This window comes from Sinorhizobium sp. M4_45, from assembly GCF_002885915.1.
Lineage (GTDB): Bacteria > Pseudomonadota > Alphaproteobacteria > Rhizobiales > Rhizobiaceae > Sinorhizobium > Sinorhizobium meliloti_A.
In genome coordinates, this window is sequence record NZ_NWVE01000002.1 from 396,842 (window position 1) to 510,859 (window position 114,018).

Genomic DNA, 114,018 nt, shown 5'->3' on the forward strand with positions numbered 1-114,018 from the left:
GTTTTCCTTGAGCAAAGGATAGAGCGCCGTCAGCAGCGATTGCATGATGTCGTTCAGCATATGACAGAAGCTGACCGCCAGGATGACCGAAAATGCTGTCTTTTCCGGGCTGATGGTGCCCGCCGACGTGACCGTTGCCATGGAGAATGTTTCCTTAGGGGGCGGCTCGCCAACGGAGCCTTTTCGGCCATCTCTAGACGGGTTGTCGCTGGCCTGCTTTTGTGATTTGGTCGAGTTCTTTCGAGAGTGGGCCATATGGCGAAATCCGACCGACATCACCTGCCAAAGTTGCCGGACGCGGATCATTTCAGAAGCCTGGAATGGATCGAGAAGGCGAACGCGCCCGTTCTCGCGATCGGGAGGGACTACGCCTGCGGGCTCACCGTGCCCTCCCACAGCCACAGCCGGACTCAACTCTGGTGGGCGCGTTCGGGGGTGGTGCTCGTCTATACGTCGGAGGGACGCTGGATGATTCCTCCGGGACACGCCTTGCTGGTTCCAGCGGGAATCGAGCATTCGGCCGAGATGGTCAGCGATGTGCGTATGCATTCCATCTACATCCCGCCGGAGGCAAGCGAAGCGCGCCGGCCTCTCGTCCTGGAGATGAGCGCGCTCGTCGGCAGCCTCATCGACGAACTCGTCGGCGCCGGGAACGAAGCATCGTCCGAACGGCGCGAAAGCCTGATCATGGAATTGCTGCTCACGGAAATACCGCGGCTCAACCAGCGACCTTTAGGCCTGCCTTTCCCGCGCGACCGCAAGCTTGCAGCCCTCTGCCGGCAATTTCTTGAAGCGCCGTCGGCATCCGCGAATATCGACGCGTGGGCGGCGCGCATGGGCATCAGCCGGCGTTCCTTCACGCGGCTCTTCCGGCAGGAGACGGGCGTGAGCTTCGTCACGTGGCGACAGCATGCCTGCATCTTCGCCTCGCTGCCGCGCATTGCGGACGGCGAGCCGATCACCACGGTGGCGCTCGACGCCGGTTACGAGAACGTCGCGGCTTTCACGACGATGTTCCGCCGCATGCTGGGTGCGCCGCCGAGCGTCTACCTGCGTGACCAGCGAACCTGAACGGCGTCGGTACTTTCGTAGAATTGCGCCAAGGCCTGTTGAAATTCGCGCCACCCGCGGCGGCCTGTTTGATTTCCTCATTCCCCGCGCCGCAGACGCGGCGCTGCTGGATCCCTGTGACAAGCACAGGGATAAGGGCGGAGAGGGTGCGGTCCCTCGGCGCGCTTCAAAAAAGACGTACCCTTTCATTGCGTGACAGGTTGACCATCCCCTCGCACACTCGCAAGCGAATGTTGTAGCAACCGCACATCCCCGGTCCTCATTCCTGTGCTTGTCACAGGAATCCAGCCAGACCAAGTCCTTGGGCTGAAAGAACGCTTCCGCGCCGCGGACGCGGCGCTGCTGGATCCCTGTGACAGGCACAGAAATGAGGAGAGGAAAGATTGCAGTCCTGTAGCGCCGCGCGTCTTATAAGACGCGCAAAGGTCGCTGTAGCCCTTTGAACTGCTGCATGTTTTGTCCATTGATCGGCTACGATCAACATGCAGTGGCGCACGGTCGGTACTCGGGGAATTCAATGGCATCGCCATGCGTGCCGACAAAACCGACCAGAGCTTCAACGCCATTATCCATCTCGCAGCAGCCGTCATGAACTCAAATTGAATCTCGACAGGCCCTAGTTCAATTTGCGACGTAGCCGCGGTTCGGTGTGAATCCCGAAGCTGAACAGATCGGATTAACGTAATCTCATGGACTTGCCGAAGATAAGAAGGCGTTGTATGAATGGGTAACCACCCCTTATAGGTGCTTTAGGCACGTCCTGGGTTTGCCAACCCAATAAACTATTCTTCGGAGTATAGATGAGAACTCGTGTTGTTTTTCTTGCGTCTCAGGTTTTTCTTCTTGCAGCCGGAGTCGTTGCCGCCGAAGAACGCCGGTACCCCTGGTCTGGAGACTGGTATCTGAAGATAGGCGCCACTGGTTTTCTCGGTCCGGAGTATGAGGGCGGTTCGAAGCGCATGCTTCAGGCGGCGCCGCTCGTTTCGCTCGGCAAGGCTGGCAGCGCCGTGCGCTTTTCGTCGCGCAACGACAACATGTCCTACGCCCTGCTCGACCAGGGACATTTTCGCGCTGGCGCCGTCGGCAAATTGATTTTCGAGCGTGACGAGGACGACTCGAGCGATCTTAAAGGCCTCGACCATCCGAAATTCGGCGGCGAAATCGGCGGTTTCGCGGAAGTCTACCCCACGGACTGGATGCGCCTTCGCGCCGAGATACGTCAGGGTATCCGCAGCCATCACGGGGTTGTCGCCGATGTCGCGGCGGATGCCTTCGCCGATCTCGGCGAAACCGTCCGCATTTCCGCCGGACCGCGGTTGACGGCGGCATCGAGCGATTATTTCGACGCCTATTATGGCGTCAACGCAGCGGAATCCGCTGCTTCGGGACTCGGCACCTATGATCCGGGTGGCGGTATTCACTCCGCTGGGCTCGGTGCGGAGATCAACTGGATGGCGACCGAGAAGCTCGAAACGGGTGTCTATGCCGAATATCGGCGATTGATGGGCGCTGCCGCCGATTCAAGCCTCGTACGCGAGCGCGGCAGCCCCGACCAGTTCCTCGTCGGGGTGACCGCGACCTATCGCTTCGATTTCACGCTCCCCTGACGGGTCGGCCTGGATGCGGGCGGGATGAAATGGAGCGCTTGACCGGCGGGTTTTGCGGGGCCAAACAGAGGCCATGAACAGTTCTTCCATCGATTCCGGCCGCGTGCACGACGCGCCGTCCAACAATTGGGTCTATCGGGTTCTGCCGCGAGCGCTGTGGCCCTATGCGCAGCTCGCGCGTTGGGACCGGCCGATCGGCTGGCAATTGCTCTTGTGGCCGTGCCTTTGGTCGGCGGCCATGGCGTCCGGAACGGCGGCATCGCTCGGCAGCTTTTCGGCTGGGCGATTTCTCTTCCATGTCTTTCTGTTCGTTGTCGGAGCGATTGCCATGCGCGGTGCCGGCTGTACCTACAACGACATCGTCGATCACGACATCGACATGGAAGTGGCACGTACGCGCTCCCGACCGCTGCCTTCCGGCCGCGTCACCCGTTTTCAGGCGAAGGCATTCATGCTGTTGCAGGCCCTTGTGGGCCTCGTCGTGCTGCTGCAGTTCAACGGTTTCACGATTTTTCTCGGCTTCCTTTCGCTGGCGCTGGTCGCGATCTATCCTTTCGCCAAGCGCTTCACGGACTGGCCGCAGTTTTTCCTGGGGCTCGCCTTCTCCTGGGGCGCGATCATGGGCTGGACCGCTGAGTTCGGCAGCCTCTCCCTGGCCGCGATCATCCTCTACGTTGCCGCCATCGCCTGGACCATCGGTTATGATACCATCTATGCCTATCAGGACAGGGAGGACGACGAGCTGATCGGCGTTCGCTCGACCGCCCGCCGCTTCGGCGACAACCCGCGGCCCTGGCTTATCGGGCTATACGGGATTGCGGTTTTCCTGATGCTTTTCGCCTTCCTGTCCGCCGGCGCCGGATTTTTCGCCTATGTCGGGCTTCTGGTGGCCGCGGTGATGCTCGCCTATCAGATTCTCGTATTGAACATTCACGATCCGCTACAATGTCTCGCGCTGTTCAAGTTCAACGGCGTCGTCGGCCTGATCATCTTTGCCGGACTTGTGCTCTCGCTTCTCGTGCGGCTCATTTGAACGCAGAAGCCGGCCCTAAGGCGCGGAGCGTCGAAGGGCCGGCTTGCTGATCGTTGTCTTGTGACTTGGAACGCTGCGGTCACGCCCGGGCGATGATTTCGCGGCCGTCGATCTTCATCTGGATGCCGAGACTGCCGGTGGAGCGGCGCACGAGAAAGCGCGGCCGGCGCTCGGCGAAAAAGGAATGGCGGCGGCGCGGCTTTGCGGGAGCGGCGCGAACATCGCCGATATGTTCCTCGAGCGGCCGTGCGACCCCGTCGGCTTCCACCATGAGCATCGGAATGCGATAGGCTTCGGCCCAGGCGCGCCAATCTGCTGCGATGTCCGAAAGATCATGAGCCACGAGCAGCGGGATACAGAGATCCGGATCGTCGTGATGAAGTTCGAGCGTCACTGTAACCTCCCCGTCGCCATGGTCGATTGCCCGTGCCGCCACACCCTTGAAAGCTCGCGCCGGCAGAGCGATCGAAAGCGGCAGGCCGCTGAATGGTAGCACCTTGCGCAGAACAGCGCCACGCTCGTCAAGGCTGATGCTGACATTCCCCGTGTGCCCGCGCAGCACGTAGCTTGCTTGCTGCGGAAAGCGCTTCGGGTCAAGTCTGAGCGTGTTTCCGACCCAAGCCGGCTGAGAGAGTGTATTGCGCATTTCATATCGCCCTTGTTTTTCCTTGAGAGCCGTTTCCGGCTTTCCTGTCGGGACTTTTCGTCCTCTAGGGGCGGAGGATAGGCGGGCTCCGTTCCGGGCGGCTTAAAATTCGCGGTTAAAAAAACTTTGCTGTCTCCGATGGTTAGCAAAAGCCGAGGCCGCAAGGTTTCTCATTCGTCAATGAAACCGCGGGCATTTTCGATGTGCTTTGCCGGGGCGGGATGCGGGCGGAAAACGGGCACCCGTTTTTTCTCATCCGCTCCAGCGGGAAAGCCACACACAAGCATGCTGCGCGATCTTCGCCATCATCGGAGTGGTTTCAGGGGATGTCGGCGCGCCGGCGGTCCCCGTTCCTTGCTGGCGGGCGACGCATGGTTTCGACTTATCTCGACTACAATCTGATCGCACGGGACATGAAGCTCAGCCTGAGACGCGTGTCGGAGCAGACGATCGTCGCCCGCGACACGCAGTATTACAGGGAGAACATCGGCAGTGTGGCCTCCGTCGACGAGTTTCTCGCCGACTACCGCCTCTATTCCTACGCGATGAAGGCCTATGGCCTGGCAGATATGATCGAGTCGGTCGCCTTCATGAGGAAGGTGCTCGAAAGCGACCTGTCCGACGATAACAGCTTTGCCAACAAGTTGACGGACGAACGATACCGCGAATTCACGATGGCGTTCAGCTTCAGCGGTGGAACGGCGGTTTCCCAGACCGAAGCGCAGCTCGACGAGATGATCGGGCTCTACAATACGAGTATCGCCAGCATCGGGGAAACCCAGAAGGAAGAGACGCGCTATTACAACGTCATGATCGACAAGGTAACGAGCGTCGATCAGCTTCTGAACAATGAGCGTCTGCGGACCTATGTCTTCACCGTCTTCGGTATCGACGAGAGCACGTACTCCCGTGAAACGCTCCGCAACGTTCTCTCCAGCAATGCCGACGATCCGGACAGCTATGAGAAAACCGTGCTCGAACCCAGACTGTCGGAGCTCGAGGCTGCCAGAGCCGACGCTCAGGCGAAGCTCCAGCAGAGCGGCACGACGGAGGCGGAAAAGCTGGAACTCCGGGCGAAGATAGCCACCTACAACAAGTCGATTTCCACGGTCAGCAATTACCTGGCGATGGCGGCGGCTTTCCAGTTCAACGCCGACGGCACGGTGGCCGCGGGATCGGCGCAGACCGCCGCGCACAAGAAGACCATGAATGAACTCTACGTCTCCAGCAATCCCCGGATCACCCCCCAGGCAGCGCTCCTGAACAAGGCCTATTTCGAGGAAAAGATCGCGAGCATCACGACCGTCAGCGAGCTTGTCGCCGATACGCGCCTCTATAACTACATCCGCACGGCCTTCGATCTCAACGAGGTCACCATCGTGCCGGCGACGATCAAGAATATCCTGACCAGCGATCCGGACGACCCGAACAGCTACATCAATACGATCGGCAAGGGGAACGAGAACTACAAGGCGCTCGCCAGGGCCTTCAACTTCCAGGCGGACGGCACGCTCGCGGCGGGCGATGCGGCGCAGACCACGGAACAGACGACACTCACCTCCAGCCGTTACATGACGCGCTACAACGACAAGGACGACGCAGCGGACGCGAAGGCGATCGGCGCCTATAAGCTTGCCGTCGAGAAGATGGCGTCCGTCGGCGACTTCATCGACACGGCTTCGATCTACGATTTCGCGCTGCAAGCCGTCGGTCTCGATCCGGACGCCGAAAGCGCGCGGACGATCAAGCGGGTGCTGACCAGCGATCTCACCGATCCGGAAAGCTTCGTCTACACGCTGAAGGACGAGCGTTACCTGAAGCTCGCCCAGCTGTTCAACTTTACGACATCGGGCGACATCGGCGTTCCGGCATTGGCGCAGTCGGAGACGCTGATTCAGGAGACCGCCAAGACCTACATCGTCAACAAGTCCCGTTTTGGCTCGGAGGAGGACAAGACCAAGGCCAAAGCGGATGCCGAATATTATACGGCCGAGGTCGCCAAACTCTCCTCTCTCGACGAATTTCTGGCCGATTCCCGCCTGGTCGATTTCGCTCTGGCGGCAAACGGCATCGATCCCGAGAATGTCACCGTCGATTTCCTTCGCGACATCTTCACCTCCGATCTGGACGATCCCAAGAGCTTCATCAATCAGCAGCAGAACTCCGGGGCCTATATCGCCCTGGTCACCTCGTTCAATTTCGACCGCGGCGGCAACGTGCTGCGCGAGGACAAGAGCGTCATCATCACGCGGCAGGGGCTTTACGAGACCCTCGACCGGTATCTGCACCAGACGCTGGAAGAACAGGCCGGCGAGGACAATGCAGGTGTCCGCCTGGCACTCTATTTCGAGCGCCAGGCAGGCTCGCTCGTCGACGCTTACGATCTCCTGGCCGATGATGCGCTCGCCGAAGTGTTCCGCACGATCTTCAGCCTGCCCGACGAATTCAGTTCCATGGACATCGACCAGCAGGCCAAGATCGTCGAGAAGAACCTCGAGCTCGAGAAGCTGAGCGATCCGGCCGAACTGAAGAAACTCCTCGCGCGCTTCACCGTGCTCTACGATCTGGAGAACAACATGGAAGTCGATCCGGCCGTGGTGGTGCTTTCGGGCAGCGGCAGCAATATCGGCATCAGCGCCGATACGCTCTTCCAACTGTCGCAGCTCAGGAAGGGCGGGTAGGGCTTAACGCCGGCCGGACCGGAACGCGCTTCCGGATGCCGTCGTTACTCGCCTCAATCCTCGCGCAGCACCTTATCGGGGTTCATGATCCCCGCCGGGTCGAAGGCGTGCTTGATCCGACGCATAAGCTCGATCTCGATCGGCGAGCGGATCGCCGCGAGTTCGTCGCGTTTCAACTGGCCGATGCCATGCTCGGCAGATATCGAGCCCTCATGTTTGAGCACGACGGCGTGAACGATCGCATTGATCTCGCGCCACCGGTCGAGAAAGCCCTGCTTGTCCGCACCGACGGGCTGGGAGATGTTGTAGTGGATATTGCCGTCGCCCATATGGCCGAAGGCGCAGATGCGTGCGCCGGGAATGGCCTTGGAGACCAGCGCATCCGCTTCCGTCATGAAGGCCGGAATGCTCGATACCGGGACCGAAACGTCATGCTTGATCGAGCCGCCTTCGGGCTTTTGTGCCGGCGACATGCTTTCGCGCATGTGCCAGAGGGCTCTGCGCTGCGCTTCGTTCTGGGCAATGACGGCGTTCTCGACGAGACCGTCGGAGATGACCGCTTCGAGAAGGTCTTGCACCATCCGCTCCGCGCTTTCGGCGGTATCCGAGGTGGAGATATCGATCAGCGCGTACCACGGATGCGTCGTTTCCATCGGATCTCGAACGCCGGCGATGTGCCGGGTGGTGAACTCGATGCCGAGCCGCGGCATCAGTTCGAAGCCCGTCAGGGCCGGCCCGCAGAGGCTCGATGCCCGATCGAAAAGCGTCAGTGCGTCCTCGACGCTTCTGAGGCCGGCAAAAGCCACCTGGTGGCCCCGCGGTTTCGGGAAGAGCTTCAAAACGGCGCCGGTTATGACGCCGAGCGTTCCCTCGGCACCGATGAAAAGATCGCGCAGATCGTAGCCCGTATTGTCCTTCTTGAGGCGTCTGAGCCCGTTCCAGATCTCCCCGGTCGGAAGCACGACCTCCAGCCCCAGGCAAAGCTGGCGCATATTGCCATAGACAAGCACGGCAGTGCCGCCGGCATTGGTCGAAAGATTGCCGCCGATCCGGGCGGAGCCTTCCGAGCCGAGTGACAGGGGAAAAAGCCGGTCGACGTCATCGGCGGCCTTCTGGATATCCGCCAGAATACAACCGGCATCGGCCACGATCACGTTGCCGACCGGGTCGATGTCGCGGATGCGGTTCAGCCGCTCGAGGGAAAGGACCACGTCGGCTCTGCCCTCGCGCGGAATCTGGCCGGCCACATGTCCGGTGTTGCCGCCCTGCGGCACGACTGCCGTTCGGGTCTGGCTCGCAAGGCGCATGACCAGCGAAACTTCCTCGACGGAGCCGGGCCTGAGCACGAGCGGCGTCGTGCCGTGATAGAGCCCGCGGGACTCGACCAGGTAGGGGGCCGTGTCGGCGGGTGCGGTGAGGGCATTGCCGGGCCCGACGATGTCGACGAAGGAGGCGATGAGTTCGGGAGATGGAAGTATGGTGGTCATGGCCCTGCCTCGGATCACGTGGTTGCTTCAAGCGTGCCGGTGGCCATCAGCCCCGCGGCGCGGCCGCGCGCTGCAGCCGGTCGATGATCGCTTCGCCGAGCCCCTCGCTCGGGATCGGGCCGAAAGCTATGGTCGCGGCGCCGCTGGCATCCGCCTGTTTCATATAATCGAAAAGATTGGCCGCGGCTTCCCGCAGGCTGCCGCCCGGACTGAGATCCAAAACGATCGCGGCATCGCCTTCACCGGGAAGTGTCTTTCCGCCGAAGCGGATGAGGGCTTCTCCTTTCCGGACCTCATCGGCATTGAGCCGCACAGCGGCACCGGGAGCGTAATGCGAGGCGAGCATGCCGGGCGCCTCGATGACGGCGCCGGCGGTCTCAGGGCGCTCGATGGGGAGCCCTGTCAAAGCTTCGATCTCTGCCGCGTCGAGCCCCCCGGGCCTCAGCAGCCGCAGCTTTCCGTTCTCGACCTTGACGATGGTCGATTCAAGGCCGATCGCGGCCGGGCCTGCGTCGAGGATGAGCTTCAGCCTGGAGCCGAGATCCGCCTGCACATGGGCCGCACTGGTGGGACTGATCTTGCCCGAGGTGTTGGCGCTCGGCGCCGCCAAAGGCCGTCCGAATCGGGCGATCACCCGACGCGAGAAGCCGTCGGGCATCCGAATTCCGAGCGTATCGAGACCGGCGGATGCGAGCGTGTGCACGGTGCTTTCCCGCCGCTGCGGCAGGATCAGCGTGAGGGGGCCAGGCCAAAAAGCCTCGGCCAGACGTCTCGAAACCGGATCGAAGGTCACATGCGCCTCCGCCATCCCCAGATCGGAGACGTGACAGATCAGCGGATTGAACCGCGGACGCCCCTTCATCTCGTAGATGCGGCTGATCGCATCGGGGGTCGTGGCATCGGCGGCAAGGCCGTATACGGTCTCCGTGGGGATCGCCACGGGTTCCCCGTCCGAAAGAACTGCACAAGCCGTCTCGATTGCCCGCTCCGGTTCGATGCGCGTGTCGATGATTTCGGCCATGGCGTTCTGATCCTTTCCGTCGCTTCCTTAACGGAGCGATTGCAAAAACAGAACGATTTTCTTGGTCAAAGGCTGCGAATGATCCGCCGCAAGGCTTCGTCGCGTGCGCCGAGCATCAGCACGTTCTTCAGCGCCACCTTCGGATCCTGCGTCCGGAAAATCAGGCCGTTGCCGCGCACGTTGCGGTTGACGACGATCCGTCCTTCGCCGGCATCGGGCTCGATCGCGACGGCGAAATACATGCGCGAATAGCCCGGCTGGATACGGTCGAAGAAATGGGTCTCGTTCCCAAGGTCGCAGAAGAAGTTCGCGAGATAAAAGGACCAGGTGATCTCATGTCCCTTTGCGAGGCAGGTTTTCGCGGCGGTCACGTGGCAGTAGCCGAGATGCGGACTGTTGGCGAGCGTACGATGGAAGACCATCTTCGGGAACTGCATCGAGGCATGAAACCCGTTGATTCGGCTGTGGGTCGTCTCGCCCGCCGTCGTCAGCTTCCGCGCCGTCTGCTGCGCAACCTCGGCATAACTCAGATACTGCCGCTCGTTCGCCATCCACCGGCGTCTATCGATCCGGCCGGTCCGCAGGAACTCGGTGTGAGCCTTGGCTTTCGCCGGTGCGACCGGCATCTTGTCGGCAGCGTCGTAATATCGGAGTTTTGCCATGGGCGTCGTCGCGCCGTCCTGTCCGCAAGCGGGTTGATGGTAGCGAACGTAAATCATCACAGTTAACGAATTGGTTCGTTTGCGGCCGTGCGGGCATCGATCAGACCTTGTGTCGGTGGGCCGTGTCGTAAAATGGCCAGTCGCCTTCGCGCTATGAACGGCGCTGCCGAAAAATCCGCCGGCTGCGCGGAGATTCACCTACTTCCTTGTTTGTTATGGATAATATCCGTCTGCCAATCGTGCCGATTACGCCGCGAATGGCTGTCGTCTTTCTGGAATCGGATGTCGTCTATTGGCAGTTGCCGGACCGGCCCGCAGGCTTAGATGAGGACACTCAAGGTGCTGCCTCGAAGGGAAGGCGGAGAATTGGGAAGCCGGTCAAATCCCGGCGCTGCCCCCGCAACGGTGGTGGAGCGAACAGCCACGGCAGAAGGCCACTGGACACAGCGTCCGGGAAGGCGCCGGGCAGGTCCCTTGCGGACAGCTCCAGAGCCCGGAAACCAGCCTTGAAGCAGAAACAGACCGTAGCTGGTTGCGGCGGGCAGCCGGATCGGAGCCAATTGCGTTGCGGGTCCATGCGGCCGGCGCGGGTTCCAGTCCTGCCTCTCCGAAACGGCGGAAAACGAGGATAAGGGCATGGAAATTCAGACCGAAATGCTGCGCAAGCTGAAGACCCGTCGCGAAGGCTACAGCCTCGACCGCGCCTTCTACGTCGATCCTGGTTATTATCGCCAGGACCTGGAACAGATCTGGTACAAGGATTGGCTGTTCATCGGCCATGATTGTGAAGTCCCGCGGCCGGGGAACTATTTCACGGTGCAGGTCGGCGATTACCCGGTCGTTATCGTTCGAGACAGACAGGGCGCGGTGCGGGCACTGCACAATTCGTGCCGCCATCGCGGCTCGCGCGTCTGCACGCAGCACAAAGGCTCATCCGCCAAACTCGTCTGTCCCTACCACCAGTGGACCTACGAGCTCGACGGCCGCCTGCTCTTCGCGCGGCAGATGCCCGAGGGCTTCGACCCGGCCGAACACAGTCTTAAGCCGATCCACTGCGAAACCGTCGGCGGTTACATCTTCATCAGCCTTGCCGAACAACCGATGGACTTCCGGCCGTTCCGCGAGACGGTCGCGGCCTATCTCGCGCCGCACCGCCTCGGGGAAACGAAGGTCGCCTTCGAGAGCACGATCGTCGAGAAAGGCAATTGGAAGCTCGTCTGGGAGAACAATCGCGAGTGCTACCACTGCGCCGCCAATCACCCGGAACTCTGCCGTACCTATCCCGAAGCGCCGACCGTAACCGGTGTCCAGGGGGCGATGAACGACCCGGAAATCGGCGCCCATTGGCAGAAATGCGAGGCGGCGGGCCTTCCGAGCGCTTTCGGGATCGCGCCCACCGGCCAGTTCCGCATGACGAGAATGCCGCTGATCAACGGCGCCGAGAGCTATACGATGTCCGGACAGAAGGCCGTACGCAGGCAGCTCTCCGCCGGGCTTGACGCCGGTGGCATCGGTACACTGCTCCTCTTCCATTATCCGACGACGTGGAACCACATTCTGGGCGATCATGCGATCACCTTCCGCGTTCTGCCGCTCGGGCCGGAACTGACGCAGGTTACGACCAAATGGCTGGTCAACAAGGATGCGGTGGAGGGCGTCGACTATACGATAGACGAGCTGACGCACGTCTGGACAGAGACCAACGATCAGGACCGGCAGATCGTCGAGGAAAACGCGTTCGGGATACGCTCGCCGGCCTATGAGCCGGGTCCATATTCGGCCGAACACGAGGGCGGCGTCATGCAGTTCGTCGAGTGGTATTCGAACTTCATGCTGGACCGCCTTCAGGGCGGGGCCGCACAGCTCTCGCGGGTGGCATGACCATGGAAATGCCTCGCTCCTTTCACCATTTCGACGAGCTCGATCCCTGGAGAGACCGTCAGCACATGCTGGAGTGCACGTCGGCCGTAGCCGAAGCCGCCGACGTGATGACTTTCACCTTCCGCTCCGACAAGCCGGCCTGGTTCCGCTACCTGCCCGGGCAGTTCGTGACACTCGAACTGCCCGTCTCGGCCGAGCCGGTGATGCGCACCTATACGCTGTCGTCCTCGCCCTCGCGCCCGCTTTCGGTCGCGGTCACGGTCAAGGCGCAGCCGGGAAGCATCGGCACCCGCTGGATGTTCGACAATCTGAAGCCGGGCATGATGCTCAAGGCGTTCGGGCCGCTCGGCGATTTCAGCTTCGTCCGTCATCCCGGTGAAAAGTATCTCTTCATTTCAGCGGGGTCGGGCGTCACGCCGATGATGTCGATGACGCGCTGGATGGCCGACTGCGCACCGGAAACGGATGTCACCTTCATTTCCTGCGCCCGCCGCCCGGACGATCTCCTCTTCAGAACGGAGCTCGAAGTTCTCGCGCGTCAGATGCCGCGGCTCAATCTCGGCTTCCTCGTGGAGGGGCATGAGGCGCGACATGGCTGGCATGGTCTGCGCGGGCGCATCGACGCGGCGAAGCTGCCGATGCTCGCACCGGATTTCATGGAAAGAACCGTTTTCTGCTGCGGGCCCGAGCCGTTCATGGGCAATGTTCGGGCAATGCTGGAATCGGCGGGCTTCGACATGGCCGGCTATCACCAGGAGAGCTTCCAGCCCGCCGCGGCGCCGGCGGCCGAGGAGCTTGCAATTCGGGCGGGGCCGGCGGCCGATGCCGGGGCCGGTGCGGCGCGGGTGACCTTTACCATGAGCGGCAAGGAGGCGACCGCCGTTCCCGGCCAGACGATTCTGCAGACGGCCCGGGCCAACGGCGTCAGGATCGGGGCCGCCTGCGAGGGCGGCATCTGCGGAACATGTCGGGTGATGAAGATCGCCGGCGATGTCGAGATGAACCACAATGGCGGCATTCTCGACGATGAGATCGAGGAGGGCTACATCCTCGCCTGCTGTTCGCGGCCGACAAGCGACGTCCAGATCGAGGCCTGAGTTACCGCCGCTCGGATTGGTAGGGCAGGCGTGCCTCGGCGGCCCTGACGGCGATGGAGCCGGTAACAGTCTCGTCGGCGCCCGCCCCTGATCCGCTCTCCGCCTCGGCGCGGCTTATCACGAGCGGCCGCGAAAGAGCGGCCGTTGCACTTGCATTCAACGCCGGGATCGTACCGACGGTGGCCGAGGCGATAACGGTGAGCGCCGGCGGCTTCTCCGGAAGAAGCGCGCCGTGGGGCCAGATTCTCTTCAGTGCCGATGCACTCATCGCTGCGACATTCACGTCTATATCGTCGAGGGTGCCGGGCACCCGATAGGGGCAACGCTTCTTTCCGCAATTATGCGCCGACGAGAATTGCCAGAGCGCGTAGCGGTCCCAGTTTCCCATCGGAAAGACTTTGCGGATATCGGGCTTATAGCGCGCATACCAGAGCGGAAGACGCGCTAGAAGCCGATGCTTGAAGCGGTTGGCGGCAATGTGTTTCGCGGTTGCGTGGTTGGTATAGAGGACGGGATAGCGCCCCGTCCGGGCCTTCACATGGCCGGCGAAGATTGCAGCGTCTTCGAGCGACATGTATTTTTCCGGATCGATCCCTTCGATATCCAGCACCATCAGCTCGTCGTCGCGCGGATCGGCATAATCGATGAAGTGGTTCGCCTGATCGACGGGGTTGCCGGGCCTTGCCAGATGATAGGCGCCCCAGAGCAGGCCATGCGAGCGCGCGATCATCCGGCGCGTCTGATAGAGCTCCCGGCTGACCGCATATTTGCGCCACATCGTCTTGCAGTGCGCAACCGTATCGCCGCCGTGGTCACCGGTACAGGTGTAGCTTTCCGGCAGGCCGTCGGAAGCCTTCGCGATGAAGCCCGCTATCCGCTTGTCCTTCAGCATGGCCTCCCAGTCGATGCTGTTCAGCTCGTAAGCGTCGACGATGAGGGCGTTCCGCCGCTCTTTCCACGGCTCGACTTCGCTCGCGCGTGCGTTCGCCGCCGCGAAGGTCAGGCCCATCAGGACCGCCAGGCGCAAGATCATCCCTATGATCGAGATTCCCCGCTTTTCCATTCTCTGAGATTGCCGACTTAGAGTTAAGAGGTCGTAAATCTCAGCCCCGGCCTCAATCTGCGCGAGGCGGACGCTTCTGTACACCGACCCCAAGAGGCAAAGTCGACGGCCCGATTCCGCCCAGGATTGTATCGACGGAGGGATTTTTCCTTTGCTGCATCCGCGCGCGACGGTTGCTTCCTGCGACTTCTGCCCTAGTCTTGGTATGTCGCCCTTGCAAGGGCCGGTTGTACATGAAATCGAAGGCAGGAGGAAATGATGTCACTGAAATGGCTTTCGGGCGCGCTTGCAGCGATGACGCTGGCGGCATCGGCGGTGCCGTCTCAGGCTTTCACGCCTCTGCCCCCGCGGGTTGCCGTCGAGAGCGCCGTCACGGACGTTCAGTACGCGCCGCGGCGCGGTTATTATCGGTATGGCGACTTCTATTACTATAACGGCTATCGTGGGTACCGCTATCAGCGGCCCGGCTATCGCTATTACCGCGGTTGGTGGTACCCGGGGGCTGCCTTCCGACCCGGCATCGTGATCGAGCGCCGTCCCGCCGTTCGCCCGCCGGTGCGCTACGGCAGCCGGCATGTCCAATGGTGCTATGATCGCTACCGCTCTTACAGGGCTTACGACAACAGCTATCAGCCCTATAACGGCCCCCGCCGGCAGTGCTATTCTCCCTATAGCTGAGCGTTCGCATAGCTGCGCGTTCATCAGGGGCGCGCAGTTGCGCTCCGGTTCCGGTCGGTTGACGTTGACGTCCACGTAAAATCCATTAGTCTGCCGCGCATCGAAAGAGGGCCGGCGGGGATTGGCCGCGGACGCAGGGGAGGAGCACCATGTACAAGGCACCGGTCGACGAGATCGCATTCACCCTGAAACACGTCGCCGGCCTGTCCGAGGTTCTCGACGCCGGGACGTTCGGCGAACTCGGCGAGGACCTTGTGGATGCGATCCTCGGCGAGGCCGGGCGCTTCGCCTCGGAAGAGGTGGCGCCGCTCGGCGAGGCGGGCGACCGGCAGGGATCGCGGCTCGTCGATGGCGCCGTCAAGACGCCGGAGGGTTGGCGGGAGCTCTACCGCAACTGGATCGCAGGCGGCTGGAACGGCCTGACGGCTCCGGAAGCTTTCGGCGGGCAGAACCTGCCGCACATGTTGCACGTCGCCGCCATGGAAATGTGGAACAGCGGCTCGATGGCCTTCGCCCTTGCGCCGACGCTTACCATGGGCGCCATCGAAGCGCTCGAGAAGCACGGCACCGACGCTCTGAAGGCGACCTTCCTGCCGAAGATGGTTTCGGGCGAATGGATGGGGACCATGAACCTGACCGAGCCGCATGCCGGCTCGGACCTCGGCGTGCTGAAGACCCGCGCCGAGCGCCGCGGCGACGGCACCTATCGCATCCTGGGGCAGAAGATCTTCATCACCTGGGGCGAGCACGATTTCACCGACAATATCGTCCATCTGGTACTCGCGCGGCTGCCCGATGCGCCATCCGGGACGAAGGGCATTTCGCTGTTTCTCGTGCCGAAGTTCCTCGTCAACGAGGACGGTTCGCTTGGCGAGCGCAACGACGTTTTCTGCCACTCGCTGGAGCACAAGCTCGGCATCCACGGATCGCCGACTTGCACCATGATCTACGGCGACGGGAAATTCGGCGGCGAGAAGGGGGCGATCGGCTATCTGATCGGTGAGGAAAACCGCGGTCTCGCCTGCATGTTCACGATGATGAACAATGCGCGGCTCGCGGTCGGGATGCAGGGCGTCGCCATCGCGGAGGCCGCCACCCAGAAGGCGATCGCCTACGCCAAGGAGCGCACGCAGGGCCGCGCGCCGGGGTGGAGCGGCGACGGCATGAGTCCGATCATAGAGCATCCGGATATCGCCCGCACGCTGCTGACGATGAAAGCGCTGACGCAGGGATCGCGCGCCATCGCCTATGCCTGCGCCCACGCCGTCGACATGGCGCATGCCGCGCAAGGGGAGGGAGCCCGCCACTGGCAGGAGCGTTCGAGCCTGCTGACGCCGATCGCCAAGTCCTTCGCCACCGACGCCGGCGTCGACGTCGCCTCGATGGGCATTCAGGTCCATGGCGGCATGGGCTTCATCGAGGAGACCGGGGCCGCGCGCTATCTCCGCGATGCCCGAATCGCGCCGATCTACGAGGGCACCAACGGCATTCAGGCGATCGACCTCGTCACCCGCAAGCTGACGCTCTCCGATGGCGCACAGGTGCGCGGCTTCATCGCCGAACTCCGAGAGGTCGCCGCTGCCGCTGCCGCGTCGAACAGGGAAGGTTTCGGCGAGACAGCCGCACGGCTCGATGCGGCGGTTGCGGATCTCGAAGGGGCGACCGACTGGCTGCTTTCGAGGCTTCGCGACGGAAAGCTTGCCGAGGCGCTCGCCGGCGCGACCGCCTATCAGCGCCTGTTCGGCCTCGTGCTGACCGGAGTCTATCTCGCCAAAGGCGGCCTTGCCGAAGCCGGTGACGGGCGGCAGGACCGGCGCGTTGCGCTTTGCCGCTTCGCAGCGGAAAACCTGCTCTCGGAGACGAGCGCGCTCAAGGACCGTGTCGTCAACGGGGCGGAAAGTCTCGCCGCAGCCCGTTCCATACTCGACTGAGGGAAACCCATGACCGACCACGTGCTCGTCGAACGGCCGGAAGCCTATCCCGGCGTTCAGCTTATCCGGTTCAATCGGCCGGAGAAGAAGAACGCCATCACGCGCCAGATGTACGCCAGGATGACGGAGGCGCTGACCACTGCCGGAACGGATCCCGCCATACGCGCGATGGCATTCCTCGGAACGGAAGGGTGCTTCTCGGCCGGCAACGACATGGCCGACTTCCTCGCCTTCGCCATGGGGGGCAGCATGGGGGACGAGGTTTTGGATTTCCTGCGGGCGCTTGCCGGCGCGACGAAACCGATCGTTTCCGGCGTAGACGGACTGGCCATCGGCATCGGCACGACGATCCACCTCCATTGCGACCTGACGGTCGCCTCGGCCCGCTCGGTGTTCAAGACCCCGTTCGTCGATCTGGCGCTCGTTCCGGAAGCGGCCTCGAGCCTGAGCGCTCCGCGCATCATGGGCCATCAGCGCGCCTTTGCCCTGCTTGCAGCCGGCGAGCCGCTCGACGCGGCCGGTGCGCGCGAGGCCGGGCTGATCTGGAAAATCGTGGAAGAGACCGCCGTCGAAGGGGAAACGCTTTCAGCTGCGACGCGCCTGGCGAAAAAACCGCCGGAAGCGCTGCGCATCGCCCGCGACCTCATTCGCGGCGATCGCAGCGATGTGCTTGCCCGGATCGAGGAGGAGGCGAAGCATTTTGCCGCGCAATTGAAAAGCGCCGAGGCGCGCGCCGCGTTCGAGGCCTTCATGCGCCGGTAGGCGGCAATTCGCCAGGTCGCTTCCGGCCATCGCGACTTTGCATGGATCAATTTTAATCGCTTCTTAAATAGCTCCCGCTAGCGTCCAGCCGCAGTAGGTCTCCCTCGGCGCCGCAGGAATTGTGCGGCACGCGAGACCCCCGGCCGCATGAAGCATTGCCGGCTCCGCCTTTGCGGCATGTCCCATCGTTTTCCCGCCGTCCTTCAAGTCGCTCAGCGGCCGATCCGTCGCGCCCGGGAAGATCATCGCGAGCTCATCCCGGCGGCGTTGCCGCCTCTTTCAGGGAGCCCCCACCTTGTCCAAACGATCGAATCTCATGACGCGCATTCTCGTTGCCGCGTCCTGCGTCGTCGTCGGCGCCTTTGCAGGCTTTTCCGTCTATATCGACAGTCTCCAGCGCGCCACGACCACGAAAGCAGTGGAGGAGGATATCGCTTCCTCCGGAAATCAGGCGGCGCAGAGCGTCGCCAACTGGCTGAACGGCCGTGTGACGCTGACCGCGATGGCGGCGGACGCTGCCGGCCGGGTGGCTGACGAAGCGGCCATTCAGGGCGTCCTGAAGAACGACGTGCTGACCGGCGAATTCATCTCCACCTATGTCGGCGACGAGAGCGGCCGGTTCATGATCTGGCCGGACTCGAAAATGCCCGACGGCTACGATCCGCGCCAGCGCCCCTGGTATCAGCAGGCGGTGAAAGCCGATGCACGCGTCCTTACCGAACCCTATGTCGACGCGTCGAGCGGCGACCTGATCATCAGCGCCGCTGTGCCGGTGAAGCACGAAGGCAAGCTTTACGGTGTGACCGGCAGCGATTTCTCGCTGAAGGCCCTCGTTTCCATGGTCAACGGCATCGATGTCGGCGGCGAAGGCTTTGCGTTCCTTGCCAACAAGGATGGCCAGATACTGGTTCATCCGAATGCCAAGCTCGTGACGAAGACGCTCGCCGACGCCTTCCCGGCGGATACGCCGGCGATCGGCACCGGGATCATGCACACCGAGCTCGACGGCAAGCCGATGCTTGTGAGCTTCGTGCCGGTGAAGGGGCTCCCGTCGGTCGAATGGTATGTCGGCTTCGCGCTCGATGCGGATGTCGCCTATTCGGCGATCAGCCAGTTCCGCGTCGCCGCGACGATCGCCACGATCCTGGCGGTCGGCGCCATGATCGCCTTCCTCGCGACGCTTCTGAGCCGCCTCGTCATCCGTCCGGTAACCGACATGACCGGCGCCATGGAGAAGCTTGCAGCCGGCAGTCTCGACGTTATGATTCCGGGTGAGGAGCGGCGCGACCAGATCGGGTCGATGGCGGCGGCCGTCGCCGTTTTCCGCGCCAATGCGGTCGAACGGAAGCGCCTGGAAGACGAGGCCGAATCCAACCGGTCGCTTTCGGAGCGCGAGCGCCTCGAGCGCGAGGCGCAGAAGACCCGCGATGCAGCCGAGGTTCAGCATGCGGTCGATGCGCTGGCAACGGGTCTCGGACGGCTGGCCGACGGCGATCTCGCCTATCGGATCGGCAGTCCCTTTGCCGATCGCCTGGATCGCCTCCGGGAAGACTTCAACAACTCGGTCGCCAAGCTGCACGACGCGCTTTGCGCAGTCGGCGCGAATGCCCGCGCGATCGACGCGGGTGCGAGCGAAATCCGTTCGGCGGCCGACGACCTCGCACGCCGAACCGAGCAGCAGGCGGCATCCGTCGAAGAAACGGCCGCTGCGCTCGAGGAGATCACCACGACCGTCCGCGATTCCGCCCACCGGGCCGAGGAAGTCGGTGCGCTGGTCGCCCGTACCCGTGCCGGTGCGGAAAAATCCGGGGAAGTGGTGCAGAATGCGGTCGAGGCCATGCATGCCATCGAGAAATCATCAGGAGAAATCTCGAACATTATCGGCGTCATCGACGACATCGCTTTCCAGACCAATCTCCTGGCGCTGAATGCCGGCGTCGAAGCGGCACGGGCCGGCGAGGCGGGCAAGGGTTTCGCGGTCGTCGCCCAGGAGGTGCGCGAGCTCGCTCAACGCTCGGCCAATGCGGCCAAGGAAATCAAGGCGCTGATCACGACCTCCGGCGAGCAGGTGCATTCCGGCGTGACGCTGGTCGGCGATACCGGACGGGCGCTGCAGGCGATCGTCGCCGAGGTGCAGGAGATCAACAAGCATGTAAGCGCAATCGTGACCGCGACGCGCGAGCAGTCGACCGGTCTCCAGGAGATCAACACGGCCGTCAACACGATGGACCAGGGCACGCAGCAGAACGCCGCGATGGTCGAGCAGCAGACGGCCGCCAGTCACGGTCTCGCATCCGAGGCAGCGGCGCTCAACGCGCTGCTCTCCCAGTTCATACTGGGCGAGACGCAAGCGGCCTCTTACCAGGCCGCGAGCCGCCGCGCGGCCTGACGGCAATCCCAGGGACTGTGCAGCGGTTTCCGTCTGGAATAGCTTTGAACAAACAAGGCCCGGTTCGTCGCCGGGCCTTTTTCATTTTTCGAGCGTCGCTACCGTTTCCACATGCGCCGACCAGAGGAACTGGTCGATCGGCGTCACCCCCGTAATGCGATAACCGGCTGCGGTCAGTATCGAAAGGTCCCTCGCCAGGCTCACCGGATTACAGGAGACGGCGGCGACCTTCTTCACGCCGGATCGGGCAAGCTCGTGACATTGCGTTTCGGCGCCGGCGCGGGGCGGGTCGAAGACCACGGCGTCGAAGGCTTTCAATTCCTGCGCCATCATCGGCCGGCGGAAAAGATCGCGCTTCTCGGCGGTCACCGGCTTCAGCCCCTGGGTGTTGCGTGCGGCGAAATCCAGCGCCTTCACGGCCCTGTCGTCGCCTTCGACCGCGTGAACGCGTGCCGTTCGTGCAATCCTCAGCGCAAAAGTGCCGATGCCGGCGAAGAGATCGGCAACGCGCTTCGCCTTGCCGACGTGAGCCAGCACCAGCTTCGCCATCGCGTCTTCGGCAGGCCGCGTCGCCTGAGTGAAGGCGCCGGGCGGCGGAAAAACCGGCACACCGCCGAAATCGATCGCGGGCTTGATCGGCTCGACGACGATCTCGCCATTCAAGCTGACGCGCGCGATGCCTCGCTCGCCAAGAACGGCATCGACGGTCGAGCGCCGCTGCGGGTCGCTGAGTTTCACCCCCTCGAAGGCGAGATCGAGGCCCGTATCGGTTTCGAGCACGGTGATACGGAATGGTTCGGCGCTCGACGCCATGGCCGTGGCAATTTTGCGGATGGTCGCCAGCCGCGAGACGATGCCCGGGCTGGTGATCGGACATTCGCCGATCGAAACGATATGATGGCTCTGCATCTGGTTATAGCCGAGCAGCAGTTCCTTTTCCGTCCGCCGGGCGGTGAAAACCGCACGGCGGCGATCGCCGGGCCGCGCGATGATCAGCGGGGCGACTTCCGGCGTCAGTCCCTTCGACCTCAAGGCGTCGATGACGAGATTGCGCTTGAAGGCGTGGTAGAGCGCGTCGGATGCGTGCTGCAGCGTGCAGCCGCCGCACGTCCCGTTGACACCGTCCGGCCCGAAATGCCGGCATGGCGGCTCGACCCGCTCCGGGGAGGCCTCCTTCAGCGATATCAGCGTGCCGCTCGCCTTGTTGACCGCGAGCGAGACGGTCTCGCCGGGGAGCGTGAACGGTGCAAAGACGGGGCCAGCTTCCGTCCGAGCGACGCCGTCGCCTTGGGCGCCGAGACGATCTATGGTCACGATCCCGGTGCTCATGGCTTGCGCCCCGCCAGAAGAAATTCGCTGTTGCCGTCACCGCCGGCAATGGGCGAGGGGATCAGGCCGAGGCTTCGCCAGCCCATGTCTTCGACAAGCCACCGCTCGAGTTCGGCTGCCACCGCCGGAGCGCTCTCCGGATCCTTCAGCAGCCCGGCCTTGCTGATCGCATCGCGGCCGGCCTCGAACTGCGGCTTGACGAGCAGGATGCAGCAGGCGCCCGGTTCCGCCAAGCCGAGGGCCGGCGGCAGCGCCAGCTTCAGCGAGATGAAGGAGACATCCGAGACGATGAAAGTGATGGCGCGCTCACCGACGTCGCCGCGGGTCATGGACCGCGCATTCAGGCCTTCGATGTTCGTCACGCGCGGGTCTTCGGCGACGCGCGGATGTATCTGACCGTGGCCGACATCGACGGCGACCACATGCGCGGCGCCGCGCTTCAGCAGCACCTCGGTAAAGCCGCCGGTCGAGGCCCCGACGTCGAGACAGGTCTGCTCCGATGGATCGAGGCCGAAGTGATCGAGCGCCGCGACGAGTTTCAGTGCCGCACGCGAAACATAATCCTGCGCCGGATCGTCAATGGTGAGCGTAACGCTTTGCGCGAAGGTCGAGGCCGGCTTGGTCACGGTGCGGCCGTCGACCTTCACGGTTCCCCGCTGGATCGCGTCGCGTGCGCGTGCGCGGCTGGCCACCAAGCCCCTGTTCAGGAGCAATTGATCGAGGCGGATCGTCATCTGTGTATCTTGGGACATGGGCCGTCATCGCGCGTCCCGCCGCGCAATGCAAGCGAACTCTTGGACGGCTCAGCCGGCGGCGCCGAGGCCGACGCCGTGCTTCTGGCCGAGCGCCTTGAAGACGGTGGATACGATGCCGGCGCGGTCGAGGCCGGCACGGGCGTACATCGCTTCCGGTTTTGCCTGCTCCATCCAAATGTCGGGCATGACCATGGGGCGCACCTTGAGGCCGCCGTCGAGGAGGCCCTCTTCCGCAAGGAACTGCAGCACGTGGCTTGCGAAGCCGCCGACCGCCCCTTCCTCGATGGTGATCAGAACCTCGTGATGGCGGGCGAGCTGACGGATCAGATCATGATCGAGCGGCTTGGCGAAGCGGGCGTCGGCGACGGTCGTCGAGAGGCCGGCTGCATCCAGGTCTTCCGCCGCCAGCAGACAATCGGCGAGCCGTGTGCCGAAGGAAAGCAGCGCCACCTTGCTCCCCTGCTTGACGATCCGGCCCTTGCCGATCGCAAGAATTTCGCCGCGCTCCGGCAACTCGACGCCGACGCCTTCGCCGCGCGGATAGCGGAACGAAATCGGACCCTCGTCGAAGGCCGCGGCGGTGCGCACCATATGCTTCAGCTCCGCCTCGTCGGCCGCCGCCATGACGACGAAGCCCGGCAGTGTCGCCAGATAGGTCGTGTCGAAGGAGCCGGCATGGGTCGGCCCGTCGGCGCCGACGAAGCCGGCGCGGTCGATCGGAAAGCGGACCGGCAGACCCTGGATGGCCACGTCGTGGACAACCTGATCATAGGCGCGTTGCAGGAAGGTGGAATAAAGCGCCGCAAAGGGTTTGTATCCCTCCGCCGCAAGGCCGGCGGCGAAAGTCACCGCATGCTGCTCGGCTATGCCGACATCGAAGCAGCGTGAGGGATGCACCGAGGCGAACTTGTCGAGGCCCGTCCCGGACGGCATGGCGGCCGTGATCGCAACGATCTTGTCGTCGAGGGTCGCCTCCTGCGTGAGCGCGTCCGCGAAGACGGAGGTATAGGCGGGGGCGTTGGGCTTCGCTTTCGCCTGAGCCCCGGTAATCACGTCGAATTTGTTGACGCCGTGATACTTGTCGGCCGCGGCTTCGGCTGGCGGATAGCCCTTGCCCTTCTGCGTGACGACATGGATCAGGACCGGGCCTTTCGCATTGTCGCGAACGTTGCGCAGGACCGGAAGCAGGTGGTCGAAGGAGTGTCCGTCGATCGGACCGATATGGTAGAAACCCATCTCCTCGAAGAGCGTGCCGCCGGTGACGTAGCCCCGGGCATGCTCCACCGCACGGGTGATCGCCCGGTCGACGGTCTTGCCGAGATAGGCGGTGAGTTTCTTGCCGACCTCGCGAATGCCCATATAGGTCCGCCCGGAGGCGAGCCGCGCCAGATAGGCGCTCATCGCGCCGGTCGGTGGTGCGATCGACATGTCGTTGTCGTTGAGAATGACGATGAGGCGCGCATCGAGCGCGCCGGCATTGTTGAGCGCTTCGAAGGCCATCCCGGCCGACATGGCGCCGTCGCCGATCACCGCGATCACATTGCGGCTCTTGCCGTCGAGTTCGGCGGCGACAGCCATGCCGAGACCGGCCGAGATCGAGGTGGAGGAGTGCGCTGCGCCGAAGGGGTCGTATTCGCTTTCCGCCCGCCGGGTGAAGCCCGAGAGCCCGTCTTCCTGGCGCAAGGTGCGGATGCGATCGCGCCGGCCGGTCAGGATCTTGTGCGGATAGCACTGGTGTCCGACATCGAAGATCAAGCGGTCATGCGGCGTGTCGAAGATCTTGTGGATGGCGATCGTCAGTTCGACGACGCCGAGGCCCGCGCCCAGATGCCCCCCGGTGCGCGACACGGCATCGACCATCTCGGCACGCAATTCGGCCGCCAGCTGCGGCAGGTCCCTGTCGTCGATCTTCTTCAGATCGTCGGGATATTCGACCTTATCGAGCAGGGGAGTTGCCGGCATCGGATTGGTTGGCAGTTGTGTCACGCTGCATGCCTCATGCGCGCCGGAGCTAGGCGCGCGCATTGTTGTTGGGTCGTCGGAACGGCTCTTTCTTAGAGGTAATCGCCGTTGAATGCAAAATTAGGCTTTCCTGCGGCTTCAACCAAGAGCGGGATGAGGAAAACCTGCGCGGTTTTCCGCCGCATCGCGATCCAATGCCTGAAAACGAGCTTAACGGAGATCAGCTTGCGGGCAAGGGTATGAACTCTTCCTCGTCTCCCGGCACGATATCGAAGTGTCCCGTGCGCCATTCTTCCTTTGCCTTGTCGATCCGCTCCTTGGAGGAGGAAACGAAGTTCCACCAGATATGGCGCGGCGAGCCGAGCGCTGCTCCGCCGAAGAGCATCACGTGACAGCCTGCAGGCCCCGCGGTGATGGTGATTTCGTCGCCGGGACGAAAGACGAGGAGTTGATTGTCGTCGAAATGGTCGCCGGCGATGATCGCTTCGCCGGCAAGGATGTAGAGCGCGCGCTCTTCCCAGTTGGCCGCGAACGGCGCGCTCTTGCCGGGCTCGATCATGAGGTCGACATAGATCGTATCGGTAAAGGTGGAGACGGGCGAAGCCGCCCCTTCGAACTGACCGATGACGACGCGCGCGCGAACCCCGCCATCGGCAAGATGCGGCAGCATACGCTCCTCGGTATGCGCGAAGACCGGATCGATCTCCTCCATGGCGTCGGGCAGCGCCAGCCAGGTCTGCAGTCCTGAAAGAGAGCGTTCGTGCCCGCGCTGGTTTTCCGGCGAGCGCTCCGAATGCACGATGCCGCGCCCGGCGGTCATCAGGTTCACGTCGCCCGGGCGAATGACCATTTCGGTGCCGAGGCTGTCGCGGTGCTTGATCTCGCCGTCGAACAGGTAGGTGACGGTCGAAAGTCCGATATGCGGATGCGGGCGGACGTCGATCGCCTGGCCGGCACGCAGCAGCGCCGGGCCCATCCGGTCGAAGAAGATGAAAGGACCGACGAGCCGGCGTTTTGCCGTCGGCAGCGCCCGCCTGACCTGCAGGCCGCCGATATCGCTGGTACGCGGGATGATCAGATGCTCGATTGCGTCGCAGGCGGGCTTGTCGCCGGCGAGCGGATCGGGACCGGGAAAGAAGGACATGGCAGGCGCTCCGGTTGATGGCATTCACTGAAGATTACCGTCAGTGCTTCCGGTTCGGTAGCGGCAATCGGGAGACGGAGTGTTTCTGTTTGGAGTCCCGCAGGCGGGTTTGCACCGATGCGTGCCGCTTGTCCCTTCGCCCCGCCTGCGGGGAGTGCCGGCAGGCCGGATGAGGGGCGAATCTCGCCTGGAATGAAAACTACTCCGCGTCGAGCGGCTCGACTCCCTGCGGCCGGCCGGCGCGGTCGAGGCGGATCTTTTCGATACGGTCCTCTGCCGCCTTCAACAGTGCCTCGCAGTGCTTCTTCAGGGCCTCGCCCCGCTCGTAGATCTCGATCGATTTGTCGAGTGCGACGTCGCCGCGTTCAAGCGCCGAAACGATACGTTCCAATTCCTCGACGGCCTGCTCGAAGGAGAGGGCGGAAACGTCCGGTTGCGCATTGTTATTCATGAATTACCCTCTCATCAATCTCAGAATATGCAGGCCGGCCGACTCGGCCAGGCCTTGCAAGTCATAGCCGCCTTCGAGCAGGCTGACGATGCGGTTGCCGGCGCTCCTGCCGGCAACGTCAATGAGACGACCCGTCGCCCAGTCGAAATCTTCGCCGACCAGATTGATCTGGGCCAATGGATCGCGGTGGTGGGCGTCGAAGCCGGCGGAAATCAGAAGAAAGTCGGGCCGGAAATTTTCAAGCGCGGGCAGCACGCGCGAACGGAAGGCATCGCGGAAATGCTCGCTGCCGCTATTGGGCGAAATCGGCGCATTGACGACATTGTTCCTGACGCCCGTCTCGTCCTTGGCACCGGTACCGGGATAGAGCGGTATCTGATGCGTGGAGCAGAAGAGCACCGACGGGTCGTCCCAGAAAATGTCCTGTGTGCCGTTGCCGTGGTGGACGTCCCAGTCGACGATGGCAACGCGTTCGGCACCATGCGCCGTCTGCGCGTGGCGCGCGGCGATCGCTACATTGTTGAAAAAGCAGAACCCCATGGCCCTGTTCTTCTCGGCATGGTGGCCGGGCGGGCGTGCTGCGACGAAGGCATTGTCCGCTTCGCCCGCGAAAACCGCGTCGACAGCCGCCACAGCACCGCCGATGCCGGTCAACGCGGCCTCGAGGCTTTGCGGGCCTGCATAGGTATCGGCCTCGAGCTGGTTGATGTCCTCGTCCGGAATGTCCCGCTTGATTCGCAGCAGGTGCTCTTCCGTGTGGGCGAGCAACACCAGATTTTCATCACCCTTCGATGCCTCGACCCGCTCCAGATCCGCGAAATTCGGATGCTCCAACGCAAGATTCAAGGCCTTCAGCCGATCCGGCCGTTCGGGGTGCCCTTCCGGGACCTCGTGCTTCAGGAAGACCGGATTTTCGTAGAGATGCGTGGTCATCCCGCGAACCTAGTGCGCATGCCTGTCAAAATCCATGGCGCGCGACGCGAAACTGCCGATTTTCAACAGCGCGGATCGAGCAGGATCTTGCCGTCGCGACGCGGGTCGGCCTGATGCGCAAGGGCATCGGCGAGCCTGCTCAAGGGGTAGGTGGCGGCAACAGGGCTGGCAAAGAGGCCGCTCTGCAGCCCGGCGAAGCTGCGCAGGAAAGCGGCTTCGAGTGCCTCCCGGCCGGCGGAATGCACCCAGGTTCTCAGCCAAAGAAAGGCGAAACGTATGTCGGGCCGGCCGCTGATCGCCGTCTGAGGCACGGGTGCGCCGCTGAGCGCTCCATACTGGATGAAGGTCCCGCCGGGGCGGATGGACCGCCCGATCAGTTCCCCCGCCAGCGCGCCGCCGACGGCATCCAGCACCGCATCGAATTGGCTGTCCATGAGGAGATCGCCGCTCTCGGCCACCAGGATCCGGTGTGCCTCGCCGAGACGGCCGCGTCTCCTCTCGCTGCGAAGCATGGCTGTCGGCACCGCGCCTTCGAGCGCAAGCAGCTTCATCAGCATGCCGCCGATGGCAGAGCCCGCAGCGGTCACGCCGACATCCATGCCCTCGAGCGATCCGAAATGCTCCCGCAGCGCTTCGACAAGCCTCAACGCCGTTAGCGGATTGACATAGCTCATCGCCGCCTGCGCGTCTTCGATCCCGTCCGGCACGCGAAAGCACCATTCGGCGGGGCGGAGGAGGAATTGCTGCCAAAGCCCGCTCGCGCCGATCGGGACGACCCGATCTCCGGCCTTGATGCCTTGCACGTCCGGCCCGACGAGCCTGACGATGCCGACGCCCTCGAAGCCGGGGACAAAAGGCAGGACGGTGCGCGCGCTGTAGGCGCCCGTAACGGGGATCAGGTCCGAAGGATTGATTGCCGCGAGCGATATTTCGACCTCGACTTCGCCCGCGCCTGCGGCAGGGCGGGGTGCGTCCACGAGCTCGATGACTTGTCCGGGGTCGCCAAACTGTCTAACGAGTGTGGAGCGCATCGGGGAGCCTCGCATGGACGGCACAGAGCGGGAAAATGTCACGGAAGTCCGCATTCCGTTCCGCGATATAGACATGCACGGCCATATGCACAATGCGGCCTATTATGCGCATGCGGAGGCCGCGCTTGCCAATCTCTGGCGTCACCGGCCGGCAATTGCGGAAGAACCGGCCTATCTCGTCCGCCGCTCCGCCTGCATCTTCCATCGCGGTCTGCGCTTCGACGATCCCGCGCGCTTTACGGTGACCGTCGCGAAGATCGGCGGCAGCTCGATAGGTTTTGCCGTACGCGTCGAGACCGGCGACAAACTTGCCGCCGAGGTGGAGATTGTCTGGGTGGCCGTCGACCGTGCCCGCCATCAACCGGTACAGCTGCCGGCCCCAACCCGGGAATGGCTCGCCGGCTATGCCGCCTGATCCGGTCTGCAGCTGCTGAAGTGGGCGGCGATCCCCATGCCGCCGCCGATGCCCATCATGGCCAGCCCTTCCGCCGGGGAGGAGGCCGCGAACATCTGCGAGAACAGCCGGACGACGAGAATGGCGCCGGAAGCGCCATAAGGGTGGCCGAGCGCGATCGCGCCGCCGTCGCTGTTGACGCGTTCGGGTGCGATATCGAGCTGGTCGAGGCTCCCGAGAACCTGCGAGGCAAAAGCCTCGTTGAATTCGATGAAATCGACGCGGGCCACATCGAGCGCGGGATTGCGCGCGCGAAGCTTCGCCATGGCGGGGACGGGGCCGAGGCCGAGCAGCTTCGGTTCGACGCCGGCCGTCGCCGCATCGGTGAAGACGAGACCGAAGGCGACGCCGCGCCTGCGCGCCTCCGCGAGGTTCGTCATCAGTACCATCGCCGCGCCGTCATTGACCGGGCATGCATTTCCGGCGGTGACGGTCCCGCCAGCAACGAAAACCGGCCTCAGTCGCAAGAGCGTCTCGGCAGATGCGTTTGCGCGAGGGCACTCATCCCTTGCGACAGGCCCTGACGATGTCGGCACGGGCACGATCTCGCGCGAGAACCGGCCTGCCGCTTCGGCCGCGACGGCGCGTCGGTGGCTTTCGAGCGCAAACCGGTCCTGTCGCTCACGCGAGATGCCGCAGGCCGTGGCGACGTTCTCCGCTGCAACGCCCATATCCGGATCGCCGATCGAATCGGGCGCCATCCGCGCGCGCTGGACCGGCTGGGGCTCTTCGCCGCGCGTGAGCGGGGGCCGAAGGCGGATATGCGCGCGACTGGCGCTCTCGGTGCCTCCGGCAAGGTAGAAACGACCCGCGCCGGCCTGGATCTGCCGAGCAGCAAGGACGATCGCCTCCAACCCGGAGCCGCATTGACGGTCGACGGTGACGCCCGGAATTGCGACGGGCAATCCTGCCTCCAGCGCGGCGAGACGTGCGAGATTGCCGGCACTGTTGGCGGCATTGCCGACGATCACGTCGTCGATCTCTGCCCGGTCGATGCCGGTATCCGCAATGATCCTTTCGATCAGCAAGGCGGCAAGGCTTGCAGGCTCGATCGCGGCAAGGCTGCCGTTGACGCGGCCGACCGGCGTTCGCAGTGCGGCGATGACGACCGGGGTGCGATCGGGGTCAGAGGAGGCGTTCAAGGGCACTGTTCTCCTCCGCGATCCATTGCCGAAGCTCTCCGGCCGCGACCTTGCCGGAGGCGGTCATCGGCATCTTCCGGCAGAGCCATATCCTGCGCGGGCGCTTGTAGCGCGGCAGGGCGGCGGCAAGATGACGTTCGAGTGCCGCATGATCGAATCCGGCGCCGGGCTCGATCACCGCCGCAAGCTCGCTGCCGAGATCCGGATGATCGAGACCGAAGACAAGGGCCGCGTTCACGCCGCCGGCTCCCTGGATCACGATCTCCACCTCCGATGGATAGATGTTGTTCCCGCCCGAGACCACCATCCCGCCCGCCCGGCCGATGAGGTGCAGGGTGCCGCCCTCGTCAAGGAAACCGAGGTCGCCGACCGTCGCGAGCTTTCCTTGCCGGCGGAATCCCGCTCCGTCGCCGCCCGCGATGTAACCGTCGGATATGAGCTCGCTTTCGACGAAGATCGTGCCCGTTTCTCCTGCGGGAAGGCGCTCGCCTTTCTCGTCCCGGATCTCCAGGCGAACGCCGGGAAAGGCCTTTCCGACCGCGGTCGGCGTGTGCCTGTCCGTCGGCCGGGAAACGCTGATGAAGCCGAGTTCCGAGGCGCCGTAATATTCCGTGACCTGAGCCTCCGGAAAAGCCCGTGTCGCCGCTTCCCGATCCGCCGGCGTGAGCTTGGCTCCGGCGACGGTAATCCGTCTGACCGATGTCAACGGCGAACCGGCCGCGCGCTCGCAGAGCCGCCGCAGCATCGTCGGCACCAGCACCAGCCGTTTCGCTCCGGTGGCCGCGATCGTGGCCAAAGCCTGATCCGCCTCGAAGTGCCGAGCGCCCACGAATTCGGCCCCGGCCGTCAGGGTCTCCGCGAGCGCGTAAAGCGTCAGGCCGTGCGCCAACGGTCCCGGCGCGTAAGTCGTCGTCTCCGGCCCGAGCCCGAAAAAGCTCTGCCCGGTCTCAAGGCTCACCCGCCAGGACCGGCGGTCGCGGATGATCGCCTTCGGATCGCCTGTCGTACCCGACGTGAAGACCACGAGAAAGGGATCACCGCCGCAGCCGGCGGGGATTGCGGGCGGAGCATCGGAGGCGCCTTGCAGCAGACGGCTTTGTCCTGCCGACGGCACGTCGATGCGCAAGAGATCGCGTTCGGCGCGGATGACGATCTCCGGCCGCAGGCGCTCTTTCATCCGTTGGCGCGCGATCTCGGGCAGATGCGGGTCGATCAGGGCGGCGCAATGGCCGGCCGCGGTCGCGGCAAGGAAAGCGGCGGGAAAAAGCGGGTGATTTCCCGTTTCGAGCGCGACCAGCCGCACGCGCCCGGAGAGTATGCTTTCTTCTGTCGCCTGCGCACCCGAGCGGTGAATGGCCGAGAGGATGCGTCCGGCCTCCGCGGCAAGGTCGCCAAAGGTGAAAACCCGGCCTTCCATGCGGAAGGCCGGGGAAGACGGGCGTTCGCTCGCATGGATCGCGACTGCCTCGGAGAGCGGCACTGCGTCAGACGCGCGCCGGCAGCAGCGGATAGCCGGCGTAGACGGCCCGGGCGGCGAGCGTCGCGATCGCGGCCTTCAACAGGTCGCCCGGAACGAAGACGAGCGAACCGGTTGCAGCTGCCATCAGAGGCGTACCGGTGACGGCAGAGAGCCACGGAACCCCGATCGCATAGAGCACGACGATGCCGCCGAGGACCGAGGCGAGGAAGAAGCCGACAAATTGGCGCGCTTCCGAATTCGTGGACTGGACGAAGCGCTCGGCGATCAGGCCGGTAACGAAGGCGGCAACTGCCCAGCCGAAGATGAACCCGCCCGAGGGACCGGCCAGGACGGCGAGTCCGCCGCGGCCGCCGGAAAGTACCGGCAGTCCGATGGTGACGAGCAGGATGAGCAGGAGGAAGGCGAGGGCGCCGCGCTTCGCGCCGATGATGCAGCCGGCGAGCATCACGCCCATCGACTGCGCCGTGATCGGAACGGGAATGAAGCCGAGCGTGATCGGCGGTACGAGGCCGAGCACAACGATGATGGCAGTGAAAAGCGCAACGAGGACGAGGTCTCTGGTGTTCATATAGCCCTACCTTTTATTAGAAAACGCGAATTTATTGACGGCGAAATCCCCTCGCGTCAATGGCGGCCGCGATCGTGTCCGCATCTTTCAGCGTCAGGATGATCAGCGGGCCGATGATGGTCAACGGCCGGACCGGCAGTCCGCGTGCCCGATGCGCTTCGGCGAGTGCCTGATACCGGGCGAAGATGTCGGGCACGAACCGCAGCACGAGGCCAAGCGCCAGACCGACATCTGCCGCCCTCAAGAGACCGAGGCGCTCCAGCGGCTTCAGGAGGATCGTTACCTCGTCCATGAAAGCACCGATCGTCGTGGTCGCCGTGACCGCGGCTGCAAAGACGACGAGCGCCATCAGCCGCAAGACGAGCGCCGCGACCTGCGGCACGGGAACGAGGAACAGATTGACCGCGGCAAGGATCAGAATGGTGAAGAAAACGAAACCGACGCGCGACAGCGCTTCGCGCGGTTTCAGCCCGAGCGAGAGGTAAAGCCAAGCGCTGAGGAGAAAGGCAGGCAGCAGCAGGAAAGGTGAGTCCGTCGCGAAGAGCGCGATACTCAAGACGGCGAGCGCGACAAGCTTGGCGCGCACCGGCACGCGGTGAAACCAGCTACCTCCCTCGACATAGAGGCTCGTCAGCATCCGGCGACCTCATGATAGCGCCGGATGGTTTCGGCCGGCCCACCGTCGGCAACAAGGCGGCCCTCGTGAAAGAGCAGGACCCGTTCGGCGCTCTCGGCCAGCGCCAGATCATGGGTGATGACGATCGTGTCTTCGTCGAGCGTGTCGATCGTCTCGGCGACCATCCGGCGATTTCTGAGGTCGAGCTGATTGGTCGGCTCGTCGAGGATCAGAATTTTCGGCCCGGTGACGATGACGCTCGCCATGGCGACGAGTTGCGTCTCGCCTCCGGAAAGCTCGTGCACCCGCCTCCGTGCGAGGTGGCTGACGCCGAAGCGTACAAGGACTGCCTCGGTTCGCGACGCGATCTCATGCGCAGGCAGCCCCCGGTTCTTGAGCCCGAAGGCGATATCGTCGGTGACGATCGGCATGATCAGCTGGTGCTGCGGATTTTGAAAGATGAAGCCGGCTTCGGCGAGCACTGCCTTGTCGTCCTCGACCGTGTCGAGGCCGTTGACCTTGACCCGTCCGGTCGTCGGCTTGACGAGCCCGTTGATCAGCCGTGCGAATGTGGTCTTTCCGGAGCCGTTGAGACCGATGACGCCGACCCGCCGCTCATCGAGGGCAAGGCTCAGAGGTTGAAGCGCGACCCGTTCGCCGAAGCTGACCGAGCAATCGGTAAAGCGGATTTCCAAGCGTCGGTCCTCGCGATGTTTTGCGTGATCGCTCTATAGGACAAGTCGATCGTAAAGGGCAATGTAGTGTGGACAACACATCTGTTGCCGACTCACGTTTGAAACTTGGGAATAAAAGCCTACTCTTTGCTCATGACGATTCGCCTTTCCAATCGCGATGCCCGGCGCATCTTTCTCGCCAAGCAGGGGCTCTCGGCCGCGCCGCATCGCGCGCTCGGCAAGGACGGCTTGCTGCAATTGATTCACGACATGGGTTTCGTGCAGGTCGACAGCATAGCGACCGTCGAGCGGGCCCATCATCAGATTCTCTTTTCCCGCAATCAGACCTATCGCCGCGAGCATCTGGCCGAGCTTCTCGAAAAGGACGGCGAGCTCTTCGAACATTGGACCCACGACGCATCGATCATACCGAGCACCTTCTTCGTCTACTGGAAGCATCGCTTCAAATGGGAGAGCGAAACGCTCCGCGAGCGCTGGCGCAAATGGCGCGGAGAAGACTTCGACGCGGGCTGCGAGGAGACCTATGCGAGGATAGCGAACAATGGCGCCGTCATGGCGCGCCACCTTAAGGAGGACGGCCACGAATCCGGCGGCTGGTGGAACTGGCACCCGTCGAAAACGGCTCTCGAGGTGCTCTGGCGCCAGGGCAAGCTCGCGATCGCCCGGCGCGAAAATTTCCAGAAGGTCTATGATTTGACGGAACGCGTCATTCCGGCTCGCCACTACGACGGCGAGGTCGCGCATGAGGAGTTCATCGACTGGGCCTGCCGCAGCGCGCTCGAGCGCCTGGGCTTCGCCACCCACGGCGAGATCGCCGCCTTCTGGGATCTCGTATCGCCGGACGAGGCGAAGGAATGGGTCGCTGCCCATCGCGACGAACTGTGCGAGATCGTCATCGAATCTGCCAATGGCGGCAAGCCGCGCCCGTCCTTTGCCTTCGCCGGCTTTCCCGGCGGGCTCGGCGACATTCCCGACCCGCCCGCCCGCGTCCGGGTGCTGAGCCCCTTCGACCCGCTGCTGCGCGACCGGAGCCGGGCCGAACGGCTTTTCGATTTCTTCTATCGTATCGAGGTTTTCGTACCGGAGCCGAAGCGGGAATATGGCTATTATGTCTTCCCCCTGCTCGAAGGCGACCGGCTGATCGGCCGCATCGACATGAAAGCCGATCGCAAACGCGGAAGCCTCGACGTTCGGCGCCTCTGGCTGGAGCGCGGCGTCAAACCCTCTTCGGGCCGGATGGAAAAGCTTATGGCCGAACTCGACCGCATCGCCCGCTTTGCCGGCGTCGAGCAGGTCAAATTGCTCGATGGCTGGAACGCTGCCCTTTCCTGACCGATTTTTCGTGCTTTGTTTTTTCTTGGCTTGCGGGCCGGCGCTCCCTAAATGGAGCCAGTAAGTTTCACGACCCAATCCTTCACGGCAGGGAGCAGAACCATGGACACCAACCTGATGAGCCTCTTCGATGCGGACGAGGCGACGGTCCGCAAGGTTCTCTCCGAGACGCTTGCCGGCGCCGATGACGGCGAACTCTTCCTTGAGCATGCGCAGGCGGAGGTGCTTTCCTTCGACAATGGCCGCCTGAAGGGCGGCAGCTTCAACACCGACCAGGGCTTCGGCCTGCGGGCCGTCGCCGGCGAAGCCGTCGGCTACGCCCATGCCGGCGAACTGTCGCTTGCGGCCCTGAAGAGGGCGGCGGACGCCGTGGAGCAGGTGACCCGAGGCTATTCCGGCTCCTACGCGGCAGCCCCGCAGCGCACCAACAAAAAGCTCTACGGCGACGAGAACCCGATCGGCGAGCCGAGTTTCGAGACGAAGGTCAAGCTGCTTCAGGAGATCGACGCCTATGTGCGCGCCAAGGAGCCGAAGGTCCGCCAGGTGACCGCGACGCTCGCGGCGAGCTGGCAGGTCGTGGATATTCTGAGGGCCGACGGGCACCGCGTCCACGATGTCCGGCCGATGACGCGGATCAACATCTCCGTCGTGGTCGGCGAGGGCGACCGCCAGGAAAGCGGCTCCTTCGGTATCGGCGGACGGCGCGGCTTCGGCGATTTCATAACCGAGGAAAACTGGAAAAGCGGGACGGACGAGGCTTTGCGGCAAGCGCTCGTGAACCTCGAGGCGATCGATGCGCCGGCCGGCACCATGGATGTCGTGCTTGCCTCCGGCTGGCCGGGCGTCATGCTGCACGAAGCCGTCGGCCACGGCCTGGAGGGCGACTTCAACCGCAAGAAGACCTCCGCTTTCGCCGGGCTGCTCGGCGAGCAGGTCGCTGCGAAGGGCGTGACGGTCGTCGACGACGGCACGATCGAAGCGCGGCGGGGCTCCATCTCGATCGACGACGAGGGAACGCCGTCCGGCTACAATGTCCTGATCGAGGACGGCAAGCTCGTCGGCTATATGCAGGACCGGCAGAACGCCCGGCTGATGGGCATGGAACCGACCGGAAACGGCCGCCGCCAGGGCTACGCCCACGTGCCCATGCCGCGCATGACCAACACCTATATGCTTGCCGGGGACCGCACGCCCGATGAAATCATCTCGTCTGTGAAGAGGGGCATCTATGCCGTCTCCTTCGGCGGCGGCCAGGTCGATATTACCTCAGGCAAATTCGTCTTCGGCTGCACCGAGGCCTATCTGATCGAGAACGGCAAGGTCGGAGCGCCCGTCAAGGGTGCGATGCTGATCGGCAACGGTCCGGATGCGATGAAGCGGGTGACGATGGTCGGAAACGATACGAAGCTCGACACCGGCATCGGCAATTGCGGCAAGGCCGGCCAATGGGTACCGGTCGGCGTCGGCCAGCCACATCTGCGCATGGATCAGATCACCGTCGGCGGCACGCAGGCCTGACAACGGGCCCTCATCTATGCTTGCTACGGAGATGAGGGCAGCTGCGTTTGCGGCGAGGGAAGCGTTCTTTCAGCTGTTGCGGACTCACCCCCCATCGGGAAGCAAGACGCAGTCATAGGACCTCTTTTTCAGAATGCTGCAGGCGGTCGTCGCCGCTTCGCGACTGGCGAAGCCTACGAAACCTACGCGATAGGCTCCGCCCGAGCCTGCGGCCTCGGTGTGGGGGGCGGCGCCGAGAAGGGCCGCGCCGCCAGCCGATTGTGCCTCGACGAGCATCTTGCGCGCGCCTTCCGCGGTCGGTGCGGAGGAAATCTGAATTCGCCAGCCGCTCGCCGGTGGTTTCGTGTCCGCGGCCGCCACTGCGGTTGGCCGGTCCGCCGGGACGATAGCTTCCGTCGGCGATGCGGCGACAGCTTCGACCGGGGGCTGGGTACCCACATAGGACAAGGAAACGCCAGGTAAGCTCGCCACGTCGGCCAGGCGGGGTGCGCTTGCCGCCGCGATCATCGGGCGGCCGGGCGAGGAGACCCTGCCCAGGTGCTGATCGAGGAGCGCCGCCATCTTCTCATCACGGCTTCGCGCGCTTCGCCCGCCGAGCACCACGCCGATGAGGCGGCGGTTGCCGTCGCTCACCGCGCTTACGAGATTGTAGCCGGAGGCCCTCGTGTAGCCGGTCTTGATGCCGTCCATCCCCTGGTATCGATACATCAGATTGTTGTGGCCTCGGATCACACGGCCGCGGAAGGCGAAACTCTGGACCGAGAACAGGCGGTACTCGCGCGGATAGTGTCGCATGAGGGCAACGGCGAGCCGCGCCATATCGCGAGCCGTGGTCACCTGTTCGCTTGCCGGCAGACCCGAAGCGTTGACGAAGAATGTGCGGTTCATGCCGAGTTGGCGTGCTTTTGCGTTCATCATTCTCGCAAAGCCTTCCTCGGAACCGCCAAGCCGTTCGGCCATCGCTGCCGCCGCGTCGTTGGCCGAACGAACGATCATGCCGTAGACAGCCTCTTCGACGGTGATCGTTCCTCCGGCCTTGACGCCGAGCTTCGTCGGCGGCTTGCGTGCAGCGGTCACGGACATGGGCACAGGCGTTTTCCAGGCGATCTGGCCACGGTGAAGCGCTTCGAAGGTCATGTAGAGCGTCATCATCTTGGTGAGAGACGCGGGATGGTGGAGCGTGTCGGGGTTTTCGGCAGAGAGAACCCGGCCCGTCCGAGCGTCGACGACAAGAGAGGCGTTGCCTGCCATTGCCTGAACGGCACCGAAGAAAAGCACGGCGATCGTCGCCAGAGCCAATCGAAAGCTCGTCATCGAACTCCCCCTCATAGAGATGTGCGGCCGATATCGACGCGGTACGCTGTTTTGACAGGCTCGAGGCGTCGTTGCAACCTCGCCGCACAAAAGGCGGCCCGCTCTTTCGCGCCGCCCGGCCGATTCAGCAAGGCTTAACCCCGCAGACGCTACCGTCCGGGCCGCAACGCCCGTCCACGCTCGACAGGACGATTTGAGAAGACGGAAGAAGATGAAACACGGCTTTGCGGGTCTGGTCCGCTACCATGCCAAGCGCGCCGCTATCACCGGCGGGCTCGAAGCTGCGCATCTGCTTGCGCGGGCACGGCTGTTGGGGGCGGCCCGCGGGCGCGGGGCGATCTTCACCCTGCATCATGTCCGCCCGAAGGTTGCGCGGACTTTCGATCCCAACGCCCATCTGGAAATCTCACCGGAATTCCTCGAAGAGGCGATCGTGACTTTGAAGCGGGACGGCTATCGCTTCATCCCGCTGGACGACCTGCCCGCCTGCCTTGCTTCCGCCGATACCCGCCCCTTCGCCTGCTTCACTCTCGATGACGGCTACCGCAACAATCTCGATCACGCCCTGCCGGTCTTCGAGCGCCACGGCGTGCCCTTCACCGTTTTCGTCACCGCCGGTTACATCGACCGCAGCCATACGCTCTGGTGGGAAACGCTCGCCGATCTCCTGTCCGTCTGCCGCAGGTTTCGCTTCGATTTCGGCGCAGGCGAGGAAGCGGTGGCGAGCGAAAACCTTGCGCAGAAGCAGGCCGCCTTCGATCGGATCGCCGCTTACGTCCATGGCAGCGATGAGGCCCATGCGCTCGCGACACTAAACAGGGCCGCGCAGGAGCACGGCATCGATCCGCTGGCCATCACCGAGCGTTTGACGCTGGATGAAGTGGGACTTCGAAACCTGGTCCGAAGCCCGCTTGCCAGCCTCGGCGGACACACGATCAGTCATCGCGCACTTGCGCGGCTTGGCGACGACGAGGCCAGCCGCGAAATCTCAGCCTCCGCCGAACGCGTCGGGACGATCACCGGTCGCCGGCCCACGAGCTTCGCCTATCCCTATGGGGACAGGCTCGCGGTTTCGCCCCGCGATCATCGGCTGGCGGCTAAACTCGGTTTTGCCGTGGCGGTGACAACGCAGCCCGGCATGCTGTCCAAGGCTGCCAATCCTCATGCGCTGCCGCGCATTTCGCTCAACGGCCATTTCCAGGCCGCGCGCTATGTGACCGCGCTCGGTTCCGGCATCCCGTTCCGGCTCTTTGCCCGCCAGGCAGCTTGAGGCGCGGTGGCAGCGTCTTTCCGTCAGGGATACATCCGCACTTTCGTCCAACCGCCATCCGGCGTTTCGCGGCGGAACTCGACACGGTCGTGCAGCCGGAAGGGACGGTCGTGCCAGAATTCGATCGACAGTGGACGGATGCGGAATCCGGACCAGTAGTCCGGACGTGGAATCTCGCCGATCGCATGCCGCGCCGTGTATTCGGCGACGGCCTTCTCCAACGCAAAGCGGCTTTCGAGCGGCCTGGACTGCTTCGATGCCCAGGCGCCGATGCGGCTGCCGCGGGGCCGGCTCATGAAATATTCGTCGGCTTCCTGGTCGGAGACGACTTCGACCGGACCGCGCAGACGCACCTGGCGGCGCAGCGATTTCCAGTGGAAACACAGGGCCGCTTTTGGGGTCGCGAGCATTTCCCGGCCTTTCTGACTTTCGAAATTCGTGTACAAGACGAAGCCGCGTTCGTCGAACCCCTTGAGCAGGACCATGCGCACATTGGGCATGCCATCCGGGTCGACGGTCGCAAGGGCGACGGCGTTCGGATCGTTCACCTCGCTCTTTTCTGCTTCCTTCAGCCATGTGCCAAAAAGGGAAAAGGGCTCGCTTGCTTCCGTGAAGTCACCGGTTGTTAACTCGTTCGCGGTCATATTGTTTTCCAATGCCGTGTGTCTGGCGCGGGAACGCTTCGGGATGAGCCGAGTGGCGTTTCCGCATCGTAATAATGTCAGAGCCTGCCTGCGGACTTCCTCGGGACGTGGTGCGCTCTGGCGAGTCTGACAGGAATGCCGTGCAAGACATAGCAAAGCGGAACGATGGCAAGAAGGGTCTTTCCTTCGCATTGCTGCGCAGCGCGGCAATTTGCGTGACGATTCTCGCCCTGCCGGGGTGCATGGGCGCGGGCCTCGACGTCTTCGGGGGATCGGGCGTCGATCGTTCGGTCTCGACCGGAACCGTGCCGGTGGCGAAGACATCCGACGGCCTTTCCGATGCCATAGCCGTGCGCGACCTCGTTACCGCTGCCGACATCAGTCAGGACAGAACCATCCCCTGGGCAAATGCAAATTCCGGCAGCGCCGGCGTCATCAGCAGCATCCAGGAAGACCATGCCTCGGGCATGCGTTGCCGCCGCTTCACCACGACCCGGCACTCCTTCGAGGGCATTGCCAAGTTCGATGGCAACACCTGCCAGCTCGGCAACGGGGAATGGTACCTGACGAGCTTCGGCCCGCGGAGCTGAAATCGCAGGTTAACCATATTGCCGCAAAGCGGCCGCGAAGCGTCCCGGACGATGTTTTCGGCACCGCGTCCCCGCTTCCGACTAACCGATAGTTAGCAACTTCGCCCGATCATCGCCCGGTGACGGAGAAGGTCTCGCAGACCCTCTTCGCTCGTCGTGAGGTGTCAGGCGGGCATCCGGGGAAGGACCGCCGAGTAGAGAAAACGATAGCAGCCATGCGCGATCCCTATGCAATTCTTGGTGTGCGTCGCACCGCCGGGCAAGAGGAAATCAAGGCGGCCTGGCGCTCCGTCGCCAGAGCGGTCCACCCCGATCACAATCAGGACGATCCTTCCGCCAACGAACGCTTCGCGGAAGCGGGCAGGGCCTATGAGCTGCTTCGCGATCCGGTGCGCAGAAGCCGTTACGACTGGGCGCGGCGCGAGGCGGAGCTTCGTCGCATGGAGGCGATGAAGGAGAAGATGCGAGGCGCGGAGGTGCCGGAGGACCCTGTCGGCACCGAAACGGCCGAGGAAGCGATTTCGCGCATATTCGGCGTCGAGCCGCAGCCCGCTGCCGCCAGGCCGAAATCCTCCGCGCGTCCCGCCGAAAGGGAACGTGCGCCGGTGGAAGCCAAAACCGAGCTCGCCGCCGAAGCAAAACAAGAGCAGCCGAAAGCCGACGCGTTTGCCCGTCGCTCGATCATGCCGGCGGCGGATCTGGTCGCCGCGATCGTCCAGCGTATTCGCGGACGCATCGCGAAGACGGCCGAGAAGGTGCCGGATCTTGCTGTCGACGTTCACGCCAGCGTCGAGGACGTGATCAATCTCGCGCGGGTGCCGGTTGAGCTTCCGGACGGAGAACTGCTGAAGGTCCCCATCCCGGCCGGCGCTACGGACGGCCAGGCGATCCGCCTGAAGGAGCAGGGCTACCGCGTTGCCGGTATGGCGCGCGGCGATGTGGTGGCAACCCTGCGCCTCCGCCAGGACGGCCCGTTCCGGACCCGCGGTCTCGACCTCGTCACCACATTGCCGATCGATCTTCAGAGCGCGGTTCTCGGCTGCGAAACGACGATCGATGCGCCGAACGGACCGCTCACGGTGACGGTGCCGGCGTGGTCGGGCTCCGACAAGGAGATCCGCATTGCCGGAAAAGGCTTGCGCGGGGCCGACGGGAACAGCGGCGACCTGGTCGTCGAATTGCGGGTGGTGCTACACGAAAAACCGGACGACAAGGTGACGGACCTCATGCGATCCCAGCGTGACGGCCTCTTTCTATGAAGCTTTTCTGACAAGCTGAACCAATATTACGGGGACTAACAGTTCCTGATCTGCCTCCTGCTTGAACCGCTGTGGCGCCTATGCCATAGGCAATGCTCGACAATTGCCGCACCCGCTGCAGGAGGCGCGGCATCCTGGCATTCGTGAAATTTTGCCACCGGCAGCAGCTGGTGGAAGGCAGACAGTATTGGGGACATTCCATGGCTCAGGCATCGGGTCTGATGAATGGCAAGCGCGGCGTCATCATGGGCGTCGCAAACAATCGCTCGATTGCATGGGGCATCGCGAAGGCCTTGGCCGAGGCGGGGGCCGAGATCGCGCTGACATGGCAGGGCGACGCTTTGAAGAAGCGCGTCGAGCCGCTGGCGCAGGAGCTTGGTGCCTTCATGGCCGGCCATTGCGATGTGACCGACCTCACCACGATCGATGCCGTATTCTCGGCCCTCGAAGAGAAGTGGGGCAAGATCGATTTCGTCGTGCACGCGATCGCCTTTTCCGACAAGGACGAATTGACCGGGCGCTACCTGGATACGAGCCGCGACAACTTCGCGCGTACGATGGACATTTCGGTCTATTCCTTCACGGCGGTCGCCGCACGTGCGGATCGCGTCATGAACGACGGCGGCTCGATACTGACGCTCACCTATTACGGCGCCGAGAAGGTCATGCCGCACTATAACGTCATGGGTGTCGCCAAGGCGGCCCTCGAGGCAAGCGTTCGCTACCTGGCGGTCGACCTCGGCAACCGCGGCATTCGCGTCAACGCGATCTCCGCCGGTCCCATCAAGACGCTTGCTGCGTCCGGCATCGGTGATTTCCGCTACATCCTGAAGTGGAACGAATACAACGCCCCGCTGAAGCGCACGGTCTCGATCGAGGAGGTCGGCAATTCTGCCCTCTACCTGCTTTCCGACCTGTCGAGCGGCGTTACCGGCGAAGTCCATCATGTTGATTCCGGCTACCACACGGTCGGCATGAAGGCCGTTGACGCGCCGGACATCAGCGTTGTGAAGGATTGACAGCCTTTGCTCGACAGCCGCCATGCGTCCTTCGGCCGCATGGCGGCTGTCGCACTTTGAACTGCTGCATGTTCTATCCTCAAACCGGCTGCGGTTTGCGGAATGTGCGGCAGGGATCGCGGCGGCTCGCCCGGAGTGGACATTGTGCTCATCTACATGGTTCGCCATGGACAAACGGACTGGAATGCGGAGAGCCGCCTTCAGGGTCAGAAGGACATCCCCCTCAACGAGACCGGACGGCAGCAGGCGACCGGGAACGGCGTCGCGCTGAGGAGGTTCCTCGGGAGTGGCGCCGCCGACTTCGATTTCGTCAGCAGCCCGCTCGGCCGTACGCGCGAAACCATGGAGCGTCTTCGGCGGGCGATGGATCTCGATCCCTTGGCCTACCGCACCGACGAGCGTCTGAAGGAGGTGTCCTTCGGCGACTGGGAGGGCTACACGCTTCCCGAACTGAAGCGGCTCGTGCCCGAGCGGATTGCAGAGAGGCGCGTCGCGAAATGGGATTTCATCCCGCCCGGTCCCGACGCCGAAAGCTACGAAATCCTGTCCTGGCGTGTCGGTGCCTGGCTCAGGAGCGTGACGCGGCCTACCGTCTGCGTCAGCCATGGCGGCGTTATCAGGGCATTGTTCAAGCTGCTTGGGGAGATGGATGCCGATGAGGCGGCGGCTGCAGCGATCCCGCAGGACCGCCTGCTGAAAATCCTGGATGGCTCGATAGGCTGGCTCTGACGCCACAAACCTACTGAAGGATCTCCAGGTCGTTGATGACGCGCTTGCCGTCGACCTCGGTATAGAAGACAAGCACCTTGACGCCGGCCTCCAGCCCCTCGAAGTTGAACTCCTCGGGCGCCTGATAGCTCTTGCCGTCATCGAGGGAGAGGCTCAGCCGGTCGGTATCGACGCTGGTGATCACGGCTTCGACATCGGCACTCTCGGCAAGCGCGGAGAGCGGCGAAAGCAGGCTTGCGGTGGCCATGAGCGTGGCAATGACAAATCGCATCCTTGTTGCCCTCATCAATGATTTTGCGAATTTTGTTGTTCTCACGCTTTGATCCCCGATTGTGGCAAAAGTAGCCCTATGTCGTTGCTTTTTCGATGCAGTTGCCCGCCGCATGGGAGGGTGAAGGCCGGTTCGGCGAATTGCAACCCGATGTTTCCGTGAAAGCGGCGGAGCGGCTCGGCGGCAGCCGAACTCTCCCGGTTTTCCACGGGAATTTAGCGGCACCTTTCTTGAGGCGCCGAGCCTGGGGGGCACGGGAGATGGCACCTGTGCCAGCCGCCGCCGCAGAAGGACTTTCCCGCGTGCCCGCTTTCCACTAAGAGAGGGCACGCGCGTCTCTCGCGTGGCCCTCGGAGCGGGCCAGCTGCGGCTCCGGGGTAATTGGAATAGACGCGAGGCGGCTCACCGGCCATCTTCGCGATCCGGAGTTCGGTAGCCGCCATGTCGCACAATACATTCGGTCATCTTTTCCGCGTCACGACCTGGGGCGAAAGCCACGGTCCCGCACTTGGCTGTGTCGTCGACGGGTGTCCGCCCGGAATTCGCTTTACGCTCGCCGAAGTCCAAGCCTGGCTCGACAAGCGCAAGCCCGGCCAGTCGCGCTTCGTCACCCAGCGTCGTGAGGACGACCTTGTGAAGGTCCTTTCCGGCGTAATGCTCGATGACGACGGCGAGACGATGATTTCGACCGGCACGCCGATCTCGATGATGATCGAGAATACCGACCAGCGTTCCAAGGATTATTCCGAGATCGCCAAGCGCTACCGTCCCGGCCATGCCGACTATACCTACGATGCGAAATACGGCATCCGCGACTACCGCGGCGGCGGCCGCTCCTCGGCGCGCGAGACCGCTGCGCGCGTGGCGGCGGGCGCTATCGCCCGCAAGGTCGTGCCGGGTCTGGTGATCCGCGGTGCACTCGTCCAGATCGGCAAGCACCGGATCGACCGTTCCAATTGGGACTGGGCGGAAGTGAACAACAATCCGTTCTTCGCACCCGACCCGGCGATTGTGCCCGTCTGGGAAGACTACCTCGACGGCATCCGCAAAGCGGGATCCTCGATCGGCGCGGTGGTCGAGGTGGTTGCCGAAGGCGTTCCGGCCGGCATCGGCGCGCCGATCTATGCGAAGCTCGATCAGGATATCGCCGCCAATCTTATGTCCATCAACGCGGTCAAAGGTGTCGAGATCGGCAACGGCTTCGCCGCAGCCGAGATCAGCGGCGAGGAGAACGCCGACGAGATGCGCATCGGAGCGCAGGGCGAACCGGTTTTCCTGTCCAACAATGCCGGCGGCATTCTGGGCGGGATCGCAACCGGGCAGCCGGTCGTTGCGCGCTTCGCCATCAAGCCGACCTCATCCATTCTCACGGAGCGCCGTTCGATCGACAGCGACGGCAAGGAGGTCGACGTGCGCACCAAGGGCCGTCACGACCCCTGCGTCGGCATTCGGGCGGTGCCGATCGGAGAGGCCATGCTGGCCTGCGCCATCGCCGATCACTATCTGCGTGACCGTGGCCAGACCGGCCGGCTGAAGTAACTCGACTGCTGCAGCGGCCTTCGCGCTTCTGAAAGACGCGTGGCGCTGCAGGAAAAGGTGCGCAGCGGTTTTCCGTCTGGGAATGCACCACACAGGATATTCGCGGAGACAAGACATGTCCTACGACCAGAAGCGCGTCGTCGAAGCCATTCGCGCCTTCGAAGCAGGCGAGATCGTCGTCGTCACCGACGACGGCGGCCGCGAGAATGAGGGCGACCTGATCGTCGCGGCGGTGCACTGCACGCCTGAGAAGATGGCGTTCATCGTGCGCCATACGTCCGGCATCGTCTGCGCGCCGATGCCTCGGGAGGAGGCAAAGCGCCTCAACCTCAATGCGATGGTTGCCGAGAACGACTCCGCCCACACCACCGCCTTCACGGTGTCGGTCGATTTCAAGCACGGGACCACGACCGGCATTTCCGCCGACGACCGTACGCTGACGGTCAGGAACCTCGCCAATCCGAATGTCGGGCCGACGGATTTCGTCCGGCCCGGCCACATATTCCCTCTGGTGGCGCGTGAAGGCGGCGTGTTGATGCGCTCCGGCCATACCGAGGCCGCCGTCGATCTCTGCAGGCTCGCGAGCCTGCCGCCGATCGGCGTCATCTGCGAACTCGTCAACGATGACGGCACGGTCACGCGTGGACCGCAGGTCGAAGCCTTTGCCGAAACGCATGGCCTGAAGCAGGTCTCCGTAGCCGATCTCATTGCCTATCGCCAGCGCAAGGAGACCTTGATCGAGCAGGGCCATTCCTTCGAGATGGACACGCCCTACGGCAAGGCCAAGGGCCACACCTATTCGCTGCCCTGGGATACGATGCAGCACCTGGCCGTGGTTTTCGGAGACATTCGCGACGGCGTCGACATTCCCGTGCGTCTCCACCTCGAGAACGTCGGAGCCGACGTCTTCGGCCGCGGCCGCCAGATCGACGAGATCATGAAGCGCATCGCCGCTGAGGGGAGGGGCGTCATCGTCTATCTGCGAGAGGGCTCGGTGGGGGTCGGAATTTCGCAGACCGCGCGAAAGGGCAAGCACGAGAGGGAAGCCCACTCGGAGGCACAGGAGCGTGAAAGCGAGTGGCTGGAGATTGGCCTCGGCGCGCAGATCCTGAAAGACCTCGGCATCACCTCCATTCGCCTTCTTTCGTCGCGCGAGCGGCATTACGTCGGCCTGGAGGGATTCGGCATCAAGATCGCCGCGACCGAGATTCTGTAAAATCCGGAAGAGCCCGAAATAAAAGCCGCGTCACCGGACGCGGCTCCCTCGCCTTTAAAGAAAGCTGCCGTTACGGCAGGGCGTCGTAGCCTTCGTCGAAGCCCTTGAGGTCGACGGGGATGCCGATGCCTTCCTCGGGCGACTGGAAAACGATGAAGGTTGCCGTCGCGCCGGCGCGGAAGGTCTTGAGGAGCTCGTCTTCGAGCACGACCTCGGCGTAGCAGCCGTCGGAGAAGCAGCGCACGAAATAGGCGCGGCCGATGTCCTTGCCGTCGACATTGAGGCCGAGGCCGTTCGGCAGGAGCACGCCGAGCGGCGCAAGCACCCGAAGGATCTTCGCCTTGCGGTCGGCGGTCTTGAGCACGACGACCGATAGGCCGACTTCCGGCCTGTCTTCGGCGATGACGTTCTGCATCAGCGCGCACTGTTCGGCCGAGGCGCCCGCCGGCTGGTCGCAGACGATCGACCACGCGCCGTGGTTTGACTTCACCGTGCCCGGCGTTGCGTTGGATTGCTGGGCCAAGCCTGCTGCGGGGAGTGCGAAGGCGGCAATTGCGAGCGCGGCCAGGGCGGGCAGCCGGGAGAAGAGGGACAGGCCCATGTAAACCTCAAAAACCTCGAATCATTAGGGCTATTCTTGAAGCGCGCGAGGATAAATGAAAAGCCCTGGTCGTTACATTCCAGTGTCATATGGCCGAAATTGGGCCCTCCCGGCACGAAATAGACCTGCCGAGGGCTGCCTTGTCTCCGCCGATGAGCGTGGCTGTCCGCAAAAGGGGCGGCGAATACCGGCCCGCGCGCGGGCGCCGGTGCGTGGGAGGGCTTTCGACCGGTTGCGAGGTCTCCTGTGCGAAAACTTCCGCTTTGTGCAAAAATGCCGCACGAGGTTGCTTGGACAGATGTTGCGGCGCTGGTCAAACTGTGGTTTGAAGCGCTTCAGTATCGCAGGGATTCTGCGTTCCGGGTTTGATCCTGATCAAGCGCATTGGGGAGACGTAATTGTGAAAAACAAGGCCTATGCAGTTCTGGCAGCGCTTGCCTGTCTGCTTTTTGCTTCGAGCGCCTTTGCTGACAAGCCTGTCGACTGGCAGACGAACTTTCAGGCGGCTGCTACGGGCATCATGGAAGAAATCACGTGGTTTGAACACTATACCCTGTGGTTCATCATTCCGATCACACTTTTCGTTCTCCTGCTGCTGGTCATCGTGGTCGTCAAATTCCGCGAGAGTGCCAATCCTGTTCCGTCGAGGACCAGCCACAATACGCTGATCGAAGTCATCTGGACGGTCGGCCCGGTTATCGTGCTGCTTTTCCTCGCGATTCCCTCGTTCCAGCTTTTGACCGCGCAGCTCACGCCTCCGGAAAATCCGGACCTGACGGTCAAGGCGACCGGCAACCAGTGGTACTGGTCCTATGAATATGAAGTCGGCGAAAACCCGCTCTCCTTCGATAGCCTGCTCCTGAAGGACGAGGATCGTGCGGGCCTCGGCAAGGAGGATAAGGCGCAGTATCCGCGTCTTCTCGCCGTCGACAACGAAGTCGTCGTGCCGGTCGGCAAGACCGTTCGCCTGCTCGTCACGGCTGCCGACGTGATTCATGCCTTCGCCATGCCGGCTTTCGGCGTCAAGATCGACGCGGTTCCCGGCCGCCTCAATGAAACCTGGTTCAAGGCCGATCGCGAAGGTCTCTATTACGGCCAGTGTTCCGAGCTCTGCGGCAAGGATCACGCCTATATGCCGATCGCCGTCCGCGTTGTTGCGCAGGATAAATACGACGCCTGGCTCGCCGCCGCCGCAACCAATGTCGGCGAAGCGAACAAGGCGCTCATGGCGTCCGTAGACGGCGCGGCCAAGGCCGTTGACGTCGCCGACAACGCCGCACAGTAATCGGAAGTGGAGCTTGACCATGGCTGGAACAGCCGTTCATCACGATCAACGCCATGATCATTCCGATCATGGCCACGCGGACCACGCGCACAAGCCGCTGACCTTCTTTCAGCGCTGGTTCCTGTCGACCAACCACAAGGACATCGGTACGCTCTACCTGATCTTCGCGATCATCGCCGGCATTATCGGCGGTACGCTGTCGGTCTTCATGCGCGCCGAACTGCAGGAGCCGGGCATCCAGATCTTCCACGGTCTGGCCCAGATGGTCTATGGCTTCGAGGGCGATGCTGCCATCGACGGCGGCAAGCACATGTTCAACGTCTTCACGACCGCTCACGCGCTGATCATGATCTTCTTCATGGTCATGCCGGCGCTGATCGGCGGCTTCGCCAACTGGATGGTGCCGATCATGATCGGTGCGCCGGACATGGCGTTCCCGCGCATGAACAACATTTCGTTCTGGCTGATCGTGCCGGCCTTCCTGCTGGTGCTCCTTTCGATGTTCGTCGAAGGCCCTGCAGGCGCCTATGGCGCGGGCGGCGGCTGGACGATCTATCCGCCATTCTCGACATCCGGCATGCCCGGGCCCGCGATGGATCTCGCGATCCTCGGCCTGCACATTGCCGGCGCCTCGTCGATCCTCGGCGCGATCAACTTCATCACCACCATCCTCAACATGCGCGCTCCGGGCATGACGCTGCACAAGATGCCGCTCTTTGCCTGGTCGGTTCTGATCACCGCCTTCCTGCTCCTTCTCTCGCTGCCGGTTCTCGCAGGCGCGATCACCATGCTGCTGACGGACCGCAACTTCGGCACGACCTTCTTCGCGCCGGAAGGCGGCGGTGACCCGATCCTGTTCCAGCACCTGTTCTGGTTCTTCGGTCATCCGGAAGTGTACATTCTGATTCTGCCGGGCTTCGGCATCGTCAGCCACATCATCTCGACCTTCTCGCGCAAGCCGATCTTCGGTTATCTCGGCATGGCCTACGCCATGGTCGCGATCGGCGCCGTCGGCTTCATCGTGTGGGCGCACCACATGTACACGGTCGGCATGTCGCTCCAGACGCAGCGCTACTTCGTCTTCGCGACGATGGTCATCGCTGTGCCGACGGGTGTGAAGATCTTCTCCTGGATCGCGACGATGTGGGGTGGCTCGATCCGCTTCGCGACACCGATGGTCTGGGCGATCGGCTTCATCTTCCTGTTCACCGTCGGCGGCGTGACGGGCGTTCAGCTCGCCAATGCCGGCCTCGACCGTGCGCTGCACGACACCTATTACGTGGTGGCGCACTTCCACTACGTGCTGTCGCTCGGCGCCGTCTTCGCCATCTTCGCGGCCTGGTACTACTGGTTCCCGAAGATGACCGGCTACATGTACTCGGAGTTTCTGGGCAAGCTGCATTTCTGGGTGATGTTCGTCGGCGTGAACCTGATCTTCTTCCCGCAGCACTTCCTCGGGCTCGCAGGCATGCCGCGCCGTTACATCGACTATCCGGACGCCTTTGCCGGCTGGAACATGGTTTCGTCCTACGGCTCCTACATCGCGGCGGTCGGCGTGCTGATCTTCCTCTTCTGTGTCGCCGAAGCTTTCGCCAAGAAGCGCGTTGCGGGGGATAACCCCTGGGGCGAAGGCGCCAACACCCTGGAATGGCAGCTGTCTTCGCCGCCGCCGTTCCACCAGTGGGAGCAGCTCCCGCGGATCAAGTGACGGGTAACGAACAGAAGCCGCCGGTTTCGGCGGCTTCTCCCCGCCGGGATACCGGCGTGACGCGGCTGTTTTTGCCGCAGCAAGTTCAAGGTATGGACATGACGGTCATCGACAATCACGAGGTAGTTGGCATGGAAGGCGCACCGCGACTTTCCGAGGCCTCTGCGCGCGATTATTTCGAGCTCCTGAAGCCGCGCGTCATGTCTCTCGTCGTCTTCACCGCATTCGCCGGGCTCGTCCTTGCCCCCGGTCATATCAATCCGTTCATCGGCTTCACCGCCATTCTCTGCATCGCCATCGGAGCCGGCGCTTCCGGTGCGCTGAACATGTGGTACGACGCGGATATCGACGCGGTGATGAGCCGCACGGCCAAGCGTCCGATTCCGGCCGGCAAGATTTTGCCCCAGGAGGCGCTTGCCTTCGGGCTGACCCTGTCGGCATTCTCGGTGATCATCCTCGGGCTCGCCGTTCACTGGCTCGCAGCCGGGTTGCTCGCCTTCACGATCTTCTTCTACGTGGCCATCTACACGATGTGGCTGAAGCGCTCGACGCCGCAGAACATCGTCATCGGTGGAGCCGCCGGGGCCTTCCCCCCGATGATAGGCTGGGCCTGCGTGACCGGCGGCGTGTCGGTCGAGAGCATCGTGCTCTTCCTCATCATCTTTCTCTGGACGCCGGCGCATTTCTGGGCTCTGGCTCTCTTCAAGATGGGCGATTACGGCGCGGTCGGCGTGCCGATGATGCCGAATGTCTGCGGCGAGGCGACGACCAAGCGGCAGATCGTCATCTATGCCGTGCTCACCGCGATTAGCGGCGTCTGTCCCACCTTGCTCGGCTTCGCGAGCATGGGCTATGGAGCCTTTGCCACGGCCATGGGGCTCGGTTTCGTCTGGTATTCGCTCGGTGTGCTGCGCATGCCCGAAGGCGACAAGCGCATGGTACCGGCGAAGAAGCTCTTCGCATTCTCGATCGCCTATCTTTTCGCGATATTCTCGGCGCTTCTGGTCGATTACGCGATCGCCCGGATCTGGCTTGGAGGTATTGTCTGATGGAAACCGTCGAACTCAACGAGGCTCAGAAGAAGTCTCGCCGCGGCCGCAACATCGCGCTCGGTATCGTGCTGGCGGCCCTGGTCGCGATTTTCTACGTCGTCACGCTGGTCAAGGTCGGCGGCGGCATGGTGAATTGAAGGCGTTGCGCATGGCGGATAATGGACAGGCAGATCGGAAGGAACGCTCGAACGGCGTGATCGTCGGCACGTGCCTTGCATTTGTGGCCGGCATGATCGGCATGGCCTATGCCGCCGTTCCGCTCTACGACATGTTCTGCCGCGTCACGGGCTACAACGGTACGACGCAGCGGGTCGAGCAGGCATCCGACCTCATCCTCGACGAGAAGGTCAAGGTTACGTTCGACGCCAATGTCGCTGCCGGACTGCCCTGGGAGTTCGTCCCGGTTCAACGGGATATCGACATCAGGATCGGCGAGACGGTGCAGATCATGTACCGTGCGAAGAACTTGGCTTCCACGCCGACGACGGGCCAGGCGACCTTCAACGTGACGCCGATGGCAGCCGGTGCCTATTTCAACAAGGTGCAATGCTTCTGCTTCACGGAGACGACGCTTGAACCGGGCGAGGAAATGGAGATGCCGGTCGTCTTCTTCGTCGATCCGGAGATCGTCAAGCCGGTCGAGACGAAGGGCATCAAGACTTTGACGCTGTCCTACACCTTCTATCCGCGCGAGCCCTCCAAGCCGGTCGCGCAAGTGAAGGCGAAGGCAGAAAACCAACTTTGACATGCGCGCCGTTTCGGCTATGCCGGGCGGCGACAAGAGAGGACTATCGGGGGTTATCGACATGGCCGGAGCGCATCAGAAGCAACACGACTATCACATCATCGACCCGAGCCCGTGGCCGCTGCTTGCCTCCATCGGAGCCTTCATCATGGCCTTCGGCGGCGTCGGCTACATGCGCTATCTCTCCGGCGGCTCGTTCAAGTTGTTCGGGCTTGAGTTCGCCAACCCGTGGGTCTTCTTCATCGGTCTGGCGCTGATCCTTTATACCATGTTCGGCTGGTGGTCGGACACCATCAAGGAAGCGCATGAGGGCCACCATACCCGCGTCGTGTCGCTGCACCTGCGCTACGGCATGATCATGTTCATCGCTTCCGAGGTGATGTTCTTCGCTGCCTGGTTCTGGGCATTCTTCGACGCCAGCCTCTTTCCCGGTGAAGCGATCCAGGCCGCGCGCGCCGAGTTCACCGGCGGCGTCTGGCCGCCCAAGGGCATCGAGGTCCTCGATCCCTGGCACCTGCCGCTCTACAACACCATCATCCTGCTGCTCTCCGGCACGACGGCGACCTGGGCGCACCATGCGCTGCTGCACAACGACCGCAAGGGCCTCGTCTACGGCCTGACGCTCACGGTCCTGCTCGGCGTTCTCTTTTCCTACGTGCAGGGCTACGAATATGCGCACGCGCCGTTCGCATTCAAGGATTCGATCTACGGTGCGACCTTCTTCATGGCGACCGGCTTCCACGGTTTCCATGTGCTGGTCGGCACGATCTTCCTGCTCGTCTGCCTGCTGCGCGCCCTGCGGGGCGACTTCACGCCGAAGCACCACTTCGGCTTCGAAGCGGCGGCCTGGTACTGGCATTTCGTCGACGTCGTCTGGCTGTTCCTCTTCTTCTCCATCTACATCTGGGGTGGCTGGGGCGCGCCGATCGCCCACGGCTGATGCCGTTTTAGCTTTGTTGATGACGGGGCGGCCGAGAGGTCGCCCCGTTTCGTTTGAACATAGGGTATTTCGGTCGGCCGGCGTTTTTGACGCAGATGTTCGATTGGACGAATGGCTGCATTGCCGTTACCAATGCCGAGATGGACGAAATCCGGGACATGGTTCCCGACAATACCGCGATCGTGACCAAGCCATGAACGAAGACAATGCGCTCTACCCGCCCGTCGACCCCGTGATGACGGGAATCAAGGGCCTTTGCCCCCGCTGCGGCCAGGGAAAGCTCTTCGACGGCCTGCTGAAGGTTCGGCCGGCTTGCAGCAGTTGCGAGCTCGATTATGGGTTCGCGGACTCCGGCGATGGCCCGGTCGTCTTCGTCATCCTGATCGTCGGTTTCGTCGTCGTCGGCGCGGCGCTCTGGATGGAGATCAACGTCAACCCGCCGCTCTGGCTGCATTTCCTCCTGTGGATACCGCTTGCAACCATCTTGAGCCTGGCGCTGACGCGCCTGCTGAAGGGCGTGCTCATCAATCTGCAATACCGAAACAATGCACGCCCGGGTGAAATCGACCGTGGTTGACGAGCGCATGCCGGCCCCGCACAGCCGCGCCGGCCGTCGGGCGGGCATTGTCCTGGTGCTGGCCGCTTTCGCCGTGCTCGTGTCGCTCGGTACCTGGCAGATGCAACGGCTGCATTGGAAGGAGGCGCTGATCGGTGCAATTGCCGAGCGGCGTTCGGCGCCGGCCGTCTCGCTCGACAAGATCGAGGCCATGGCCGCGGCCGGCGAAGACATCGACTACCGGACGGTGCATGTGTCCGGCGTGTACGACCACGGCAAGGAGCGCCATTTCTTCGCCACCCATGAAGGCCGTACCGGCTTCTACGTCTTCACGCCTCTCATGCTGGCCGATGGCCGGGCGATTTTCGTGAACCGCGGCTTCGTCCCCTTCGAAAAGAAGGACGCCTCCACGCGGGCCGAAGGGCAGATCGCCGGAAGTGTGGCGATCGACGGCCTGGCGCGGCCGAAGCTTTCCGGAAAGCCGTCGTCGCTGGTACCGGACAACGATGCCGCCAAGAACATCTTCTACTGGAAGGACCTCGATGCGATGGCGGACTCTGCCGGCATCGCATCCGATCGCGTCGTTTCCTTCTTTATCGATGCCGATGCATCGGAAAATCCCGGCGGCCTTCCGATCGGCGGCGTGACCCAGTTCGATCTGCCGAACAATCACCTGCAATATGCGCTGACCTGGTACGGCCTTGCAGCCGCCCTCGTCGCCGTCAGCGGCATCTACGTCTATCGGCGCAGGCGGTAGGACGCGCCGGTTCTTCCTTGTGTGCCCGGTCGTTGCCGCTATATATGGCGCATGCCGACATCTGGTTTGTTCGTTCCACTGGCGTTTTCATGATGGCCCCATCCGCAGCAGCAAAAACCCCGATCACCATCCGCCTCTGCGGGCCGCGTGGCTTCTGCGCGGGCGTCGACCGGGCGATCCAGATCGTGGTGCTCGCGCTCAAGGAGTTCGGCGCGCCGGTCTATGTCCGCCATGAGATCGTGCATAACCGTTACGTCGTGGAGGGGCTCGAAGCCAAGGGGGCGATTTTCGTCGAGGAGCTCGACGAGATCCCGCCCGAGCACCGCGAGCAGCCCGTGGTCTTCTCCGCCCATGGAGTGCCCAAATCCGTTCCGGCCGATGCGGACGCGCGCAATCTCTTCTATCTCGACGCCACCTGTCCGCTCGTCTCGAAGGTGCACAAGCAGGCGATGCGCCATCATCGCATGGGACGCCACGTCGTGCTGATCGGCCATGCCGGACACCCGGAGGTTATCGGCACCATGGGACAATTGCCGGAGGGGGCGGTCTCTCTCGTCGAGACCGTCGAGGATGCCGAGGTCTATATGCCGCCGGACCCGGACAATCTCGGCTTCGTCACGCAGACGACGCTCTCGGTCGACGACACCGCCGGCGTCATCAGACGGCTGCATGAGCGCTTTCCGAACCTGACGGCGCCTGCGGCCGATTCGATCTGCTATGCCACCACGAACCGGCAGGAAGCGGTGAAGCAGGCGGCGCCCGGCTGCGACCTTTTCCTGGTCGTCGGCGCACCCAACTCATCGAACTCGAAGCGCCTCGTCGAAGTTGCGTTGAGGGCGGGGGCGAAGAAAGCCGTTCTCGTCCAGCGCGCCTCCGAAATCGACTGGGCGACGGTGGGGGATATCTCGATGGTCGGGTTGTCGGCGGGTGCTTCCGCACCGGAGGTGATCGTCAACGAGATCATCGAAGCGTTCCGCGAGCGCTACGATGCCACGGTCGAGCTTGCCGACACGGTGGAGGAAAACGAGCACTTTCTCGTCAACCGCGAGCTCCGGCACGTCGAACTCACGGGGGCCGACATGGCCTTCGTCAACGGCGAGTAGCTCGGCCAGAGCATGTCGATGTTTCAAGGAAACACTGAAATGCTCCCCATTTGAACCAACGCACTTCCGGACGGAAAACCGTTACACGCTTTCCCTGGAAGTGCTCTAGCCGCTTAATATCTCGCAATTCGCATCTCTGGAAAGTAACGCGCCTTGGCAGTTTATACCGATATCACGGAAGACGAGCTGATCCGTTTCCTCGCCGCCTACGAGGTTGGATCGCTGACCTCCTACAAGGGGATCGCCGAAGGCGTGGAGAATTCGAACTTCCTTCTCCACACGACCGAGGGGGCCTATATCCTCACGCTTTACGAGAAGCGGGTAAACGCCGACGATCTGCCGTTTTTCCTGGGCCTCATGCATCACCTCGCCCAGCGGGGGCTTTCCTGCCCGCTTCCCCTTCCACGCGCCGACGGCAAGCTTCTCGGAACGCTCTCCGGAAGACCTGCGGCCGTGATCTCGTTTCTGGAAGGCATGTGGCTGAGGAAGCCCGAGGCGCAGCACTGCCGCGAAGTCGGCCGGGCGCTCGCATCGATGCACCAGGCGGGCGAGGGCTTTGCCCTGCAGCGCCCCAACGCGCTCTCCGTCAAAGGCTGGCGACCGCTATGGCGGAACTCCGAAGCGCGTGCCGACGAGGTTCAAGCCGGCCTCAAGGACGAGATCGCGACGGAGCTCGCCTTTCTCGAGGAGCATTGGCCGAAGGATCTGCCGGAAGGCGTGATCCACGCTGATCTCTTCCCGGACAACGTGTTTTTCCTCGGCGATCGTCTTTCCGGCCTTATAGATTTCTACTTCGCCTGCAACGACTTCCTCGCCTACGACGTCGCCATCTGCCTGAACTCCTGGTGCTTCGAGAAGGATGGCTCCTACAACATCACCAAGGGCATGGCGCTGCTTTCCGGCTATGAGAGCGTGCGGAGATTGACGGCGGAAGAAGTAGAGGCGCTGCCGCTGCTTGCGCGCGGATCCGCACTCCGCTTTTTCCTGACGCGCCTCTATGACTGGCTGACGACGCCGCCGGGCGCGCTTGTGGTCAAGAAAGATCCGCTCGAATATCTGACGAAGATCCGATTCCACCGCGCCATCGTCTCGAGCGCCGAATACGGCCTCAGACGCGAAGAGGCCTCGGCATGAAGCACGTCGACATCTTTACCGACGGTGCGTGCTCGGGAAATCCGGGACCGGGCGGTTGGGGCGCGGTCCTGCGCTACGGCGACGTGGAGAAGGAATTGTCCGGCGGGGAGGCGGAGACGACGAACAACCGCATGGAGCTTCTTGCGGCGATCTCTGCCCTCAACGCGCTCAGGCAGCCCTGTGAGGTCGATCTCCATACCGACAGCAAATATGTCATGGACGGGATCTCCAAATGGATACACGGCTGGAAACGCAACGGCTGGAAAACCGGCGACCGGAAGCCGGTAAAGAACGGCGAATTATGGCAGGCGCTCGATGAGGCGAGGAATCGTCACAACGTGACTTGGCACTGGGTGAAGGGCCACGCCGGTCACCCGGAGAACGAACGCGCCGACGAACTCGCCCGCAAGGGCATGGAACCGTTCAAGAGAGCGCGTCGCGCCGACGCGGTGAAGTGAATTCGGATGGGATATAATGGGAGGCTGTGATTTCACTTGCGGCTGCCCCTCTTCCTAGGGTTCGACCCGGACCAGTCCAGCCCCTCTTCCCCGCAGGCGGGGAAGCGGGACCTTCGGGGCATGCCGCTTGTCCCTTCGCCCCGCGTGCGGGGAGAAGGTGGCCGGCAGGCCGGATGAGGGGCAAATGCTTGCAGTCCGCCTTCAGAATCAGAGCAGCTCAAGCATCGCGGCCGCACCGGAAGCGGTCGCCTGTCCCGGGCTTTCCTCGACGTTCAGCGCCTTGACGACGCCGTCTTCGACCAGCATCGAATAGCGTTTCGAGCGGATGCCGAGCGTGCCGGCCGAAAGATCGATCTCCATCCCGATCGCCTTGGTGAAGGCGGCATTCCAGTCCGAGAGGAAATGGATCTTGCCCATGCCGCCGGAGTGGGTCGCCCAGGCGCCCATCACATGCAGGTCGTTGACCGCGACCACGGCGATATCGTCGACTCCGCGCGCAAGAATGGCGTCGCGATTTTCCAGATAGCCGGGCAGGTGGTTGAGCGAGCAGGTCGGGGTAAAAGCACCCGGCACCGCGAAAAGGACCACGCGTTTGCCCTTGAAGAGCTGCTCTGTCGTTACCTCGACCGGGCCGTCTGCGGTCTTCTCCTTGAAGGTGGCGTTGGGCAGCTTGTCTCCGACGGCAATGGTCACTGGTATCTCCTCGTTTCTATGCAGCAGTGGTGTTTCGCAGGACTATAGGATCGGCTCAATCAAAGGCAAGCGTCGTTTCCATGCTGCGGCTGCCCGCGCGCAGGGTGAGCGTGATCGGCTTTCCCGCGACGTTCTTGTCCTTGCCGGAGAGCTTCACCGGAACGTCGGCCCGGCGCTCGGCGCCCCGCGCATCGTGAAAAACCGGCGCGCCGAAAAAGACGCCGGACGGCCCGGCGAGAAAGAGATCGGCTGGCCCGGCAGCCGCATCCGGCGGCAACACGAACTCAATCCGCAGCTTGCCGGCTGACGCATCGAATTTCGAGGTGACCACCCTGAAGTTCTCGGATGGCTGTTCCGGCAGGGCGGAGAGCGCCTTCTCGATGCGCGCACCGTCGAGCGGATTGTCGAACTCGCCGCTTTTGAGCGCAAGGGTCACATCGCCCTGCACGGGAATGCAGATATCTTCGCAGATGCCGAGGAAGACGGAGGCGCGGATGGTGACGTCGCCGCCGTTGCCGGTTTTCCTGAGCATCAGCGGGAAAGCCACCGGCGCGTCATATCCGGTGTAGCGCCCGGGTCCTTCGCCGAACGTCTTCGGCGCTGGAAAGCGGATCGACCGCAGCAAGACGCCGCCGGAGGGATCGAGGGTCAGTTGTGGTGGTATGCCGCTGGCGCCGGGATCGCGCCAATAGGTCTTCCAGCCGGGGTTCAGTCGAACTTCGAGAATGGCGGGAATGATACCATCCGGGTTCGGGTGCGAAGCGACAATGCGGAAAGCGCCGCCGGGCGAGGTCACCCATTCGCTGGCGGCTCCATAGGACTGGGCAGGCAGAAAAAAAGCGAGGAGAAGGCTTGCCGTCGCGATGCGCTGGGCCATCTTCATTGGGGTCGAGCGTCGGGTCATGGCCAAGCTGTATCGCGTTTCGCCCTTGGTCTCCAGCGGTCCCGATATGCCGCTGCGATCATAATTGCTTGATCGGCAAGACGAGAGCATGGACAGGGTGTCGCTTGCGTGGGCGCAAATATCGGCGAACGCCGCGTAGAAGCGCTTTTCATTTCGTCGCGAATTGATAGGCTATCATCATCATGGCGAAAAACGTGCTGAATACGATACGCGAACGTGGCTTCCTTGACGGTCAATTCCTGATCGCCATGCCCGGCATGTTCGACACCAATTTCGCCCGGACGGTCATCTTCGTCTGCGCCCATTCGGAAGACGGGGCGATGGGTTTCATCCTGAATCGTCCGCAGCGCCTGACCTTCCCGGATGTTCTGCTGCACCTGCAGCTTCTCGACCCGGATGAGGCCATCCGCCTGCCGTCGGCTACGCGCGAGTTCCAGATCCAGGCCGGAGGCCCCGTCGAGACCGGGCGCGGCTTCGTGCTGCATTCGGACGATTATCTGAGCGACTCCAGCATTCCGGTCAGTGACGACATCTGCCTGACGGCGACGCTCGACATCGTCAGGGCGATCTCGCGCGGGGAGGGGCCTCTCAAGGCCACCATGCTGCTCGGCTATGCGGGATGGGGCCCAGGCCAGCTGGAGGCCGAAATCACCCAGAACGGCTGGCTGACCTGCCCTGCGCAGGAGGAGCTGATCTTCAGCCGGGACCTCGACGAGAAGTACGACAGAGCGCTGGCCCTGATGGGTGTCAGCCCGGCGATGCTCTCGACGGACTCAGGCCACGCTTGATTGCCCCCGGCCGCCTGCCGTCACCTTCTCCCCGCAGGCGGGGCGAAGCGGCAAGCGGCGGTCGCTCGATCATCTCTCAAGCCAGCAGCAGGAGGAGCGTGCCGCTTGTCCCTTCGCCCAATGGGCCATCAGGGGGCAGATGCCTCACGCCCGCTTCATCAGCGGAAATCGCTCCTTCAGGAGCCTCAGGATCGATTCCGATCCCACCGGCGGACCGAACAGGAAGCTCTGACCGTAGTCGCAGCCCATCTGCGCGAGCTGGATCGCATCCTCCTCGGATTCGATTCCCTCCGCGACCACCCGCATGTCGAGCTCGCGCGCCATCGTGATCACCGAGCGCAGGATGACCGCGCGCTTGTCGCTTGGATCGCGGACCAGCGCCTTGTCGATCTTGATCGTGTCGAAAGGGAAGCGGGTGAGATAGGAGAGCGACGAGTGGCCGGTGCCGAAATCGTCGAGCGCCAGCCGCAGCCCGGCTTCGCGGAGCTTTTCAAGCACGAGCCTGGCCTGCTCGGGGTTCTCCATGACAAGCGATTCCGTCAGTTCCATTTTGATCTGCGCCGGATCGCAGCGGCTCTTGCTGAGAATCGCGCGCATGTCGTCATAGAGTTCGTTGTTCAGAAGCTGCGCGCTCGACAGGTTGATCGAGATGAAGATCGGCAGGTCGCCGGTCTGCGCCTGCCACTCGGCAAGATCGCTCGTGGCCTTGTCGAAGGCGAACAGACCCAGCTGGTTTATCAGGTCGGAATTCTCCGCGATGGGGATGAATTCAGTCGGCGAGATATTTCCGCGCTTCGGATGGTCCCAGCGCATGAGCGCTTCGAAGCCGGCGATTTCGGCATCGCTGAGGCGGACGATGGGCTGGTATACGAGGGAAAGCTCCTTGCGTTCCATGGCGCGTTTCAGGTCGGCTTCGAGCTGTAGGCGGTCCGAGCCGGAGGTCCGGAAAGCCGGACGGAACGGTTCGACCCGGTTGCCGCCCGCCTTCTTGGCGCGGAACATCGCAAGCTCGGCATCGTCGAGCAGTCCAGCAGCGCTCTGCTCCTGATCGAGCCATGAGACGAGGCCGATCGAAGCGGTCAGGTTGATCTCCCGATTTCCGTAGTTGAGCGGGACCATGATCGCCTTGCTGACCGCATCGGCGAAGTCGGCGATCTTGGGCGGATCGCGTTCGGACATGAGGATCAAGCCGAACTGGTCGCCACCGAGACGCGCGAGCGTGTCCTGCGGGCGCAGAAGCCTGCGCAGGCGGCGCGTCAGCGCGATGAGGACGTTGTCGCCGGCGGCGATCCCGAGCATGTCGTTGACCTGCTTGTAGCGGTCGATGTCGATGGCAAGCACGGTCGGGCGTATCGAGTTGCTGCCGTCGCCCATCAGGAGGATCGCCTGCAGGCGATCGAGAAAGACCTGTCTGTTCGGCAGGCCGGTCAGATTGTCCAGAAGCGCGTTGTGCAGGAGCCGCTCGACCGAATTGCGCTGTTCGGTGATGTCGTTGATGGTTCCGACGCATCGGATGATTTCGCCATTGGCGCCGAGCACCGGGCGCGCCCGGATCGAGAGCCAATGATAGTGGCCATCCTCGGCGCGCACGCGGAATTCATGGTTGAGCCGCCCGCGGCGATGCTCGAGCAGGACGTCGAGCGTTGCGCGGAAACGGTCGCGGTCGTCGGGGTGCAGCCGCGGCACCCAATTGCGCACCGGACCGTTCATCGTTCCGAGCGAAAGCCCGAGTTGGTGCGAGATATCGGGAATGGTAACGACCCGGTCGCGCGCCACGTCCCAGTCCCAGACGGTATCGCCTGATCCCGTGAGTGCCAGCGCCTGGCGCTCGAGATCGGAGAACAGGCCGAGCTGATAGGCCCCGCCGGAAAAGGCGTGCTGCATGACGGTGAAGCCGATCAGAAGCACGATGAGCACGAGGCCGCCGCCGAGTGCCGGCTGCACGATGTCGTTGGCGAGTTGACCGGTCACCGCGAGCCAGGCGCCGAACAGCCACACAAGGATCAACAGCCAGGCGGGAACGAGAAGGATCGCGCGGTCATAACGGTTGAAGCCCAGATAGGCGATCAGCACGATGCCGACGGTTGCCGTCAGCGCGAAGGACAGGCGGGCGATGCCGGAGGCGATCGCCGGATCGTAGACGGCGACGCCGAAGAGCAGCCCGAGGCCGAGAATCCATGCGAGCGTCGCGTAGCCGAGATGCTGATGCCAGCGATTGAGATTGAGATAGGTGAACAGGAAGACCACGAGACCGGCTGCGAGGAACACCTCCGTGCCCGCTCGCCATATGCGCTCGTCGTCGGCAGTCACGGCGATGAGCTTCGAAAGGAAGCCGAAATCGACGCAGATATAGGCAAGCACGGCCCAGGCGAGCGCGGCGGTAGCCGGCAGCATCGACGTGCCCTTGACGACGAAAAGGATCGTCAGGAACACCGCGAGCAGCCCGGCAATGCCGAGCACGATACCGCGGTAAAGGGTGAAGGCGTTGACGGTATCCTTGTAGGCGTCCGGCTGCCAAAGATAGATCTGTGGTAGCTCCGGCGTGGTGAGTTCGGCAACGAAAGTGATGACCGCACCCGGATTGAGCGTGATCCGGAAGACATCCGCTTCTTCGCTCGGTTGCCGGTCCAGCGCAAAACCCTCGCTCGGCGTGATCGAGAGTATTCGCTGCGAGCCGAGGTCGGGCCAGAAGAGTTTCGAATTCACGAGCCGGAAATGCGGTGCGACGATAACGCGTTCGAGCTGCTCTTCCGAAACATTTGCGAGCGCGAATACGGCCCAGTCGCCCTGGTGGTTTTCCGTGCTGGAACGCACTTCGATGCGTCTGACGATGCCGTCCGTGCCGGGGGCGGTCGAAACCTGAAAGGCATCGCCTCTGCCGCTGTAGATCTCCGTCGTGGCGGTAAGGTCGAGCGCCGTGTCCTCGCGCGAGATCTTCACCGGCTCGAGCGCATGCGCAACGCCGCCGCCAAGACCAAGGGCGAAAACGACGAATGCGACCAGAAACGCCGCCAGCCTTGCGGCTGGCCATGCGAGCGGCTTACGGGTCAGGGGCATCAAAGGGGCAAATTCCTGTTGGGTACGGCATCGACGGAGAGGAGCGAAAACATCAAATGGTCCCGCCACTGCCCGTTTATCTTCAAATACTGTCTCAAATAGCCTTCACGCTCAAAGCCGGCCTTTTCAAGGAGCCGGATGCTCCGTGCGTTTTCTGGAATACAGGCTGCTTCGATACGGTGCAACTCGAGCCCCGTGAAGATGTAGGGGATCGTCAGCTTCAAGGCCTCGTACATATGACCCTGTCCGGCATGTTTCTGGCCCATCCAGTAGCCGATCATGCAGTTCTGCGCAGCACCGCGGCGGATATGACCGATGGTGAGACCGCCAAGCAGCGTTTCGTCCGGCCTGTGGAAGAGGAAGAGCGGTACGGCCTGACCGGACGCGAATTCCTGCTCGTTGCGATTGACGCGGCTGCGAAAGGCGCCTTCGGTCATTTCGTCGGCGCGCCAGGTAGGCTCCCACGGCTCCAGGAAGGCGCGGCTTTCGCTGCGCAACCGATACCATTGCCGGTAGTCGGCGTAGCGGGGGAGGCGGAGCAGGTAATGCTGGCTGGCGATCTCGACCGTATCCGGCTGCCGCGAAAGGAACCGAAAAACCGATCTTGTCATCTATGCCTCCAGGCCAATACCGCGTCGGCGCCGCCGCAGTTCGGTCGAACCGAATGCATGTCGCCCAGACAATATGCGGCGGTTGGGACGACCTGCACGAGAACAATGCCCTAATGCGCGTCGGATGAGTCCGATCGAACGCGACGCGCTTCAGGGCACTGTCTCAATGCGAAACGTTGCACAAGTTTACGCCCAAATCGAATCCGATTTTAAGAATTGTACAAGGAAAACGAGGACGTTGAAGGAAGGCATGCGACCGGCAACGACCGGTCAGCTCGCCGCAGCATGGATAGCGTCCGCCTTAGCGGTCAGCGAGGCCAATATGTCGTTCAGGGGAGCGAGCTGCCCGAGCGGCCCGATGGCCGACAACGTCGGAACCGTGTCGAAGAACAGGCGGCCGGCCAGGTCGGTCAGGCGCTCGATGGTGATGCCCGACAGGCGTTCCATCAGTTCCTCATTAGGAATGGGCCGGCCGTACAGCATCATCTGCCGTGCGATTTGTCCCGCACGCGCGGCCGGGCTTTCCTGGCCCATCAGCAATTGCGCCCGGATCTGTGCGCGGGCACGCTCGATCTCCTGCTGATCGATGCTCAAGGACGACTTGCGCAATTCATCGACGATCACCGGCATCAATTCCGGCAGGTTTTCTCCGCCCGTTGCCGCATGCACGCCGAAGATGCCGGTATCGGAAAAGCCCCAATGGAAGGCGTAGACCGAATAACAGAGGCCTCTATGTTCGCGCACTTCCTGGAACAGGCGGGAAGACATGCCTCCGCCGAGGATGTTGGCAAGGATCTGCGAACAATAGAAATCACGCGCGTGATAGGCCTTGCCTTCGAAGCCGAGCAGAACCTGCGCGTCCATCAGGTCGCGGCTCTCGCGGCTGTCGCCGCCGGTGTAGCGCGCGGTCTCGATGACGGGAGCGCAAACGGGTTCGGCGGGCAGGGAGGCGAAACGCTCCTCCACCTGGCGCACGATGGTGTCGTGATCCACGGCGCCGGCGGCAACGATGAAGGTGCGGTCGGTCGTATAGTTGCGGCCGAGATACTGCCGGATCTGATCCGCGCTGAAGGACATCACCGTTTCCGGCGTGCCGAGAATCGGCCTGCCGACCGTCTGGCCGCGATAGGCGGTCTCGGCAAAGCGATCGAAGACGACGTCGTCCGGCGTGTCGTCCGCCGCGCCGATCTCCTGCAGGATGACCTGCTTCTCGCGACGGAGCTCGTCCGCCTCGAAGGTCGATTCCGTCAGAATGTCGGCGAGGATATCGACCGCCAGCGGCAGATGGTCCTTGAGCACGCGGGCATAGTAGGAAGTCGTTTCCGTCGAAGTTGCGGCGTTGACCTCGCCGCCCACATTCTCGATTTCCTCGGCGATCTGGCGGGCGCTGCGCCGCCTCGTGCCCTTGAAAGCCATGTGCTCCAGGAGATGCGCAATTCCGTGTTCATTCACGGTTTCGTTGCGCGAACCGGACTTGATCCAGACTCCGAGCGCCACGCTTTCCAGATGCGGCATTCGCTCGGTAACCACCGTCAGCCCGGAAGGGAGCCGGGTGCACTCAACTTTCATCATCCGTGATCTTTCGCTCTATTCCCGAACGCGGGTACGCTCGCCGATGAAGGTTTCGACGCTCTTGAGCTCCGGATCCAGGATGTCGAAACGCTCCGCCCTAGTCATGAGATCAGCAAGCCACGTCGGAAGCGCGGGGTCAATACCACTTGCCGATTTTACTGCGGCGGGGAATTTTGCCGGATGGGCAGTCGCAAGGGTGACCATCGGGGCGGAGTTCTTCTCGTGCTTGGCTGCCACGAAAACGCCGATTGCCGTATGCGGATCAAGGAGATAGCCGGTTTCGTCGAAGGTCTTGCGGATCGTCTTCGCCACATCTTTCTCCGAGGCGCGGCCCGCGCGAAATTCCTTGCGGATTTTTTTCAGCGCTGCGTCGCCGAGCGTGAACGAGCCGGATTGCCTGAGGCTCGCCATGGCTGCGCGGACTTCCGCCGGATCGCGCTCGTTCGCCTCGAAGATGAGCCTTTCGAAGTTCGACGAGATCTGGATGTCCATCGAAGGCGAGGTCGTCGCCTTGACGTCGCGCATCTCGTAGCGGCCGTTCTTCAGGGTGCGCGCCAGAATGTCGTTTTCGTTGGTGGCGATGATCAGCTTGTCGATCGGCAGACCCATGCGCTTGGCGACGTAGCCTGCGAAAATATCGCCGAAATTGCCGGTCGGCACGGTGAAGGAGATCTTCCGGTCGGGCGCGCCGAGAGCGACCGCCGTCGTAAAGTAGTAGACGATCTGAGCCATGATACGCGCCCAGTTGATCGAATTGACGCCGGAAAGCTTCACGCGGTCGCGGAAGGCCTGGTCGTTGAACATGGCTTTGACCAGGTTCTGGCAATCGTCGAAATTGCCCTTCACGGCGACCGCGTGCACGTTCGATGCCGTGGACGTGGTCATCTGTCTTTGCTGCACGGGCGACACTTTGCCCTGCGGAAAGAGGATGAAGATATCGGTGCGATCGCGGCCGGCGAAGGCGTCGATCGCGGCGCCGCCGGTATCGCCGGAAGTCGCTCCCACGATCGTCGCCCGCTCACCCCGTTCGGCAAGGACATAGTCCATCAGCCGGGCGAGCAACTGCATGGCGACGTCCTTGAAGGCGAGCGTCGAACCGTGAAAGAGCTCCATCACGAAAGCGTTCGGTCCGGTCTGGACGAGGGGTGCTACGGCCGGATGACGGAAAGTGGCGTAGGCCTCGTCGATCATCTCGCGGAACTTGGCCGCCGGGATTTCGCCATTGGTGAAGGGTTCGAGAACGGTGAAGGCGATCTCCTGATAGGATTTGCCGCGCAGCGCCCGGATCTCTTTTTTCGAGAGCGCCGGCCATTCCTTCGGCAGGTAAAGTCCGCCGTCGCGGGCAAGTCCCGCCAGAAGAGCATCGCAAAAACCGAGAGAGGCCGCTTCTCCCCGTGTTGAAATATACTTCACCATCGTCTTCCTTCGTCGTTTGCGCGTCTGAATGAGACGCGCGGCGCTGCAGGCGCTTTTGCGTCAGTCCCTGGCAAATCGCGCGGCCATTCTTGTCACCGTGGCAATTTCACGTCGGTTTCGGAAATTTCGGTTGGGGAGCGTGGACCGGTCGATTTTTGATTTCGCCGCTGATATAGACGATGCCCGAAGGTCAAGAAAGGCCTCCAGCCGTTTTCGGCCCTGAGCTCGAGTTGACCCGAGGCGGTCTCGAGCTCTCGCCCGTTGAAGCCGGCCGCGGCGAGTTTGGCTTTGTTATAAGCCGAAATCATCGCGGTTTGGGAGTTCGTCCGTTCAGTAGAGGTTGTGCAACGTGTCTGGCAAAGTATTTCGCCGTGTTCTCGCAGTATCCCTTCTTTTGGCCGCTGCCGGCTGTAACAAGACGCAATCGGGCGGCGCCATCGACGCCGGCGGAAGCGCGACGGCGCCGACGCCTGCGGTGATCCAGGCGGCCTGCCCGCCGATCAGCCTCCGCGACGGTACCTCCTCCTACCGCACCTATGCAAAGGGTGCCAAGGACGATCCGAGCAAGATTGTCTATCAGGCCTCGCTTGCCGATACGACGCGCCAATGCGTGCAGAGCCCGGACAAGCTGACGATGACGGTCGTGGTGCAGGGTCGCGTGGTCGCCGGTCCCGCCGGCGGGCCGGGCAGGGTGACGCTGCCGATCCGCGTCGCCGCCACGGATGGCGAGAAGACGCTTTATTCGGAGCTCACTCAATATCCGGTCGAAGTGCCGGCGGGCAGCGCCACCACCCAGTTCGTTTTCACCAAGGCCGATGTGACGCTTCCTGCCGGCGCCGGCGCCGAAGCGAAGGTCTTCGTAGGATTTGACGAAGGGCCGTACAGGACCAAGTAACGGGGCGGTTCGAGGGTAGGCTTGCCCCTCGCCCTAACCCTCTCCCCGCAAGCGGGGCGAGGGGACGAGAACAAGGGCAGCCGCGCATTCCCTTCGCCCCGCTTGCGGGGAGAAGGTGGCCGGCAGGCCGGATGAGGGGCAAATCCCGCAGAACTCAGCCCATTCCTCAAAAAAACGCCGGGTCAGTTCACAGTGACCCGGCGTTCGTATTTCTCGTTCAGCGGCCGCTTACTCGACCGCGACGCTCTGGCCGCCTTCCCACTTGTAAAGCGAGAAGCTTGGCGAGGTGAGATCGCCGCTTTCGCCGTAGGTCAGCTTGCCGATGACCGTGTCGATCGCGTCGCCGGATTTGATGGCGGTGGCAACGGCAGTCGCGTCGTCGGGCGAGCCCGCCTTCTCGATGCCCGCCTTGAGAACCTGCACGGCGGCATAGGCGTTGAGCGTGAAGGCTTCCGCGGGGATGTTCTTGGCCTTGAGGGCCTCGATCACCGGGGCGGCGGCGGGGTTGCGGGTGGCGTCGCTGGCATTGGTGTAGACGGTGCCCGATGCGGCTTCGCCGCCGATTGCCCAGAACTCGGTGTTGGAAAGACCGTCGCCGCCGAGGAGCTGCGCCTTCACGCCCTGGTCATGCATCTGGCGAGCGAGCAGCCCGCCCTCCGCGTGATAGCCGCCGAAATAGACGACGTCGACGTTCTCGGACTTGAGGCGGGTGACGATCGCCCCGAAGTCCTTCTCGCCGGGCGTCAGGCCCTCATAGACCACCTCGGTGATGCCGCCTGCGTTGATCGCAGCCTTGAAGCCGTCGGCAAGACCCTTGCCATAGGCTCCCTTGTCGTGAAGGACCGCGACGCGCTTGTCCTTGAAGTTCTTGACGACGTAGTCGGCGGCGACGACGGCCTGCTGATCGTCGCGTCCGCAGGTGCGCAGAACGTTCCACAGGCCGCGGGTGGTCAGGTCCGGGGTCGTTGCCGTCGGCGTGACCATCAGGATACCGTTTTCCGCCAGCACGTCGGATGCCGGCATCGAGGTGCCGGAAAGCACCGGTCCGACCACGTATTTTATGCCTTCGCCCGCCAGCTGGTTGGCGACCGAGACGGCCTGCTTGGGTTCGCCCGCGTCGTCGACGATCTTGACGACAAGTTTCTCGCCATTGACGCCGCCGGCGCTGTTGATCGCTTCGACCGCCGCTTCGGCGCCGTTCTTGACCTGCTCGCCGAAGGCCGCAACGGGACCGGTGAGCGGCGTGATGACTCCGATGGTGATGTCGGCATGGGCGAGCGGCGCAAACGCGACGCTGGCCGCCAGGGCCATTCCGGTCAATCGTGAAAGACGCATTGTGTTTCCTCCTTGGAAAATTCCCCCTTCTGGGGGTTTGCTTGATATGCCCGCGCGCAGTCTGAAAATCGGCCGATTCTCGGAGGAAGTCCATGCGGCTTCAATGCGGCATGGAGTCTTCGCCCGCCCTAAGCCGTCCCCCTAAGCAGTCCCCCCTAAGCCGTCATGGACTCCGACCATTCCGCGAGCGCGGCGATTACTCCGGGAAGCGCCGCCATTCGCGAGATGACCGTTTCGGCACCGGCTTCCGTCAGCTTGTCCGCATGGGCTGCGAACGTATGCGAACCGCCGGTAAAACCGACGACGCGCATGCCCGCCGCGCGGGCGCCATGAATGCCGTGAACCGAGTCTTCGATGACAAGAACGCGTGCCGGATCGACGCCGAACTGGGCGGCCCCATGCAGGAAGATGTCCGGCTTCGGCTTGACGCGATCCGGCCCGAGATCGCGCGCGGAATAGATGTGCTTGCCGAAATGATCCTTGATTCCGACTTTGCCGAGCATCATCGCAAGCCGTTTGGAAGTGGAGTTGGAGCAGATGCAATGCGGAAGCGTCAGTTGCATGAGTGCCGGCCGCACGCCTTCGATGATCTTGACGTCGCGGGCAAGCCGCATGTCGAGAATGGCATCGACCTTGTCGATCAGCGAGGCGGAGAGCGGAATGCTTGCTTCCTTCTCGACCGCCAGCAGCGTGTCGCGCCAGGTCATGCCGGAAAAGCGTTCGGACATTTCCTCGATGCTGATCGGATAGCCCGCTTCCGTCAGCAGTCCGGCCTCGACTTCCGAAGCGATGATTTCCGAGTCGACGAGCACGCCGTCGCAGTCGAAGATGATGAGGTCGATACCGGTCATAAATCGGTTCCTTGGGAGAAAGGCGCCGCCGGCAGGGGAGGAGCTGAAAAGCGGCGCGGGAAACGGTGTTCGCAGCTTTATACGATGGCGGATCAAAGCTCAACCTGGGCAGGAGATGGAGAACCGGCGATTGTGGCCGATTCAACTCACAATCGCTGCAGCCGACGGTGCAAAACGTCGTGATCACCGCGGGAAGAGCTCCAGAAAGGACTTCTCGCCTGGCGCCGTAAAGCGAACTGCACGGCTGCTCTGCTCCCGTTTCGCCCAGCCCTTGTCGATGAAGAGCGTCAGCAACGCTTCCCCGAGCGAGCCGGCGAGATGCGACCGCCGCTCGCTCCAGTCGAGGCAGGTGCGGCAGATCGGCCGCCGGGATTTCCTGAGCGCGGCGTAGTCGATCCCGAGCGACTCGATGCGGACACGCCCGGCATCGGTCAGGGCCAGATCGTCGTCGCCCGTCATTTCGATCTGCCGGGCGGCGATCAGGCTGTCCAGCATGCGCACGCCGTAATCGCCGGCAAGATGGTTGTAGCAGACGCGTGCCTTGCGCAGTGCCGGGTCCTTCGGTCCGGGCCGCGAGCGCGTCAGGCCGCGCCCGGCGGCAAAACCCATGAGGCTTTCGAGCATGAGGCCGACCTCGTCCTCGCTCAGCGCGTAATAGCGGTGCCGGCCCTGCTTGCGCTGTGTCAGCAAGCCGCCCGCCTCCAGCTTGGCGAGGTGCGAACTGGCGGTCTGCAGCGTGATGCCGGCCTGGGCTGCGAGCTCCGTCGGCGTCAGCGCCTGGCCGCCCATCAGAGCGGTCAGCATGTTCGCGCGTGCAGGATCGCCGATCAACGAGCCAATAAGAGCTATGTCCGGACCTTCCTTCATACTTCGATGGTAGTCGAAGTATCGCGGGCCGGCAAGTCCCGGACGGCGCCGCCTGGACGACGGCCCCTGCAGCGACGCAGATTTTTCCGGCGCCTTCAGGCTTTGGTAACCATCTTCGGTAACCATAAGCCTATCGTCAGTCCGAGTAAGCGTATTTGCGAGTTGCCAATGTCATCAGTTGTTTCGCTTGCCGAAATCTCCCGTGCCGCCCGTCCGTTGAACTGGCTGGACAGCATCATCAAGGGAGATTGCGTGGCCGCGCTGAACGCGCTTCCCGATCATTCGGTCGATGTCGTCTTCGCCGACCCGCCCTATAATCTTCAGCTCGGCGGCACGTTGCACCGGCCCGACCAGTCGCTGGTCGATGCAGTGGACGACGATTGGGACCAGTTTGCCTCCTTCGAAGCCTATGACGCTTTCACCCGCGCCTGGCTGCTTGCCTGCCGGCGTGTCCTGAAGCCCACCGGCACGCTCTGGGTCATCGGCTCCTACCACAATATCTTCCGGGTCGGCGCGATCCTTCAGGACCTGCACTTCTGGGTCTTGAACGATATCATCTGGCGCAAGACCAATCCGATGCCGAACTTCAAGGGCCGCCGCTTCCAGAACGCGCATGAAACGCTGATCTGGGCGACGCCGAACGCCAAAGCCAAGGGGTATACCTTCAACTACGAAGCGATGAAGGCGGCGAACGACGACGTTCAGATGCGCTCCGACTGGCTGTTCCCCATCTGCTCCGGTTCCGAGCGGCTGAAGGGAGACGACGGTAAGAAGGTACACCCGACACAAAAGCCGGAAGCGCTGCTTGCCCGCATTCTGATGGCCTCGACCAAGCCCGGCGACGTCGTGCTCGACCCGTTCTTCGGCTCCGGCACCACCGGGGCGGTCGCCAAGCGCCTCGGCCGGCACTTCGTCGGCATCGAGCGCGAGCAGGACTATATCGACGCCGCCGCCGAACGTATCGCGGCCGTGGAGCCGCTCGGCAAGGCCACGCTCTCGGTCATGACCGGCAAGAAGGCGGAGCCGCGCGTCGCCTTCAACACTCTGGTGGAAAGCGGGCTCATCAAGCCCGGCACGGTTCTGACGGATGCGAAGCGCCGCTACAGCGCGATCGTTCGCGCCGACGGCACGCTTGCGTCCGGCGGCGAGGCCGGATCCATTCATCGCCTCGGCGCGAAAGTGCAGGGCCTCGACGCCTGCAACGGCTGGACCTTCTGGCACTTCGAGGAGGGAAGCGTGTTGAAACCGATCGACGCGCTCAGATCCGTCATTCGAAACGACCTGGCAAAACTGAACTGATCAACCAGTTCCGCCTGGGTCTTCGATAAGCGCCCCCCTCCGGTTTTTGTACCTTCAGTCCCGGATGAGCGCTTTAAACGCCCGGAATCCGAAGAGGATTCCGGGCGTTTGTATCAATTCTGGCGTCGGCCGATTACGGCACGGCGGCCGCTGTCAGCGCGGGTGCCGCCCCGGAAGGCTGGATACCGTAGGCCGCCAGATCGGCCTTCAGCCTTTCTGCGCCGGTGAACTGAACCGCGTGCCAGCCGGCCGCTTGCGCGCCTTCGACATTGGCGGCGCTGTCGTCGATGAAGAGCGTCGCGCCCGGATCGAGATCGAAGGTCTTCGCGTGGGTCCGGTAGATGGCGAGATCGGGCTTGATGAGCCGCACGTCGCCGGAGACCGTAACCCCGCGCGGCAGGGTCAGGAAGGGATAAAGCTTCTGCGCCTCCCGGAAGGTGTCGGAGGCGAAATTGGTCAGCATCGTGACGTCCCAGCCGTCGGCGATCAGGCTTTCCATGATGGCGACCGTCCCCACATAGGCGTGCGGCACCATTTCATGCCAGTGCCGGCGAAAGGCGCGGATGTGATCTTCCCGTTCGGGATGATTGCGGATGAGGAGTGCCTCCGCCTCTTCCCAGGAGCGGCCGCGATCCTGCTCTATGTTCCAGTCTGACGTGCAGACATTGGCGAAAAACCAGTTGCGTTCCGCCTCGTCCGGTATGAGGCGGGAATAGGGAAGGTTCGGATCGTAATGGATCAGCACTTTGCCGATGTCGAAAACGATGTGGCGGATGTCGATGCTGCTCATTGGTATTCCTGCCGATCCTTGGCTTGCGACGGAAATTGGGCCGGAGCGGCCGCAAAGCGCTCGCCTTGCATTTAGCCCGCTTCGAACGCATGCGGTATAGCCTTGGCGATTGCCTTTTTCATGACAGTCGGAAGCGCCTGCGCCTTGAGCGAGGCGAGCGGCTCCCACCATCCGCTCGTGCCGGTCCGCGCCTCTCCGACATTGGCGCGCCAGACCCTGGCCCGAAAGACGGAAAGGTGCAACTCGAAATGCGTGAAGACGTGGTTGACGGTCCCGCACGGCTCCCACGCTGCCGGGAAGGGATGAGCGTCAATCGAGGTGTCGCCGTCGCGGCGCGCCGTCCAGTCCGTGCCGGGCACTTCTGTCATGCCGCCGAGGAGGCCCGTTTCGAGGCGCTTGCGAAGATAGACCGCCTCGAAGCCGTCGACGGCGACGAAGGCCGCACCCCGGCGCAGCGGCTTCTCCTTCTTGGCTGCCTTGCGCGGAAATGTCTCCGGGTCGGCTGTTTTCAGGGCCCGGCAATCCGCGCGAAAGGGACAGAGGGCACAGGCAGGCCGTTTCGGCGTGCAGATCGTCGCGCCGAGATCCATCATCGCCTGCGCGAAATCGCCCGGCCGATCGGCCGGGGTCAGCGCGTGGACGAGGGCCCGCATTTCGGGCTTGGCCGCGGGCAGCGGCGTCTCGACGGCATGGAGGCGCGAGATCACGCGCTCCACATTTCCGTCGAGAACGGCACTTGCCCGGTTGAAGGCGATCGCGGCGATGGCTGCGGCGGTGTAGTCGCCGATGCCCGGCAGCGCTTTCAGCCCCTCTTCGCTATCGGGAAAACGGCTGCCGTGATCGCGGGCGACCGCTTCGGCACATTTCTTCAGGTTTCGCGCGCGGGCGTAGTAGCCGAGGCCGGCCCAGGCCTTCATCACATCCTCGGTGTCCGCAGCGGCAAGGTCGCCGACCGTCGGCCACAGGGTGAGGAATTTCTCGAAATAGGCTTTGACTGCCTGGACCGTCGTCTGCTGAAGCATCACCTCCGACAGCCAGACGCGATAGGGGTCGGCAACCGCACCTTTCCGCGCCGCTGCCGGCGAGACCCGCCATGGAAGGTCGCGGTGGTGGCGATCGTACCATTCGAGAAGAAGTGCGGCGCTCGCCGCCTGTGGAAGATCGCGCATCATTTGCAGGGAGATCCTTTTGCGGCCTATACTTGGCCGATGCCGGCTCGAGCCGCAAGGTTCGATCGAAATTGCAAACAGAAAGTCGTTCCGTGAGTGAGAGAAAGGCCCGCAAGGGCGTCGTTCAGATCAGCGAAGTTGCCAACGGCCTGATCGATCCGGTGCTGGCGAAGCGTGCCGGCATCAACACGATGCTGCTCGGGTCGTGGGACGAAATCGCGGGCGCGGAGTTCGCCGATTGCACCCGGCCGGAAAGAATTGCCTGGCCGCGCCGCGCTTCCGAGATCGCCGGCGAAGGCGGATACCAGCCGGGTGTGCTGACGGTCGCGTGCGAAGGCGCCCGGGCGCTTTTCCTGACCCATGCCCAGGGCGAGCTGATCCAGCGCATCAACGGCTTCTTCGGTTTCCACGCAATCGGCCAGTTGCGCATCGTCCAGAAGCCGGTCGCACCGCCGCCCAAGCGCTACAGCCGCCCGCTGCCCCTTGTCGGCGAGGCTGCCCGGCGGCTCGAAACCATGGTGGAAGGCGTCGAAAGCGACGCGTTGAAGGCGGCGCTGAAGCGGCTCGGCACTGCCGTTCTGTCGACGCCGCGGCGATGACGGTCACGATTGTTTGAACGCTGTCGAAACACCCCCTCTTGTCGCCCCGCACGTGGCAAGTTATCGAAATCACGCTTCAATTTCCCTCGAGTAGAACACGGGTCCTGTCCATGTCCGCTTCCCAAACAAGCCTTCCGAAACGCCTGCTGAGCGGCGTCGCCGTTGCAGCGCTCGCTCTGGCGCTCGCAGCCTGCAGCGATGAAAAGAAGGAGGCGGCTTCAACGACGCCCGCCGAGACCACGGCGAGCACCGATGCGACGACCACCGCCTCGACGTCTCAGGCGCCTGCCGCCGCGAGCGAGGCGAAGCCGGCGACCGAAGTGGCGCAGGCCACAACCCCTGCCGCCAAGGTCGAGTTGCCGAAGTCGGAGGGCAGCGTCGACATGGCGAAGCTCCTGGAGCCCGGAGCGCTGCCGGAAATGGCGCTCGGAGAAGCCAATGCGCCGGTCACCATCGTCGAATACATGTCGATGACCTGCCCGCATTGCGCCAATTTCCACAACGATACATTCGACGCGATCAAGACGAAGTATATCGACAGCGGCAAGGTACGCTTCATCGTTCGCGAATTCCCCTTCGACCCGCGCGCGGCAGCCGCCTTCATGCTGGCGCGCTGTGCGCCGGAGGGGCAGTATTTCCCGATGGTTTCCATGCTGTTCAAGCAGCAGGAGCAGTGGGCGGCTGCGCAGAACGGCCGCGATGCACTCCTGCAATTGTCGAAACTCGCCGGTTTTACACAGGAGAGCTTCGAGGCCTGCTTGACGAACCAGAAACTTCTGGATGATGTGAATGCAGTCATGCAGAGGGGCGCCAAGGAATTCGGGGTCAAGTCGACGCCGACCTTCTTCGTCAACGGTGAGCACTATTCGGGGGACATGTCGGTTGACGTTATGTCGGCCCTCATCGACAGCAAGCTCTGATCCTTCGCTTTCAATTCCGACGGGCGACGGCGGCAGCCGTGCGCCCGTTTTTTGTCTCCGGTCGGTGGGGCTTCGCCATGCCTCACGCTGACGTATCGCCGGAAGTTCGCGGCAACGCCCGCCGCATGCGCAATGCCATGACGGAGGCGGAAACCAAGCTCTGGAATGAACTGCGTGCGCATCGGCTGATGGGGCTTGGTTTTCGCCGGCAAGTTCCGATCGCCGGTTACCGGCAGGGCAGAGGGGGGTATGCGCCGCCGTCCACCCCAGCGTGTCCGTCATGAAATTCACCCGGCTGCGCCTGCTCGGCTTCAAGTCCTTTGTCGAACCGACGGAATTCGTCATCGAGCGCGGCCTGACCGGGGTCGTCGGACCGAACGGCTGCGGCAAGTCCAACCTCGTCGAGGCTCTCCGCTGGGTGATGGGCGAGAACTCCTACAAGAACATGCGTGCCTCCGGCATGGACGACGTGATCTTTTCCGGATCCGGCAACCGCCCGGCGCGCAACACGGCCGAAGTCGGCCTTTACCTGGACAATAGCGACCGCACCGCACCCGCAGCCTTCAACGACAGCGACGAGATACAGGTGACGCGCCGTATCGAGCGCGAGCAGGGCTCGGTCTACCGCATCAATGGCAAGGAGGCGCGCGCCAAGGACGTGCAGTTGCTGTTTGCCGATGCGTCCACCGGCGCGCGCTCGCCCTCGATGGTGGGCCAGGGCCGCATCGGCGAGCTGATCGCCGCCAAGCCGCAGGCGCGCCGGCAGCTGCTCGAGGAGGCGGCCGGCATTTCCGGTCTCCATTCGCGCCGGCATGAGGCGGAACTCAGGCTGAAGGCGGCCGAAACCAATCTCGAGCGCCTCGACGACGTCACCTCGCAGCTCGAAAGCCAGATCGAGAGCCTCAAGCGCCAGGCGCGCCAGGCCAACCGGTTCAAGATGCTGTCGGCGGAAATCCGCCGGCACGAGGCGATCCTGTTCCATACCCGCTGGGTGCAGGCCAAGGAAGCGGAGGCCGAGGCGACCAGCCAGCTGAACCAGATCACTGCCCTCGTCGCCGAGAAGGCGCAGGCGCAGATGGAAGCCGCCAAGGCTCAGGCGATCGCGAGCCTCAAGCTGCCGGAACTGCGTGAAAACGAGGCGAAGTTCGCTGCCGGGCTGCAGCGCCTGCAGATCGCTCGCGCGCAGCTCGAGGAGGATGCCGGCCGGATCCTGCGCCGCCGTGAGGAATTGCAGCGGCGACTGGCGCAACTTGCGGAGGACATTGCCCGCGAAGAGCGGCTGGTCGCCGACAATGCCGGCATTCTCGCCCGCCTCGATCAGGAGGAGGAAGATCTGCGAGACGCGTTGGCCGAGGCGGATGATCGCGGCGCTCAGGCGCGTGAAAGGCTCGACGAGGCCAATGAAAAGCTGGCGGCGAGCGAAGCCGGTCTCGCCCGCATTACGGCCGAGCGCGCCGAGGCGCAAGCCGCGCGCAACCAGATCGAGAGAGCGCTGCGCGATCTCTCCGAGCGGCAGGCGCGACTTGCACGCCAGCTCGCGGATCAGGGGCGCGAAGTCGACGAGCTTGACGGTCAGATGGCGCGCCTCCCCGATCCGGACGAGAAGAGAGGGCAGGTGGAGCTTGCGGAGGCGGCGCTGGAGGAGGCCGAGGCCGCCGTCGCCGCCGTCGAAGAGAGACTCGCCGAGGCGCGCGCCGACGAAGCCGCCGCGCGCCCGCCCGTCGACGAGGCCCGGGCGCGGCTGAACGGCATCGAGACGGAAGCGCGAACGATCCGGCGCATGCTGGAGGCGGCCGGCGGAAGCACTTATCCGGCCGTCGTCGAGGAGATGAAAGTCGAGCGCGGCTTCGAGGCGGCGCTCGGCGCGGCTCTTGGCGACGACCTCGATTCGCCCCTGGAACAGGCGGCGCCGGCGCACTGGCGCATGCCCGGCGACGATGCGAACGATCCCGCATTGCCGGCTGGCGCCCTCCCTTTGATCGATTTCGTCCAGGCACCGGAGGCGCTGAGACGAGCGCTCCGGCAGATCGGGATCATCGAGAGCGACGAGGAGGCGGAGCGACTGCTGCCGCTCCTCAGGACCGGCCAGCGGCTGGTGACGAGGCAAGGCGCCGTCTGGCGATGGGACGGCCACGTTACCGGCTCGGAAGCGCCGAGTGCTGCAGCCCTGAGGCTCGCCCAGAAGAACCGCCTTTCCGAACTGGAAGGTGCAGCCGAGGAGGCGAGCGAGGCTTTGCTGAAGGCGGAGGCGCATCTTGCCGCTGCCGGCGCGCACATCCGCGCCGAGGATGAGCGGCTGAGGCTTTCGCGCGAGGCGCAACGCATGCTTACCCGGCAGCTCTCCGAGGCGCGCGATGCCTTGGCAGCCGCCGAGCGGGCTTCCGGCGATCTTGCCCGGCGCCGCGCGGTGCTTGCCGAGACGAAGCTCCAGATCGAGGGGCAGGCCGAGGAGATCGCCGAAGAGATCGAGGCGGCCAGGGAAGCCTCTGCCGGTCAGCCGGATCTTGCAGAGCTCGACCTGCGGCTGAGCAATCGGACGGCCGAAGTCGCGACCGACCGTGCGGCGGCGGCCGAAGCTCGCGCCGCACATGACGGTCTCGCACGCGAAAACGACGGGCGCCTCAGGCGGCTTGCGGCCATCGCCGGGGAGCGAGAGACCTGGGCAGCGAGGGCGGCGAGCGCCGAAGATCACATTGCGACGCTTCGCGAGCGCGAGGCGGAGGCGCGCGAGGAGGTCGAGGAACTGCTCGATGCGCCTGACGAGTTCGACGACAAGCGCCGCGCGCTGATGAACGAGCTGCAAAAGGCGGAGGCGTCGCGCCGAGAGGCGGCCGACAGACTCGCCGAGGCGGAAAACCACCAGCGCGAAGCGGATCGCCAGGCCGCCACCGCGCTCTCGGAACTGGCAGAGGTACGCGAAAAGCGCGGCCGCGCCGAAGAGCGGCTCGTTTCTGCGCGGGAGCGGCGTGTCGAGATAGAGGCGCGCATCCTCGAAGCACTGTCCTGCGCCCCCCATGAAGTGATGCGCCTTACCGGCCTCGGCTCCGACGAAGGACTGCCGGATATGCGCAGCGTGGAACGGGAACTCGAGCGGCTGAAGATCGAGCGGGAGAGGCTCGGCGCCGTCAACCTGCGCGCAGACGAGGAGCAGAAGGAGCTTTCGGAACGGCTCGCGGCGCTGCTCAAGGAACGCGACGACGTCATCGAGGCGATCCGCAGGTTGAGGAGTGCCATCCAGAACCTCAACCGCGAGGGCCGAGAGCGGCTGATTGCCGCGTTCGACGTGGTCAATGTGCAGTTCCAGCGGCTTTTCACCCATCTCTTCGGGGGCGGCACGGCGGAACTGCAGCTCATCGAAAGCGACGACCCGCTGGAAGCGGGGCTCGAAATCCTTGCCCGGCCGCCCGGCAAGAAGCCGCAGACGATGACGCTGCTTTCCGGCGGCGAGCAGGCGCTGACTGCCATGGCGCTGATCTTTGCCGTCTTCCTCACCAATCCGGCCCCGATCTGCGTTCTCGACGAGGTGGATGCGCCGCTCGACGACCACAATGTCGAGCGCTACTGCAACCTGATGGACGAAATGGCGGCCTCCACCGAGACCCGCTTCGTCATCATCACCCACAATCCGATCACCATGGCCCGGATGAACCGCCTGTTCGGGGTCACGATGGCGGAGCAGGGGGTCTCGCAGCTCGTCTCGGTAGACCTACAGACGGCAGAGCGGCTGCGCGAAGCCGTCTGATGGCGACCCTCCAATTTGGTGCACTGCAACAAAATCTTCGCCGAGTGCATTTTCAGCCCGGACCATATACTGTAGATGGTCTGGAGCGGGGTGAGGAAAAGTGCGTGCGCTTTTCCGCCCGCATCCCGCTCTGACTTCTTGGATTCGATCACGTTCATGATTTTAGGTCGGCGGCTGTTTCGGGTGGAGAACAGGCATGGCGAAATGGGTATATACCTTCGGTGCGGGAGAGGCCGAAGGGGGCGCGGAAGATCGCGACCGGCTGGGCGGCAAGGGGGCTAACCTCGCGGAGATGTGCAATCTCGGCCTGCCGGTGCCGCCGGGGCTCACAATCGTCACCGCTGCCTGCAACAGCTATCTCGAGAAGGACCGCTGCATGCCCGAGGGTCTGCGCGAGCAGGTCCGCGAGGGCATTGCGCGGATGGAGAAAATCACCGGGCGCGTCTTCGGCGATACGAACCGCCCGCTGCTTCTGTCGGTCCGTTCCGGCGCGCGCGCCTCCATGCCGGGAATGATGGACACGGTCCTGAACCTCGGCCTCAACGATCAATCCGTGCATGCGCTCGGCCACGACGCCGGCGATGCGCGCTTTGCCTGGGACAGTTACCGCCGCTTCATCCAGATGTATGGCGATGTGGTGATGGGGGTGGACCACGAGGTTTTCGAGGAAGTTCTGGAGGACGAGAAGGCGCGCCTCGGTCACGAGCAGGACACGGAGCTTTCCGCCGTCGAATGGCAGCACGTGATCTCACGCTACAAGGAGGCGATCGAGGAGATGCTCGGCGTGCCTTTCCCGCAGGACCCGGAAATTCAGCTCTGGGGCGCGATCGGAGCCGTCTTTTCGAGCTGGATGAACCCGCGGGCCATCACCTACCGGCACCTTCACGGCATACCGGCCGGCTGGGGCACGGCCGTCAACGTCCAGGCCATGGTCTTCGGCAATCTCGGCAATTCGTCCGCGACGGGCGTCGCCTTCACGCGCAACCCGTCGACGGGCGAGAAAGAGCTCTATGGCGAGTTTCTCGTCAATGCTCAGGGCGAGGACGTGGTCGCCGGCATCCGCACGCCGCAGAACATCACCGAAGCGGCCCGCATCGCGTCGGGTTCGGACAAGCCGTCACTGGAAAAGCTGATGCCGGAGGCTTTTGCCGAGTTCGAGAAGATATGCAACGCGCTCGAGCGCCACTACCGCGACATGCAGGACATCGAGTTCACGATCGAACGCGGCAAGCTTTGGATGCTGCAGACGCGTTCCGGCAAGCGCACGGCCAAGTCGGCGCTGAAGATCGCCGTCGACATGGCCGAGGAAGGGCTGATCTCGAAGGAGGAGGCGGTGGCGCGCATCGATCCGGCTTCGCTCGACCAGCTTCTGCATCCGACGATCGACCCTCATGCCCGCCGCGACATTATCGGTTCCGGCCTGCCGGCCTCGCCGGGTGCCGCCACGGGCGAGATCGTCTTCAGCTCCGACGAGGCCGTGCAGGCGGTCAAGGAAGGCCGCAAGGTCATTCTCGTTCGCGTCGAGACGAGTCCTGAAGACATTCACGGCATGCATGCGGCGGAGGGCATATTGACGACCCGCGGCGGCATGACCAGCCACGCGGCGGTCGTCGCCCGCGGTATGGGTACGCCTTGCGTGTCGGGCGCCGGCAGCATCCGCGTCGATCAGCGAAACGAGCTCCTGATCGCCGCGAGCGTCACGCTCCGGAAGGGCGACGTGATCACCATCGACGGCTCCTCCGGCCAGGTGCTGAAGGGCGAGATTCCCATGCTGCAGCCGGAACTTTCGGGTGACTTCGGCAAGATCATGCAATGGGCCGACGCAAGCCGCCGCATGACCGTGCGCACCAATGCCGAGACGCCGGCGGATGCGCGCGCCGCCCGCTCCTTCGGCGCCGAAGGCATTGGACTCTGCCGTACGGAGCACATGTTCTTCGAGGACGACCGCATCAATGTGATGCGCGAGATGATTCTGGCCGAAGACGAAGCAGGGCGGCGGGCCGCACTTTCAAAGCTTCTGCCCATGCAGCGCTCCGACTTCGTCGAGCTCTTTTCGATCATGCACGGCCTGCCGGTCACGATCCGTCTTCTCGACCCGCCGCTGCACGAGTTCCTGCCGAAAACCGACGAGGAGATCGCAGAGGTCGCGCGCGTGCTGACGATCGATCCCGCGGAACTTCGCCAGCGGGTCGATGCGCTTCACGAGTTCAACCCGATGCTCGGCCATCGCGGTTGCCGACTGGCAATCTCCTATCCGGAGATCGCCGAGATGCAGGCGCGCGCGATTTTCGAGGCGGCGGTCCAGGCTGCCCGCGATACCGGCGCTGCCGTCGTTCCCGAGATCATGGTGCCGCTCGTCGGCCTGCGCGCCGAGCTCGATTACGTCAAGGCGCGGATCGAGGCGGTCGCCAAGGAGGTCGTCGGCGAGGCTGGCGTGAACATCGATTATCTGATCGGCACGATGATCGAGTTGCCGCGGGCGGCCCTCAGGGCGGACACGATCGCCGAATCGGCGGATTTCTTCTCTTTCGGCACCAACGACCTGACGCAGACCACCTTCGGCATTTCGCGCGATGACGCGGCCCTGTTCCTGGCCACCTATCAGCAGAAGGGGATCATCGAGCAGGATCCCTTCGTCTCGCTCGATTTGGACGGCGTGGGCGAACTGATCCAGATCGCGGCGGAGCGGGGCCGGCGGACCAAGAACGGTTTGAAGCTCGGGATCTGCGGCGAGCATGGCGGCGATCCCGTCTCGATTCGCTTTTGCGAGGAAGCGGGTCTCGATTACGTTTCCTGCTCGCCGTTCCGAGTGCCGATCGCGAGACTTGCGGCCGCACAGGCGGCGATCAACGGCCGCGAGGTCGCCGAGGTTCAAGCTCTGGCGGCGAGCTGACGGTCGTCGATCTTCGTCCGGAGTTGCGGGATTTCTCGCCGGTCAGTGCCAGTAATAGGGGCCGCGCAGGAAGACGTCGTTGTCGTACCGGAAAGCGCGCGCTTCCGCGCGACGGTCGAGATCTATGCGCTGCAGGCAGTTCGCGAACGCATCCGTGCCCCTTCTGAAGCCGTAGGAGGCGCATGTATTTTCGTCTCTCGCTCGACGTTCCTGCGGCGACATCGACTGGCACGCGGCAAGCACCAGCCCCACGGCCGCAAGGCCAAGCAGTCTCATTGTCATCGTCGTCATCCTTGCCTCCTGACCGGCACCCATTCGCGGGGACAGAGTCCGATGGCATTCCGCTGGACGACAGGCATGATAATGCAACGCATAAGACGAAATCCGTTGGCGCGATTCAACTCGGCGACATCATGCGCCCGTTGCGCATCGCTGGTCAATCGCCCCACGGAGTGCGGTTCAGATCCGCTCGAGGACGCCGACGAAGGAGTTGGCGAAGCTCTTTAGACCGGCGGTGTGCTCGCTCGGCTGCTCGACGCGGATGGTGGTGCCGTCCTGAGCGAGACAGATGAACAGGATGATCGGTGTCTTGTCCTCCGCCTGGCCGTGGCGTATCGCGGCGATCGTCACGCAATCGTCGACGAGACCGGAAGCCGGCAGAACGAAGAGCAGCTCGGCGCCGATGTCGTGAGCCACCTTATGCGTGAAGCCGACGAAATCGTCCTTGTCGCCGGAAAAGCGGTCGAGCGAAAGCTCCAACTCGAGAAGTGCCATGGGCATTGCAGCTTCGCCCACCGGGGGCGGAGGGGCGGGGATGGCGATGTCCATGGTAGACTGCTGTGCGGCCATGATGTCTCTCCGTTGATTTGCCGCGCCTCTTGCCGGCGACGACGGCCGATGCCTCCAAATGCTGCAGCGCCGTGTGTCCGGCCAAATAGTAAACCTGAATAGGTGGTTAACGAGAATGGCAAATTTGCGGCACCCATGTGAGTGGCGCCGCCATATTCGCTCGCCCGCACTCTCTCTTTGGCCTCCATGGGGCGATCTCCATCGCCGATGGGGAAAAGATACGGGTTTGCACTACCCGAGCCATGGTCTAAGAAAGGCGAGGTCCTTTTCCGCCTCGGGGATTGATTCCGTTAGATGATTGTCCGCTACGAGCGTCCCTATTCCTACGCGGCACATTGGGCGCGCCGCATTGCCCGCATCGCCTTCATCGTTTTTCTGCTGTCGCTGCTGTCGCATCGTTTCGGTCCTCTGACGACGCCGCACTTTCTGGCGCTGGCGCTGATCGCCGGGGGCTTGGCTCTCCTTAGCGTCGTGCTGGCAACGGTCGGGCTCACGCGTCTTTGGCAGGTGGCAGCGATCGGCGGGGCCGCTTCCGTTTCGGCGCTCTTCTACGCGGCCGTTCCGCTCGGGTTCCTCGGTTATGGGGCCGTGCAATACCTGACGCGACCGGCGCTCTACGAGGTCAGTACCGATACCTCGACGCCCGCACCCTGGATCAGGACGCCTGCATCGGGGGAAAGCTGGCTCGGGCGCAAGCGTGCGGTGACGCGGGAAGACCGCGAGGCGCAGGTTGAAGCCTATCCGGGGCTTACGGGCCGGCGCTACGAAGGGGCGCTGGACCGTGTATTCCAGGGCGTGCGCAAGGTCGTCGAGCAGACGCGGATCACCATCACTGCTGAGTTCGGCGCCGACAACGCGCGGGCGGACCTCGAAGACCTCGCCGTACGACCCGAGGCAGGCGGGGATGCGAATGCCGGGCCGAACGTCATCCCCGTTCCAACCGCCCGACCCACGCAACTCGTCGACGACGGCATACCGGGACGGCGATCCAGCGACGTCGTCCTGCAAGGCGAATGGCGGAGCCTTGTCGTCGGTTTCCGATTCGACGTGCTGATCAGATTGCGCGAAGAGGCGGAAACGACCTTCGTCGATCTGCGCGTGGCTTCGCGCTACGGCCGCCATGACCTCGGCATGGGAGCCATGTTCGCCGAGGAGTTCCTGCGCGACCTCGACGCCGAGCTTCTGGGGATCGCGGGCGATTAGAAAGTGCGCGCGGTTTCCTGCCCCGGATTGCGCCTTTCAGCGATCCAACGCGTCACGCCAGCCGGTATGCGCTGGCGAGCGACGGCGGCCCCTCTGTTTCGACGCGCCCCTGCTCGATGAGGTCTTCGATATGCGCCAGCAGCGAGAGTGCCGCAGCGCCATGCAGCCGTGGGTCGGTCGAGGCATAGATCACCTTGACCATGTCGGCGATCTGCCGGTCCCCCGCACGCAGGCGTTCGAGCACCGCGCGCTCGCGCATCCTGCGATGCGCCTTCAACGCCCGCACGAAGGAGGCAGGCTCGTTGACCGCACCGCCATGGCCTGGCAGGTAGATCCGATCGTCGCGCTGGAGCAGCTTGTCGAGCGAGGCCATGTAATCGGCCATGGCTCCGTCCGGCGGCGCAACGATGCTCGTCGCCCAGGCCATCACATGATCGGCTGAAAACAGGATTCCGGTTCCATCGAGCGCAAAGGCCATGTGGTTGGCCGTATGCCCGGGCGTCGCTACCGCCGTCAGGCTCCAGCCGTCGCCTTCGACGCGTGCCCCGTCGCAAAGCGCGACATCGGGCATGAAGTCCATGTCCGAACTTTCGGCGAAGGGATTGACCTCGCCGGCATGCAGCGGCCGGGCTGCCCGGTGCGGTCCTCCGCCTACGACCATCGCGCCGGTTGCCCGGGCGAGCCTGCCGACGAGCGGAGAGTGGTCGCGATGGGTGTGGCTGACGGCGACATGCGTCACTTCGCGCCCCCTGAGCGCGGCCATCAGCGCATGGAAATGTGCCTCGTCCTCGGGGCCGGGGTCGATTATCGCGACCGAACTTCGGCCGACGATATAGGTGTTCGTGCCGTGGAAGGTAAACGGACTGGGATTGTTGACCGTGATGCGCTGTACGTTCTCGGCTACGCGCACCGGTTCGCCATAGGCGGGCTTGAAATCGAGGTCGAATTCCGGAGCTTGCATGTCCTGGCCTGTCATCCACTCGGCCTCCCGCTTGCACGAAGGCCCTCGGGAGTTTTAGGGGTCGGCGCGACCATAGGCCAAAGGCCGGGCGGAGGAAACATCGGTTCGGCCTGAAGATTGCTGCCGTACCGCGAGTGATAAATCTGCGCGCCAAACGAAGTTAAGCATTGTGAGCGCGCACGAGCTTTGCTAATCAGGCGCTCGATTTGGCGAGCAGATTACCTGCCAGTTTAGTTGGGGCGTAGCCAAGCGGTAAGGCAGCGGTTTTTGGTACCGCCATTCCCTGGTTCGAATCCAGGCGCCCCAGCCACTTCACACCACCGAACCTATACCTTGCCGAAGATGACGGCGTGGTCGATGCGCTCGACGACAGACCTGCCGACGGTAATTCGGTTTACCGGCATGAAACCGAAAAGCACCGTTTTTCTGCGGCAGTGATATTCAGACGTATTTGGCGCCGCTAGGGGGAATAGTTTCCAAAGAAACTTCGGGTTCCGCAGTAATCTTATTTTTGTATAAGTTATATATAATAATGCGTATTTTTGGCCTTCTCATCGATATCGTAAAATGCAATTTAGTATTTGTGATTGACAACAAACGTATTCGCCTATTTTCTGTAGGTCTAGTCGCGTTGGGGAATAGCGATATGAAAGCTATTATTCTTGTCAATGTCGCGTACTGCCTTGCATGGTTCATTATCGTATGTGACGCATGGGCGGGTCCATTCGGCATAGAGCAGGGACAGAGTAAAAATTCTCTTGAACTAAGAAAAGTAGCCCCACACGGCGGCATATATAATCTTCGGTCCGTCCCGCGGCGTCACCCCGATTTCGAAGTATACGCAGCAGAAATCAGCGAAAGATTTGGTGTTTGCCGTGTCAGTGCCGGATCGATGATGTTCAGGAAGGATCGGTTCGGAACAAACGTTCGATCGAAGTTCGACGAGATTGTACAGGAACTCGAAGATATTTACGGCAAGGGAAAACGCTTCGAGCATTTGAGGGCAGATCCACGCTGGCATGAAAAGCGTGACTGGGTGATGTCCATAACGCAGAACGAGCGGATGCACCGATACGAATGGTCTGCCGCGCATGGTTCGAGGCTCAAGGACGGGATCAAATATATAAAGCTGAGAGTCCAGGGCATCGGCGAGGACGTATCGTTCATCGCCCTGGAATACGACTTCGAGAACCGAGCCAAGTGCCTCGCAGAGAAAACACAGAATCTCGCAAGCACCCTGTGAGGGCGCAACGCCTCGCCTCCTGACGGCCGAGATTTGCGCGGCGGAAATTTCGTAAGGGCTGCCTCGGACGCGGACGGATCGAGGCGGGCAACAACCTCCTGCATATGCCGATAATGGCCGCCGGCGAAAGCCGACGCGTCGAATTATCCAAGCGGTGTCTCCGTTCGGAATGCGGCCGTCGTGCCGGGCGTCTGCGATGCGCTTCCGGCCGAGCAGCCGGCGCAAATCGGCGGGGTGAGGTTGGATAATCCGGTCGGCAACCTTATGGTGCGCCTTTGCAAACCCCGGGCTCGGCTTCACCGCGCTCGGCAGAGGCACGATGCAGAACACCGGAATAGGACTGATAATGACGAGCACGCGGTTCCTTCTTCGTCGCACATCCGCGACGGGCCCAACCTTCGAAAGAGCTTTGGATCAGGGCCGTTCGGTCAGCACATTGCTTCGATTGCTTCTCGTCGCTTTCCTGCTGACATTTGCACCGCCGGCCCCTGCCCAGGACAGCGGCGGACAGCCGGAAGCCGGCGCAGCAGCCGATGTGCAGGGCCAGAGTAGTGCCTTACCGGAGGTGCCGCCAAAGGCCTTTCCGGAGGAGCAGGCACGCATCGATGCCTGGCAAGCGACGCTGGAGCGTGTGGAGGCCGCGCTCCAGGCCGAACGCATAGACGACGTCACTCTTTCACAGCTGCGCAGCCAGATCGCCAAGATTCCCATGCAGGCCGCCGGGCTCAAGGCAGCACTGCAGCCGCGATTGCAGCTCGTCAATCAGCGCATCGAGCAGTTGAAGCCGGCCGACGAGCAGGCCGCCCGCAATCAGACCGAAGCGATCAAATCCGAACAGGCGCAACTACAGTCGGAGGCGGCCGGCCTGCAGGGCGTCGTCCAGCAGGCCGATCTCATCGCGCTTCGCGCCCAGCAGGATATAGACACGATCGGAGAGCGGCGGCGCGCCCTCTTTACGAGCTCCATTCTGCAGCGCTCGCAGAGCCTTGCCGATCCTTCCTTCTGGTTCGATCTGGCCGCCGCGACACCGGAGACGCTGGCGGACCAGTCCCGCGTCGTCGGGCACTGGTTCGGCGCCCTGGTCGAACGCACCGGCCGTTCGGCCGCGGGCATTCTCGTGGTCGTGATCGGCTTCGCCGCCTTTCTCCTGTCGCCGGGCCGGCGCTGGCTTACTCGGCGCACGAGCCGCGACCCTTCGGTTCTCCACCCGTCGGGGCTCGCCAAGGCGACCGCAGCGGCGGCCATCACCCTTGCCAACTTGCTGATCCCGGCTGTCGCCTTTTTCGTGCTCTACCAAGCCATGTCCATTCTGAAGGTTCTTCCGGCGGATCTGGCGACGGTCCTGCGGCCGGTCCTTTTCGGGCTGACCTTCGCATCCTTCTTTTACGGACTCTCGATCGCCGTTCTCGCACCGGAACGGCCCAGCTGGCGGCTCGTCCACGTTACGGACACGGCGGCCGAGCGGCTGATTCCGATAATAGTGGCCATGGCTGTGGTGAATGTCGGGGGCCTTGCCCTCGACGCGTTCCTGAAGGCGACCCATGCGCCCCTCTCCTTTGCCGTCGCGGCCCAAGGCCTCGGTGCCATCGCGCTCGGCATTCTCGCCATGTTCGCGCTCAGATTTGTGGCGCGCGAAGACGATGACGAGAACCCGCAGGGAACGAGCTCGGCCTGGCGCCTGCTCATTCCGGTTACCTGGGCGGTCGCCGCGCTCACCGTTATTGCGCCGCTCGCCGGCTTCGTGGCCTTCGGACGCTTCGCCGCGCTGCAGATCGTCTTCACGACGGCGGTGCTGATGAGCCTCGTGCTGTTGCTGCGCCTTGCGGACGAGGCGATTTCCTACGGCTTTTCGGTGCAGACGCGGATCGGCGGCTTCATGCGGCAGGCGATCGGCCTGAAGCCCAACACGATCAGCCAGATCGGTGTGATCCTTGCCGGGTTCGCGCGCCTGATCGTGATCATGGTAGCCGTGATGGCCCTTCTCGCGCCCTGGGGCATCCAGTCGGAGGATGTGGTCGGCACCTTCACCTCCGCCTTCTTCGGATTCGAGATCGCCGGATTTTCGTTCTCGCCTTCTGCGATTCTCGGCGCGATCGTCGTTTTCGTCGTCGTGATCGTCGCAACGCGCGGTTTCCAGAGGTGGCTCGACGGTCGCCTTTTGCCGCAAACCAGCCTCGACACCGGCCTCAGGACGTCGATCCATACGGGGGTGGGCTATGTCGGCGCTGCGATCGCGGGTCTCGTGGCCTTTTCCTATGCGGGTCTCAACCTCCAGAACGTCGCAATCGTCGCCAGCGCCCTGTCCGTCGGCATCGGTTTCGGCCTGCAGTCCATCGTCAACAACTTCGTCAGCGGGATCATCCTGCTTGCCGAACGGCCCTTCAAGGTCGGGGACCGCATCGAGGTCGGCCCGAATACGGGGATCGTCCAGCGCGTCAGCGTCAGGGCTACCCAGATCCAGACCTTCGACAATGTGACCGTGATCGTACCCAATGCCGACCTGATCAGCGGCCAGGTGGTCAACTGGATGCATGGCGACTTCTCGGCGCGCCTGAAGATTCCCGTGGGTGTCTCCTATGAATCGGACCCGGAGCAGGTGCGGCGGGTTCTGCTGGAAATCGCCATGGACAATCCGCGCGTCTTGAAAATTCCGGAGCCTTTCGTTTCCTTCACCGATTTCGGAGCCGATGCCCTGCAGTTCACCTTGTTCTGCCACGTCGGCAACATCAACGCCGATGCGGGCGCGGCGAGCGATATGCGTTTCGAAATCGCCAAACGCTTCCGCGAGGAAAAGATCGAAATGCCCTTCGGCCAGCGCGACATCCATCTTCGCGATCTCGCCAGCATCGAGGGGCTGGTCCGCGAGCTGTTCGATGGCCGCACAGCCGCGCCGGCCGCAGCGTCTCGGCCGGGGCAAACGCGCGCGAAACGTCGGAAGAGTGCGGCCGAGGCCGCCAGCGAATGAGTATGAAAGGCAGTCCCGGATGACGAAGCAGGCCCGCTGGCTTTCGGCAGCGGGCCCGGGGGGTAGCCGAGACCGTTCGAGCTGACTACTCCGCCTTTGCGCCGCCCAAAAACTCCTCGCACCAGCTCGGCCCGTTCGGACGCTTGCGGTCGCCGGCGATCCGGATCGCGCGGATGACGTAGTCGGAGGAGACGGTCAGCTGAACGGAGCAGCTCAGATATTCCGTGCGCGCGGCAGAGATGCGCTTGCCGCGTTTACCATCGGCGGTCTTTTCGTATTCCGCCGGGATCCTGCGCGTCTTGTAACCGCCCTTCCAGCTGTAAACGGTATCGCCGCCCGCTTCGACGTCGGAAATGGGTGGGCCGAACTGAGCGAAGAAGGGCCCCGCCGGCTGGCCGAGCCAGCGTGCCTCGACCGCATTTCTCGTGATCCCGGTCGTCGTCGTGCAGCCGGCAAGAAGCAGCCCGAGGGCGCCCGCCGTCATCATGCGGAAATTCATGTGTCTGTCCCTTAGATATGTCCTGAAACCTGCGGCGCGGAAGGGCCGGAATCCCCGGTTTTCCTTGCAGTCCGCCGAGGCTCTAGCGCTAAAAGCCGTGAAAGAAAATCGGCTCGGAGCATTGCCGCAGAGTAAATTGGAGAGCGTTGCAGAAACGCCCTATCGCGTATGAGACGGGGCGTGCGCGCGGCCGGAACATTTTCACCTTCAGCGCGGTCTTTTTTGCGATAGGCGCTTGTGAAATCAAAAATGCTGTTCTATAGAGGCGCCGCTGGTCACGGAGTGTAGCGCAGTCTGGTAGCGCACCACGTTCGGGACGTGGGGGTCGAGTGTTCGAATCACTCCACTCCGACCAGCTGTAAATCTCCCCCAACCGTATCGTTTGTCCGGCTTTCTGCCGGTTTGCCGGGTCGCCCTCACACATTCCGGCACGGATGCCTTTGCCGCACCTTTATTGTTCATAGAGAAACGGGTTGTTCCTGAAAATCCGTCTTATCGGAGTGAACAATCGGAGCGAATATCCTTCAAACGCAAACCCGTGAGGCAGCGATGTCGAAGGAACCTATCTTCACTCTGCGCGAAATTCTCGTCTGGGCCGCCATTCTGGGCAGTGTAGTCGGCTATCAGCTTTGGAATCATGCCGATCCACAGCCGCTGACGATCGACTTCGCAACGGTCGAGCGGCGGGCCTGACCGTATTAAGCGGCCTCCACCTTAGAAGCGCGTGCCTGCACTCAGACCGTCTCCCGATCAGAGCAGCAAAAAGGGGCCATGCGGCCCCTTTACTGACAGGCAAACGGTGAGAGCGTCAACCGTCGATCGAGTCGATGATACCCACCGCCTTCGCGGCGGTTATCCGACGCACCTCAACGTCTTCGCGGCGGGCGGCGAAGAGCTCCGTTGCCATGAGCTGATCGGCAAGATCTGCCGGCAGCGACAGGATCACCCGGCTTTCCTCGGCATGGATGCCCCCGAGCGCGGCGCGCTTGGCAGTGATCATGCCGCCCGCCACCGTGTTGTTGGTGTCGGGATCGATCAGGATGAAGGCGCCGGTCGTGCGGTTCTGCTCATAGGTGTCGAAGATCGCCTGTTCGTCGAAGGCGAGGTGCACTTTGCCGATCGCGTTCATCGGCAGTTCGTCTGCGTGGTTCCACTTGCCGCTCTTGAGTTCGAGCTGGCTGACCGGCTGCACCTGCACGCGCTGGCGGCGGCTGCCGGACTTCAGCCAGTAGCGCTTGCCCGGCTGGATGCCTTCCGGCTGCAGCGCCACGAGTTGCGCATCGAAGGCGAGCCCGGTCATCGGCTGGCTGTCGATCGAGGCGATGACGTCGCCGCGGGAAACGTCCACCTGGCGGTCGAGCACCAGCGTGATCGCGTCTCCCGCTACCGCCGCATTGCGCACGAGATCGAAGGTGACGATCTTGCTCACATTGGCGACCATGCCCGACGGCAGGATGACGACCGAGTCACCCGGCTTCACCGAGCCGCCGGCAACCGTTCCCTGATAGCCGCGGAAGCTCTCTCCCGGGCGCGATACGCGCTGCACCGGCAGGCGGAAGCCGACGGTCTGGGCGGAGCGGGTCGTGGCAAGCTCCAGAATTTCGATGAGCGTCGGGCCGTCATACCAGGGCATGGAAGCGCGGCCGTCATAGACGACGTTCTCGCCCTTGAGCGCCGAGACCGGGATTGCGGTGACCTGGCGCACCCCGAGCGAAAGGGCCAGCTCCCGGAACTCGTGCGAGATCTGGTCGAAGCGGGCGCGATCGTAATTCGTCAGGTCGATCTTGTTGACGGCGAGCACGAACTGGCGGATGCCCATCAGCGTCGCGATCGTCGCGTGGCGGCGGGTCTGCTCCAAAAGGCCGACGCGCGCGTCCACGAGCAGCACGGCGAGGTCGGCGGTCGAAGCGCCGGTCGCCATATTGCGGGTATATTGCTCATGGCCGGGCGTGTCGGCGACGATGAAGGAGCGCTTGTCGGTCGCGAAATAGCGATAGGCCACGTCGATGGTGATGCCCTGTTCACGCTCGGCCTGAAGGCCGTCGAGCAGGAGAGCGAAATCCGGAAGGCCGAGATCGTTCTGCTTGCCGCCGGAATCGCGCTGAAGGCTTGCCGCCTGGTCTTCCTTGACCGCCTTGGTGTCCCAAAGCAGCCGGCCGATCAGCGTCGATTTGCCGTCGTCGACGCTGCCGCAGGTGATGAGGCGAAGGGGGCGCGTGTCGCGCACGACCCGCGCAGTCTCCTGCATCGGAAGGGATACGACGGTTTGATCCAGGACTGCGTTCGCTGCTGCCGGTGCGGTCATCAGAAATATCCTTCGCGTTTCTTCTTTTCCATCGAACCGGCCTGATCGCGATCGATCGCGCGGCCCTGACGTTCGGAGACGGTCGCGGTTTCAAGTTCGGCAATGATGTCGTCGAGCGTGTCGGCTTCGGAGCGGATCGCGCCCGTGAGCGGGAAGCAGCCGAGCGTGCGGAAGCGGATGACTTCCTCGCGCTTGACCTCGCCGGGAAGCAGCTCGAGGCGAGGATCCTCGGCGAGGATCAGCATGCCGTCGCGCTCTACGACGGGGCGCTTCTTGGCAAAATAGAGCGGAACGATCGGGATCTCTTCCGCCTGGATGTAGCGCCAGATGTCGACCTCGGTCCAGTTGGACAGAGGGAAGGCACGGACGCTCTCGCCCTTGCGGATCATGCCGTTATAGACGTTCCAGAGTTCCGGGCGCTGATTGCGCGGATCCCAGCGATGATCGGGCGTGCGGAAGGAGTAGATGCGCTCCTTGGCACGGCTTGCCTCCTCGTCGCGGCGCGCGCCGCCGAATGCGGCGTCGTACTGACCCGCGTCGAGCGCCTGGCGCAGCGCTTCGGTCTTCATGATGTCGGTATAGAGCGCCGATCCGTGCGTGAACGGCGTGACGTTCTCGGCTGAGCCGCGCGGATTGGTGTGGGCGACGAGGTCGAGATCGTATCTCGCGGCCATCTCGTCGCGGAATGCGATCATCTCGCGGAACTTCCAGCCCGTATCGATGTGCAGGAGCGGGAAGGGGATGCGGCCGGGATAGAAGGCCTTGCGCGCAAGATGCAGCAGGACCGACGAATCCTTGCCGATCGAGTAAAGCATTACGGGGCGCTCGAATTCGGCCGCGACCTCGCGGAAGATATGTATCGCTTCGTTCTCCAGCGCCTTCAGATGCGGATCGAGCGGCGGTTTCGTGCTCTGCGGATTATGCAGTTCCGTTTCCGGAAGAGTGTGGGGCATTGCTAACTCCGGGGGAAGATCGTGGTCTTCGGGTGCGCGCGTGGCGCTCAGGCCGCGTTGCTGGCGTTGGGGATGATCGAGGAAGCCGCTTCCGGCACATGCAGGCCGCATTCGCGCTTCTCATCGTTCTCCCACCACCAGCGCCCGGCGCGCTCCGGCTCACCGGGCTTGATGGCCCGGGTGCAGGGCTCGCAACCGATCGACGGATAGCCGCGGCTGTGCAGCGGGTTGACGGGGATGGCCTCTGCCGCGACGTGGGCCTGGATCGTCTCGATGTCCCAGTCGGCGAGCGGATTGATCTTGATGAGCCCGCGATCTACGTCGGCTTCAGCGAAAGGAGTCGTGGCACGGTTGCCCGACTGCCCGCGCCGCAGGCCGGTAATCCAGTAGCTTGCCCCGTCGAGTGCGCGCGCAAGCGGCTTCAGCTTGCGCACGCCACAACAGGCATGCCGGGCTTCGACGCTTTCGTAGAACCCGTTCATGCCGTATTGCGCCACATAGGCTTCGATATCGGCTTTCTCGGGACAATAGCGCTTGATGAGGATGCCATAGGTCTCCTCGGTCTTGTCGATCAGGGCCACGGTCTCGTCGAAAAGACGGCCGGTCTTCAGCGTCGCGACTTCGATGTCGAGATGGTTGCTGCCGATCGCGGCGGTAATGACCTGGTCCTCGATGCCGAGCGAAGTGGTAAAGACCGCGCGGCCTTCCAGCCCGGCGATGAATGCCAGACGGCCGGAAAGATCCAGCCCTTCGAGCTCGTCGTTGATGGCCTTGGCCTCTGCCTCGAGGGCAAACTCTTCCGCGTCGACCGCCACTTCTGCTTTGCGGGATTGCGTCGTCATGGCTGCATCCTGTTGCAATTTGCACGGAATATGGCAGCCGTTCATGACAATGGACAGAAATAGCGGTTTCTAATGCCGCGCGAACGGAGCAAATATCTCTCTGATCCCCAGGGGCCTTGAAAAAGGCGCCCGTGGCCGGTGCGTCACTGAGGTGCGGCTTCGCTTTTCGCGCTGCTCCTGCGCAGGAGAATGCTCTGGGCGATGAATGTTCTGGAAAGACCGTGATAGAGCGGCTCGGGCGAAACGAGCCGGGCGGTGACATAGCCAAGCATCGATGCGGCCATCAGCGCGATCACGCCCTGATGGTTGCCGGTCATCTCCATGATGATGGCGAAGGCGGTCATCGGCGCCTGGACGATGCCGGCGAAGTAACCGGCCATGCCGAGCACGGCTCCCAAGGCGATGCTGGTTCCGAAAAGTGAACTCATCGTGCTGCCGAGTCCTGCGCCGATCGCAAGAGAGGGGGCGAAGATGCCGCCCGGATACCCGAGATCATCGCCGCGAAGCTCGCGAACAGCTTGCCCAGGAAGAAGAAATAGGGAAGCGGCTCACCTGCGACGGCCGCTTGCGCCTGTTCGTAGCCCGTTCCGAAGGTGGCACCACCCGACAGGACCCCGACGATGCCGGTGGCGACGCCGCATCCGCCAGCCAGCATGAGCATGCGCTTCACGGGGGCCGGCTGCGCCCAGCGGCGAATACGCCGCGTCAGCCGAAGGCTGGCCGCGCTAAAGGCGGCGCCAAGAAGCCCGCCGCCTATTCCGCAGGCGAGAATGAGCAGGAAATCTTTGGCGCCGCTCGCCGTCGTCGAGCTGGTGCCGAAATAGGTGTAGTTGCCGGAGAGGCTCAGGGCCGCGAGGCCAGACAATATGACTGCGGTCAGAACGAGTCCGTTTGCGCGAGACTCGTAGGTCCGGCTCATTTCCTCGATCGCGAATACGATGCCCGCCAGCGGTGTGTTGAATGCGGCCGCGATCCCCGCGGCGGAACCGGCAAGTATGAGCCCGCGCGCGTGAGCCATTCCGCCCCAGCGGGCGGCCTGCAGCATGATAGAGGCGCCGACCTGGACGGTAGGGCCTTCGCGACCGATCGATGCCCCGCCGAAGAGCCCGAGGACCGTGAGCAGGATCTTCCCGAAGGCAAGCCGCAGCGACAGCAGGCGCGAGCGCTCTTCCTCGCCATGCAGATGCCTTGCAGCGATAGCCTGCGGGATGCCGCTGCCTTGCGCATTGGGGAAGAAGCGGATGGCGAGCCAGGCAGAGAGGACGAAAACCGCAGGTGTCAGGAGCAGGGGAAGCAGAAAGCTCCACCGCCCGGAATCCGTCAGCCGGCGGAAGGCGTGTTGCGCCCAATCGGCGGCTTCGGCGAAGGCGACGCTGATCACGCCGATCGCAATTGCGCCGACCCAGAAGACCAGTCTTGGCCGCCAGACGCCGTAGGATCCCCAAAGGACTCTGGACCGGCGGAGGAGTTTCGATTTGGTGTAGGCCGAAGGCATCATGTTCTCTTAGCGAGTATGCCCTTCGAACACAAATCGGGAGTCTGCCCCTGCAGGATCGCGAGACCCTGCCGTTCAACAATCGGTGAGCGCGCTGTTCTTGCCCCATGCGTGCTCCATGTTCAGGCATCATCAACGCAGGAGAAGGAAATGCCGATGGCTACGTCTTTGTCGTCACGCCTCCCCGCGGCCGGTTTGCTGAGCCTGCTTCTGGTTACGGGCGCCTACGCGCATCACGGCTGGTCCTGGGCGGAGGCCGATCAGGTCGAGCTTTCAGGGACGATCCGCGAGATCTCCATGGCGCCGCCGCATCCGACCCTTCAGGTCGAGACGACGGATGACGGCACCTGGCGGGTCGAACTCGGCAACCCGCGGCTCACCCAGCGTTCGGGCTTTGTGGAGGGGGTAGCCAAGGCCGGCGATCCGATCGTGGTGCTGGGCAACCGCTCGCTCGACCGGAACGAGAAGAGGATGAAGGCCGTGCGGATCACCGTCGCCGGCAAGGTCTACGACATCTATCCGGAGCGCATACGGACGAATTGATGGAGGAGGCGCTGACGTGGATCGGGGCGTTGCCCTTCGCTTTGGCGATACGGCGCTCCGCGGTGCTCTACATCTTCGTGAACGCCGCCCACATACTCTCGATCGGGATAATCGTCGGTTCGATCCTGCCGCTCGACCTGCGGCTGCTCGGCTTCTTCCGCGACGTGCCCATCGGTGTGGTCGGCCCCTATCTTTCACGCGCGGCTGCGATCGGCATCGCGTTGGCCATCGTCACCGGTTTCTGTCTCTTCAGCGTTCGCCCGGTTGAGTATGCCGGCAACCCCGCCTTCCTGACGAAGATGACGCTGCTCGCGCTCGGCGTACTCAACGCCGCCATATTGCACTTGACCCCGCAATGGCGCGACGCAATCAAAGGCGGGCCGCTCTCTCCGAGGGTCCGCCTTTCAGCGCTGCTTTCCATGTCGATCTGGACCGGTGCGGTTCTAGCCGGGCGCTGGATAGGTTTCCTCTCGGAATAAGTTACCTGTCGCTCACCGCCCAGCGCGGATTGATCCACGGCTCCTGGTTCGAGCGGGCGAGCGGCTGCTTGCCGAGGATATGATCGGCGGCCTTTTCGCCGGTCATGATCGAGGGGGCGTTGAGGTTGCCATAGGTGATGTGCGGGAAGATCGAGGAGTCGGCGACACGAAGCCCGTCGACGCCGATAACCCGGGCTTCGGGGTCGACCACGGCCGTCGGATCGTCCTTCGCCCCCATCTTGCAGGTGCCGCAGGGATGATAGGCGCTTTCGAGATGCTCGCGCAGGAACCCATCGATCTCCTCGTCCGTCTGCACCTTTTCGCCGGGCTGGATTTCGGGGCCGCGATAGAGGTCGAAAGCCTTCTGGCCGAAGATCTCGCGCGTCAGCCGAACGCAATGGCGGAACTTCTCCCAGTCCTCCGGATGGCTCATATAGTTGAAGCGGATCACCGGGTCGGCCTTGGGATCGGACGAGCGAAGGGTGACGTCACCGCGCGACTTGGACAGATTATAGCCGACATGCACCTGGAAGCCGTGCGACTTCGCCGCCGCCTTGCCGTCATAGCTGATCGCCACCGGCAGGAAGTGGTATTGGATGTCCGGCTGCTTCACGCCGGGTGCCGAGCGCAGGAAGGCGCAGGACTCGAACTGGTTGGAAATTCCGAGGCCTCTCTTGAAGAAGAGCCATTGCGCACCGGCGACGCCCTGCCAGAACCATGGCAGCCAGGAATAGAGTGACACCGGCTTCGTGCTCACCTGTTGGAAATAGAATTCCATGTGGTCCTGCAGGTTCCGGCCGACGCCGGGTCGGTCGACCTTCACGTCAATTCCCATCTCCTTGAGGTGCGCGGCCGGTCCGATGCCGGAAAGCATCAGCAGCTTCGGCGAATTGAACGAGGAGGCGGAGACGATCACTTCGCGATTGGCCTTCACCACCTCGATCCGTCCGCCCCGCTCGATCTCCACGCCCGTCGCCCGGCCGTTCTCGATCACGACCTTGCGGGCGAAGCAACGGATGAGCTCGACATTCGGACGTTTGAGGGCCGGCCTCAGATAGGCGGAAGCGGCCGACCAGCGGCGGCCCTGCCACGTCGTCTGCTCCATCAGCCCGAAGCCCTCCTGCTTCGAGCCGTTATAGTCCTCGGTGACTTCGAAGCCGGCCTCTTTTCCCGCTTCGATGAAGGCGTGGAAAAGGGGATTCTTGACCGGGCCGCGCTTGACGTGCAGCGGCCCGTCGGTGCCGCGCCAGCCCTCTTCGCCGCCATGCGAATGCTCCATCCGCTTGTAATAGGGCAGCACGTCCGCATAGGCCCAGCCTTTGGCGCCGAGTTCCTCCCAGCGGTTGAAGTCTTCCGAATGGCCCCGGACATAGACCATGCCGTTGATCGAGGAGGAGCCGCCGATCACCTTGCCGCGCGGCGCGGTGATGCGCCGGTTGTTGAGGTTCGGCTCGGGTTCGGAGAGATAGCCCCAATTATAGCGGTTCATGTTCATCGGCCAGGCAAGCGCCGCCGGCATCTGGATGAACGGGCCGACATCGGAGCCGCCGAACTCGAGCACGATGACCGAATTCCTGCCGTCTTCCGACAGGCGATAGGCGAGCGCCGAGCCCGCCGAGCCGGAACCGATGATGACGAAATCTGCCTGCATGAGCGTGGTCTTTCTTGCTTCTGGGATGGCCCCTCAATCCGGCTGCCGCCGCCTTCTCCCGCGCGCGAGGGAAAGAGGGATATGCCGCGCCGGTCCCCTCTCCCCGCGCGGGGAGAGGGTTAGTCCTCGGGTCAAACCCGAGGAGAGGGCATAACTGCAAAGCTCAGTACGGCGCCTCGACCGGCCCCATGCCGACATAGACGGTCTTGAGCTCGGTATAGTGGTTCAGCGCCGCGACCGAATTCTCGCGTCCGAAGCCCGACTGCTTGGACCCGCCGAAGGGGATCTCTACCGGGCAGAGATTATAGGTGTTGATCCAGAGCGTGCCGGCCTCGAGCCGGTCGGCGACCCGGTGGGCGCGGGTGAGGTCAGCGGTGAAGACACCGGCCGATAGGCCGAACTCCGTGGCGTTGGCGCGTGCGATGACTTCCGCCTCGTCGTCGAAGTCGAGCACGCACATGACCGGTCCGAAGATTTCTTCCCGAGCGATCGTCATACCGTCGGTGACGTCGGCGAAGACGGTCGGCTGGATATAGGTGCCTTCGCCGCTCACATTGTTGGGAATGCCGCCGCCGGTGACGAGGCGCGCCCCTTCCGCTCTGCCCTTCTCGATATAGGAGAAGACCTTGTCGCGTTGCGCCGCCGAGACCATCGGCCCAAGCTGCGTCGTCTCGTCCAGGGGGTCGCCGATGACGATGGCTTCGGTACGTTCCTTGAGACGGGCGAGGAAGGGCTCCTTGATCTTCTTCTGCACGAAGACGCGGGTACCGTTGGAGCAGACCTGGCCGGTCGAGTAGAAATTGCCGAGCATGGCACCGCCGATCGCGCTTTCGAGATCGGAATCCTCGAACACGATCAGAGGCGACTTGCCGCCGAGCTCCATGGTGACGTGCTTGAGTTCGGCGGCGGCGGCGCCGGCCACCTTCTTTCCGGTCGGCACGGAGCCTGTGAGCGACACCTTTGCGACGTCCGGATGGTTGACGAGGAGCGGGCCCGTCGCGCGGTCGCCCTGAATGACGTTGAAGAGGCCCTTCGGCAGACCCGCTTCGATGAGGATCTCGGCGATCTTAAGTGCGCCGAGCGGGGTGTTTTCCGAAGGCTTGAACACCATCGCATTGCCGGCGACGAGCGCAGGCGCACCCTTCCAGCAGGCGATCTGCTGCGGGTAGTTCCAGGCGCCGATGCCGACGCAGACGCCGAGCGGCACCCGCTTGGTATAGGCAAAGTCGCCACCGAGCGGGATATAATCGCCGTTGAGTGCGGCGGGCGCGACGCCGCCGAAAAATTCGAAACTGTCGGCACCGGACGTCGGGTCGGCAACGATGGTTTCCTGGATCGGCTTGCCGGTGTCGAGCGTTTCGAGTTCGGAGAGTTCCCGGTTGCGCTGCCGCATGATTTCGGCGGCCCGCTTCAGGACACGCCCGCGCGCGGTCGGGCTCATCGCCGCCCATTCCGGCTGCGCGCGCTTCGCCGCTGCGATCGCCTTTTCGACGATCGAAGGCGTTGCCGCGTGGAGGCGGGCGATGACTTCGCCGGTCGCCGGATAGATGCTCTCGATCACCGTGCCGCCGGTGTCCTCGACATATTCGCCGTCGATGAAGTGCGAGGCTTTCGGTTGGGCTCTCATCTCATTCTCCTCGCGGATAGCGTTTGGACTCCTCGAGATTGTCGAGGTTCATGTGATTGCGCATGTATCGCTCCGATGCCTTTTGCAGCGGCTGGTGATCCCAGGGGTAATAGGCGCCGTTTCTCAGCGCCTCGTAGACGACCCAGCGGCGGGCCTGGCTTTCGCGCACGGCAGCATCGAAGGCCTGCATGTCCCAATGGGCGGCGCGCATGTCCTGGAATGCGGTCAGCGTTGCCTGGTCGACAGGTCCGCGCGGCTTCGCTGCGAGGTTCGTGAGTTCCAGCGGATCGGTCTCGAGGTCGAAGAGCTGGTCCGGATCGAGTGCGCAGTGGATATATTTCCACTTGCCCTCGCGAATGGCGACCAACGGCGCATAGGAGGCCTCGGCCGCATATTCCATCAGCACCGGTTCGGTGCGCTCGACGCCGTTGACCATCGGCACGAGGCTGACGCCATCGGTCCAGGGCTTCACTTCCTCGAGCGAAATGCCGGCGAGGTCCGCAAGCGTCGGCGTCACGTCGAGATTGGAGGTCGGCGTCAGATGCAGGCCGGGTGCGATACCGGGGCCGGCAATCATCAGCGGCACGCGCGCCGAGCCTTCGAAGAAGTTCATCTTGAACCAGAGGCCGCGTTCGCCGAGCATGTCGCCGTGGTCGGAACAGAAAAGGATGAGCGTCTCATCGAGCATCCGCGTCCGCGTGAGGGTGTCGACCAGTTCGCCGACCTTCTCGTCGAGATAGGAGATGTTGGCGAAATAGGCGCGGCGAGAGCGGCGGACATTCTCCTCCGTCAGCTCGAAGTTCCGGTAATCGCAGGACAGCATGATGCGCTGCGAATGCGGGTCCTGCTCGTCGAGGGGGATAGGGTCGACCTCGGGCGTGAGGTGCTCGCAATCTTCGTAGAGGTCCCAGAATTTGCGCCGCGCGACATAGGGGTCGTGCGGATGGGTAAAGGAGACGGTGAGGCACCAGGGGCGCCGGCTCGCATCGTCGTTTTCCCGCGAAAGCTGGTAGAGTTTCTGGTTGGCGAGGAATGCCACCTCGTCGTCGTATTCCATCTGGTTGGTGATCTCGGCGACCCCGGCGCCGGTGACGGAGCCGAGATTGTGATACCACCAGTCGATGCGCTCGCCCGGCTTGCGGTAATCCGGCGTCCAGCCGAAATCGGCCGGATAGATGTCGGTCGTCAGCCGCTCCTCGAAGCCGTGCAGCTGGTCCGGTCCGACGAAATGCATCTTGCCGGAAAGCGCGGTGTAATAGCCGGCCCGGCGCAGGTGATGTGCATAGGTCGGGATCGACGACTGGTACTCGGCGGCATTGTCATAAACCCGCGTGCGGCTCGGCAATTGCCCGGCCATGAAGGATGCTCGGGCTGGGGCACATAGTGGCGACGAGGTGTAGTTGTTGCGGAAACGGGCCGATCGCTTGGCCAGCGCCTTCAGGTTGGGCGCGTGCAGGAAGTCTGCAGGCCCGTCCGGAAAAAGCTTTCCGTTCAGCTGGTCCACCATGATGATCAGAATATTCGGCTTCCCGGTGGTCACTTGATCGTTTCCTCGTGGTTCGAATTCTTGCTTCGTCTTGCTTGGCCGGTCGGCGATTGTCAGCTGCGGCTGCCGCCACCTTCTGCCCGCCGGGAGGGAGGGGCTAATCCTCGGAGCAAACCCGGGGAGGGGAGCCTTTCCCGTCGCTCGCCCTCAGATGCGCATTCACGTAATCTTCCGTGAGCGCCACCGAGGCTTCGATGCTGATCGGCGCCGATTTCAAACTTTGCCGGATGTAGAGCCCGTCGATCATCGCAGCGGCGCCCTCGGCGATGCGTTCCGCGTCATCTGCCGGGCAGAGCGCTCTCAGACCCGCGAGCAGGTTTGAGCGCAGCCGCCGCGCATAGATCACCAGCAGCCGCCGCACTTCCTCCGACCGTTGCGCCTCCGAATAGAAGGCGAGCCAGGCTGCGACCGTCTCCGGCGCGAACTGATCGGCGCGAAAACTCACGCTGATCAGAGCACTCACCTTTGCGCGCGGCGTCGAGGCCGCCTTCATCGCAGACACGGCGTCGTCGCGCAGCTTGCCGAGAAGGCTGCGGATGGTGGCGATCAGCAACTGTTCCTTGCTGCCGAAATAGTGATGCGCGAGCGCGGGCGAAACGCCGGCCGTCCGCGCGATATCCGACATGGTGACCGCGAGCGTCCCTTGGTCGCCGATCACGCGCAGCGCCGCATCGACCAGCGCCTTGCGGCGCACCGGCTCCATTCCGACCTTGGGCATCTTCGAACTCCTCTGGCTCTAGCTTATTTTTGATTGATCCATCAATCAATAAAAAAATCCTGCGCTTTTCTCTTTCTTTTTGCTTGGAAATCAGCGGGAGGCGTCCATGCGCATAGGCATGACTGGAGGTTGAAATGGTTCACGCGTTCGATCCCGCCGGCAGAGAGGCCCTTGCCGGAAAATGGGGGTGGTTCGTCGCACTCGGCGTGCTTCTGATCATGTGCGGCGGCATCGCCTTCGGAAACCTGCTGATGGCGACAGTCGCCTCCGTCTATTACGTCGGTCTCATCATGCTGATCGGCGGCCTGCTCAACCTCGCCCACGCGTTTCAGGTCAAAAACTGGGGGAGTGTCCTTTACTGGATTTTGAGCGGTGCCTTTTATGCCGCGGCAGGCCTGTTCGCTTTCATCAATCCTGTCCTCGCCTCCTCCGTGCTGACGTTCCTGCTGGCGGTGGCGCTGATCGCCGCCGGTTGCTCCCGCATCTGGGTAGGGTTCAGGCTTCGGCCTCTTGGAGGCTGGGGGTGGATGGTCATCGGCGGCCTCGTGACCCTGCTAGCCGGCCTCATCATCGCTGCCGGCTGGCCGGTCGACAGCCTCTGGATACTGGGTCTTTTCCTGGCGGTCGATCTCGTCATGCAGGGGCTGGCCTCGATCGCCTTCGGGGTTCTCGCTAGGGGCTGAGCAGGCTTTTCCGAAGCTTCATCAAACTTTCACATTCGCGAAAGATTTCGTTGACGCCTGGCTCCGATGCTGGCGCGCGTTTGTGTGTCCTATCCCTGGAGCCCGGCATGTCGGCCGCCCCCGCAGAAATCCTGTCGCTTCGCCGTTTCGGCGACGACCAGATCGTGACCCTTGCCAAACTCGTCATCGAAAATGCCCTCCAGCCGATCGTGGAAGCAGCGACCGGGGCGGTGTTCGGCTATGAATCCCTGATGCGCGGTTTCGAGCGCCTGGGTTTTGCCTCGCCGGTCGAATTGCTCGACAGGGCCGAGAGCGCGGGGCAGTTGCTCGCGCTCGAGCACCTGATCAACAGCCGCGCCGTCGCCGCGTTTGCCACGCTCCCGGACTTTTCGGTGCGCACGCTCTTTCTCAATTTCGATGCGCGGCTCGTCGGTGCCGAGGGCGACATCGTCGATCGCCTGGTCAACCACTTGAAGCGTGCGAATATCGCGCCGTCCTCCCTTTGCTTCGAACTGTCGGAACGTTTCGACAGCAGCAAAATGCCTGACTTTTCCGCGCTCGTGCGGCAGCTGCGGCTTGCGGGATTCAAGCTCGCGATCGACGATTTCGGTGCGGGGTTCAACGGGCTGAAACTGCTCTGCGACCAGCCGGTCGACTATGTGAAGATCGACCGGCACTTCATCTGCGATATAGACAAGGACTCCCGCAAGCGGCACCTCGTCCGGCATACGGTCAACATGGCCCATGTGCTCGGGTCGCGGGTCATCGCCGAGGGCGTGGAGACGGAGGCGGAGTTTCTCGTCTGCCGTGATCTCGGTTGCGATCTGATGCAGGGCTACTTCATCGCCCGACCGACGACGCACGTCACGGAGCTGCAGGCCGTCTACGCTCATCTCGAACCGGCGGCCGGCGCTCGGCGCCCGTCTGCGACCCTTGACGGCATCCTGATCCGCAAGGAGATCGAGCAGCTTCCGGCAGCGAGGGAGAGCGACGACCTCGATTCCGTGTTCGACCTTTTCCGGCTCAATCCACGCCAGGCTTTCTTTCCGGTCCTGAATGCCAATGGCGAACCGCGCGGCATCCTGCACGAGTATCACGTCAAGGAGATGATCTATCATCCCTTCGGCCGCGACCTCCTGAAGAACCGCCTCTATCAGCGCCGCATCTCGCATTTCGTCACGCCGGCGCCGATCGCCGATCTCGACACGCCCGCCGACGAGATGCTCAAGATCTTCGCCGGCATGAACGGGAGCGACTGCGTCATCCTGACGGAGAACATGCGCTATGCCGGCATTCTCTCCGCTTCGTCGCTCCTGAAGATCATCAACGAGAAGCAGTTGAAGACGGCCCAGGAGCAGAATCCGCTGACGGGCCTTCCCGGCAATCGCGCGATCCGCGATTATGTCCAGCACGCGATCCTCGATGGCGACCAGGCCCGCTACTTCTGCTACTGCGACTTCGACGATTTCAAACCCTTCAACGATACCTACGGCTTCCAGAAGGGGGATCTCGCGATCACGCTCTTTGCGGCGCTCCTGCGGCGCCACTTCATAGGCGAAGGGAAGTTCCTGGGTCACGTCGGAGGCGACGATTTCTTCGTCGGCATCGACGGTTCCACCGAGGAGGATATACGGGGCGTCCTTTCACGTCTGATCGACGACTTCCGCTCGGACGTCCGCCAGCTCTATTCGCCCGAGCATCTGTCGGCGGGACGGATCAGCGGATATGGCCGCGACGGCACCACGAAGGCTTTCCCCCTGATGCGCTGTTCGATCGCGGTGCTTTTGCTTCCGGAAGGCCTTGTCCTCTCGGACGGACAGACCGTGAGCAAGCGGATCGCGGAGATAAAGGCGCGCGCCAAGGCGAGCGAAGAAGGCCTCGTCATGGAGCCCCTCGACCGGACCTGAGCAGCGGATGCACGACGAACTTTCCCGAACGGCAAGAGGGCTATAGGTATAGGCGGAACCGTTTTGCGAGGATGCCGTCATGACCCTTCCGACAGAAATGACCTATGTGGATCTGCCTGGGCCCGGAGGGCCGGAGAATATGGTGCTGGCGCGGGGGGCGATGCCTGAGGTCCGGCCCGGCGACATTCTGATCCGCGTCGAAGCCTTCGGCATCAATCGGCCGGACGTCCTGCAGCGCAAGGGAGACTACCCGCTGCCCGCTGGGGCGAGCCCCATCCTCGGGCTCGAAGTTGCAGGCGAAGTGGTTGCTCTCGGTGAGGGAGCGGCCGGCTTCTCGACCGGCGACAAGGTCTGCGCTCTGGCCAATGGCGGCGCTTACGCGGAATATTGCGCCGTTCCCGCCACGCAGGCCCTTCGCTGGCCCAAGGGCTACGATGCCGCGAAGGCGGCAGCCTTGCCGGAGACTTTCTTCACGGTCTGGGCCAACGTCTTCGACATGGCCCGCCTGAAGGCCGGCGAAACGTTCCTTGTCCATGGAGGATCCAGCGGTATCGGCACGACCGCTATCCAGCTTGCCAAGGCATTCGGTGCAGAGGTCTTCGCGACCGCCGGCAACCTTGCGAAGTGCGAGGCCTGCGAGGCACTCGGGGCGAAACGTGCGATCAATTATCGCGAGGAGGATTTCAGGGCCGTCGTGCTGGAAGAAACCGGCGGTCGCGGAGTCGACGTCATTCTCGACATGGTGGGCGGGCGCTACTTCGAGCGCAACATCGGCAGCCTGGCCAAGGACGGCCGCCTGTCGATCATCGCCTTCCTCGGCAGCGCCCGGGTGGAGGACGCCAACATTGCGCCAATTCTCATGAAGCGCCTGCAGATAATGGGTTCGTTGCTCCGGCCGCGCACCGCCGCCGAGAAGCAGGCAATCCGCGACGGGCTGGCGGAAAAGGTCTGGCCGCTGCTGGAAGGGGGCGAAGTTGCGCCGGTCATCCAGGCGATCCTGCCCTTCGCCGAGATTGCCGGCGCTCATCGGCTGATGGAGCAGGGCGATCATATCGGCAAGATCGTGATGCGGATCGGGTAGCAAAAGACAATAAGACGATGGTCGCCCTTGTATTGGCCCAAAGATCGCTTACGTTGGGATTAACGTCAACGAACAGAAAGGAAGGTGATCCAATGTCTAATGAGATTTCGGACCTCGTAATGGACATGGGAGAGGTGAAGGAGTCGAGGCAGCCCTCGGCCTGATAGCCGCCTTCCTTGGGGTCTCAGCACCCGGCCATTGTGAGGCCAAAGCTCATGGAAGGGCCGCCGCAGGGCGGCCCTTTTCCTATGGAACGGGATGGGAAAAGTGCGTGCGGTTTTCCGCCCGCGTGCCATCCCCTCAGATTCCGAAGCGGCCGAGTGCCGGAATCTTGATGCCGGGCCGCGCGACGTCGAAGCCCGCCACCAGTCCCATGAAGTGCAGTTCCAGTCCGCTGCGCCAGCCGGCCGAGATGCCGGCGAGGCCGTAAAGCGTCGCATGCAGGTCGCGACCGTCGGCATCGACATGGAACAGTTTCCCCTCCGGCAGATAGTCGCGCCCGACCGCATCCGGCGGCAGCACGACGTCGAGTTCCGGCACCGATCGCAAGACATGGGCGACGAAAGTGTTGGAGTTGGGCCCGGGCCAGATTCGATAGCCGCCCGGCGAAGAATAGGGATAATCCTCGATCGCCGTTTCGATCTTGGGGATCAGGCGCTTGGCTTCCTCGCCCCTGACTACCGCGACGATGCGCGGCTCGTTGGAATACCAGCGTCCGTCGGCCGGATAGGCGTTCTTGCGGATCGGCTTGCCCCAGCCGACCTTCTCATAACGGTTGTATGTAGGCGCCCCTTCGTCTTTGGTGACGATCCAGGCGTGGCTTGCTACCGCCCCCTTCATGCCTCCGGTGGTCGCCGAGAAGACGTATATCGCCGCCTGCGGGCTCGCAGCCGCATCCGCCAGAATACCTGACGACGACCAATCCGCATCGTGCCAGCTCTGTGGCCGCTCCTTGAAGTACCACAGGCCCGCCGAGGCGAGCGCCGGAAGCAGGTAGACGACAGCGAAAACGAGAAAGAGCTTGCGGAGGAATTTCATCTACGGTGACTTTTCTGCCGTGGGATTCCTGATAGATGCATATCCGAAACTTGGAAAATTGAGGGCAGCCGATGTCGAATCCGGTTCTGGTCGAAGTAACGCGCGGAAATCTGGTCGAAAGTCGCCATCGAGGCATGATCGTCGCCGTCGATGGCGACGGAAAGACGCTGTTCTCCCTTGGCCAAACGGATGCTCATATCTTTCCGCGCTCCGCCTGCAAGGCAATGCAGGCCCTGCCGCTGATCGAAAGCGGTGCCGCCGACGCCTACGATTTCGGCAATCGGGAGTTGGCGCTGGCCTGCTCGTCGCATTCGGGGGAGCCGGAACATGTGGCGCTCGCCGCCAAAATGCTGACGGCTGCGGGGCGGGACGTCCAGGCGCTTGAGTGCGGCGCCCATTGGTCCTCCGACCAGAAGACGCTGATCGCGCAGGCCCGCTCACTCGAAGCGCCGAGCGCGCTTCACAACAACTGCTCGGGCAAGCATGCGGGCTTCGTCTGCGCCTGCTGCCATTCCGGGACCGAGGTCAAAGGCTATATCGGCTATGACCACCCGATCCAGCAGGAAATCCGCGGGGTCATGGCGGAGCTGACCGGAGCGATTCTTGATCGCGACAATTGCGGCGTCGACGGCTGCTCGATCCCCACCTACGCGCTCTCGATGAAAGGACTTGCTCACGGCTTTGCCAGGATGGCGAGCGGAGTCGGTCTCGGGACGGAGCGGGCGCGGGCCTCGAAGCGTCTGATCGACGCCTGCATGGCCGAACCCTTCTACGTCGCCGGCACCAAGCGCGCTTGCACGCGGCTGATGAAGACGGCACCCGGCCGCATTTTTGCGAAGACCGGCGCCGAGGGCGTATTCTGTGCGGCGATACCGGAAAAGGGTATCGGCATCGCGCTGAAATGCGAGGATGGCACGACCCGGGCCGCCGAGGCGATGGTCGCCGCGACGCTTGCGCGCTTCTTTTCGGACGATGACGAAATCCATGAGGCGTTGATGGCTCAGGCCAATCACGCGATGCGCAACTGGAACGGAATGCACGTCGGCGACGTGCGGGTGACGGAAGCCTTTGCCGCCTGACGCGATCTCGCTCAGGACTTGTCAATCGCGGCGATTCGATCTTCTGTGCTTCGGCGCCGCCGTCAGCCGCGCAATTTGGGAGGAAGAACGATGCTGAAACTGTTTTATACGCCGGGAACCTGCTCGCTTGCCTCGCACATCGCGCTGGAGGAAGCCGGTGCCGACTATGAAGTGCATCGGGTCGATTTTTCCAAAGCCGAGCAGACCAAGCCGGACTACCTCACCATCAACCCAAAGGGGCGGGTGCCCGCCCTCGTGACCGACCGCGGTATCCTGACGGAGACGCCGGCCATTCTCGCCTATATCGCCCAAAGCTTCCCGAAGGCGCGGCTTGCGCCGCTTGACGATCCTTTCGAGTTCGCGCGGCTGCAGTCGTTTCTGAGCTATCTCTGCTCGACGGTTCACGTCGCTCATGCCCATGCGCGCCGGGCCGCGCGGTGGGCAGACGACCCGGCGGCGCAGGAGGCGATGAAGGCCAAGGTGCAGCAGAACATGGCCGACTGCTTCGCGCTCATCGAGCGCACGATGTTCGTCGGCCCCTTTGTCAGGGGCGACGCCTATTCGGTCGCCGATCCCTATCTCTTCACCATCGCCGGCTGGCTCGAGTCGGACGGTGTCGATCCGGCCCGGTTTCCGCGAATCCTCGACCATCGCAACCGGATGGCCGAGCGCCCGGCCGTCGCCAAGGTTCTGGCTGAAGTGCAGTCGTAACGGCAATCGGCCGGGATCGGCGGAGCCGAAGCGTTAAAACGGGCGTTGGTCGTCCTCAGTTGCAGAGGTTCTCTGCCCCAGTGCGAGGCCAAGGCCATCCGGGGAACGGCAGATCCGCGAGTTCGCGTTCACCCATACGGAAGAGATCCGGATGCTGGAGAGGGTCGCGCATCCAGTCGGAGGCGAGTCCTCGAACACTGTCGGACGAGGCCTCGGGGCGCTTCAGTATTGAGAAAAACTTCAGCATACAGTCACCGTTCAGCTCGGATTGGGGTAGCGCAGCCGGTCACGCCGGCCGCTCAACACTTCAATCTGTGGGAGGAGAATCCACCTCTTTGTCGAAGTTTGCAATTGAGATTGCGAGGGCAGCGGTTTAGAAAAACTATATGAAAGACCTGAATAAGGTTCACCTGAACGGATTGCGCGCGGCCGAGGCGGTCGGCCGCCTGGGCTCGCTCGCCGCTGCGGCGGAGGAGCTCGGCGTCACGGCCGGCGCCGTCAGCCAGCAGATTGCCAAGACCGAGGCGCAACTCGGTCGTACGCTTTTCGAGCGCTCGCCGCGGGGGCTTGTGGTTTCGGATAGCGGGCGCGCGCTGCTGACGCGATTGTCGAGCGCGTTCAGGGAGCTCGCCGAGGCAGTCGCCCAGGCACGCCGTCGTGACGATTCGGTATTGACGGTGTCGGTCGCGCCGGTCTTTGCGGCGCGCTGGCTCGTCTACCGGCTGGACCGCTTCGCCGAGCGTAATCCGGATATCCGGCTGAGGATCGACGCGACCACGACGCTCGCCAATCTGGAGACCTCCGATGTCGATCTCGGCATCCGCGTCGGGGCTGGACGCTGGCCCGGCGTGCGAGCGGAACTGCTGCTCGAGCAGGAGGTCTTCCCGGTCTGCTCGCCGGCACTGGCCGCCGGACTTCGTGAGCCCGCGGACATACTGAAGCTGCCCGCGGTGATCGATGCGCACGCAATGTTTTCCTGGGAACTATGGCTCAAGACCGCCGGCCTCACCGGTGCGACCATGACGGTGCGCCACACCTTCAACGACGCTTCCCTGGCGCTCGATGCGGCGATTGCCGGGCAGGGGGTGATGCTTGCCTGGCAGACGCTTGCCGGATACGCGCTGCTGAGGGGGTCTCTCGTGGCGCCGTTCGGCATTCGCGCCAAGACCGGCTTCGGGCACTACTTCGTCACCTCCGTCTCACGCCGCGAAAGCAAGGGCGCTGCCGCCTTCAAGCGCTGGGTGCGCGAGGAAGTCGAGGACGGAATGCGGCAGCTCGCGGCGATGACGGGATGAGAAGACCCTTCGCTCACCCAGCCAGGTGCCTTATTCCGGTTCCTTCAGCCGTTCCTCCATCATCGCCTTGAAGGCGGGGCGGGATTGGCAGCGCGCCAGCCAGGCCTTGACCTGGCGGTGCCTTTCGAAAAGGTCCGTCTGGCTCATCGTGTAGCGGAAAACCTCCGCGAGATTGAGGTCCGCGACGGTAAAGCGGTCACCCACCACGTAGTCGCGATCGGCGAGGTGCGTTTCGAGTACGGAAAAGGCCTTTTCAAGGGAGCGGGCGCAGGCCGCGATCTCCGTCCGCCCTTCCGGCGTGTCCTCGATCCCCTTGTCATGGGCGAGAACGATCTTCACCGCATGCGGCTCGACCTCGGTCGCCGCCCACATCGTCCAGTTGCCGATCTGCCCTTCCTCCCGGATATCGGCCGGTGCCAGCGGTCCGCCGTGTTTGCGGGCGAGATAAAGATTGTTGGCGAGCGACTCGGTCAGCACCAACCCGTCATCCTCGATCGCGGGTATGAGGCCCATCGGGTTTATGGCGAGGAAGCCCGGCGACTTCGTATTGAGGGGGGCATCCGCGGCCAGCGGATCGGCGACCCGGCGCGCCTGGACAACCGGCACCGATCGGAAGGGCAGGCCGAGTTCCCCCGCCATCCAATAGTTGCGCGACGCGCGCGAACGGTAAACTCCATAGATCGTCAGCATTTCCCGCCGTCCTCCGATTGTCGTTCAGCTCCTTGCAGCGCGCGCGTCGGACAGACGCGCAAAGGTCGCTGTAACTCCTGCATGGTCATGCTGTAGGCCATCGCCGTCCTCGGCAGAAGCCGTCGGCAATGATAGGTCGCATGAATTCTTTTGATGCGAAGTGGCTCTGCACAACCTTTAGACGATTTTTCGCTGTGGAGTTTAGGGAAGCATAACCTCTTTTCGCTAAATCTGCGCGAGCGCCGCTCCTTCGGAGGTTTCGCTTGGCAAGAAAAACGTCCCGCAGCATCCGATATGCCGACCTGAACGCGGACGACAATGCGCAGACGCGCCGGCTGATCGATGCCGGCAGCCGCCTTGCCGACGAGGTCGCGCGTCTCTTTCCGCCCGAACCCGACATGGCCGACCGCCACTACTGGCTCGAAGCGATGATCAACCACGTTCCCGATTATATCTATGCGAAGGATACGGCGGGGCGCTTCCTGATCGCCAACGAGGCGACGGTCGCCGACAACGGCCTTGAAAGCCTGCGGGACCTCGTCGGCAAGACCGATTTCGATCTGCACCCGCACGAATTCGCCCAGGCCGTCGCCGATACCGAGCGGCGCGTGTTGGAAACCGGCGAGCCGATCTTCGGCATCGAGGAACGCGCCATCGTGACCAAGGGCCGCGATCGCTGGCTGATGACCTCGAAAGTGCCCTTGCGCAGCAAGAGCGGCGGGATCATCGGTATCGTCGGCATCTCGCGCGATATCAGCGATCGCAAGGCCGCGGAGCGCCTGCTCGAGGGTCAGGCCCGGCTGCTGGAAATGATCGCCAAGGGCAGGCCCCTTGGTGAGTTCTTCCACGAGCTGGTGCTGATGATCGAAGCGCTGCTGCCCGGCATCAAGGCCTCCATCCTGCTCCTTTCGGAGGATGGCGGGCATCTCCTGCACGGCGCTGCCCCCAGCCTCGACGCGGATTATTGCGCCGCCATCCATGGCGCCGAGATCGGCCCTGCGGCCGGCTCCTGCGGAACGGCTGCCTGGTGCGGCGAACAGGTGATCGTTTCCGACGTCTTCGCAGACCCGCTCTGGGAGGAATACGCGCCTCTCCTGAGGCCCTCCGGCCTCCGTTCCTGCTGGTCCACGCCCATCCTGTCGCGCGAGCGCAATGTGCTCGGAACATTCGCGCTCTATGCGCAGGAGGTCGGAACGCCGAGCGAGCAGCAGCAGGAACTGATTGCCATGGCCGCTCATCTCGCCGGAATAGCGATCGAGCGCAAGCGGGCGGAGGATCGCATCGGTTTCATGGCTCATCACGACGCCTTGACGGGGCTGCCGAACCGCGTGCTTTTCGAGGAGCAGGTCGCCGGCATGCTCGAGGAGATCCGCGAGCGGGATCAATGGGCCGTGCTCGCCTTTCTCGACCTCGACGATTTCAAACTGATCAATGACAGCCTTGGGCACGCCACAGGTGATGAGCTCCTGAAGGTCGTAGCCGGGCGCATGCGGGGTGCCGTGCGCAGGTCCGATTCCGTCGTGCGTGTCGGCGGCGACGAGTTCATCATCCTCCTGAACGGCCTGCCGAAGGAACGGGACGTCGTGCTGTCGCGGCTGGAGGATATCCGCGCTGCAATCGCCATGCCGGTGCAGTTGCAGGGCCGCTCCCTGCAGGTGAACTGCAGCATGGGCGTGGCCTGCTTCCCCAACCAGGGCACGACGGCGGGCGAACTTCTCGCCAATGCCGACATGGCCATGTATCGCGCCAAGGAGCTCGGCCGCAACAACATCCAGGTCTTCACCGAGGCGATGGCCGCGAGAGCCCATGAAAAACTCCAGTCGCAAGAAGAGCTTCGCGAGGCGCTTGCGCGGGAGGAGTTCCTGCTGCATTTCCAACCGCAGATGAGCCTCGAGACCGGCCGCATCTTCGCTGCGGAGGCGCTGTTGCGCTGGCAGCACCCGATGCGCGGCATCATCTCGCCTGCGGCATTCATTCCGCTCGCCGAGGAAACCGGTCTGATCGTGCCGATTGGAGACTGGGTCCTGCGCGCCGCCTGCCGCCAGTTGAAGGCCTGGCAGGTGGCCGGTCTGCCACCGCTGATCGTCAGCGTCAACGTTTCCGCGCGGCAGTTCCGCGAGCGCAACTGGGCGGCGCGTGTGGCGGCGGTTTTGGAGGAGACCGGCCTCGAGGCCCGTTACCTCGAACTCGAGCTCACCGAAAGTCTGATCATGCAGGACGTGCCGGGGGCGATCGCCACGATGCATGCGCTGGAGGCGATCGGCGTGCACCTTGCGATCGACGATTTCGGGACAGGCTATTCGAGCCTCAGTGCGCTCAAGCGCTTCCCGGTGCGCCGGCTGAAGATCGACCGGTCCTTCGTGACGGACATTCCGCACGATGCCGACGACATGGCGATTACGTCCGCGATCATCTCGCTTGCCCAGAACCTCGGCCTGCGCGTCATTGCCGAGGGTGTCGAGACAAAGGCCCAGGTCGAGTTTCTCAAAGAAAGCGGCTGCGACGAGATCCAGGGCTACTTCTTCAGCCAGCCCTTGTCGGGCGAGGATTTCGAAGCGATGCTTTCCTCCCAGCGGCCGTGATGTTCGCGAGCGTCCGTAAATGCAATCTGGTGCCACAGGGAGCGGTTTCCGCTTGCGTCCCGTTCCGACTTGCCGATAACCATTCGAGACGGCTTCGCAACGATTCACTTTCGAAGCACCTTGATCCGGCCCTCGGAATGGAGCACCTGGACTCTTTCCGTGCAGCACAACCCCGTTAGAGTTAGATGTCATCACTGCCAGCTTTGTCCCGACGTCAGTTTCTCCGCACATCCGGCTTGGCAATCGCCTCCGCCGGACTTGCGGGCTGCACCTCTTCGATGAACACGAACCGCTTCCGCGAGCAAACGATGCCGGTCTACCGCAATCCTGCGCTCGAAAGCCGCTGGAACGGGCCGCCGGGCGGGATCTTCGAGGGACCGGTCGGCGAGGGGCCGATCGGCCTGCCGCCACAGGATGCCTATTACGCGGAGATCTATGCGGCGCGGGAGGATGGCGGCTTTCTCATCCCGGAGGTGCCCTTCAGACAGATCGATCCGCGCTTCTATCGCCAGGAGGTCGGCGATCCCTTCGGTGAGGCCCCCGGCACGATCGTCGTCGATACGGCCGACCGCTATCTGTACCTCGTCCAGCCGGGCGGGCGGGCGATGCGCTATGGCGTCGGGTTAGGCCGCGAAGGCTTCGCCTGGTCGGGCCGCGGTCTGATCCAGTGGAAGCAGAAATGGCCGAAGTGGACGCCGCCGAACGAAATGATCGCTCGTCAGCCGGTACTGGCGAAATATTCCGCCGATAATGGCGGCATGCCGCCGGGACTCGACAATCCGCTCGGCTCGCGCGCGCTCTACATCTTCCAGAACGGCCAGGATACGCTCTATCGCGTCCACGGGACCCCCGAATGGCAATCGATCGGCAAGGCGGTCTCTTCCGGTTGCGTCCGCATGGTCAATCAGGACGTGATCGATCTTTACGATCGCGTGCGCAACAAGGCGCCGATCCTCGTCATCTGACGGCCTGTTCGGCGGCGTAACGAAGGAGCCGTTCGTCTCGGCAGCGAAAATCGCTTCGTTCTGCCTTTTGATGACCAGGGAAAGCGTTAACTGCGAACTTCCGGACGGAAAGCCGTACACACTTTTCCTGCAGGTCCTCTTGTCAGCTTTCGTGTCGACTCCCGGCAAGCCGCTGCGTCAGCCTGTGCAGCGCGTCGCGCAATTCGCCGACCTCCTCCAGGCTGCAGCCTGATGCACTGCCGATGTCGCGCAGAATACCGAAGGCTTCGGCCTTCAGTTCCCGGCCGCCATCCGTCAGGCTGACGATCACCTGCCGCTCGTCCGCCGCATCGCGTACGCGGCGGACATATCCGCCTGCTTCCAGCCGCTTGAGCAGAGGCGAAAGGGTGCCTGAATCGAGGCCCAGTTCTTCGCCGATTCGTTTCACCGTCATGCGGTCCTGCTGCCAGAGCGTGAGCAGCACGAGATATTGCGGATAGGTCAGCCCGAAGCGGTCGAGCAACGGCTTGTAGGCGCGATTGAAGGCATGCGCCGCCGAGTAGACGGCGAAACAGAGCTGGCGGCCGAGCGCCAGCACCTCATCGGACTCTGCGTCGAATTTTGCCGCTTTCCTCGTCATGATGTCATTGTCGCAAATTCACGCCGGCAAAGCAATTTGCAAAATTAATTTGCGCGCTATTTAATCTTACGATATATAAATTCGGCAACCACAAGGAAGGAGACTGTCATGCCCATCCTCTACCGCACTACCGCGTCCGCGACCGGCGGCCGCGCCGGCCAGGCCAAGAGCAAGGACGGCGTTCTCGACGTGACGCTGACCGTTCCAAAGGAACTCGGAGGCGACGGCGCGCGCGGCACCAATCCCGAGCAACTCTTTGCCGCCGGCTATTCCGCCTGCTTCCTCGGTGCGCTGAAATTCGTCGCCGGCAAGGAGAAGGTAAAGCTTGCGGAAGACACGATGGTGACGGGCACGGTCGGCATCGGACCCCGCGACGACGGGACAGGCTTCTTCATCGACGCGGCGCTGGAAATCTCGTCGCCCGGCGTGGAAAAGGCGGTTCTGGAAGACCTCGTCCAGAAGGCGCATATCGTTTGCCCTTACAGCCATGCGACCAGGGGCAATGTCGACGTTAAGCTGACGGTGGCCTGATAGGACCGTTGCAGATAGCCGAAGCCCGTTACCCCGGGCTTCGGCCTGCCCCGGCAGTTCCGCCGCAAGCAAGTGTCGGGGATCGATCTAAGGCCTGTTGAGATTCGGGCCACCCGCCGCGGCTTGTTTCATTTCCTCATTCCTGTGCTTGTCACAGGAATCCAGCCAGACCAAGTCCTTGGGCTGAACGAACTCTTTCCGCGCCGCTGCTGGATCCCTGTGACGAGCACAAGGGATGAGGAACGAGGAGACGTTGCAGTCCTCCGATACGTTTCCTACAGCGCCGCGCGTCTTATGAGACGCGCTGGAAAAGTGTGTGCAGTTTCCGCCCGCATCCCGCGTCTCAACCATTGGAATCGATCACGTTCATGATTTCAGGTCGACCCGACCTAAAATCATCGTGGTCTAGCGCTTCAGACTGCCGAGTATTCCGCGCACAAGGGCTCGCCCCACCTGGGTCGCAACCGTTCGCGCGACCGACTTCATCGCAGCTTCCATGATGGTTTCCCGCTTGTAGCCGGACGATCGCGGCCGGGCCTGCTTGCCGGAAGGCGCTTCGGCCGCATCGTCGCCGAAGCCGGGCAGGGTCCAGCGGCTGCCGCCGGAAGTCTCCTCGGCGGGTTTTTCTTCTGCCTGCCGGGCAGCCTCCGCCTGTTCCGCTGCCTTGGCTGCACGTTTGGCAAGCATCTCATAAGCCGAGTCGCGGTCGAAGTCCTCGTCGTAGAGACCACGCACCGGGCTCACGTCCACCACCTTCCGCCGCTCCGCATCCGTGAGCGGGCCAAGGCGCGACGAAGGCGGCCGGACCAGGGTTCTCTCGACGATCGACGGCGATCCCTTGCCCTCGAGCGTCGAGACCAGAGCCTCGCCGGTGCCAAGATTCGTGATCACGTCGGCACAATTGAAGTCGGGGTTCGGGCGGAATGTGTCGGCAGCCGTCTTGACGGC

At 63.3% G+C, this 114,018-nt stretch carries 102 protein-coding genes, 2 tRNA genes, 2 pseudogenes and 1 riboswitch (2 of these 107 only partly in view); of the genes and pseudogenes, 57 read left to right on the forward strand and 49 right to left on the reverse strand.

All coding sequences use genetic code 11. The annotated features are described in order from the left end of the window. Positions 1–141: the start of an MFS transporter gene (locus CN933_RS07535; protein ID WP_018094406.1), read on the reverse strand. It extends 1,056 nt beyond the left edge of the window; only the first 141 of its 1,197 coding nucleotides appear in the window; the start codon lies at positions 139–141; its stop codon lies beyond the left edge, outside the window. A 114-nt stretch (positions 142–255) separates the two neighbouring features. On the opposite strand from CN933_RS07535, the gene CN933_RS07540 reads away from it, so the two are divergent. The 3 genes from CN933_RS07540 to ubiA all read left to right on the forward strand — a co-directional run bounded on the left by CN933_RS07540 (position 256) and on the right by ubiA (position 3,711). Next, positions 256–1,071 carry an AraC family transcriptional regulator gene (locus tag CN933_RS07540; RefSeq protein WP_018094407.1) on the forward strand — a complete coding sequence of 272 codons (816 nt, stop codon included), beginning with the start codon at positions 256–258 and terminating at the stop codon, positions 1,069–1,071. A gap of 800 nt (positions 1,072–1,871) precedes the next feature. Next, entirely contained in the window at positions 1,872–2,678 is an 807-nt protein-coding gene (locus tag CN933_RS07560) for a MipA/OmpV family protein (protein WP_102761392.1), read from the forward strand. A 73-nt stretch (positions 2,679–2,751) separates the two neighbouring features. Beyond that, a complete protein-coding gene (gene ubiA / locus CN933_RS07565) occupies positions 2,752–3,711 on the forward strand; it encodes a 4-hydroxybenzoate octaprenyltransferase (RefSeq protein WP_018094409.1) in 960 nt (319 codons plus the stop codon). A gap of 79 nt (positions 3,712–3,790) precedes the next feature. On the opposite strand, the gene CN933_RS07570 is transcribed toward ubiA, so the two are convergent. After that, on the reverse strand, positions 3,791–4,357 hold the full coding sequence (locus CN933_RS07570; RefSeq protein WP_018094410.1) for a DUF6101 family protein: 567 nt from the start codon (positions 4,355–4,357) through the stop codon (positions 3,791–3,793). 371 nt (positions 4,358–4,728) lie between these two features. On the opposite strand from CN933_RS07570, the gene CN933_RS07575 reads away from it, so the two are divergent. Continuing rightward, positions 4,729–7,038 carry a DUF1217 domain-containing protein gene (locus CN933_RS07575; RefSeq protein ID WP_018094411.1) on the forward strand — a complete coding sequence of 770 codons (2,310 nt, stop codon included), beginning with the start codon at positions 4,729–4,731 and terminating at the stop codon, positions 7,036–7,038. Positions 7,039–7,091: 53 nt separating this feature from the next. On the opposite strand, the gene CN933_RS07580 is transcribed toward CN933_RS07575, so the two are convergent. The 3 genes from CN933_RS07580 to CN933_RS07590 all read right to left on the reverse strand — a co-directional run bounded on the left by CN933_RS07580 (position 7,092) and on the right by CN933_RS07590 (position 10,208). Beyond that, a complete protein-coding gene (locus CN933_RS07580; protein ID WP_026168545.1) occupies positions 7,092–8,525 on the reverse strand; it encodes an FAD-binding oxidoreductase in 1,434 nt (477 codons plus the stop codon). Positions 8,526–8,571: 46 nt separating this feature from the next. Further along, complete coding sequence (locus CN933_RS07585; RefSeq protein ID WP_018094412.1) at positions 8,572–9,546, reverse strand: L-threonylcarbamoyladenylate synthase; 975 nt, start codon at positions 9,544–9,546, stop codon at positions 8,572–8,574. A gap of 65 nt (positions 9,547–9,611) precedes the next feature. Beyond that, complete coding sequence (locus tag CN933_RS07590) at positions 9,612–10,208, reverse strand: DUF6656 family protein (RefSeq protein WP_026168546.1); 597 nt, start codon at positions 10,206–10,208, stop codon at positions 9,612–9,614. Between the two features lie 320 nt (positions 10,209–10,528). Next, positions 10,529–10,731: riboswitch (cobalamin riboswitch) on the forward strand. Positions 10,732–10,844: 113 nt separating this feature from the next. On the opposite strand from CN933_RS07590, the gene CN933_RS07595 reads away from it, so the two are divergent. Together CN933_RS07595 and CN933_RS07600 are read left to right on the forward strand one after the other, a co-directional pair. Next, positions 10,845–12,089 (forward strand): aromatic ring-hydroxylating oxygenase subunit alpha, encoded by a 1,245-nt coding sequence (locus tag CN933_RS07595; protein ID WP_102761393.1) that lies wholly within the window; start codon positions 10,845–10,847, stop codon positions 12,087–12,089. Next, entirely contained in the window at positions 12,086–13,186 is a 1,101-nt protein-coding gene (locus CN933_RS07600; RefSeq protein ID WP_018094415.1) for an FAD-binding oxidoreductase, read from the forward strand. The genes CN933_RS07595 and CN933_RS07600 overlap by 4 nt, the downstream gene beginning before the upstream one ends. A 1-nt stretch (position 13,187) precedes the next feature. Here CN933_RS07600 and CN933_RS07605 read toward each other — a convergent pair whose 3' ends face one another. After that, complete coding sequence (locus CN933_RS07605; protein WP_018094416.1) at positions 13,188–14,249, reverse strand: glycoside hydrolase family 25 protein; 1,062 nt, start codon at positions 14,247–14,249, stop codon at positions 13,188–13,190. 258 nt (positions 14,250–14,507) lie between these two features. On the opposite strand from CN933_RS07605, the gene CN933_RS07610 reads away from it, so the two are divergent. The 4 genes from CN933_RS07610 (at position 14,508) to mcpU (ending at position 20,009) form a co-directional block, all read left to right on the forward strand. After that, positions 14,508–14,927, forward strand: a complete 420-nt coding sequence (locus CN933_RS07610; RefSeq protein ID WP_018094417.1) for a BA14K family protein — start codon at positions 14,508–14,510, stop codon at positions 14,925–14,927. A gap of 149 nt (positions 14,928–15,076) precedes the next feature. Then, positions 15,077–16,858 carry an acyl-CoA dehydrogenase family protein gene (locus tag CN933_RS07615; protein ID WP_018094418.1) on the forward strand — a complete coding sequence of 594 codons (1,782 nt, stop codon included), beginning with the start codon at positions 15,077–15,079 and terminating at the stop codon, positions 16,856–16,858. Positions 16,859–16,867: 9 nt separating this feature from the next. Continuing rightward, complete coding sequence (locus tag CN933_RS07620) at positions 16,868–17,620, forward strand: crotonase/enoyl-CoA hydratase family protein (protein ID WP_018094419.1); 753 nt, start codon at positions 16,868–16,870, stop codon at positions 17,618–17,620. A gap of 295 nt (positions 17,621–17,915) precedes the next feature. Then, a complete protein-coding gene (gene mcpU / locus CN933_RS07630; RefSeq protein ID WP_018094421.1) occupies positions 17,916–20,009 on the forward strand; it encodes a methyl-accepting chemotaxis protein McpU in 2,094 nt (697 codons plus the stop codon). An 81-nt stretch (positions 20,010–20,090) separates the two neighbouring features. Here the strand turns inward: mcpU and CN933_RS07635 are convergent, their stop codons facing one another. The 7 genes from CN933_RS07635 to CN933_RS07665 form a co-directional block, all read right to left on the reverse strand. Then, entirely contained in the window at positions 20,091–21,338 is a 1,248-nt protein-coding gene (locus CN933_RS07635) for a class I SAM-dependent RNA methyltransferase (protein ID WP_018094422.1), read from the reverse strand. Next, positions 21,335–22,090, reverse strand: a complete 756-nt coding sequence (locus tag CN933_RS07640; protein ID WP_018094423.1) for a TlyA family RNA methyltransferase — start codon at positions 22,088–22,090, stop codon at positions 21,335–21,337. The genes CN933_RS07635 and CN933_RS07640 overlap by 4 nt, the downstream gene beginning before the upstream one ends. Before the next feature lie 51 nt (positions 22,091–22,141). After that, complete coding sequence (gene dxs, locus CN933_RS07645; RefSeq protein WP_033047215.1) at positions 22,142–24,055, reverse strand: 1-deoxy-D-xylulose-5-phosphate synthase; 1,914 nt, start codon at positions 24,053–24,055, stop codon at positions 22,142–22,144. Between the two features lie 220 nt (positions 24,056–24,275). Next, a complete protein-coding gene (locus CN933_RS07650) occupies positions 24,276–25,199 on the reverse strand; it encodes a pirin family protein (protein WP_018094425.1) in 924 nt (307 codons plus the stop codon). 199 nt (positions 25,200–25,398) lie between these two features. Further along, on the reverse strand, positions 25,399–25,650 hold the full coding sequence (locus CN933_RS07655; protein ID WP_003535810.1) for an exodeoxyribonuclease VII small subunit: 252 nt from the start codon (positions 25,648–25,650) through the stop codon (positions 25,399–25,401). A 3-nt stretch (positions 25,651–25,653) separates the two neighbouring features. Continuing rightward, positions 25,654–26,583 carry a histone deacetylase family protein gene (locus CN933_RS07660; RefSeq protein WP_018094426.1) on the reverse strand — a complete coding sequence of 310 codons (930 nt, stop codon included), beginning with the start codon at positions 26,581–26,583 and terminating at the stop codon, positions 25,654–25,656. A 62-nt stretch (positions 26,584–26,645) separates the two neighbouring features. Next, entirely contained in the window at positions 26,646–27,614 is a 969-nt protein-coding gene (locus tag CN933_RS07665; protein WP_018094427.1) for a zinc-dependent alcohol dehydrogenase family protein, read from the reverse strand. A gap of 13 nt (positions 27,615–27,627) precedes the next feature. Here CN933_RS07665 and CN933_RS07670 point away from each other — a divergent pair, with 13 nt between their 5' ends. Next, on the forward strand, positions 27,628–28,029 hold the full coding sequence (locus CN933_RS07670) for an acyl-CoA thioesterase (RefSeq protein ID WP_018094428.1): 402 nt from the start codon (positions 27,628–27,630) through the stop codon (positions 28,027–28,029). Here CN933_RS07670 and CN933_RS07675 read toward each other — a convergent pair. The 5 genes from CN933_RS07675 to CN933_RS07695 are packed head-to-tail and all read right to left on the reverse strand — an operon-like array spanning position 28,017 to position 32,569. Continuing rightward, positions 28,017–29,210 (reverse strand): thiolase family protein, encoded by a 1,194-nt coding sequence (locus CN933_RS07675; RefSeq protein ID WP_018094429.1) that lies wholly within the window; start codon positions 29,208–29,210, stop codon positions 28,017–28,019. The two genes, CN933_RS07670 and CN933_RS07675, sit on opposite strands and share 13 nt — an antisense overlap. Next, the gene (locus CN933_RS07680) at positions 29,194–30,690 is read right to left on the reverse strand and encodes a class I adenylate-forming enzyme family protein (RefSeq protein ID WP_018094430.1); all 1,497 of its coding nucleotides are present in this window, start codon (positions 30,688–30,690) and stop codon (positions 29,194–29,196) included. The genes CN933_RS07675 and CN933_RS07680 overlap by 17 nt, the downstream gene beginning before the upstream one ends. A 4-nt stretch (positions 30,691–30,694) precedes the next feature. Further along, entirely contained in the window at positions 30,695–31,258 is a 564-nt protein-coding gene (locus CN933_RS07685) for a biotin transporter BioY (protein WP_018094431.1), read from the reverse strand. Between the two features lie 31 nt (positions 31,259–31,289). Beyond that, on the reverse strand, positions 31,290–31,895 hold the full coding sequence (locus CN933_RS07690; RefSeq protein ID WP_018094432.1) for a CbiQ family ECF transporter T component: 606 nt from the start codon (positions 31,893–31,895) through the stop codon (positions 31,290–31,292). Further along, the gene (locus CN933_RS07695; RefSeq protein ID WP_018094433.1) at positions 31,889–32,569 is read right to left on the reverse strand and encodes an energy-coupling factor ABC transporter ATP-binding protein; all 681 of its coding nucleotides are present in this window, start codon (positions 32,567–32,569) and stop codon (positions 31,889–31,891) included. Before CN933_RS07695 ends, CN933_RS07690 begins: the two co-directional genes overlap by 7 nt. A gap of 132 nt (positions 32,570–32,701) precedes the next feature. On the opposite strand from CN933_RS07695, the gene CN933_RS07700 reads away from it, so the two are divergent. Further along, positions 32,702–33,901, forward strand: coding sequence for a winged helix-turn-helix domain-containing protein (locus tag CN933_RS07700; protein WP_018094434.1), 1,200 nt, complete (start codon positions 32,702–32,704; stop codon positions 33,899–33,901). Between the two features lie 102 nt (positions 33,902–34,003). Then, positions 34,004–35,419, forward strand: coding sequence for a metalloprotease TldD (tldD, locus tag CN933_RS07705; protein WP_018094435.1), 1,416 nt, complete (start codon positions 34,004–34,006; stop codon positions 35,417–35,419). An 84-nt stretch (positions 35,420–35,503) separates the two neighbouring features. Here the strand turns inward: tldD and CN933_RS07710 are convergent, their stop codons facing one another. Next, positions 35,504–36,733 (reverse strand): D-alanyl-D-alanine carboxypeptidase, encoded by a 1,230-nt coding sequence (locus tag CN933_RS07710; RefSeq protein WP_018094436.1) that lies wholly within the window; start codon positions 36,731–36,733, stop codon positions 35,504–35,506. 211 nt (positions 36,734–36,944) lie between these two features. On the opposite strand from CN933_RS07710, the gene CN933_RS07715 reads away from it, so the two are divergent. Next, the gene (locus CN933_RS07715; protein ID WP_018094437.1) at positions 36,945–38,003 is read left to right on the forward strand and encodes a polysaccharide deacetylase family protein; all 1,059 of its coding nucleotides are present in this window, start codon (positions 36,945–36,947) and stop codon (positions 38,001–38,003) included. Positions 38,004–38,026: 23 nt separating this feature from the next. Here the strand turns inward: CN933_RS07715 and pdxH are convergent, their stop codons facing one another. Next, positions 38,027–38,647, reverse strand: a complete 621-nt coding sequence (gene pdxH, locus CN933_RS07720) for a pyridoxamine 5'-phosphate oxidase (protein ID WP_018094438.1) — start codon at positions 38,645–38,647, stop codon at positions 38,027–38,029. Between the two features lie 140 nt (positions 38,648–38,787). On the opposite strand from pdxH, the gene CN933_RS07725 reads away from it, so the two are divergent. The 4 genes from CN933_RS07725 to CN933_RS07740 all read left to right on the forward strand — a co-directional run bounded on the left by CN933_RS07725 (position 38,788) and on the right by CN933_RS07740 (position 42,244). Then, the gene (locus CN933_RS07725) at positions 38,788–39,237 is read left to right on the forward strand and encodes an RT0821/Lpp0805 family surface protein (RefSeq protein WP_018094439.1); all 450 of its coding nucleotides are present in this window, start codon (positions 38,788–38,790) and stop codon (positions 39,235–39,237) included. Between the two features lie 215 nt (positions 39,238–39,452). Next, positions 39,453–40,496: a DnaJ C-terminal domain-containing protein gene (locus tag CN933_RS07730; protein WP_026168547.1), complete on the forward strand. Its 1,044-nt coding sequence runs from the start codon at positions 39,453–39,455 to the stop codon at positions 40,494–40,496. A gap of 200 nt (positions 40,497–40,696) precedes the next feature. Next, positions 40,697–41,515 (forward strand): enoyl-ACP reductase FabI, encoded by an 819-nt coding sequence (fabI, locus tag CN933_RS07735; protein ID WP_018094441.1) that lies wholly within the window; start codon positions 40,697–40,699, stop codon positions 41,513–41,515. 144 nt (positions 41,516–41,659) lie between these two features. Continuing rightward, complete coding sequence (locus tag CN933_RS07740; RefSeq protein WP_026168548.1) at positions 41,660–42,244, forward strand: histidine phosphatase family protein; 585 nt, start codon at positions 41,660–41,662, stop codon at positions 42,242–42,244. A 10-nt stretch (positions 42,245–42,254) separates the two neighbouring features. Here CN933_RS07740 and CN933_RS07745 read toward each other — a convergent pair whose 3' ends face one another. Continuing rightward, positions 42,255–42,515: a DUF1344 domain-containing protein gene (locus CN933_RS07745; RefSeq protein WP_003532345.1), complete on the reverse strand. Its 261-nt coding sequence runs from the start codon at positions 42,513–42,515 to the stop codon at positions 42,255–42,257. Between the two features lie 441 nt (positions 42,516–42,956). Between CN933_RS07745 and aroC the strand changes: the two genes are divergently transcribed. Further along, complete coding sequence (gene aroC / locus CN933_RS07750; protein ID WP_018094443.1) at positions 42,957–44,054, forward strand: chorismate synthase; 1,098 nt, start codon at positions 42,957–42,959, stop codon at positions 44,052–44,054. A 115-nt stretch (positions 44,055–44,169) separates the two neighbouring features. Then, positions 44,170–45,270 (forward strand): 3,4-dihydroxy-2-butanone-4-phosphate synthase, encoded by a 1,101-nt coding sequence (gene ribB, locus CN933_RS07755; RefSeq protein ID WP_018094444.1) that lies wholly within the window; start codon positions 44,170–44,172, stop codon positions 45,268–45,270. 70 nt (positions 45,271–45,340) lie between these two features. Here ribB and CN933_RS07760 read toward each other — a convergent pair whose 3' ends face one another. Next, complete coding sequence (locus CN933_RS07760) at positions 45,341–45,871, reverse strand: invasion associated locus B family protein (protein WP_026168549.1); 531 nt, start codon at positions 45,869–45,871, stop codon at positions 45,341–45,343. 400 nt (positions 45,872–46,271) lie between these two features. On the opposite strand from CN933_RS07760, the gene coxB reads away from it, so the two are divergent. The 12 genes from coxB (at position 46,272) to rnhA (ending at position 55,609) form a co-directional block, all read left to right on the forward strand. Further along, complete coding sequence (gene coxB, locus CN933_RS07765; protein ID WP_018094445.1) at positions 46,272–47,156, forward strand: cytochrome c oxidase subunit II; 885 nt, start codon at positions 46,272–46,274, stop codon at positions 47,154–47,156. Positions 47,157–47,175: 19 nt separating this feature from the next. After that, a complete protein-coding gene (ctaD, locus tag CN933_RS07770) occupies positions 47,176–48,864 on the forward strand; it encodes a cytochrome c oxidase subunit I (RefSeq protein ID WP_003532329.1) in 1,689 nt (562 codons plus the stop codon). Between the two features lie 98 nt (positions 48,865–48,962). Beyond that, a complete protein-coding gene (locus CN933_RS07775) occupies positions 48,963–49,913 on the forward strand; it encodes a heme o synthase (RefSeq protein WP_026168550.1) in 951 nt (316 codons plus the stop codon). Further along, positions 49,913–50,053 (forward strand): cytochrome c oxidase system small membrane protein, encoded by a 141-nt coding sequence (locus CN933_RS07780; RefSeq protein ID WP_010968907.1) that lies wholly within the window; start codon positions 49,913–49,915, stop codon positions 50,051–50,053. Before CN933_RS07775 ends, CN933_RS07780 begins: the two co-directional genes overlap by 1 nt. 11 nt (positions 50,054–50,064) lie before the next feature. Next, positions 50,065–50,661: a cytochrome c oxidase assembly protein gene (locus CN933_RS07785; protein ID WP_018094447.1), complete on the forward strand. Its 597-nt coding sequence runs from the start codon at positions 50,065–50,067 to the stop codon at positions 50,659–50,661. A 61-nt stretch (positions 50,662–50,722) separates the two neighbouring features. Then, a complete protein-coding gene (locus CN933_RS07790) occupies positions 50,723–51,601 on the forward strand; it encodes a cytochrome c oxidase subunit 3 (protein WP_026168551.1) in 879 nt (292 codons plus the stop codon). A 95-nt stretch (positions 51,602–51,696) separates the two neighbouring features. Next, entirely contained in the window at positions 51,697–51,798 is a 102-nt protein-coding gene (locus tag CN933_RS07795) for a L,D-transpeptidase (protein ID WP_234704903.1), read from the forward strand. Continuing rightward, complete coding sequence (locus CN933_RS07800; RefSeq protein ID WP_018094906.1) at positions 51,795–52,178, forward strand: DUF983 domain-containing protein; 384 nt, start codon at positions 51,795–51,797, stop codon at positions 52,176–52,178. The genes CN933_RS07795 and CN933_RS07800 overlap by 4 nt, the downstream gene beginning before the upstream one ends. After that, positions 52,147–52,914: an SURF1 family protein gene (locus tag CN933_RS07805; RefSeq protein ID WP_018094449.1), complete on the forward strand. Its 768-nt coding sequence runs from the start codon at positions 52,147–52,149 to the stop codon at positions 52,912–52,914. The genes CN933_RS07800 and CN933_RS07805 overlap by 32 nt, the downstream gene beginning before the upstream one ends. A 92-nt stretch (positions 52,915–53,006) precedes the next feature. Beyond that, a complete protein-coding gene (gene ispH / locus CN933_RS07810) occupies positions 53,007–54,017 on the forward strand; it encodes a 4-hydroxy-3-methylbut-2-enyl diphosphate reductase (protein ID WP_033047244.1) in 1,011 nt (336 codons plus the stop codon). 153 nt (positions 54,018–54,170) lie between these two features. Then, complete coding sequence (locus CN933_RS07815; RefSeq protein ID WP_018094451.1) at positions 54,171–55,151, forward strand: homoserine kinase; 981 nt, start codon at positions 54,171–54,173, stop codon at positions 55,149–55,151. Next, positions 55,148–55,609 (forward strand): ribonuclease HI, encoded by a 462-nt coding sequence (rnhA, locus tag CN933_RS07820; protein ID WP_018094452.1) that lies wholly within the window; start codon positions 55,148–55,150, stop codon positions 55,607–55,609. Before CN933_RS07815 ends, rnhA begins: the two co-directional genes overlap by 4 nt. Positions 55,610–55,816: 207 nt before the next feature. Here rnhA and CN933_RS07825 read toward each other — a convergent pair whose 3' ends face one another. Together CN933_RS07825 and CN933_RS07830 are read right to left on the reverse strand one after the other, a co-directional pair. Beyond that, positions 55,817–56,302 (reverse strand): peroxiredoxin, encoded by a 486-nt coding sequence (locus CN933_RS07825; protein WP_018094453.1) that lies wholly within the window; start codon positions 56,300–56,302, stop codon positions 55,817–55,819. 55 nt (positions 56,303–56,357) lie between these two features. Further along, positions 56,358–57,185 carry a protein-disulfide reductase DsbD domain-containing protein gene (locus CN933_RS07830; RefSeq protein ID WP_018094454.1) on the reverse strand — a complete coding sequence of 276 codons (828 nt, stop codon included), beginning with the start codon at positions 57,183–57,185 and terminating at the stop codon, positions 56,358–56,360. A gap of 203 nt (positions 57,186–57,388) precedes the next feature. On the opposite strand from CN933_RS07830, the gene CN933_RS07835 reads away from it, so the two are divergent. Then, positions 57,389–57,994, forward strand: a complete 606-nt coding sequence (locus tag CN933_RS07835) for a YqgE/AlgH family protein (protein WP_018094455.1) — start codon at positions 57,389–57,391, stop codon at positions 57,992–57,994. A gap of 144 nt (positions 57,995–58,138) precedes the next feature. On the opposite strand, the gene CN933_RS07840 is transcribed toward CN933_RS07835, so the two are convergent. The 4 genes from CN933_RS07840 to thrC all read right to left on the reverse strand — a co-directional run bounded on the left by CN933_RS07840 (position 58,139) and on the right by thrC (position 64,650). Beyond that, positions 58,139–61,051, reverse strand: a complete 2,913-nt coding sequence (locus CN933_RS07840) for a sensor domain-containing phosphodiesterase (protein ID WP_102761394.1) — start codon at positions 61,049–61,051, stop codon at positions 58,139–58,141. Then, positions 61,051–61,662 carry a GNAT family N-acetyltransferase gene (locus CN933_RS07845; RefSeq protein ID WP_018094457.1) on the reverse strand — a complete coding sequence of 204 codons (612 nt, stop codon included), beginning with the start codon at positions 61,660–61,662 and terminating at the stop codon, positions 61,051–61,053. Before CN933_RS07845 ends, CN933_RS07840 begins: the two co-directional genes overlap by 1 nt. Before the next feature lie 270 nt (positions 61,663–61,932). Beyond that, a complete protein-coding gene (locus CN933_RS07850; RefSeq protein ID WP_018094458.1) occupies positions 61,933–63,234 on the reverse strand; it encodes a M16 family metallopeptidase in 1,302 nt (433 codons plus the stop codon). A gap of 15 nt (positions 63,235–63,249) precedes the next feature. Then, positions 63,250–64,650, reverse strand: coding sequence for a threonine synthase (gene thrC / locus CN933_RS07855; RefSeq protein ID WP_018094459.1), 1,401 nt, complete (start codon positions 64,648–64,650; stop codon positions 63,250–63,252). 349 nt (positions 64,651–64,999) lie between these two features. Between thrC and CN933_RS07865 the strand changes: the two genes are divergently transcribed. Next, positions 65,000–65,545: a hypothetical protein gene (locus tag CN933_RS07865; RefSeq protein ID WP_026168553.1), complete on the forward strand. Its 546-nt coding sequence runs from the start codon at positions 65,000–65,002 to the stop codon at positions 65,543–65,545. A gap of 228 nt (positions 65,546–65,773) precedes the next feature. Here the strand turns inward: CN933_RS07865 and CN933_RS07870 are convergent, their stop codons facing one another. From CN933_RS07870 to CN933_RS07880, 3 genes are all read right to left on the reverse strand, one after another. Then, positions 65,774–66,880, reverse strand: a complete 1,107-nt coding sequence (locus tag CN933_RS07870) for a branched-chain amino acid ABC transporter substrate-binding protein (RefSeq protein WP_018094462.1) — start codon at positions 66,878–66,880, stop codon at positions 65,774–65,776. Between the two features lie 155 nt (positions 66,881–67,035). Continuing rightward, on the reverse strand, positions 67,036–67,731 hold the full coding sequence (locus CN933_RS07875) for an HAD family hydrolase (RefSeq protein ID WP_100674567.1): 696 nt from the start codon (positions 67,729–67,731) through the stop codon (positions 67,036–67,038). A 183-nt stretch (positions 67,732–67,914) separates the two neighbouring features. Continuing rightward, positions 67,915–68,598: an ArsR/SmtB family transcription factor gene (locus CN933_RS07880; protein ID WP_026168554.1), complete on the reverse strand. Its 684-nt coding sequence runs from the start codon at positions 68,596–68,598 to the stop codon at positions 67,915–67,917. 168 nt (positions 68,599–68,766) lie between these two features. Between CN933_RS07880 and CN933_RS07885 the strand changes: the two genes are divergently transcribed. Further along, positions 68,767–69,897: a site-specific DNA-methyltransferase gene (locus CN933_RS07885; RefSeq protein WP_018094465.1), complete on the forward strand. Its 1,131-nt coding sequence runs from the start codon at positions 68,767–68,769 to the stop codon at positions 69,895–69,897. A 133-nt stretch (positions 69,898–70,030) separates the two neighbouring features. On the opposite strand, the gene CN933_RS07890 is transcribed toward CN933_RS07885, so the two are convergent. Further along, positions 70,031–70,687: an HAD family hydrolase gene (locus tag CN933_RS07890; RefSeq protein ID WP_018094466.1), complete on the reverse strand. Its 657-nt coding sequence runs from the start codon at positions 70,685–70,687 to the stop codon at positions 70,031–70,033. A 71-nt stretch (positions 70,688–70,758) separates the two neighbouring features. After that, positions 70,759–71,859 (reverse strand): A/G-specific adenine glycosylase, encoded by a 1,101-nt coding sequence (gene mutY, locus CN933_RS07895; RefSeq protein ID WP_102761395.1) that lies wholly within the window; start codon positions 71,857–71,859, stop codon positions 70,759–70,761. Positions 71,860–71,948: 89 nt separating this feature from the next. Here mutY and CN933_RS07900 point away from each other — a divergent pair, with 89 nt between their 5' ends. The 5 genes and pseudogenes from CN933_RS07900 to ppdK all read left to right on the forward strand — a co-directional run bounded on the left by CN933_RS07900 (position 71,949) and on the right by ppdK (position 80,010). Beyond that, positions 71,949–72,455, forward strand: a complete 507-nt coding sequence (locus tag CN933_RS07900; protein WP_026168555.1) for a DUF721 domain-containing protein — start codon at positions 71,949–71,951, stop codon at positions 72,453–72,455. A gap of 110 nt (positions 72,456–72,565) precedes the next feature. Then, positions 72,566–73,375, forward strand: a complete 810-nt coding sequence (locus tag CN933_RS07905; RefSeq protein WP_018094469.1) for a DsbA family protein — start codon at positions 72,566–72,568, stop codon at positions 73,373–73,375. 77 nt (positions 73,376–73,452) lie between these two features. Beyond that, positions 73,453–73,605: pseudogene (locus tag CN933_RS07910) on the forward strand (DUF559 domain-containing protein); the annotation flags it as partial. A gap of 50 nt (positions 73,606–73,655) precedes the next feature. Then, positions 73,656–77,117 carry a chromosome segregation SMC family protein gene (locus CN933_RS07915; RefSeq protein ID WP_018094470.1) on the forward strand — a complete coding sequence of 1,154 codons (3,462 nt, stop codon included), beginning with the start codon at positions 73,656–73,658 and terminating at the stop codon, positions 77,115–77,117. Between the two features lie 196 nt (positions 77,118–77,313). Continuing rightward, positions 77,314–80,010: a pyruvate, phosphate dikinase gene (ppdK, locus tag CN933_RS07925; RefSeq protein WP_018094471.1), complete on the forward strand. Its 2,697-nt coding sequence runs from the start codon at positions 77,314–77,316 to the stop codon at positions 80,008–80,010. A 42-nt stretch (positions 80,011–80,052) separates the two neighbouring features. Here the strand turns inward: ppdK and CN933_RS07930 are convergent, their stop codons facing one another. Together CN933_RS07930 and CN933_RS07935 are read right to left on the reverse strand one after the other, a co-directional pair. Continuing rightward, positions 80,053–80,301 carry a hypothetical protein gene (locus CN933_RS07930; RefSeq protein ID WP_018094472.1) on the reverse strand — a complete coding sequence of 83 codons (249 nt, stop codon included), beginning with the start codon at positions 80,299–80,301 and terminating at the stop codon, positions 80,053–80,055. 168 nt (positions 80,302–80,469) lie between these two features. After that, positions 80,470–80,859 carry a hypothetical protein gene (locus CN933_RS07935; RefSeq protein ID WP_018094473.1) on the reverse strand — a complete coding sequence of 130 codons (390 nt, stop codon included), beginning with the start codon at positions 80,857–80,859 and terminating at the stop codon, positions 80,470–80,472. 294 nt (positions 80,860–81,153) lie between these two features. Between CN933_RS07935 and CN933_RS07940 the strand changes: the two genes are divergently transcribed. Next, positions 81,154–82,062 (forward strand): DUF1499 domain-containing protein, encoded by a 909-nt coding sequence (locus tag CN933_RS07940; RefSeq protein WP_018094474.1) that lies wholly within the window; start codon positions 81,154–81,156, stop codon positions 82,060–82,062. Positions 82,063–82,114: 52 nt separating this feature from the next. On the opposite strand, the gene CN933_RS07945 is transcribed toward CN933_RS07940, so the two are convergent. Then, positions 82,115–83,023 carry an MBL fold metallo-hydrolase gene (locus CN933_RS07945; protein ID WP_026168556.1) on the reverse strand — a complete coding sequence of 303 codons (909 nt, stop codon included), beginning with the start codon at positions 83,021–83,023 and terminating at the stop codon, positions 82,115–82,117. A 235-nt stretch (positions 83,024–83,258) separates the two neighbouring features. Here CN933_RS07945 and CN933_RS07950 point away from each other — a divergent pair. The 3 genes from CN933_RS07950 to CN933_RS07960 all read left to right on the forward strand — a co-directional run bounded on the left by CN933_RS07950 (position 83,259) and on the right by CN933_RS07960 (position 87,231). Further along, positions 83,259–83,333 (forward strand) — tRNA-Gln (locus CN933_RS07950). Positions 83,334–83,669: 336 nt separating this feature from the next. Continuing rightward, positions 83,670–84,266: a hypothetical protein gene (locus CN933_RS31795; protein WP_234704904.1), complete on the forward strand. Its 597-nt coding sequence runs from the start codon at positions 83,670–83,672 to the stop codon at positions 84,264–84,266. A gap of 346 nt (positions 84,267–84,612) precedes the next feature. Continuing rightward, a complete protein-coding gene (locus tag CN933_RS07960; protein WP_026168558.1) occupies positions 84,613–87,231 on the forward strand; it encodes a mechanosensitive ion channel family protein in 2,619 nt (872 codons plus the stop codon). Between the two features lie 85 nt (positions 87,232–87,316). Here CN933_RS07960 and CN933_RS07965 read toward each other — a convergent pair whose 3' ends face one another. Then, the gene (locus CN933_RS07965; protein WP_018094479.1) at positions 87,317–87,730 is read right to left on the reverse strand and encodes a hypothetical protein; all 414 of its coding nucleotides are present in this window, start codon (positions 87,728–87,730) and stop codon (positions 87,317–87,319) included. A gap of 278 nt (positions 87,731–88,008) precedes the next feature. Between CN933_RS07965 and CN933_RS07970 the strand changes: the two genes are divergently transcribed. Together CN933_RS07970 and CN933_RS07975 are read left to right on the forward strand one after the other, a co-directional pair. Then, a tRNA-Pro gene (locus CN933_RS07970) sits at positions 88,009–88,085 on the forward strand. A gap of 194 nt (positions 88,086–88,279) precedes the next feature. Beyond that, positions 88,280–88,423, forward strand: coding sequence for a hypothetical protein (locus CN933_RS07975; protein ID WP_018094480.1), 144 nt, complete (start codon positions 88,280–88,282; stop codon positions 88,421–88,423). Between the two features lie 115 nt (positions 88,424–88,538). On the opposite strand, the gene cysN is transcribed toward CN933_RS07975, so the two are convergent. The 4 genes and pseudogenes from cysN to CN933_RS07995 all read right to left on the reverse strand — a co-directional run bounded on the left by cysN (position 88,539) and on the right by CN933_RS07995 (position 93,325). Beyond that, a complete protein-coding gene (gene cysN, locus CN933_RS07980; RefSeq protein WP_018094481.1) occupies positions 88,539–90,035 on the reverse strand; it encodes a sulfate adenylyltransferase subunit CysN in 1,497 nt (498 codons plus the stop codon). Further along, positions 90,035–90,988, reverse strand: a complete 954-nt coding sequence (gene cysD, locus CN933_RS07985; RefSeq protein WP_018094482.1) for a sulfate adenylyltransferase subunit CysD — start codon at positions 90,986–90,988, stop codon at positions 90,035–90,037. The genes cysN and cysD overlap by 1 nt, the downstream gene beginning before the upstream one ends. Before the next feature lie 47 nt (positions 90,989–91,035). Beyond that, on the reverse strand, positions 91,036–91,830 hold the full coding sequence (locus CN933_RS07990) for a phosphoadenylyl-sulfate reductase (protein WP_018094483.1): 795 nt from the start codon (positions 91,828–91,830) through the stop codon (positions 91,036–91,038). A 143-nt stretch (positions 91,831–91,973) separates the two neighbouring features. After that, positions 91,974–93,325: pseudogene (locus CN933_RS07995) on the reverse strand (chloride channel protein). Between the two features lie 156 nt (positions 93,326–93,481). Here CN933_RS07995 and CN933_RS08000 point away from each other — a divergent pair. Both CN933_RS08000 and CN933_RS08005 read left to right on the forward strand, forming a co-directional pair. Then, positions 93,482–93,868 carry a DUF6152 family protein gene (locus tag CN933_RS08000; RefSeq protein ID WP_026168560.1) on the forward strand — a complete coding sequence of 129 codons (387 nt, stop codon included), beginning with the start codon at positions 93,482–93,484 and terminating at the stop codon, positions 93,866–93,868. After that, entirely contained in the window at positions 93,868–94,347 is a 480-nt protein-coding gene (locus CN933_RS08005; RefSeq protein ID WP_018094486.1) for a DUF6644 family protein, read from the forward strand. The genes CN933_RS08000 and CN933_RS08005 overlap by 1 nt, the downstream gene beginning before the upstream one ends. Position 94,348: 1 nt before the next feature. Here CN933_RS08005 and betA read toward each other — a convergent pair whose 3' ends face one another. The 4 genes from betA to betI all read right to left on the reverse strand — a co-directional run bounded on the left by betA (position 94,349) and on the right by betI (position 99,889). Then, positions 94,349–95,998 (reverse strand): choline dehydrogenase, encoded by a 1,650-nt coding sequence (betA, locus tag CN933_RS08010; protein WP_018094487.1) that lies wholly within the window; start codon positions 95,996–95,998, stop codon positions 94,349–94,351. A 163-nt stretch (positions 95,999–96,161) separates the two neighbouring features. Continuing rightward, positions 96,162–97,625, reverse strand: a complete 1,464-nt coding sequence (gene betB, locus CN933_RS08015) for a betaine-aldehyde dehydrogenase (RefSeq protein WP_018094488.1) — start codon at positions 97,623–97,625, stop codon at positions 96,162–96,164. A 1-nt stretch (position 97,626) separates the two neighbouring features. After that, a complete protein-coding gene (gene betC, locus CN933_RS08020; RefSeq protein WP_018094489.1) occupies positions 97,627–99,165 on the reverse strand; it encodes a choline-sulfatase in 1,539 nt (512 codons plus the stop codon). A gap of 103 nt (positions 99,166–99,268) precedes the next feature. Then, positions 99,269–99,889 carry a transcriptional regulator BetI gene (betI, locus tag CN933_RS08025; RefSeq protein ID WP_018094490.1) on the reverse strand — a complete coding sequence of 207 codons (621 nt, stop codon included), beginning with the start codon at positions 99,887–99,889 and terminating at the stop codon, positions 99,269–99,271. 134 nt (positions 99,890–100,023) lie between these two features. Between betI and CN933_RS08030 the strand changes: the two genes are divergently transcribed. From CN933_RS08030 to CN933_RS08040, 3 genes are all read left to right on the forward strand, one after another. Further along, on the forward strand, positions 100,024–100,572 hold the full coding sequence (locus CN933_RS08030; protein ID WP_018094491.1) for an HdeD family acid-resistance protein: 549 nt from the start codon (positions 100,024–100,026) through the stop codon (positions 100,570–100,572). Positions 100,573–100,679: 107 nt separating this feature from the next. Further along, a complete protein-coding gene (locus CN933_RS08035; protein WP_018094492.1) occupies positions 100,680–102,479 on the forward strand; it encodes a GGDEF domain-containing protein in 1,800 nt (599 codons plus the stop codon). Between the two features lie 79 nt (positions 102,480–102,558). Continuing rightward, positions 102,559–103,560, forward strand: a complete 1,002-nt coding sequence (locus CN933_RS08040) for an NAD(P)H-quinone oxidoreductase (protein ID WP_018094493.1) — start codon at positions 102,559–102,561, stop codon at positions 103,558–103,560. A gap of 300 nt (positions 103,561–103,860) precedes the next feature. Here CN933_RS08040 and CN933_RS08045 read toward each other — a convergent pair whose 3' ends face one another. Further along, the gene (locus CN933_RS08045) at positions 103,861–104,598 is read right to left on the reverse strand and encodes a DUF3750 domain-containing protein (protein WP_018094495.1); all 738 of its coding nucleotides are present in this window, start codon (positions 104,596–104,598) and stop codon (positions 103,861–103,863) included. 71 nt (positions 104,599–104,669) lie between these two features. On the opposite strand from CN933_RS08045, the gene CN933_RS08050 reads away from it, so the two are divergent. The 3 genes from CN933_RS08050 (at position 104,670) to CN933_RS08065 (ending at position 107,683) form a co-directional block, all read left to right on the forward strand. Continuing rightward, complete coding sequence (locus CN933_RS08050; protein WP_018094496.1) at positions 104,670–105,677, forward strand: asparaginase; 1,008 nt, start codon at positions 104,670–104,672, stop codon at positions 105,675–105,677. Positions 105,678–105,767: 90 nt separating this feature from the next. After that, entirely contained in the window at positions 105,768–106,388 is a 621-nt protein-coding gene (locus CN933_RS08055; protein WP_102761397.1) for a glutathione S-transferase family protein, read from the forward strand. A gap of 386 nt (positions 106,389–106,774) precedes the next feature. After that, positions 106,775–107,683 carry a LysR substrate-binding domain-containing protein gene (locus tag CN933_RS08065; protein WP_018094498.1) on the forward strand — a complete coding sequence of 303 codons (909 nt, stop codon included), beginning with the start codon at positions 106,775–106,777 and terminating at the stop codon, positions 107,681–107,683. 30 nt (positions 107,684–107,713) lie between these two features. Here the strand turns inward: CN933_RS08065 and CN933_RS08070 are convergent, their stop codons facing one another. Next, positions 107,714–108,373, reverse strand: coding sequence for a glutathione S-transferase family protein (locus CN933_RS08070; RefSeq protein WP_018094499.1), 660 nt, complete (start codon positions 108,371–108,373; stop codon positions 107,714–107,716). 263 nt (positions 108,374–108,636) lie between these two features. Here CN933_RS08070 and CN933_RS08075 point away from each other — a divergent pair, with 263 nt between their 5' ends. Then, the gene (locus CN933_RS08075) at positions 108,637–110,955 is read left to right on the forward strand and encodes a putative bifunctional diguanylate cyclase/phosphodiesterase (protein ID WP_018094500.1); all 2,319 of its coding nucleotides are present in this window, start codon (positions 108,637–108,639) and stop codon (positions 110,953–110,955) included. A 185-nt stretch (positions 110,956–111,140) separates the two neighbouring features. Then, positions 111,141–111,920 (forward strand): L,D-transpeptidase family protein, encoded by a 780-nt coding sequence (locus CN933_RS08080; protein WP_026168561.1) that lies wholly within the window; start codon positions 111,141–111,143, stop codon positions 111,918–111,920. A 142-nt stretch (positions 111,921–112,062) separates the two neighbouring features. Here CN933_RS08080 and CN933_RS08085 read toward each other — a convergent pair whose 3' ends face one another. Then, the gene (locus CN933_RS08085; protein WP_018094502.1) at positions 112,063–112,539 is read right to left on the reverse strand and encodes a MarR family winged helix-turn-helix transcriptional regulator; all 477 of its coding nucleotides are present in this window, start codon (positions 112,537–112,539) and stop codon (positions 112,063–112,065) included. 108 nt (positions 112,540–112,647) lie between these two features. Here CN933_RS08085 and CN933_RS08090 point away from each other — a divergent pair, with 108 nt between their 5' ends. Further along, positions 112,648–113,070, forward strand: a complete 423-nt coding sequence (locus tag CN933_RS08090; RefSeq protein ID WP_018094503.1) for an organic hydroperoxide resistance protein — start codon at positions 112,648–112,650, stop codon at positions 113,068–113,070. A gap of 405 nt (positions 113,071–113,475) precedes the next feature. Here the strand turns inward: CN933_RS08090 and CN933_RS08100 are convergent, their stop codons facing one another. Then, a protein-coding gene (locus CN933_RS08100; RefSeq protein WP_018094504.1) for a helicase HerA-like C-terminal domain-containing protein crosses the window boundary here: on the reverse strand, positions 113,476–114,018 show its 3' portion. It continues 1,020 nt past the right edge of the window; only the last 543 of its 1,563 coding nucleotides appear in the window; the start codon falls outside the window, past its right edge; it ends in the stop codon at positions 113,476–113,478.

Coding starts and splice junctions, on each gene's coding strand:
- CN933_RS07540 (WP_018094407.1), top strand. CDS start 256: ATGGCGAAATCCGACCGACATCACCTGCCAAAGTTGCCGGACGCGGAT.
- CN933_RS07560 (WP_102761392.1), top strand. CDS start 1,872: ATGAGAACTCGTGTTGTTTTTCTTGCGTCTCAGGTTTTTCTTCTTGCA.
- ubiA (WP_018094409.1), top strand. CDS start 2,752: ATGAACAGTTCTTCCATCGATTCCGGCCGCGTGCACGACGCGCCGTCC.
- CN933_RS07570 (WP_018094410.1), bottom strand. CDS start 4,357: ATGCGCAATACACTCTCTCAGCCGGCTTGGGTCGGAAACACGCTCAGA.
- CN933_RS07575 (WP_018094411.1), top strand. CDS start 4,729: ATGGTTTCGACTTATCTCGACTACAATCTGATCGCACGGGACATGAAG.
- CN933_RS07580 (WP_026168545.1), bottom strand. CDS start 8,525: ATGACCACCATACTTCCATCTCCCGAACTCATCGCCTCCTTCGTCGAC.
- CN933_RS07585 (WP_018094412.1), bottom strand. CDS start 9,546: ATGGCCGAAATCATCGACACGCGCATCGAACCGGAGCGGGCAATCGAG.
- CN933_RS07590 (WP_026168546.1), bottom strand. CDS start 10,208: ATGGCAAAACTCCGATATTACGACGCTGCCGACAAGATGCCGGTCGCA.
- CN933_RS07595 (WP_102761393.1), top strand. CDS start 10,845: ATGGAAATTCAGACCGAAATGCTGCGCAAGCTGAAGACCCGTCGCGAA.
- CN933_RS07600 (WP_018094415.1), top strand. CDS start 12,086: ATGACCATGGAAATGCCTCGCTCCTTTCACCATTTCGACGAGCTCGAT.
- CN933_RS07605 (WP_018094416.1), bottom strand. CDS start 14,249: ATGGAAAAGCGGGGAATCTCGATCATAGGGATGATCTTGCGCCTGGCG.
- CN933_RS07610 (WP_018094417.1), top strand. CDS start 14,508: ATGTCACTGAAATGGCTTTCGGGCGCGCTTGCAGCGATGACGCTGGCG.
- CN933_RS07615 (WP_018094418.1), top strand. CDS start 15,077: ATGTACAAGGCACCGGTCGACGAGATCGCATTCACCCTGAAACACGTC.
- CN933_RS07620 (WP_018094419.1), top strand. CDS start 16,868: ATGACCGACCACGTGCTCGTCGAACGGCCGGAAGCCTATCCCGGCGTT.
- CN933_RS07635 (WP_018094422.1), bottom strand. CDS start 21,338: ATGAGCACCGGGATCGTGACCATAGATCGTCTCGGCGCCCAAGGCGAC.
- CN933_RS07640 (WP_018094423.1), bottom strand. CDS start 22,090: ATGTCCCAAGATACACAGATGACGATCCGCCTCGATCAATTGCTCCTG.
- dxs (WP_033047215.1), bottom strand. CDS start 24,055: ATGCCGGCAACTCCCCTGCTCGATAAGGTCGAATATCCCGACGATCTG.
- CN933_RS07650 (WP_018094425.1), bottom strand. CDS start 25,199: ATGTCCTTCTTTCCCGGTCCCGATCCGCTCGCCGGCGACAAGCCCGCC.
- CN933_RS07655 (WP_003535810.1), bottom strand. CDS start 25,650: ATGAATAACAATGCGCAACCGGACGTTTCCGCCCTCTCCTTCGAGCAG.
- CN933_RS07660 (WP_018094426.1), bottom strand. CDS start 26,583: ATGACCACGCATCTCTACGAAAATCCGGTCTTCCTGAAGCACGAGGTC.
- CN933_RS07665 (WP_018094427.1), bottom strand. CDS start 27,614: ATGCGCTCCACACTCGTTAGACAGTTTGGCGACCCCGGACAAGTCATC.
- CN933_RS07670 (WP_018094428.1), top strand. CDS start 27,628: ATGGACGGCACAGAGCGGGAAAATGTCACGGAAGTCCGCATTCCGTTC.
- CN933_RS07685 (WP_018094431.1), bottom strand. CDS start 31,258: ATGAACACCAGAGACCTCGTCCTCGTTGCGCTTTTCACTGCCATCATC.
- CN933_RS07690 (WP_018094432.1), bottom strand. CDS start 31,895: ATGCTGACGAGCCTCTATGTCGAGGGAGGTAGCTGGTTTCACCGCGTG.
- CN933_RS07700 (WP_018094434.1), top strand. CDS start 32,702: ATGACGATTCGCCTTTCCAATCGCGATGCCCGGCGCATCTTTCTCGCC.
- tldD (WP_018094435.1), top strand. CDS start 34,004: ATGGACACCAACCTGATGAGCCTCTTCGATGCGGACGAGGCGACGGTC.
- CN933_RS07710 (WP_018094436.1), bottom strand. CDS start 36,733: ATGACGAGCTTTCGATTGGCTCTGGCGACGATCGCCGTGCTTTTCTTC.
- CN933_RS07715 (WP_018094437.1), top strand. CDS start 36,945: ATGAAACACGGCTTTGCGGGTCTGGTCCGCTACCATGCCAAGCGCGCC.
- pdxH (WP_018094438.1), bottom strand. CDS start 38,647: ATGACCGCGAACGAGTTAACAACCGGTGACTTCACGGAAGCAAGCGAG.
- CN933_RS07730 (WP_026168547.1), top strand. CDS start 39,453: ATGCGCGATCCCTATGCAATTCTTGGTGTGCGTCGCACCGCCGGGCAA.
- fabI (WP_018094441.1), top strand. CDS start 40,697: ATGGCTCAGGCATCGGGTCTGATGAATGGCAAGCGCGGCGTCATCATG.
- CN933_RS07745 (WP_003532345.1), bottom strand. CDS start 42,515: ATGCGATTTGTCATTGCCACGCTCATGGCCACCGCAAGCCTGCTTTCG.
- aroC (WP_018094443.1), top strand. CDS start 42,957: ATGTCGCACAATACATTCGGTCATCTTTTCCGCGTCACGACCTGGGGC.
- ribB (WP_018094444.1), top strand. CDS start 44,170: ATGTCCTACGACCAGAAGCGCGTCGTCGAAGCCATTCGCGCCTTCGAA.
- CN933_RS07760 (WP_026168549.1), bottom strand. CDS start 45,871: ATGGGCCTGTCCCTCTTCTCCCGGCTGCCCGCCCTGGCCGCGCTCGCA.
- ctaD (WP_003532329.1), top strand. CDS start 47,176: ATGGCTGGAACAGCCGTTCATCACGATCAACGCCATGATCATTCCGAT.
- CN933_RS07775 (WP_026168550.1), top strand. CDS start 48,963: ATGACGGTCATCGACAATCACGAGGTAGTTGGCATGGAAGGCGCACCG.
- CN933_RS07780 (WP_010968907.1), top strand. CDS start 49,913: ATGGAAACCGTCGAACTCAACGAGGCTCAGAAGAAGTCTCGCCGCGGC.
- CN933_RS07785 (WP_018094447.1), top strand. CDS start 50,065: ATGGCGGATAATGGACAGGCAGATCGGAAGGAACGCTCGAACGGCGTG.
- CN933_RS07790 (WP_026168551.1), top strand. CDS start 50,723: ATGGCCGGAGCGCATCAGAAGCAACACGACTATCACATCATCGACCCG.
- CN933_RS07795 (WP_234704903.1), top strand. CDS start 51,697: ATGTTCGATTGGACGAATGGCTGCATTGCCGTTACCAATGCCGAGATG.
- CN933_RS07800 (WP_018094906.1), top strand. CDS start 51,795: ATGAACGAAGACAATGCGCTCTACCCGCCCGTCGACCCCGTGATGACG.
- CN933_RS07805 (WP_018094449.1), top strand. CDS start 52,147: ATGCACGCCCGGGTGAAATCGACCGTGGTTGACGAGCGCATGCCGGCC.
- ispH (WP_033047244.1), top strand. CDS start 53,007: ATGGCCCCATCCGCAGCAGCAAAAACCCCGATCACCATCCGCCTCTGC.
- rnhA (WP_018094452.1), top strand. CDS start 55,148: ATGAAGCACGTCGACATCTTTACCGACGGTGCGTGCTCGGGAAATCCG.
- CN933_RS07830 (WP_018094454.1), bottom strand. CDS start 57,185: ATGAAGATGGCCCAGCGCATCGCGACGGCAAGCCTTCTCCTCGCTTTT.
- CN933_RS07835 (WP_018094455.1), top strand. CDS start 57,389: ATGGCGAAAAACGTGCTGAATACGATACGCGAACGTGGCTTCCTTGAC.
- CN933_RS07840 (WP_102761394.1), bottom strand. CDS start 61,051: ATGCCCCTGACCCGTAAGCCGCTCGCATGGCCAGCCGCAAGGCTGGCG.
- CN933_RS07845 (WP_018094457.1), bottom strand. CDS start 61,662: ATGACAAGATCGGTTTTTCGGTTCCTTTCGCGGCAGCCGGATACGGTC.
- CN933_RS07850 (WP_018094458.1), bottom strand. CDS start 63,234: ATGATGAAAGTTGAGTGCACCCGGCTCCCTTCCGGGCTGACGGTGGTT.
- thrC (WP_018094459.1), bottom strand. CDS start 64,650: ATGGTGAAGTATATTTCAACACGGGGAGAAGCGGCCTCTCTCGGTTTT.
- CN933_RS07870 (WP_018094462.1), bottom strand. CDS start 66,880: ATGCGTCTTTCACGATTGACCGGAATGGCCCTGGCGGCCAGCGTCGCG.
- CN933_RS07875 (WP_100674567.1), bottom strand. CDS start 67,731: ATGACCGGTATCGACCTCATCATCTTCGACTGCGACGGCGTGCTCGTC.
- CN933_RS07880 (WP_026168554.1), bottom strand. CDS start 68,598: ATGAAGGAAGGTCCGGACATAGCTCTTATTGGCTCGTTGATCGGCGAT.
- CN933_RS07885 (WP_018094465.1), top strand. CDS start 68,767: ATGTCATCAGTTGTTTCGCTTGCCGAAATCTCCCGTGCCGCCCGTCCG.
- CN933_RS07890 (WP_018094466.1), bottom strand. CDS start 70,687: ATGAGCAGCATCGACATCCGCCACATCGTTTTCGACATCGGCAAAGTG.
- mutY (WP_102761395.1), bottom strand. CDS start 71,859: ATGATGCGCGATCTTCCACAGGCGGCGAGCGCCGCACTTCTTCTCGAA.
- CN933_RS07905 (WP_018094469.1), top strand. CDS start 72,566: ATGTCCGCTTCCCAAACAAGCCTTCCGAAACGCCTGCTGAGCGGCGTC.
- CN933_RS07915 (WP_018094470.1), top strand. CDS start 73,656: ATGAAATTCACCCGGCTGCGCCTGCTCGGCTTCAAGTCCTTTGTCGAA.
- ppdK (WP_018094471.1), top strand. CDS start 77,314: ATGGCGAAATGGGTATATACCTTCGGTGCGGGAGAGGCCGAAGGGGGC.
- CN933_RS07930 (WP_018094472.1), bottom strand. CDS start 80,301: ATGACGACGATGACAATGAGACTGCTTGGCCTTGCGGCCGTGGGGCTG.
- CN933_RS07935 (WP_018094473.1), bottom strand. CDS start 80,859: ATGGCCGCACAGCAGTCTACCATGGACATCGCCATCCCCGCCCCTCCG.
- CN933_RS07940 (WP_018094474.1), top strand. CDS start 81,154: ATGATTGTCCGCTACGAGCGTCCCTATTCCTACGCGGCACATTGGGCG.
- CN933_RS07945 (WP_026168556.1), bottom strand. CDS start 83,023: ATGCAAGCTCCGGAATTCGACCTCGATTTCAAGCCCGCCTATGGCGAA.
- CN933_RS31795 (WP_234704904.1), top strand. CDS start 83,670: ATGAAAGCTATTATTCTTGTCAATGTCGCGTACTGCCTTGCATGGTTC.
- CN933_RS07960 (WP_026168558.1), top strand. CDS start 84,613: ATGACGAGCACGCGGTTCCTTCTTCGTCGCACATCCGCGACGGGCCCA.
- CN933_RS07965 (WP_018094479.1), bottom strand. CDS start 87,730: ATGAATTTCCGCATGATGACGGCGGGCGCCCTCGGGCTGCTTCTTGCC.
- CN933_RS07975 (WP_018094480.1), top strand. CDS start 88,280: ATGTCGAAGGAACCTATCTTCACTCTGCGCGAAATTCTCGTCTGGGCC.
- cysN (WP_018094481.1), bottom strand. CDS start 90,035: ATGACCGCACCGGCAGCAGCGAACGCAGTCCTGGATCAAACCGTCGTA.
- cysD (WP_018094482.1), bottom strand. CDS start 90,988: ATGCCCCACACTCTTCCGGAAACGGAACTGCATAATCCGCAGAGCACG.
- CN933_RS07990 (WP_018094483.1), bottom strand. CDS start 91,830: ATGACGACGCAATCCCGCAAAGCAGAAGTGGCGGTCGACGCGGAAGAG.
- CN933_RS08000 (WP_026168560.1), top strand. CDS start 93,482: ATGGCTACGTCTTTGTCGTCACGCCTCCCCGCGGCCGGTTTGCTGAGC.
- CN933_RS08005 (WP_018094486.1), top strand. CDS start 93,868: ATGGAGGAGGCGCTGACGTGGATCGGGGCGTTGCCCTTCGCTTTGGCG.
- betA (WP_018094487.1), bottom strand. CDS start 95,998: ATGCAGGCAGATTTCGTCATCATCGGTTCCGGCTCGGCGGGCTCGGCG.
- betB (WP_018094488.1), bottom strand. CDS start 97,625: ATGAGAGCCCAACCGAAAGCCTCGCACTTCATCGACGGCGAATATGTC.
- betI (WP_018094490.1), bottom strand. CDS start 99,889: ATGCCCAAGGTCGGAATGGAGCCGGTGCGCCGCAAGGCGCTGGTCGAT.
- CN933_RS08030 (WP_018094491.1), top strand. CDS start 100,024: ATGGTTCACGCGTTCGATCCCGCCGGCAGAGAGGCCCTTGCCGGAAAA.
- CN933_RS08035 (WP_018094492.1), top strand. CDS start 100,680: ATGTCGGCCGCCCCCGCAGAAATCCTGTCGCTTCGCCGTTTCGGCGAC.
- CN933_RS08040 (WP_018094493.1), top strand. CDS start 102,559: ATGACCCTTCCGACAGAAATGACCTATGTGGATCTGCCTGGGCCCGGA.
- CN933_RS08045 (WP_018094495.1), bottom strand. CDS start 104,598: ATGAAATTCCTCCGCAAGCTCTTTCTCGTTTTCGCTGTCGTCTACCTG.
- CN933_RS08050 (WP_018094496.1), top strand. CDS start 104,670: ATGTCGAATCCGGTTCTGGTCGAAGTAACGCGCGGAAATCTGGTCGAA.
- CN933_RS08055 (WP_102761397.1), top strand. CDS start 105,768: ATGCTGAAACTGTTTTATACGCCGGGAACCTGCTCGCTTGCCTCGCAC.
- CN933_RS08065 (WP_018094498.1), top strand. CDS start 106,775: ATGAAAGACCTGAATAAGGTTCACCTGAACGGATTGCGCGCGGCCGAG.
- CN933_RS08070 (WP_018094499.1), bottom strand. CDS start 108,373: ATGCTGACGATCTATGGAGTTTACCGTTCGCGCGCGTCGCGCAACTAT.
- CN933_RS08080 (WP_026168561.1), top strand. CDS start 111,141: ATGTCATCACTGCCAGCTTTGTCCCGACGTCAGTTTCTCCGCACATCC.
- CN933_RS08085 (WP_018094502.1), bottom strand. CDS start 112,539: ATGACGAGGAAAGCGGCAAAATTCGACGCAGAGTCCGATGAGGTGCTG.
- CN933_RS08090 (WP_018094503.1), top strand. CDS start 112,648: ATGCCCATCCTCTACCGCACTACCGCGTCCGCGACCGGCGGCCGCGCC.